This window comes from Amycolatopsis mongoliensis (assembly GCF_030285665.1).
In the GTDB taxonomy this organism is placed as follows: Bacteria; Actinomycetota; Actinomycetes; order Mycobacteriales; family Pseudonocardiaceae; genus Amycolatopsis; species Amycolatopsis mongoliensis.
Genome location: NZ_CP127295.1, coordinates 338,023 through 451,639 on the forward strand (window position 1 = coordinate 338,023; position 113,617 = coordinate 451,639).

Here is a 113,617-nt window from a genome sequence, read left to right on the forward strand (position 1 = left end):
CTGCTCGACGACGTCGACGTGCTCGCAGCCGCCGTAGTAGCGGCGGCCCGGGTAGCCCTCGGCGTACTTGTTGGTCAGCACCGAGCCCTGCGCTTCGAGCACGCCCACCGGGGCGAAGTTCTCGGACGCGATCATCTCCAGGGTGGACTGCTGGCGGGTCAGTTCGTCGGCGACGGCCGCGGCGACCTCGGGGTCGACTTCGGACAGGTGCGCGTCGAAGGTCGTCATCAGTTCTCCTGGGTGAGCTTGGCGTACGCGGCGGCGTCGAGCAGGTCCGGCACGTCCCCGGTCAGACGCACCTTCAGCAGCCAGCCTTCCGTGTACGGGTCGGAGTTGATGACCTCGGGGGTGTCCGAAGTGGCGCCGTTCACCTCGACGACCTCGCCGGAGACGGGCGCGTACAGCTCGCTGACCGACTTGGTCGACTCGACCTCGCCGAACACCTCGCCCGCGGTCACGGTCGAGCCGGCCTCGGGCAGCTGGACGAACACGATGTCACCGAGCGACTCGGCGGCGAAGGCGGTGATGCCGACGGTCGCGACGCCGTCCTCGACGTTCAGCCACTCGTGTTCCTTGGTGTACTTCAGGTTCTCGGGGATGCTCACGGTGAAAGTCCTTTACGCGCGGGAGTAGAAGGGCAGGGCGACGACCTCGACGGGCTCGATCCTGCCCCGGATGTCGACGGACAGCTCGGTGCCGGGCTCGGCGTACGCCCGATCGACGTACGCCATGGCGATCGGGTAACCCAGCGTCGGCGACAGCGCGCCGCTGGTGACCTCGCCGATTTCGGTGTCGCCCGCGAGCAGCTTGTAGCCGTGCCGCGGGGCACGGCGGCCGGCGCCCTTGAGCCCGACACGCACGCGGGGGACGTCCTGCTTGGACCGCTCTTCCAGCGCCGTGCGGCCGACGAAGTCGCCCGGCTTCTCGAACTTGACGACGCGCCCGAGCCCGGCTTCGAACGGGCTCTGCTCGACGGTGAGCTCGTTGCCGTACAACGGCATCCCGGCTTCCAGGCGCAGCGTGTCGCGGCAGGCCAGCCCGGCCGGGACCAGCCCGTGCGGCTCCCCCGCTTCCAGGAGCAGCCGCCAGACCGCCGGGGCCTCGTCGGCGTCGACGAACAGCTCGAAGCCGTCTTCGCCGGTGTAGCCGGTGCGGGCGAGCAGGACGTCGTGTCCCTTCACCGACGCCGGGACGCTGGCGTAGTACTTCAGCGCGTCCAGGTCGGCGTCGGTGACGGCGGCCAGGATCTCGACGGCCTTCGGGCCCTGGACGGCGATCAGGGCGGTCGTCTCCGACCGGTCGTCGACCACGGCGTCGAAGCCCGCGACCCGCTCTTCCAGGGCGTCCGCGACGACCTGCGCGTTGCCCGCGTTCGCGACGACGAGGTAGTGCTCGTCGGCGAGGCGGTAGACGACGAGGTCGTCGAGGACGCCGCCCTCGGCGTTGCAGATCATCGTGTAGCGCGCCCGGCCCGGCTTGACCCCGGTGAGGTTGCCGACCAGCGCGAAGTCCAGGACGTCGGCGGCCTGCTTGCCGGTGACGTGGATTTCGGCCATGTGCGAGAGGTCGAACAGCCCGGCCGCCTCGCGGACGGCCTTGTGCTCGGCCAGCTCGCTGGCGTAGCGGACCGGCATCGACCAGCCGGCGAAGTCGGTGAACAGCGCACCGAGTCCCTTGTGGACTCCGTGCAGGGAGGTTTCGCGAGACATTGTCGCCTTCCGTAGGTGGTCGTGAGTGGTAAGTAGGGTTCTAACCCGACTAAACACTCACGACCCGTACTCGCTGAGGGGCGGGCAGGAGCAGACGAGGTTGCGGTCGCCGCGGGCGCCGTCGATGCGCCGCACCGGCGGCCAGTACTTGTTCTTGCGCGAAACACCCGCCGGGTACACCGCCAGCTCACGGTCATAGCGCTTGTCCCACTCCCCGACCAGCGTCTCGGCCGTGTGCGGCGCCCCGCGCAGCGGCGACTCCTCCGCGCTCCACTTGCCGTTCGCGACCTCGTCGATCTCGGCGCGGATGGCGATCATCGCGGCGATGAACCGGTCGATCTCGCCCAGGTCCTCGGACTCGGTCGGCTCGACCATCAGCGTCCCCGCGACCGGGAACGACATGGTCGGCGCGTGGAAGCCGTAGTCGATGAGCCGCTTCGCGACGTCGTCGACCGTCACGCCGGTCTCCTTGGTGAGCTGGCGCAGGTCGAGGATGCACTCGTGCGCGACCAGGCCGTCCTGGCCGGTGTAGAGCACCGGGTAGTGCGGGGCCAGCCGGGACGCGACGTAGTTCGCGGCCAGCACGGCGACCTTCGTGGCCGCGGTCAGGCCGGGCGCGCCCATCATCCGGACGTAGGCCCACGAGATCGGCAGGATCGACGCCGAGCCGTACGGCGCGCCGCTGATCGGGCCGACGCCGGTCGCGGGGCCGGCGGCGTCCAGCAGCGGGTGGTTCGGCAGGTACGGCGCGAGGTGCGCGCGCACCGCGACCGGGCCGACGCCCGGGCCGCCACCGCCGTGCGGGATGCAGAAGGTCTTGTGCAGGTTCAGGTGCGAGACGTCGCCGCCGAACTCGCCCGGCTTGGCCAGGCCCAGCAGGGCGTTGAGGTTCGCGCCGTCGACGTACACCTGGCCGCCGCCGTCGTGGACGATCTTCGCCAGCTCGTCGATGTCGTGCTCGTACACGCCGTGCGTGGACGGGTAGGTGACCATGATCGCGGCGAGCGTGTCGCGGTGGGCGTCCACCTTGGCGCGCAGGTCGGCCAGGTCGACGTTGCCCTCGTCGGTGCACTTCACGACGACCACGCGCATCCCGGCGAGCACCGCCGAAGCCGCGTTGGTGCCGTGCGCCGACGACGGGATCAGGCAGACGTCCCTGGTCTCGTCGCCGTTCGCGCGGTGGTAGGCGCGGATCGCGAGGAGCCCGGCCAGCTCGCCCTGGCTGCCCGCGTTCGGCTGCAGCGACACCTTGTCGTAGCCGGTGACCTCGGCCAGCCAGTCCGCGAGCTGCCCGACGAGCGTGTGGTAACCCTCGGCGTCCTCGGCCGGCGCGAACGGGTGGATGCCGGCGAACTCGCGCCAGCTGATCGGCTCCATCTCGGTGGTGGCGTTGAGCTTCATCGTGCAGGAGCCGAGCGGGATCATGCCGCGGTCGAGCGCGTAGTCCTGGTCGGACAACCGCCGCAGGTAGCGCAGCATCGCCGTCTCGGAGCGGTGGGTGCCGAAGACCTCGTGGCCCATGAAGCCGCTCTCGCGGGCGAGGCCGTTCGGCAGCGCGACGCCGTCCTGGACGTTCTCCTCGACGCCGAAGGCCTTCAGGACCTTGGCGGTGATCGCGGGGGTGCTGACCTCGTCGAAGGCGACGCGCACGTGGTCGGCGTCGACGTGGCCGAGGTTGATCCCGGCCTCGCGGGCGGCGGCGTGGACCTCGGCGGCCTGGCCGGGGACGCGCGCGACGACCGTGTCGAAGAAGGACTCGTGCACGACCTCGACGCCGGTCTTGCGGAGGGCGTCCGCGAAGCCCGCGGCGAGGCCGTGGACGCGCTGGGCGATCCGCTTGAGGCCGTCCGGGCCGTGGTAGACGGCATACATCGCGGCCAGCACGGCGGGCAGGACCTGCGCGGTGCAGATGTTGGACGTCGCCTTCTCGCGGCGGATGTGCTGCTCACGTGTCTGCAGCGCGAGCCGGTAGGCCGGGTTGCCGTCCGCGTCGACCGAGACGCCGACCAGGCGCCCGGGCAGCGAGCGCTCGAGTCCGGCGCGGACGGACATGTACCCGGCGTGCGGGCCGCCGTAGCCGAGCGGGACGCCGAAGCGCTGCGTCGAGCCCGCGGCGACGTCGGCGCCGAACTCGCCGGGCGCGGTGATCAGCGTCAGCGCGAGGAGGTCCGCGGCGACGGTGAACAGCGCGCCCGCGGCCTTCGCCGACTCGGAGATCGCGTGGTAGAAGCCGCGGCCGCGCAGCACACCGGACGCGCCCGGGTATTGGACGACGACGCCGAAGAACTCGTCCGGCAAGCCGGTGAGCAGGTCGCGGACCTCGACCTCGATGCCCAGCGCCTCGACGCGCGTGCGCACGACGGCGATGGTCTGCGGCAGGCACTCGGCGTCCAGCACGACCTTGTTCGACTTGGACTTCGACGCACGGCGCATCAGCGTGACGGCCTCGGCGACGGCGGTCGACTCGTCGAGCAGGGACGCGTTCGCGGTGGCCAGGCCGGTCAGGTCGGCGACCATGGTCTGGAAGTTGAGGAGCGCTTCGAGCCGGCCCTGGGAGATCTCCGGCTGGTAGGGCGTGTACGCGGTGTACCAGGCCGGGTTCTCGAGGACGTTGCGGCGGATGACGCCGGGGGTGACGGTGTCGGAGTAGCCGAGGCCGATCATCTGCGTCATCGGGCGGTTGCGGGCGGCGAGGGCGCGCAGCTCCGCGGTGGCGTCCTCTTCGGACGCGGCGGGCGGGAGCCGCAGGTCACGGGTGGCGCGGATGGCGGTGGGGACGGCGGCACCGACGAGGGCGTCCAGGCTGCCGTAGCCGCACTCGGCCAGCATCTTCGCGCGTTCGGCCTCGGACGGGCCGATGTGGCGGGCGTCGAACTGCGTGGAAGTGATGGGGAGCTCCTCGGGCCGGGCACCGGGCACAACGGTGCGCTGGGAACTCCCCCTCTGTCATGGCACCTGAGAGTTTCACCGTGTGCGACACGGCTTTCACCTTGGGTGAGGCGCGGGTGCGCCTGCTTTCCAGAGTGGCCTCGCACGAAGCGGTAGCAGGTACCTGAGAGATTCCGGGGAGTTTGCTCCTTCGGTGCCCCACCACGTTCGTGAGGGCTCTCCCGCCTCGGCTCGACGGCCCGATCTGCAGTTGTGGCGGCTACGGTACCTGCCGCCTTCGAGGTCCGTCTACTTCACCGGGGCAACGCCACACCGGTCTTCGATCGATCCTCGACGACGTGAATGACTCATTCATGTCACCGGACGACAGGAATGAGTCATTCACGTCGTTCGGGCCACCCGGCGGACCACCTGACCCGCCAAAGCCGGTGGGCGGCGAACCCGGCCCGAGGGCAGGACCAGGCGTTTCAGCGGGCCGCCCACCGGCACCGGCGGGTGCCCGGCGCCCAGCAGCACCTGCTCGACGATCTGCTCGGCGAGCCACGCCACCGAGTCGTTGAGCCGGTCCAGCGAGGGGTGGTCGCCGTCGAAGACGTCCTCGTCGGCGAGCGTCACCTCGAAGTAAGCGCAGCCCGGCGGGACCGAGATCGCCTCCTCGATCGCGCGAGCCCCCTCCTCGGGGTCCGCGAACCCGGCTTCGAGCAGCGGCTCGCGGTAGATGCGGGCCGCGCGAGCACGCATGCGGGGGCCGTAGCGGACCACGACCGGGAGCCGCCCGGTCAGGTCGGGCACGGCCAGGCCGTGCAGCAGCATGATCGGCGGCACCGAGTGCACCAGCCGCGGCGCGGGCTCGGCCAGCTCGCGCGCGGTGATCCGGACGCGGTCGGCCATCGCGTCGGGGAGGCCGAAGTAGCGGAAGTCGACGTTGCCGAACCCGAGCCCGTCCGCCACCAGCGACGCCAGCAGCTCGCCGTACCCCCAGATCGGCGACAGCACCACGACCGGTGGCGCGGCGACGACCGGCGACGGCGCGGGCGGGCGCGTCGCCTCCTGCTCGGGGACCTGGATCACCAGCCGCGGCGGCTCGTGCCAGTCGTGCACCTCGGCGACCCGCCAGTAGAGCCCGAGCGGCCGCCACAGCTCGCCGAGGACGTCGTGCTCGAGGATCCGGCGCACCTCGGCGTCGTCGTGGGGGAAGTCCCGGGGCGGCACGACGCCGACGTAGTGGTGGTAGGTGACGCGGACCTCGTCGCCGCGGGTCGCGGAGCGGATCCGCATCTCCCAGTCGATCGGCGAAGCGGCGATGAGGTTGGCCACCTGCGTGCCGGGCGAGGAGTAGACGAGCGCCGTGGCCTGCCGGAGGAACTGCCCGGCCTGGTCGATGCCCTCCCGCAGCGCCTTCGCGGCCTGCGCCACGTGCACCGGCGAAGCGAGCGAAGCGGGCAGGACCCCGGCCGCGCGCAGCAGCTCGGCCTCCCCGAGCCCGGTGACCTCGGCGATCTCGGCCCAGTGGTCGAAGACGGTCACCTTCGGCGCGTGCCGGTGCTCGATCCAGCTGCGCAGGGTCGACGTCGGGACGCCGATGCGGCGCGCGGCCTCGTCCAGGGAAAGCCCCCGCGCCCGGATGCCGGTCCGGACCGCTTCCGCCCACTCGTCGGCGCGCCAGTGCGTCACCTCACAAAGCTAACGAAACCCGCTAGCTTTGCGCAGGGACGAAACGCCCACCGGGCCCCGACGCTGGTCACCATGACCACCACCGTGATCGCCCTCATCCTGATCGTCGGCACGCTGACCTTCGCCGCCGGCGCCTTCCTCGCCGCCGAGATCGCCACCCGCATCCTGCGGCGGCGCGAACGGCAGATCTCCGAAGAGCGCAAGACGCTCAACGCCGCCTGGAAGTACCTGCGGGAGGTCTACGGCGTGCGGAAACCCGGGGAGAAGACGCGCCGTTAGAGCGGGGTGACGTACGCGCCGGAGATGCCGCCGTCGACCAGGAACTGCGACGCCGTGATGAAGCTGGCGTCGTCGCTGGCCAGGAAGGCGACCGCCGCCGCGATCTCCTCGGGCTCGGCGAACCGGCCGACCGGCACATGCACCAGCCGCCGCGCCGCGCGTTCCGGGTCCTTCGCGAACAGCTCCTTGAGCAGCGGGGTGTTCACCGGCCCCGGGCACAGCGCGTTGACGCGGATGTTCTCCCGCGCGAACTGCACACCCAGCTCGCGGCTCATCGCGAGCACCCCGCCCTTGGACGCGGTGTAGGAGATCTGCGACGTCGCCGCGCCCATCACCGCCACGAACGAGGCCGTGTTGATGATCGAGCCCTTGCCCTGGCGCTGCATGTGCGGCAGGACGGCCTTGCAGCAGTGGTACACCGACGTCAGGTTGACGCGCTGCACGCGGTCCCACGCCTCGATGCCGGTGGTGAGGATGGAGTCGTCCTCCGGCGGGGAGATGCCGGCGTTGTTGAACGCGACGTCGACCGAGCCGAACTGCTCGACCGTGCTGTGGAACAGGTTTTCGACCTGCTCGGCGTCGGTGACGTCGGTCTGGATGAACGCGCCGCCGACCTCGTCCGCAGCCGCCTTGCCCTCGGCCGGCGTCAGGTCCCCGATGACGACCTTCGCGCCTTCGCTCGCCAGACGGCGGGCCGAGGCGAGCCCGATGCCGCTCGCGCCGCCGGTGATCACCGCGACGCGGCCTTCGAAACGCTGGACCATTACTCCTCCGTGCTCAGAAAGACGTTCTTGGTTTCGGTGAACGCCGCCGCGGCGTCGGGGCCCAGCTCGCGGCCGAGACCGGACTGCTTGAAGCCGCCGAACGGCGTCCAGTAGCGCACCGAAGAGTGCGAATTCACCGACAGGTTGCCGGCTTCGACGCCACGCGCCACCCGGAACGCGCGCCCGGCGTCACGGGTCCAGATCGACCCCGACAGCCCGTACTCGGTGGCGTTGGCCATCCGGACCGCGTCGGCTTCCTCGGCGAACGGCACGACGGCGACGACCGGGCCGAAGACCTCGTCCGCCACGGCCGGGTGCCGCAGGTCGGGCGGGGTGAGGACGGTCGGCGGGAACCAGAAGCCGGGCCCCGCCGGCGCGCTGCCGCGGAAGGCGACCGGCGCGTCGTCCGGGACGTAGGAGGCCACCTTCTCGCGGTGCGCCGCCGAGATCAGCGGCCCCATCTCGGTCTTCTCGTCGCCGGGGTCGCCGACGACGACGCCGTGCACCGCGGGCTCCAGGAGTTCCATGAAGCGGTCGTACGCGCTCGCCTGCACCAGGATCAGCGACCGCGCGCAGCAGTCCTGGCCCGCGTTGTCGAAGACGCCGTAGGGCGCGGTCGCCGCGGCCTTCTCCAGGTCGGAGTCGGCGAAGACGATGTTCGCGTTCTTGCCGCCCAGCTCCAGCGTCACGCGCTTCACCTGGGCCGCGCAGCCGGCCATGATCTGCTTGCCGACCTCGGTGGAGCCGGTGAAGACGACCTTCCGCACGCCCGGGTGGTCCACGAACCGCTGTCCCACCACGGATCCCTTGCCGGGCAGCACCTGGAAGACGTCTTCGGGGATGCCCGCCTCGCGCGCCAGCTCGCCCAGCCGGATGGCGGTCAGCGGCGTCAGCTCGGCGGGCTTGAGGACGACGGTGTTGCCGGCGGCGAGCGCGGGCGCGAAGCCCCAGCCCGCGATCGGCATCGGGAAGTTCCACGGCACGATCACGCCGACCACGCCCAGGGGCTCCTGGAACGTGACGTTGACCCCGCCCGGGACCGGGATCTGCTTGCCGATCAGGCGTTCCGGCGCGGCTGAGTAGTAGGTGAGGACGTCGCGGACGTTGCCCGCCTCCCAGCGGGCGTTGCCGATCGTGTGCCCGGAGTTGGCGACCTCCAGCCGCGCGAGGTGCTCGATGTCGGCTTCGACGGCGTTGGCGAAGCGGCGCAGCAGCCGCGCGCGGTCGCCGGGGGTCACGTCGCGCCACGCCGGGAACGCCGCCTGCGCGCGGGCGATCGCCGCGTCCGTCTCCTCGGCGGTGGTCAGCGGGACCGTCCGCACCACCTCCTCGGTGGCGGGGTTCAGGACGTCGAAACTGCTGGTCATTCCCTCTCCTTGCTCGCTTCGACGAGGGCCGCGAAGAGCCGGACGTCGTCGCTGTCCTGCTCGGGGTGCCACTGCACGCCCAGGGTGAACTCACCGGGCACCTCGGCGGCCTCGATCGTGCCGTCGGCGGCCCAGCCGACCGCTTCGAGCCCGGTCCCGAGCCGGTCGATCGCCTGGTGGTGGTAACAGAGGGTCTTCGTCTCCGGCCCCAGGATCCCGGCCGCGATGCTGCCCTCGGCCAGTGTGACGGTGCCCCGGCCGAACGTCGCGGGCGCGGGCTGGTGCTCGGTGGTGCTCGCGCTTTCGGGCAGGTGCTGGGCGAGCGTGCCGCCGAGGGCGACGCTCATCACCTGCAGGCCACGGCACACGCCGAGGACTGGTTTGCGCTGTCGCCGGGCCGCGGCGAACAGGCCGAACTCGAAGTCGTCGCGCCCGGGCCGGGTGTAGGTCGCCGGGTGCGGCTCGTGGCCGTAGCGCCCCGGCTCGACGTCCGCGCCGCCGGTGAGCACCAGGCCGTCCACAGTGGACATCAGCGGGTCGTGCGCGTCGGACACCGGGGGCAGCAGCACCGGGATGCCGCCGGCCGCGACCACGCAGTCGACGTAGACCCGGTGCAGCAGCACGGCTTCGGTCTCCCAGACCAGGAACTTCGCGGGTTCGAGGTAGCTGGTGAGGCCGATGACGGGCTTAGAGCCGTTCGAAGCCACGGACGAGCTCCCAGTCGGTGACGGCGGCGTTGTAGGCGTCCACCTCGATCTTCGCCGCGTTCAGGTAGTGCTCGACGACGTCCTCGCCGAACGCTTCGCGCGCCAGCTCGCTCCCCGCGAGCGCCGCGGCGGCCTCGGGCAGCGTGGTCGGCACCGTGGCGCGGTCGGAGTGGTAGGCGTTGCCGGTGAAGGGTTCTTCCAGCTCCAGCTCGTTCTCGATGCCGTGCAGGCCGGCGGCGATCAGCGCGGCGACGGCCAGGTACGGGTTGACGTCCCCGCCCGGCACGCGGTTCTCGACGCGCAGCGACTCGCCGTGGCCGACGACGCGCAGCGCGCAGGTGCGGTTGTCGGTGCCCCACGCGATCGCGGTCGGCGCGAAGCTGCCGGGCACGAACCGCTTGTAGGAGTTGACGTTCGGGGCGAAGAAGTACGTCAGCTCGTGCAGCCCGGCGAGCTGGCCGGCGAGGAACTGCTCCATCAGCGTCGAGAAGCCGTGCTCGTTCTCCCCCGCCAGCACGGCGCGGCCCTCGGTGGAGCGCAGGCTGATGTGGATGTGGCAGGAGTTGCCCTCGCGCTCGTTGTACTTCGCCATGAACGTGAGGCTCTTGCCCTCCTGCGCCGCGATCTCCTTGGCGCCGTTCTTGTAGACGCTGTGGTTGTCGCAGGTGCTCAGCGCGTCGGTGTAGCGGAAGGCGATCTCCTGCTGGCCGGGGTTGCACTCGCCCTTGGCGGACTCGGGGTAGAGCCCGGCGCCGGCCATGTCGTTGCGGATGCGGCGCAGCAGCGGCTCCAGCCGCGCGGTGCCGAGCATCGAGTAGTCGACGTTGTACTGGTTGGCGGGTTTGAGGCCGTGGTAGCGCTTGTCCCAGGCGGCTTCGTAGGTGTCGTCGAAGACGATGAACTCCAGCTCGGTCCCGACGAAGGCGGCGAGCCCGCGCTCGGCGAGGCGGTCGAGCTGCCGGCGCAGGATCTGGCGCGGCGACACGGAGACCGGGCCGCCCTGCACGCGCTCGACGTCGGCCAGGACCAGTGCGGTGCCCTCGTGCCAGGGGATCTCGCGCAGGGTTTCGAGGTCGGGGCGCAGCACGAAGTCGCCGTAGCCGCTGTCCCAGGAGGAGAGCGCGTAGCCGTCGACGGTGTTCATGTCGACGTCCACGGCCAGCAGGTAGTTGCACGCCTCGGTGGCGTGCCCGACGACCTCGTCGAGGAAGTACTCCGCCGAGCAGCGCTTGCCCTGGAGCCTGCCCTGCATGTCCGTGATCGCGACGAGCACGGTGTGGATCGTGCCCGCGTCCACGCGCGCCCGGAGCTCGTCGAGCGTGAGCATGCCTCGTCTACGTGCCATCAGCCGCCCCAAAGGTTTGATGCGAATCCTTTGCGGGTCCTTCCTACCCGGTGACGCCCGGCTGGTCAACCGGAACAAAGGTATTTTCCTGATCCATTGGATTACGGGTCGGTATGCGCCCTTTGCCCGGCTGAGAAGAGTCTGTGAATTCGGCGCGGCGGGAGGAATCCGGGGTACTCCCACGTTGAACGGGGCAGGAGAGGTGAGATCGATGACCACAGCATTCACGCAGACCACGATCGGACGGCAGCAGGCGCGGCCCCAGCTGCCCACTCTGCCGACCGGCTGGCCGATCGGTTCGTACGAGTCCTACGAGCAGGCACAGCGCGCGGTCGACCACCTCGCGGGCGCGGAGTTCCCCGTCACCGACGTCACGATCGTGGGTGTCGAGCCGATGCTCGTCGAGCGCATCGCGGGCAAGATGACCTGGGGCAAGGTGCTCGGCAGCGCGGCGACGTCCGGCGCGATGTTCGGTGTGTTCCTCGGGCTGGTGCTCAGCCTGCTGAACCCGGGTGCGGGCCTGGTCCCGATCGTGATCGGCCTCGTCGCCGGTCTCGGGTTCAACCTGCTGTTCGGCGCACTCGGCTACGCGGCCAACCGCAACAAGCGCGGGTTCATCTCGCAGAGCCAGCTGGTGGCGCGCCGCTACGACGTGCTGTCCCAGCCCCGCAACGCCGAGAAGGGCCGCGCGCTGCTGGCGGACCTCGCGGCCCGCAGCGCGTGGAGCCACTGACCGCCGAAGCGCCCCGGTAAGCCCTGAAGGCCACCATCACCCCGATGGTGGCCTTCATCGCGTCCGGGCCCAGCGCCCCAATGTGGCGTTCGGTGCGTCCCACGCACCCAATGTGGCGTTCGGTGCGTGAGACGCAACCAACGCCACATTGGGGCGCTCGTGCCGGGTCGTCCGGAAGTGTCGGTGCCCGCCGGTAGTGTGGAAAACGGGGGCCGCTCAGGTCCCCGAGGAGACCGTCGGGGCGTCCGGGATCTCTTCCGGGTCCGCCAGGTCCGCGGGCCGCCCCGCCCGCAGCAGCTCGCCCCACCGCGCCCGGTCGTACCGCGCCGGCGGCGTCTCCGCCAGGAACTCGCGCAGGATCTCCAGGAACCGCTTCGGGTCGGACCGGTGCGGGAAGTGCCCCGCGCCCTCGAACAGCACCAGCCGGCTGCCCGGCATCGCCCGGTGCGCGCGCAAGGCGTGGCCGCTCGGCACGACCCGGTCGTCGGTCCCCCACACCAGCAGCGTCGGGATCCCCTCGGTCAGGTAACAGCGGTCCAGCATGTTGACCACCTGCCCGCGCCAGTCGACGACCGAGCGCAGGGTGCGCAGGAACGCCGAGCGCGTGCTCGGCTCCAGCAGCCGGACGTAGCGGGCGATCACGTAGTCGAGGTCCGGCCCCAGCCCGAGGCCTTCGGAAACCCGCAGCAGCTCGGCGAACCCGCGCAGCACCGTCAGGGCCGGCCGCGTCCCCAGCAGCGGCAGCACCAGTCCCGCGCCCGGCGCCGCGGCCAGCCGCAGCAACGGGTGGACGCTCGCCCCGACCCCGCCCGAGCCGACCAGCACCAGCCGCTCACAGCGTTCCGGGAACTGGTACGCGAACTGCATCGCGACGCCACCGCCCAGCGAATGCCCGACCACGGTGACCCGGTCGACGTCGAGGGCCGTCAACAGGTCCCGCATGCCGCACGCGTATGCGGCGACCGAGTAGTCCGCGCGCGGTTTGGCCGACGCGCCGTGGCCGAGCAGGTCGGGCGCGATCACCGTGTGGTCGGCCGCCAGTGAGGCCAGCAGGTCCAGCCACGTCGCCGAGTCGTCGCCGATGCCGTGCAGGAACAGCAGGGCCGGCCCCTGCCCCGCCATCCGGTAGGCGCGCTCGTACCCGTGGATGACCCGTGTGCGCGGGGCGAAGGTGTCCGCCCCGACCTCGGTGAGTGGCACCCGCCCAGCTCAGCACGCCCGCGTTCGCGGGACGTTTCGCGCACGTTGGCATCGGGTGAACGCCGGAAGCGGCCCCGACCTCCGCTCCCGGCGTTCGTCCCCCCGTTACTTCGTCGGCGTCGGCGTGGCCGGCGCGGACGAAGACGTCGGTGCGCTCTGCGAGGTCGGCGTCGTGGGCGGCGCCGTCACCTTCGGGATCGCCGCGCTGAACGGCACCCCGGCGTCTTCGCGGCAGGACGAGCGGTACCCGTTGTAGCCGTTGTAGTTGCCCTGGTCGTCGGTGACGCCCTGCTCGATCTTCGGGCGCGGGAACCGGTTGTCCTCGCCGATCTTCTCTTTGGTCCCGCTGGAGCGCTCGCAGCCGTAGCGGGTCAGCGTGAGCGGCCGGCCCTGTTCGTCGTAGAGGTAGAACTCGGTCAGCGGCTTGCCGTCGGCGTCGAAGGCGTAGACGTTCTCGATCTCGTTGCTGCCGTAGGTCAGCTGGTCGTTGCCGTACCGGTCGGACGACGACGGGTAGTACGACGGCGAGCTCGAGTAGGAGTTCCGGTGCGAGATCAGGTCCACCGCGGCACCGAACCCGCCCAGGATGCCGCCGATGACGAACGCCGAGATCGGCACGGCGACCCACAGCAGCCGCCGGTCGCCGCGCAGCCGCGGGCCCGCCCACACCGCCGCGCCACCCGCGACGAGCAGGAACGGCAGCAGCAGCACCGCGCTGCGCGAGCGCAGCATGAGCAGCAGCCCGAAAGCGACCAGCACGATGGCGCACAGGATCCACCAGGCCGGCTTCAGCGAAGCGAGGTAGCTCAGCGCCTTCCCGGAGTCCTCCTGCCGGCGCCCCTTGGCGAGCGTTTCCCGCAGCCACACCACCTCGGGCAGCGCCAGCACCGGCTCGATCCCGCCGCGCAGCAGCAGGAACAGGCTGACGAGGAACACCGGCAGGAAGAGCACCGCGCCCAGGAGCGCGGTGGGTTCGACGCTCACGGCGGCGGCGAACGCGAACAGCGCGAGCGCCACCGCGCAGAGCACCAGGCCCCAGAACGCGATCCGCGGCTTCGCGAGGCTCGGGTTCTTGGTGGTGGCGAGCACCTGCGTCGCACCTTCGGCCGGCGGCGGGTACCCGCCGGACGCGCGCAGTTCGGCGGCGTAGCTCTCGGGCGTGCCGAGCCGTTCGATCAGGGCCTCGACGCGGGCCCCCTCCCCCAGCTCGGCCTCCAGCTCCGCCAGGTGCGGGCGGACGTCTTCGAGGATCTCTTCGATCTCGCTCGCGGGCAGGTCGGCGAGCGCGGTGCGGACCCGCGCCAGATAAACCCGCACGGCGGTCGGCTTGTCGCTCATGCTGCCTCTCCCAAAAGCACGTTCATCGTCGATGCGAAGCTCTGCCAGGTCTTGCCCGATTCCGCCAGGCGGAGCCGGCCCGGCTCGTTCAGGCTGTAGTACTTGCGGTGCGGGCCCTCTTCGCTGGGCACCACGTACGAGGTGAGCAGGCCGGCCTTGTAGAGCCTGCGCAACGTCCCGTACACCGACGCGTCCCCCACCTCGTCCAGGCCCGCACCCCTGAGTCTTCGCAGGACGTCGTACCCGTAGCCGTCTTCCTCGCGGAGCACCGCGAGCACGGCCAGATCGAGCACTCCTTTGAGCAGCTGACTGATCTCCACTGCACCCTCCAGTCTTACGCTTGGAAAGGTACCACGCAATGCGCAGTAGTGCGCACGGCGGAGGGCCAGACGGGCGTGTCGGAGCCGATCAGGCGCCGGGGTCCACCGGGCGTTCGAAGAAGGATTCGAGGATCACGATGGTCTGCGTGCCGGTGACGCCGTCGATCGCGAACAGCCGGCGCAGCGACGCCTGGAGCTCCTCGGTCGTCGGCGTGCGCACCTTGACCAGCAGCGAAGCCGGCCCCGCGATGACGTGCGCCTCCACCACCTCGGGCAGCGCCTCGAGGGCCGCGCGCACCGGCTCGTCCCCCATCCAGGCGTTGGCCTCGACGAGGACGAACGCCGCGACACCGCGGCCGACCGCGGCCGGGTCGACGTCCACGGTGGTCCGGCGGATCACGCCCTGCTCACGCAGCTTGCGAACGCGTTCGTGGGCCGCCCCCGCGGAAAGGCCGACGGCCTTGCCGAGCACGGCGTACGCCTGCGTCGCGTCTTGCTGCAGCGCGGCGAGCAGCATGCGATCCGTGTCATCCACGGCTTGACCATATCAGGTTCGGCGATCCATGCTTACCGCAGAATCTTGTTAGGGGTGACGGATGGATCTGATCAAGACGGACTTCGAGGTGCTCGACGAGCGCTTCGCCCGCGTCAACGGCGACGAGTGGATGCAGCGCCTGCACACCGGCTGCCGCTGGACCGAGGGGCCGGCGTACTTCCCGGCCGGGCGCTACCTGGTGTTCAGCGACATCCCGAACGACCGCACGCTGCGCTGGGACGAGACGACCGGCGAGGTCGGCGTGTTCCGGCAGCCCGCCCACTACTCGAACGGCCACACGGTCGACCGCGCCGGGCGGCTGGTCAGCTGCGAGCAGGGCCGCCGCCAGGTGACGCGCACCGAGCACGACGGCTCGATCACGGTGCTGGCGTCGGAGATCGAGGGCAAGAGGTTCAACAGCCCGAACGACGTCGTCGAGCACTCGGACGGGTCAATCTGGTTCACCGACCCGAGTTACGGCATCGACAGCGACTACGAGGGGTACCGGGCGGAGAGCGAGATCGGGGCGTGCCACGTGTACCGCGTGTCCCCTTCGGGTGACGTGCGGATCGTCGCGGACGACTTCTCCCGGCCGAACGGGCTGGCGTTCTCGGCCGACGAGTCGCTGCTGTACATAGTGGACACCCGGCAGAAGCCGAGTCACATCCGGGTGTTCGAGGTGGGCCGGGAGGGCGCGCTGACCGGCGGATCGGTTTTCGCGACGTGCGACAACGGGGTGTTCGACGGGGTCCGGGTGGACAGTGAAGGCCAGGTCTGGGCCGCGGCGCACGACGGGTTGCACTGTTTCGGGGCGGACGGGACGCGGATCGGGAAGCTGCGGGTGCCGGAAGTCTGTTCGAACTTCACGTTCGGGGGCGCGAGGGGGAACGAGCTGTTCATCACGGCTTCGAGCTCGCTGTACACGCTGAGGGTGACGGTGAGCGGGGCGCGCTACCCGCGCTGAGCGGGCAGAACCTCGCCGACTGGGCCATCTTCGCTCGCCCCTGGCCACGCGGCTCGTGCCCGGCTCACGGGCTGGCCCCAGCGCCCCAATGTGGCGTTCGGTGCGTCCTACGCACCCAATGTGGCGTTCGGTGCGCCCCACGCACCCAACGCCACATTGGGGCGCTCAGCCGAGCGCGCCCGCCCGGACCCGGTCGACCACTGCGCCGCGTTGCCACGCGCGGCTCACCCGGACCAGCCAGGCCGCCTCAGCCGCCACGTCCGCGTCCGCCTCGGTGAGGTGGCCTGGCAGGCGCTCGCCCGGCTCGAAGCGGCGGCCCTCGCGGCCCGCCTCGATCGCCGCCGCCAGGGTCACCGCCTCCACCGTCGGCGCCAGCTCCGCTTCCGGAACTCCCGCCTGGCGGGCCGCCGTCTCCGCTCGGGCCGGGAGGTCCGGGTCGAAGTGGGCTCGGAGGGCCAGGTGACCGTCGCGGATCTCGATCACCCGGCGGTACAGCGCGAACTCCGCGCCCCCCGTCAGCTCGCGGCCCGGGTCGAGCGCGATGCCCGGCACCGCCGCGCGCAACGCCGTCCACAGGGGCTCGATGCGGCGGTAGGCGCGGTACGCCCGCAGCCGGCCGATCACCGACGCCACCGCGGGCGACCACGCGCTGAGCGTCGCTCCGGCCGTCACGAAACCGATCGTCGTGGCGGCGAGCACCGACGACGGCAGGTCCTCGCGCGCGCCGATCCGCGCGGTTTCGGCCAGCCGGCGGACGTCGTCGACGTCCCAGAACGTCCAGGCGAACGCCGCGCCCACACCGACCACCAGCAACCACAGCCCGGTGCGCAGCGGGCCCGGCTCCGCGTGCCACGCGCTGCGGGCGAACACCGCGATCAGCAGGCCGAGGCTGATCAGGCTGTAGACCAGGAAGACGAGCTTGTCGGCCAGGGCGAACGGCAGGCCGGCGGCCGAAAAGACCGTGTCGTCACCGACGCGCTGCGGTCCGGAGAGCGTGAAGCACACCGCCAGCAGCACCATCGTCGCGCCGGTGAACAACGCGTGCGGGGCGAGGCGGGCGCCTTCGCCGCGCCACACCGACTGCGTGAACGCGACGGCGAAACCGATCGCGCCCAGCTTCAGCTCATCGCCGGCGAGGCTCAGGACCCATTCGGCCACCGGGCCCGGGCCGGCGAGGGCGGCCATCGCGGGTGTCAGCACGCCGATGCCGGCGGCGATGCAGATGCCGAACCCGGCGAGGAACCACATGGTGCGCACCGGCTGGCTGCGACGCGCCTCGATGAGCTTGTACCCGAACCCGGCGAACCCGACCAGGCACAGGTGGTAGGCCAGGGTCTCGATCACGGCGTCCGGCGGCGGGACCGGCCGCCGAAGAGGGAGTCGAAGCGCCGCAGGCCGTCCGGGACGTCGGCAGCGAGCTCACGCGGCTCCCCGGGCCGGACGACGCGCTGCGCGAGCAGCGACGCGACGAGTTCCGCTTCGCGCTCCTCGACCTCGGTGTAGGTGGTGCGGCCGAGCACGCGCCGGACCAGCTCGGGCGAGAGGTTCGGCATGAGCTGCCGCCCGGCCGCGGCGTCGATCGCGACACCGTCCGCGCCACCGCCGGGGCCGGCGTGGCCGCAGAGCAGGTGGCCGACCTCGTGGAGCAGGATGTGCTGCCGGTGCAGGGCGGTGGTCGTGGTCGGGTAGAGGATGTAGTCGGCGCGTTCGGTGCTCATGAGCAGCCCGCAGGGAGCACCTTCGGGCGCGCTGACGGGCATGAGCTCGATGGGGCGCCCCCGGCCGGCGGCCAGGCTCGCGACGAACGCCTCGGCATCGAAGGGCTCCGGCAGGGTGACGGCATCGGCGACCTCGCGGGCCCGCTTCCACACCGCACGACCCGGTCGCCGGCGCCACGACGTTCGCGCCACGTCAGCCCTCCCTCACGCCGCGCCCCCACGGCTCCGGCCGGTTCAACGCGACGGCACCGGCGGGGATACGCGAGGGAAGCAGGATCGGGCCGACGGATTTCGGGGCGGCGGTGGGGATAGGCGTGCGCGACCGGGGATCCGCGGCAGCGCTCGGCAGGCAGGGCGAAGAATCAGCGTCTGGCCGGCAGCCCGGGACGGTGCTCGGCCGGCGGTTCAAGGCAGCACCTGGCCGGTCGCGGTGGCCAGCGCCTGATCGGCGGCTCAAGCCGGTGGCCGGCCGGTATTCGAGCGCAGCACCCGGTCGGCCGGCGGAGGTCGAGCGCGAGGCGATTCGCCCCGCGGCAGCACTCGGCCGGCGGCGTCGATCGCCCGGTCGTTTGCCCGGCGCGGGACTCGGCTCGGGGGCGGGATCCGCTGACGCCGTCACCTCAGCCCTCCTTCTTCGGTCCGCTGCGACCGGCCTCCCTCCGGGCGATCGCGTCGACCATGTCGCTGATCGTGTCGAGGCCGTCCGCCGACAGGGTCACCGCGCGCAGGGCCAGGTCGCGGACCCCCGCGTCGCGGAGTGCGCCCAGCAGGGCCAGCTCCTCGGCGATCTTCGTGCTCTGCTCGTCGTCGAAGAAGTATGCCGGAGGCACTCCGAAGAACTGGGCCAGCGCTTCGAGGTGACGCTTCGTCGGGTTGTCGCGGCGGCCCGTGCGCAGCTGCCACAGGTACGTCGTCGAGAAGCTCTCGCCCGTTGCTTCACGGCAGGCCTTCGCGACCTCTTCGTTGCTGTACGGCTCCCGATCGGGCCTGCGGACCACGTGGAACAGCCGGTCGATCTTGTCGGCCAGCGTCGACTTTCCGGGCTCCTTGACCACGATGCACTCCCTCAGCTGCCAGGCACATTCATCCTAGCTGAAAGCTGAACACCATTTATCAACGCGAGTTCACCCTCGGCCGCGGCTGGCACCGGGGACAGGAGAACGACGACCGGTTCATGAACGGCTCCCGCCGGATCGCCGTGCCGCACCGGTGGCACGGCAGCCCTTCCTGGCCGTACGCGTCCAGCGACCGGTCGAAGTACCCCGACTGCCCGTTGACGTTCACGTACAGCGCGTCGAACGAAGTCCCGCCCACACCCAGGGCCGCGTTCATCACGTCCGACGCCGCGGACAGCAGCTCACGCCCCTTCGCCGCCGTCAGCTTCTCGGTCGGCCTGGACCAGTGCAGGCGAGCGCGCCACAACGCCTCGTCCGCGTAGATGTTGCCGATGCCCGAAATGAGCGTCTGGTCCAGCAGCGCCCGCTTGACCTCGGTGCGCCGCGACCGCAGCGCGCGCACCGCCGCGTCGAGGTCGAACGCCGGGTCCATCGGGTCGCGCGCGATGTGCGCGATCGTGTCCGGCAGCAGCACGTCGTCGCCGACGTCGTGCACGTCGTCGAGCGCCAGGCCGCCGAACGTCCGCTGGTCGACGAACCGCAGCTCCGGGCCGTCGTCGTCGAAGCGCAGCCGCACCCGCAGGTGCTTCTCGTCCGGCGAGCCCTCGGGCTGGACGAGCATCTGCCCGCTCATCCCCAGGTGAGCCAGCAGCGCCTCCTTGTCGGACAGCTCCAGCCACAGGTACTTGCCGCGGCGCCGCGCCGCCTCGACGCGGCTGCCGATCAGCCGCTTGGTGAAGTCCTCGGCACCCAGCGCGTGCCGGCGGATGGCGCGCGGGTGCAGGACCTCCGCCTGGCGGATGGTCCGGCCCGCGACGTGCGCCTGCAGGCCCAGGCGGACGACTTCGACCTCGGGGAGTTCGGGCATACCGCCATTGTGCCCGGCGGGTACGACAGTTTTCGCAAAGGCACTGCTAGGGGGCGGCCGGTCCGACGTCGGCCTTCGTCAGCGGGACGCGGGTCGTGCCGGACGCGAAGTACTCGTCCGCGCCGACGTCGTAAGCACCACTACGCGCCTGCAGGTCGAAGTCCTTCGCGGCGAACGGGTACGAACCCACGCCGGCGTCGATCGCCGGGCTGCCGGAAGCCAGCCGGTACAGCCCGGCGGCGTCCTCGACCAGCTTCGGGTCGACGTTGCGGGACGGAACGCCCGCCGCGGCGCCGAAGGTGATGTTCCCCTCGTACTTCACGACGGACCCGCTCGGCAGCGTCACGAGCGTCCCCGACGTCCCCTTGACGATGTTGTCCGCGACCACGCAGTCCTTCGGCTCGAAGTCGCCGCCGTCGCCGTCGATCACCGAAGAACTGCCCAGCACGGTGTTGTACGCGACCGTGACGCGGTCCGGGCGGTCGTGCAGCTTGCTCGTCGGCCCGCTGTCGGCTTCGTCGCCCGACCCGAACACGATCGCGCGGTCGCCGGAGTTCGCCACGTAGTTGCCGACGATCTTGTGGTCGTTCCCGTGGAACCGGATGCCCGAACCGAAGAGCACGTTGCCCTCGACGGTGCTGCGGTTGCCGTGGCGCAGCACGATGTAGCCCTTGCTGTCGCGGATCGTGTTGTAGCGCACCACGTTGTCGGACGACTTGACCGAGATCGCCTCACTGTCGCCGTCCGCCTTCTCGAACAGGTTGTTTTCGATCAGCGCATCGGCCGTGTACGACTGGCGGTCGCTGAGCCCCAGCCGGATCGACTCACCACCGTTCGAGCCGCTGAACTGGTGGTTGTAGAAGTAGTTGTGGTGCACGTGGACGTGCTTGGCCATCCCGCCGGACGGCCCGAGGATCTGCAGGAACACGCCCTGGCTGGTGCGGTTCTGGAAGACGTTGCGGTCGACGACGGTGTCGTCGCCGCTGACCGTCACCCAGTTGCCGTCGGTCGTGAGCTGGAAGTCGTTGCGGGTCAGGCGGTTGTTCGACGCGCCGGCCGGGACGCTCAGCGAGGCGCCGCCCCGGAACTTGAACCCCCGCAGCACGACGTTCGAGACGCCGCTCGCGAAAGCGAACGTCTTCGAGCCGGTGATCGTGGCCTGGCCGGTGTGCTCCGCGGCGACGGTCACCGGCGCGGTGCTCGTGCCGGACCGCTTGATCGAGAGCGTCGAGCCCGCGGAGTAGGAGCCGTCGGCGAGCACGATCGTGTCACCGGGGTTCGCTTTGTCCATAGCGGACTGCAGCGCCGAAAGCGACGTGACGCGGATCTGCGCGGCCGACGCCGCCGGTCCGGGCACGACGACGAGCGCCGCCGCGATCAAGGGGACGAAGAACAGACGCATCCGCCGAACCTCTCAGTAGTACGAGCGCGGCGGATGATCATCACGCTACTGAGCGACGGGCGGGCCGTCAACGGAGGTTCCCGGTGATCAGGACTCCGGGTCGTCCTTCTTCTCGGCTTCGAGCTCGGCCGACAGCGAGCGCCAGGCCGTCTCGGCGGCCTTCTGCTCGGCTTCCTTCTTCGTCGACCCGGTGCCGTTGCCCAGCGGGCGGCCCGCGACGAGGACGGTGGCCGTGAACTCCTTGCGGTGGTCCGGCCCGGTGTCCTCGACCTTGTACTCGGGCACGCCGAGGCCGGCCGACGCGGTCAGCTCCTGCAGGCTCGTCTTCCAGTCCAGGCCGGCACCGCGCAGCGGGGCTTCGGCGAGCAGACCGTCGAAGAGGTGGTGCACGAGCTTGCGGGCGATCTCGATGCCGTGCTCGAGGTAGACGGCACCGATGACCGCTTCCAGGCCGTCGGCGAGGATGCTCGCCTTGTCCCGGCCGCCGGTGAGCTCTTCGCCCTTGCCCAGCAGCAGGTGCGCCCCGAGCCCGCCCTCGCCGAGCCCGCGGGCGACCCGCGCCAGCGCGTGCATGTTGACGACGCTGGCGCGGAGCTTCGCGAGCTGACCTTCGGGCAGGTCGGGATGTGTGGTGTAGAGGTGATCGGTGACGACCAGGCCGAGCACCGCGTCACCGAGGAACTCCAGCCGCTCGTTCGGCGGCAGACCCCCGTTTTCGTACGCGTACGAACGGTGGGTCAGCGACAGCCGGAGCAGCTCGGGGTCGAGAGTGACCCCGAGCGCTTCGAGCAACGGCGCCGGATCGGCTGGTGGTCCCCCGGGCGTCTTGCCCCCCATGTCGGCTACCCGATCAGGCGGGCTCGACGACCTGGCGGCCGTTGTGCTGGCCGCACGACGGGCACGCGATGTGCTGGAGCTTCGGCTGCTTGCAGGCGCGGTTGGAGCAGGGCACCAGCTGCACCGGAGCCGCCTTCCACTGGCTGCGGCGGGAGCGCGTGTTGGATCGCGACATCTTCCGCTTCGGGACGGCCACGAGTAGATCTCCTTATGACGGTCTGCTCGCGGTGCGAGCGAACTTCCTCCGCAACGAGCTGGGGCGCTCGTCAGGCTTGCTCAGCGGGACCCGGCGCAGGCTTCTCGCCCGCATTCTCGTCGAAGCGCTCGACCAGTGCGGCCCACCGAGGGTCTATCTTCTCATGCCCGTGTCCGGGCTCGAGATCGGCCCACTTGACACCGCACTCGATGCACAGCCCGGCGCAGTCCTCGGTGCACAGCGGCGCCAGCGGCAGGGCGAGCACCACGGCGTCGCGCACGATGGGCTCAAGGTCGATCCGGTCGTCGACCAGCCGGGGGATCTCGTCCTCGTCGGTGGTCTCCTCGGTGGCCGAGCCGGGGTAGGCGAACAGCTCCTGGACCTCGACCTCGATCTCTTCGGTCACCGGGTCGAGGCAGCGGGCGCAGGTCCCCTTCGCGGTGGCCTTCGCGGTGCCGCTGACGAGCACGCCTTCGACGACGGACTCGAGCAGCAGGTCGAGTTCGAGTTCGGAGCCGGCGTCGATGGTGATGACATCGGGGACGCCGAGCGGCGTCTCCACCGGCACGCTGCGCCGGATGGCGCGGCTGAGGCCGGCGTGACGGCCGAGCTCACGGGTGTCGATCACCCAGGGGCTGCGGTCGTCGAGCTGGGGGGTCTTGTTCTCGGACATCCAGTCCAGAGTACGCACGGGCCGCCACCTCTTTTGAGCTGGCACCCGCGCAGGTCGGACGGACCGCGCCCAGGTGAGTCGAGGTGTCCCCCGGGCACCGGCGGAAACGTCTTGAACCACTCAGCCGCGGCACCGGGCTCGGGCCGTGACCGCTGGTACGACTGAGAGGCTCGTCACACCTGGTAGTCGTAGAGCGTCGGGCGGCCGCCGCCGCTGGGCAGGTTCGCCGGGGACCGCAGGTGGTTGCGGCCCGAGTCGACGGTCCGCAGCGTCGTCGCCAGCAGCTCCGAGAACTCCGCCAGCTTGCCGTCCACGTAGGCGTCGCAGTCCGCGCGCTGGCGGTCGGCCTCCGCGTGGGCCTCGTCGACGATGCGCGCCGACTCCGCGTGCGCCGCCTGGACGACCTCGGTCTGCGCGACCAGGCGGCCCTGCTCGGCACGGCCGTCCTCGATGGCCCGGTCGTAGGCGTCGCGGCCGGCCTGGATCATGCGCTCGGACTCGGCGCGCGAACGGTCGGTGAGGTTCTGGTACTCGGCCTGGCCCGCCGCGACCGTGCGGTCGGCCTGGTCGTGCGCGTCGGCGAGCATCTGCTCGGCGCGGGCGCGCGCGTCGGCCAGGATGCGCTCGGCCTCGTCGGTGGCGTCGGCGATCGCGCGCTCGGCCTCGGCGTTCGCACCGGCGACCGTCTCCCCCGCCTCCTTGCGGGCGGCGTGGATCAGGTCGTCGCGCTTGTCGAGCACGTCCTGGGCGTCGTCGACCTCCGCCGGCAGTGCGTCGCGGACGTCGTCGAGGAGTTCGAGAACGTCGCCGCGGGGCACCACGCAGCTGGACGTCATCGGGACGCCGCGCGCCTCCTCGACGATGGTGACGAGCTCGTCGAGCGCCTCGAAAACCCGGTACACGGCAACTCCAATCCCCTGTCGCTGAGATCAGTCTGCCCGTTGCGCGCGCGGAACCGGTGAAGGCGCACGAGGCCGGGCGTGTCCTCTTTCTCCGGTGGACCCGCCCGGCCGCCGCGCCGGGTCAGGAGTTCAGGTCGATCCGCTTGAAGGTGACGTAGTGGTCGGGCGTGTAGGCGAGTTCGCCGGCCCCGCCGGAGATCACGCGGTCGCTGGTGCCGACGGCGAAGAGCTTGTAGTAACCGGACGAGCAGGCCGGGAGCACGCCTTCGCGGTTCTCGTACGTCGTGCCGGTGGAGGCGCCGCCGCGGACGTTGTCCACCACGGTCTTCGCGGCCGGGGAAAGCTGGGAATAGCCGATCTTCGCCAGGCCGGACAGGTCGCCGCAGGCGTGCGTCGTGCCGCCCCCGCCGATGTCGATGACCTGGAAGCTGGCGTAGTGGTCGCCGGTGTAGAAGTACTCGCCGCCCGAGCCGGTCACGATGCGGCGCGTACCGCGGTTGCTCGAGCCGGGCGTCGGGACCGTGTACTCGTGGTAGTAGCCCGACGCGCAGGCCGGGAGGATGCCTTCCCGGTTGTCGAAGACGACGCCGTCGTTCTGCGGGTACGGGAACGGCCCGTCGGTCTGGATCAGGTTGTACGTCGTCGTCGCCTCGGCGGGCAGGGCCGAGAGCGTCGTGTGGGAGAACCCGGAGAGGCTCCCGCACGCGTTCTGCGCGGCGACTGCCGGTGCAGCCGGTGCTGCTGTCACCGCTTCGGCGGCGGTGACCCCCATGGACAGCGTGGCCAGGAGCGCGAAGAAGACCGCGACCAGGCGTGATCGGTAGTTGGTCATTTTCGGACCGTAACTCGATCGGATGATCGTCAGAAGGCGGGAACGTGAACTCGGGCACCGCGCGCCGGAAGTCCCGACGAACGTAGGGGGCCGATCGACGGGAACCCGGCGCCCGAGTTGCGGGGAGTCCGGTGTGGAGGGTCAGCGCCCGAGCTTCGGGAACTTCTCCGAGAGGCGCTCGTAGACCACCGGCGGCACCAGGTGCTCGATGTCACCGCCGAGCGCCGCGACCTCCTTGACCAGCGAGCTGGACACGAACCCGTACGCCGGGTTGTTCGCCATCAGCAGCGTCTCGACGCCGGTCAGCTCGCGGTTCATCTGCGCCATCTGCAGCTCGTAGTCGAAGTCGCTGACCGAGCGCAGGCCCTTGGCGATCGCCGCGATGTCGTTCTCGCGGCAGTAGTCGACCAGCAGGCCTTCCCACGAGTCGATCCGCACGTTGCCCAGCTTCGCCGTGATCTCGCGCAGCATGTCGAGGCGCTCGGGCACCTCGAAGAGGCCCTTCTTGTTCTTGTTCACGCCCACCGCGACGACGACCTCGTCGAACAGCTGGGCCGCCCGCTCGATGATGTCGAGGTGCCCGTTGGTGGCCGGATCGTAGGAACCGGGACAGACCGCACGCCGCATGGCGCGGACGCTACCGTGCCGCAGGTCGCCACGCCCGCTCTGCCGCGCGTGGCTCACGTCACGAAGTGCCGTAGTCCGCCCAGAAGACCGCCGTGTCGCCGTACTTCTTCGCGCGCGAGGGCGCGAAACCCGCCGGCCAGTCCGGCTCGCCGTCGCGGGCCGCGCGTTCGACCACGACCAGCGCGCTCTCCCCCAGCCAGCCGCCCGACGCCAGCGAAGCCAGCACCTTGCCGAGCGCGGCCGCGTCCACGGCGTACGGCGGATCGGCCAGCACCAGGTCGTACGGGCGGGGTGCGGGCGCCGCGACCACCGTCTCGACCTGCCCGGCCCGGACCGTGCCGCCCAGGCCCAGCGCCGCGACGTTGCCGCGCAGGACGTCCACCGCGCGCCGGTCGGCTTCCACGAACAGCGCGTCCGCCGCGCCGCGGGAGAGCGCTTCGAGACCGAGGGCGCCGGAGCCGGCGTAGAGGTCGAGGACGTGGGCGCCGTCCAGCTCGCCCGCCGTCTCCAGGGCGTTGAACAGGGCTTCCCGCACGCGCTCCGACGTCGGCCGGGTGCCCTTCGGCGGCACCTTCAGCCGCCGCCCGCCCGCCGTCCCGGCCACGATCCTGGTCACCCCCCGATTGTGCGGGGGCGACGCGCGGCGCGGATGACCGGGACACGGGTGTACCCGCCGGACCCAACGCGTAGAGTCGTTCTTCGCCCTCGGAGGCGATCCAGAGCTGTCAAGGAGCCATGCGTGTCGGAACCTCGGGTCAGACGGGCCGAGATCGCCATCGAACAAGCCCACGTCGATCGCGTGTACACCCGTCTGGACGAACTGCGCGTCCAAGCCGAGGCGATGCGCACCAAGGGCTACGAGATCGGCCAGGGCGCGCAGCGCGAGGCGATCTTCGAGCAGGCGTCGATGCTGTTCGAGCGCGACATGATGGTCTACCACGCGAACCAGACGCTCCAGTCGCTCGACGCCGAGTACGAGGGGCTCGTCTTCGGCCGGCTCGACCACCTCGACACCGAGCGCGTGTACGTCGGCAGGCTCGGCATCCGCGACGCCGAGTTCGACAACCTCGTCACGGACTGGCGCGCGCCGGCCGCGGCCGCGTTCTACCAGGCCACGGCCGAGGAGCCGATGGAGGTCGTGCGGCGGCGCGTGATCCGCTGCTCCGGCCAGAACGTCCTGGACGTCGACGACGACGTGCTGATCGCCGACGCCGTGCCCGAGGACATGCAGATCGTCGGCGAAGGCGCGCTGATGGCCGCGCTGGGCCGCTCGCGCGGCGAGAAGATGCGCGACATCGTCGCGACCATCCAGAAGGAGCAGGACGAGGTGATCCGGGCGCCGTGGCGCGGGGTCACCGAGATCACCGGCGGCCCGGGTACCGGCAAGACCGCGGTCGCCCTGCACCGCGCGGCCTACCTGCTCTACCGCTACCGCCGTCAGCTCGGCGGCGCCGGGGTGCTGGTGATCGGGCCGTCCGGGGTGTTCACCAGCTACATCTCGCGCGTCCTCCCCTCGATGGGTGAGACGAACGTCGAACTGCGCGCGCTCGGCGAGGTCCTCGACGGCCTGGAGGCGACGCGGCAGGACGCGGCGCCGCTGGCCGCGATCAAGGGGTCGCTGCGGATGCGGAAGATCCTGCTGCGGGCGCTGCGGGACACCCCGCCGGAGGCGCCCGAGGAGATGCGGATCGTCTACCGCGGCGAGGTCCTCAGGCTGAACGCGCGCGAGCTCGAGAAGGTGCGCCGCAAGGCCCACACGCAGGGCGCGCCGCCGAACCGGTCGCGGATCCGGGCGGCGGAGCTGCTGCTCGACGCCCTGGCGGCGAAGGCCGAGGAGTACGCGAAGGCCGACGGCAAGCCGTTCGACCGCGCGGAGCTGATCACCGACCTGGGCGAGCGGATCGACTTCCACCGGTTCCTCGTCGTGTGGTGGCCGGTGCTGTACCCGGCGCAGATCCTGAAGTGGCTGGGCGAGGAGAAGCGGCTCGCGTCGGTGGCGAAGGGCGTCCTGAACCGGCAGGAGATCTCGCTGCTGGCGGCGGACTTCGCGGACCGGTCGCGGGGCTGGTCGATCGCCGACGTCGCCCTGCTCGACGAGCTGCGCGTGCTGATCGGGCCGCCGCCGAAGCGCAAGCGCCGCCAGGTGATCGAGGTGGAGCCGCAGCGGTCCGGCGGTGCCCCGACCCGGCCCGAGCACTACGACGAGTACTCGCATGTGGTCGTCGACGAGTCGCAGGACCTCTCGCCGATGCAGTGGCGGATGGTCGGCCGGCGCGGGAAGTACGCGAGCTGGACGGTCGTCGGCGACCCGGTGCAGAGCTCGTGGCCGGACCCGGCGGAAGCGGCCCAGGCGCGCGACCAGGCGTTCGGGGTGAAGACGGCCCGGCGGCGGTTCACGCTGCGGACGAACTACCGGAACTCGGCGGAGATCTTCGACCTGGCGGCGAAGGTGGTGGCCGGGCACGCGGAGTCGGGCGAGCTGCCGGTGGCCGTGCGCAAGACGGGCGTGGAGCCGGAGGTCCGCCCGCTGGAGGCGGCGGGCCTGGCGTCCGCGACGCAGGCGGCGGTGAAGGAGCTGCTGGGCGCGGTCGAGGGCACGGTCGGCGTCATCACGGCGATGGACCGGGTGCCGGACGTCGCGGGCTGGGTGTCGGGACACGCGGACGAACGGCTCAAGGTCGTCGGCAGCCTGGATTCGAAGGGCCTGGAGTACGACGCGGTGGTGCTCGTCGAGCCCAACGACCTCATCACGGAGTCGACGACCGGGCGGCGCGTGCTGTACGTGGCGCTGACCCGGGCGACGCAGCAGCTGATCGTGCTGGCCTCGAACCCGGACTGGATCCCGGCGGGCTGACCCGGACGGTCGGCTCACGTACCCAGACGGTCGGGTCGCCTACCCGGACGTTGTGAATGACTCATTCATGTCGTCAGACGAGGTGAATGAGTCATTCACGGCCTTCCCGGGCACGCTGAAGGGCCCCTTCGAGGGGCGGGAGGCAGGGTTCCCGTGCCCTTGAAGGGGCCCTTCAGACCCCCGGTGAAAGAAACGTCTCTCGGACGGAACGCGTCCGAGAGCATGTCTACTGGACAAAAGTTGTTCGGTGTCCGCGCACCGGCACCGAACAACAACGCCGAACAACTCGTCAGGGGCAGGGCGGCCCGTAGTCGATGCCGGGTAGGTTCGCCGACCACTCCGCCTCGGTGATCCGGGGCGCCGCGACCGCGCAGATCCTCGCCGTCGCCCGGCCGGAGTCGGTCTCGGCGAACCGGACCGTGCCGTCCGCGACCGTGGCCACCAGCGTATGGCCGTCCGGTGCGTACTGCACGGCGTAGACCCGGTCGGCCTCCTCGGGCAGCACCGCGTACGGCTCGCGCCGGGCCACGTCCCACAGCCGGATCGTGCGGTCGTAGCTGCCGGACGCCAACACGCTGCCGTCGCCGCTGAACGACACCGACATGACGATGTCGGCGTGCCCGGCGAGGACCGCCGACACGTGCGCGGCGGCGGGGTCGCCGACGTCCCACAGGCGGATCATGCGGTCGGCGCCGGCGGTCGCCAGCGTCCGGCCGTCCGGGCTGAAGGCGACCGAGAAGATCGTGTCGGTGTGCCCTTCGAGCTTCGAGAGCGGCCGCGGGGCCCGGGGCGCCGAGACGTCCCACAGCCGCGCGGTGTGGTCCCAGCCCGCGCTCGCCAGGGTCCGGCCGTCCGGGCTGAAGGCGAGCGTGTGGACGTCGTCATCGTGGCCGGCCAGCTTGGCGATCTCCACCGGGCGGAGACGGTCGGCGAGGTCCCAGAGCCGGACCGTGTGGCCGTCGCCCGCGGTGGCGAGCACCTTGCCGTCGGGGCTGAACGCGACCGCGTCGATGTCGTCGTGCGGCCGGGAGAACACCACCGGCGGCCCGGGGTGGGCGGGGTCGGTGAGGTCCCGCAGCGTCATCGTGTGGTCCCAGCTGCCGGTGGCCAGCGTCCGGCCGTCCGGGCTGATCGCGACGCCGCAGACGGCGTTGCCGAAGCCGCCGACGGTGGCGATCGTCCTGGGCGCGCCCGGGTCGGCGAGGTCGCGCAACCGCACCGCCTCGTCGTAGCCGCCGGTGGCGAGCACGCCGCGGCCGAACGCGGCGTGGCACGCCTGGGCCGTGTGGGCGGGCAGCGCCGGGCCAGGCAGGTCCCAGAGCCGGGCGCTCTGGTCGTCGCTGGCCGTGGCGAGGGTGCGGCCGTCGCGGGTGAACACCGCGGAGCCGACCGCGCCGGTGTGCCCGGGCAGCGACGAGAGCTCGCGCGGCTGCCGGGGGTCGGCGACGTCCCACAGCCGCGCGGTGCGGTCGAACCCGGTCGTGGCCAGGGTGTGCCCGCCGGGGCCGAACGCGACCGACCGCACGATCGCCTTGTGCGCGCCGAGCGACGACAGCTGCGCCGGCGCGGCCGGGTCGGCGACGTCCCAGAGGCGTGCGGTCTCGTCGGCGCTCGCGGTGGCGAGGGTGCGGCCGTCCGGGCTGAAGGCGACCGAGTGGACGACGTCGGTGTGCCCGGTCGCGACACCGAGCTGACGCCGCGAGGCGACGTCCCAGACGCGCGCGGTCTTGTCGGCCGACGCGGAGGCGAGCAGCCTGCCGTCCGGGCTGAAGGCGAGGTTGTTGACGTACGACGTGTGCCCGGTCAGCTCCCCCGCCGGCCGCGGGTGGGCGGGGTCGGTGGTGTCGTACAGCCGGAGCGTGCCGGTGACGTCGCCGGTCGCCAGCAGCGGCCCCACCGGGCTGAACGCGACCGCGTACGCCTTGCCTTCGTGCTGCTCGACGAGCACGCCGTGCCCCGGCCGCGCGGGGTCGCTGACGTCCCAGACCCGTGCGGTGCCGTCGAAACCCGCGGTGGCGACGGTCCGGCCGTCGGCGCTGAAGGCCACGTTGTTGACGTTGCCGGTGTGCCCGGCGAGAACGCCGAGCGGCACCGGGTGGTGCGGGTCGTGGACGTCCCACAGGCGCGCCGTGCCGTCCCAGCTGGCCGTCACGAGAACCCGGCCGTCCGGGCGGAGGGCGACGGTGTTGACCCGGCCGGTGTGCCCGGTGACGCGGGTCGAGTACGGCGTCGCGAACATGCCGAGCACGCTGCTGCGCGCGTCCGCGCTCGGGTCGAGCCGGTACGCGGCGAGCGCGAGCTGCGCGGCCAGCGCGGGGTTGGTGGCGCGCATGGCCAGCGCCTGGCCGGCGACCTTCTGGGCGAGCGCGCTGTTGCGCTGGCCGGTGGCCGTGTTCTCGGCGCGCACGGCGTACGCGGTGGCCGCGACGGCGACGACCAGCAGCACGGCGAGCAGCGCGACGAGCTGCCGCAGCCGCCGCGTGCGACGGCGGTCGCGCTCCTGCTCGGCGTGCTCGACGGCGAGGCTGGCGTCGAGGAACCGCCGTTCCCGCTGGGAAAGCGCGGTGTCCTGGCGCGCGGCCCACTCCCGCGCGATGCCCAGCCGGGTGCCGCGGTAGAGCCAGCCGGGATCCTCGTCGACGGACTCCCAGGCGTCGGTCGCCTCGGTGAGCTGCCGGTGCACGCGCAGGCCTTCGCGGTCCTCGGTGAGCCATTCGCGCAGCCGAGGCCAGCCGCGGATGAGGGCCTCGTGGGCGATCTCGATCCCGGTGTCGTCGAGGGTGACCAGCCGCGCCGCGGCCAGCTCGCCGAGCACGACGGCGGTGTCCTCGTCGTCGGTGTCGAGCTCGGCGCGGCTGATCCGGCGCTTGGTGTCTTCGGTGCCCTCGCCGAGGGCGGTCATCCGGAGGAAGATCTGCCGCGCCAGCCGCTGCTGACGCGCCGAGAACGTCGCGAAGGTGCGTTCCGACGTCTGCGCCACCGACCGCTCGATGCCGCCGGTGGACTCGTACCCGGCCAGGGTGAGCGTGGTGCCGCGGCGCCGCCGCCACGTTTCGAGGAGCGCGTGCGAGAGCAGCGGCAGCACGCCGGGCTGGCCGGTGGCGTCCGCGACGAGCCGCGAGACCAGGGCGTTTTCGACGCGGTACCCGGCGTCGACGGCCGGCCGGGAGATCGCCTGCCGGAGCTCCTCAGTGGTCATCGGGCCGACGAGGACCTGCGCGTCCTGCATGGCTTCCGCGAGGTCGGCGTGCCGCGCGCAGTGGGTGTAGAAGTCGGTGCGGATGCCGAGGACGACCCGGGTCCGGCTGCCCGGCTCGGTGGTCGCGGTGACGAGCGCGCCGAGGAACTGCGCGCGCTCCTGCTGGTCCTGGCAGAGGGTGAAGACCTCTTCGAACTGGTCGACGACCACGACGACGTCCGTGTCGTCAGTGTTGCCAGTGTTGCCAGTGTTGTCCAAGTCAGCCAGCTGCCGGGCGGCGAGCCCGAGGTTGCGCGGGTGCGCGGCGAAGTCGTCGAGCAGCGCGCCCGGCGCGAGGCCGAGCGCGGCGGCGAACTTGACGGCGCACTCCTGCAGCGGCCGGGCGCCCGGGGTGAGCAGCACGACCGGGTCCTTCACCGACGGCAGCAGGCCGGCCCGCAGCAACGAGGACTTCCCCGAACCGGACGCGCCGAGCACGGCGAGAAAACGCTGTCTCGAAAGCCGGCCGACGAGCTTTCCGACCAGCCGTTCCCGGCCGAAGAATCGGCTCGCGTCGCCGGGTCCGAATGCGCCCAGCCCGACGTACGGCGGCCTTTCCCCGGTTTCCGGCTCGGGTGGTGAATTGTCGCCGTCCCGGCGCGAGCCGTCGGCGACGGCGTGCCAGCGCTCTTCCCATTCGCCGGGAACCCCGCCACAGGCCCGGACGTAGGCCAAGGTCACGGCCAGGCTGGGGAGTTTCCGCCCGCCGGCGGCCTCCGAAAGCGTCCCGGCCGAGTAGTGCGCGCGCCGGCCGAGCTCGCGGTACGTCGGATTTCCGGCGCTCTCGCGCAAACGCCGGAGATCGGCGGCGAATTCGGTCAGCGGGTCGTCCCCGGGATCCAAGGGTCGCTCCGGACGCGGCACCCCGTCCTCCCTTTTCCGCTGGTTTCTCCCCAACCGTATCGGGTGCCGCGCCGGGTCAGGGCGCGTTCGGCGAATCCAGCGCGCGTCGGACGGCTTCGCGGTCGACGCCGAGTTCGGCGAGCAGGTCGGCGGCCGGGTCGGGCGGGGGCACCGTCAGCAGCGCCCGCAGCAGTCCGGCGGGCTCCCTCGGCTTGGCTTTGTTGACGGCCGCGCGCGCGTTCGAGGTCAACGCGCCCGGGGACAGCCGTCCGCGCTTCACCGGGACGGCCGCCGGCCGCAGCCCTTCCACCTCGATGCCGAGGGCCGCCAGCGCCACCCGGTCGAGCCGGTCGAGGGCGGCGCGCGCCTCGTCGAGGTTCTTCCCGAGGGCCCGGGCACTGCCCGGGTCGTGCAGGAGGCCGAGCAGCAGGTGCTCGGTGCCCAGGCGCCGGTCGCCACGGCGGCGGGACTCCTCCAGGGCCGCCGTCACGACGACGGCGAACGGGCTCTTGGCGATCAGCCGGTCGAGCACCACGGCCTCACTTCCCGTACTTCGCGTGCACGGACTGGCGGGCGACGCCGAGGGCGTCCCCGATCTGCTCCCACGACCAGCCGCGCTCCCTCGCGTGCGCGACGGCGGCCGCCTCGACCTGCTCGGCGAGCCGGTGCAGCGCGCCGACGGCCCGCAGCGCGACCGCGGGGTCGGTTTCCGAAATCCGCCCCGAAAGCTCTTCCGCTTCCATGGCGCGTCAGTCTAGCCTGACAGGGCAGCTGTCAGTTCAAACTGACAAACCGAGGAGGGCGTCATGGATGTCGCGGTGATCGGCGCGGGCCCGGTGGGCCTGATGCTGGCGGCGGAGCTGCGGCTCGGCGGGGCCGGGGTGGTGGTCCTGGACCGGCGGGCCGCGCCGGACGAGCGGCCGCGGGCGAACGGGCTCGGCGGCCGGATCGTCGAGCAGCTCGACCACCGGGGGCTGCTGGACCGCTTCCGGGCCGAGGCGGCGTTCGCCGGCCCGTTCCCCGGGTTCCCGTTCGGGCCGGTGCCCCTGGACTTCCGTGGCCTGGACTCGCCGATGCGCGGGCTGATGCTGCAGCAACCGCGGATGGAGGCCCTGCTGGCCGCCCGCGCGACCGAGCTCGGCGCCGAAATCCGGCGCGGGCACGAGCTGCTGGACCTCGGCACGGTCCGGGGCCCGGACGGCCCGTACCGGCTGGAGGCGCGGTACCTCGTCGGCTGCGACGGGGCGCACAGCCGGGCGCGCGAGCTGGCCGGGATCGGGTTCCCCGGCACCACCGACGACGAGCTGATGCGGCTGGGGCACTTCCGGGGCGACCTCGCCCTCTTCACGACGATGCCGGGCGTCGAGCGCGGCTGGAACCGCCGGCCCGGCGGCCGGGTGCTGGTGACGTCGCTGACGCCGGGCGTCGTGATCGCCGGGGTCCGGGAGGTGGCGCCGGAGCCGCCCGGGGAGCCGACGCTCGGTGAGTTCCGCGACGCCGTGCGGCGCGTGCTCGGCACCGACCTGCCGCTGGAGGAGCCGCTGTGGCTGTCGCGGACGGTCAGCTCGGCCCGGCTCGCCGAGCACTACCGCGCCGGGCGCGTGTTCCTGGCCGGCGACGCGGCCCACCTCTTCCCGGCCGGCGGCTCCTCGCTCAACGTCGGGCTCCTGGACGCGGTCAACCTCGGCTGGAAGCTCGCCGCCGTCGTGCGCGGCGCTTCTCCTGAGAGCCTGCTCGACAGCTACCACGCGGAACGGCACCCGGTCGCCGCGCGGACGTTGACGCAGACGCGCGTCCAGGCCCTGCTCGACCGGCTCACCGGTGAGGACGGCGACGCGTTGCGGACGCTCTTCGGCGAGCTCGCGGCGCTTCCCCAGGCGACGCGGCACCTCGCCGGGCTGCTGCGGGACTCCGACGAGCTGCCGTACGTCCCCGACCTGCCGCTCACCGTCGGCGGCCGCGCCACCCGCGTGGCCGAGGTCATGCGCGCGGCGCGTCCGGTGCTGTTCGACTTCGCCGACCGCGCCGACCTGCGGGAAGCCGCCGGCCCGGACGTGAAGATCGTCACGGCGGGCTGCCCGGACGCCCCGGCCGACGCCCTGTTCGTGCGTCCGGACGGCGTCGTCGTGTTCAGCGGGGACGATCCGGCGGCGTTGCGGGAAGCAATGACGGCACCGGGGCGTTGACCCCGGTTGTGAGCTCACTGCCTGACGTGCCGCTGTCCGTGCTCGACCTGTCCCCCGTGTCCGAGGGGAACAGCGTCGGCGAGACGCTGCGAAACACCCTTGACCTCGCCCGCGCCGCGGAACGGCTGGGCTACCACCGCTACTGGCTGGCCGAGCACCACAACATGCCCGGCATCGCCAGCTCGGCGACGGCCGTGCTGATCGGCCACGTCGCCGACGCGACCGAGCGCATCCGCGTCGGCTCGGGCGGGATCATGCTGCCCAACCACGCGCCGCTGGTGGTCGCCGAGCAGTTCGGCACCCTGGAGGCGTTCCACCCGGGCCGCATCGACCTCGGCATCGGCCGTGCGCCGGGCACCGACCAGCGCACGGCGCTGGCCCTGCGCGGCCCGGGCGGGCTGTCCGCGGAGAACTTCCCGGAGCACCTGCAGGAGCTGATCGGCTACTTCACCCACTCGGAGGCGCGCGGCGTCAACGCGGTGGTCGCCGAGGGCAACCAGCCGCCGGTGTGGCTGCTGGGCTCGAGCGGCTTCAGCGCCCAGCTGGCCGGGCGGCTCGGGCTGCCGTTCTCCTTCGCGCACCACTTCGCCGCGGAGAACACGATCCCTGCTGTGCAGCTCTACCGGGAGAACTTCCAGCCCGGGGTGCTCGACGAGCCGTACGTGATGCTCGGCGTCTCCGTGGTCGCCGCCGAGACGGACGACCGCGCGCAGTTCCTGGCCGGACCGTCCGGGCTGACGTTCCTGAGCTTGCGCCGCGGCCGCCCGATCGCGCTGCCGACGCCGGAAGAGGCGGCCGAGTACCCGTACACGGAGATGGACCGCGCGTTCCTGGCCGACCGCTTCGGCTCGAGCATCATCGGCTCGCCGGAGACGGTCCACAAGGGACTCGAGCAGCTCCTGGCCGACACGGGCGCGAACGAGCTGATGATCACGACGATGGTCCACGGCCACGCGGACCGCGTCCGCTCCTACGAACTGATCGCGGGCCTCAAGTCCTGACGTGATCCGACGGTCGGCACGCGTGATCGAAGGGTCGACACGCGTGATTGGACGGACGACACGGCGCGGCCTACCCTGCTGCGGCGTGTCGACCCTCTGATCACGCGTGTCGGCCTCCTGATCACGCGTGCCGACCCTCCGGACACACGGGAATGGGCAGCTCCGCGCAGCCGAGGAACGAGTCCCGCATCCGGGACGGGATTTTCTTTTCCATCTTTGACAACAAGATCCGGTCCGTTTGTCAGCGCCGGACAAGAAATGCGCGGTTACCAGCCCGTGACCGCGTGATCCTGCTCAAGTTCTTGTCTCCCAGCAGGGCCGTGGTTAGCGTACCGACCAGTAGGAAACGGCACGGTGTCCCCCGAGACCGTGAATGGCCGACAATTGTTACCCCGTTCGGACCATTTCCCCTTGCTCATCTCGGGTGTATTCGACGTGCCGTCGGAACCGCTGGGAAGGCACACGAATGGCCGAACGGACGACGACGCCGTCGTTCCCCGGGGCCGCCGCGCTGCGGCAGACCGGACGGCTCTACGGGCTCGGCTTCGACGTCATCAGGCTGACGTTCCGCCGCCCGTTCCAGGTGCGCGAGCTGATCCAGCAGTTCTGGTTCATCGCGAGCGTCTCGATCCTGCCGACGGCGCTGGTCTCCATCCCGTTCGGCGCGGTGATCGCGCTGCACATCGGGTCGCTGACCACGCAGATCGGCGCGCAGTCCTTCACCGGCGCGGCCAGCGTGCTCGCGATCATCCAGCAGGCCAGCCCGATCGTCACCGCGCTGCTCATCGCCGGCGCCGGCGGCAGCGCGATGTGCGCCGACCTCGGCTCGCGCACCATCCGCGAAGAGATCGACGCCATGGAGGTCCTCGGCGTCTCGCCGGTCCAGCGGCTGATCGTGCCGCGGGTGCTCGCCGCCATGGGTGTCTCGGTCTTCCTCAACGGCATGGTGAGCGTCGTCGGCGTGCTCGGCGGCTACTTCTTCAACGTGATCATGCAGCACGGGACGCCGGGTGCGTACCTGGCCAGCTTCTCGGCGCTGGCGCAACTGCCCGACCTGTGGATCAGCGAGATCAAGGCGATCATCTTCGGCTTCGTCGCCGGGGTCGTCGCCGCCTACCGCGGGCTGAACCCCAAGGGCGGCCCGAAGGGCGTCGGCGACGCCGTCAACCAGTCCGTGGTCATCACGTTCCTGCTGCTGTTCGTGCTGAACCTCGTGCTCACGACCGTCTACCTGCAACTCGTGCCGCCCAAGGGGAGCTGATCGGTGACGACCACGGAAGTCCCCAAGACCGCGCGCCTGCGCGAAGCCGTCGACCGCCGGTTCGGCTTCCTCGACACCCTCGGCGACCAGATCCTGTTCTTCCTCCGCGCGATCGCGTGGACGCCGCGGGCGCTGCACCGCTACCTGCGCGAGGTCGTCCGCCTGCTCGCCGAGGTCAGCTTCGGCAGCGGCGCGCTCGCCGTCATCGGCGGCACGATCGGCGTGATGATCGGGATGACCGTCGCCACCGGCACGGTCGTCGGCCTGCAGGGCTACTCCGCGCTCAACCAGGTCGGGACGTCGGCGTTCGCCGGGTTCGTCTCCGCCTACTTCAACACCCGCGAGATCGCGCCGCTGGTGAGCGGGCTCGCCCTGAGCGCGACCGTCGGCTGCGGCTTCACCGCGCAGCTCGGCGCGATGCGGATCTCCGAGGAGATCGACGCCCTGGAGGTCATGGGCATCCCCAGCGTCCCGTACCTGGTGACGACGCGGGTGATCGCCGGCTTCCTCGCCGTCATCCCGCTCTACGCGATCGGGCTGCTGTCGAGCTACCTCGCCTCGCGGCAGGTCACCGTGTGGTTCTTCGGCCAGTCCGCGGGCACCTACGACCACTACTTCCTGCTGTTCCTCCCGCCGGGCGACGTCCTGTGGTCGTTCGGGAAGGTGCTCGTCTTCAGCGTCGTCGTGGTCCTGGCCCACTGCTACTACGGCTTCCGCGCGAGCGGCGGGCCGGCCGGCGTCGGCGTGGCGGTCGGCCGCGCGGTGCGCACCGCGATCGTCGCGATCAGCGTGCTCGACTTCTTCCTGTCCCTGGCGATCTGGGGCGCGACGACCACCGTGCAGGTGGCCGGATGAGACGGGAGACCCGCCGCAAGGCCGGGATCCGCACCGCGGGCGTGCTGTTCCTGGTGGTGATGGGCGTGCTCGTGACGCTCTCGATCAAGGTGTACGACAAGGACTTCGTCAGCACGGTCCCGGTGACGCTCAAGGCGAGCCGCATCGGCAACCAGCTCTCCCCAGGTGGACAGGTCAAGGCCCGCGGCGTTCTCGTCGGGGAGATCCGCGACGTCCGGGCGACCCCGCAGGGCGCCGAGATAGCGCTTGCCCTGGAGCCGGGCAAAGTGGACATGCTGCCGCGCAACGTCTCCGCGCTGCTCGTGCCCAAGACGCTGTTCGGCGAGCGGTACGTGCAGCTGTCCATTCCGGACGGCGCGCAGGCCCCGCACCTGAGCGCCGGTGACACGATCGAGCAGGACCATTCGGCGAACGCGGTCGAGTTGGAACGGGTCTTCGACAACCTGCTGCCGGTGCTCAAGGCCGTCCAGCCGCAGAAGCTCGCCACGACGCTGACCGCGGTGTCGACCGCGCTGCAGGGCCGCGGCGAGCAGCTCGGCAAAACGATCGACACCGCGTCGGCGTACCTGAAGAACTTCAACCCGGAACTCCCGCAGCTGACCTCGGACCTCCGGAAACTCGCCACGGTCTCGAACCTCTACGGCGACATCGCGCCCGACCTGCTCGACGCGCTCACCGCCTCCGCCGTCACGCTCGGCACGGTCAAGGAGAAGGAAGCCGACCTGGCCGGGGTGTACCAGCAGGTGACGTCGTCGTCGCAGGAGGTCACCACCTTCCTGGCCAACAACCGCGACAACCTCATCTCGCTGGCCGCCGACAGCCGCGCGCCGCTGGAGATCGCGGCGAAGTACTCCCCCAGCTTCGCCTGCACGCTGGGCTCGCTCAACGCACTCAGAGGTGCCATGGACAAGGTGCTCGGCGCGGGCACGAAGGAACCGGGTATGCACGCCGAAGTCGCGATCACCACCAACAGCGGCAAGTACGTCCCGGGCAAGGACGATCCGCGCTTCACCGGCGGCGGCGAGCCGCGGTGCTACCCCTCCGGCGTCGCCCCGACCATCGGTACCGCCGCGACGGCACCCGGCGCCGGCGGGCACCCGCTGCTCACCGGCGGCCAGGGCGACCTGGGCGTCGCGAACTCGCCGCAGGAGCAGCAACTGCTGGCCACGCTCGTCGCCCCGTCGATCGGCGTGCCGACGGCCCAGGTCCCGGGCTGGAGCAGCGTGCTCGTCGGGCCGCTCTACCGCGGCACGGAGGTGACGCTCAAGTGAGGAACATCGCCTCCCCGCTCATCAAGAGCCTGATCTTCATCGCCGTGACCGCGCTCGCGACGGCACTGCTGGCCGTCTCCATCACGAACACCGGCGTCGGCGGCGGCCGGCGGTACACGGCGAAGTTCCTCGACGCCACCGCGCTCAACGTCGGCGACGACGTCCGGATCTCCGGCGTCCGGGTCGGCCAGGTCGAGTCCCTCGACATCAGCGACCACAACCGGGCGCTGATCGCGTTCTCCCTCGACCAGGGCCGCCGGCTGCCCGCCGACGTCCGCGCGGTCATCAAGTACCGCAACATGGTCGGCCAGCGCTACATCGCCCTCGAACGCGGCGCCACCGGCACCCGGGACCAGCTGCCCGAGGGCGGTGAGATCCCGCTGGACCGCACGACGCCCGCGCTGGACCTCACCGACCTGTTCAACGGCTTCAAGCCGCTGTTCCAGGCGCTGTCGCCGAACGACGTCAACGAGCTCTCCGGCGAGATCGTCCAGGTGCTGCAGGGCGAGGGCGGCACCGTCGAGAGCCTGCTCACCCACACCGCTTCGCTGACCACCACCCTCGCCGGGCGCGACAAGGTGATCGGCGAGGTGATCGGGAACCTCAACTCGGTGCTCAAGACCGTCAACGGCAAGGGGGACGCGCTGGCGAACCTCGTGTCGACCCTGCGGCAGCTGGTGTCCGGGCTGGCCGGCGACCGCGCCGCGATCGGCGACGCCATCAGCGGGATCGGCGCGCTCGCCGACTCCACGGCCGGGCTGTTCGAGCAGGCGCGGCCGCCGCTGAAGGAAAGCATCGCCGGGCTGAAGGACGTCGCCGGGACCCTGGTGCAGAACCAGTCCGATGTGGACAGTTTCCTGACCAACCTGCCGGTGAAGTTCAACGAGATCGGCCGCGTCGCTTCGTACGGCTCGTGGATGAACTTCTTCCTCTGCCGCGCGGTGCTGGAAACCACGCCCCCGCGCGGCGTGATCGTCCCGACGCCGAGGTGCGACTCATGAAGTCCTTCAAGGAGCGCAACCCGATCGTCATGGGCGTCGTCGGCAGCGTCGCGCTGGCCGCGCTGCTCACCGTCACGCTCAACTACGACAACCTGCCGATCGTCGGGGGCGGCACCACCTACGAGGCCGAGTTCTCCGAGGCCGCCGGCCTGCAGCCGGACGACGAGGTCCGGATCGCCGGCATCAAGGTCGGTGAGGTCCGCGACGTCACGCTGGCCGACGACCACGTCCTCGTCTCCTTCCGGGTCAAGAACGCCTGGATCGGTGACCGCACGACCGCCGACATCAAGATCAAGACGTTGCTGGGCCGCAAGTTCCTCGCGCTGAACCCGACCGGCGACGGTGTCCAGAACCCGAACCAGGCGATTCCGCGCACCCGGACCGTCACGCCCTACGACGTCACCGACGCCTTCAACGGACTGGCCGACACCGTCGGCGCCATCGACACGAAACAGCTCGCGGACAGCTTCACCACGCTGTCCGACACGTTCCGGAACTCCCCCGAGCACGTCCGCACCGCGCTCGACGGGCTCAGCCGGCTCTCCAAGACGGTGTCCAGCCGGGACGGCCAGATCGCCGAGCTGCTGGCCAACGCGCGGAAGCTCACCACGACCCTGGCGAACTCGAACGACGACTTCGAGAAGCTGATCGACGACGGGAACCTGTTGCTCACCGAGCTGAACCGCCGCCGGGACGCCATCCACGACCTGCTCACCGGGTCGGCCCGGCTGGCCGACCAGCTCCGCGGCCTCGTCGCAGACAACACGGCTCAGCTGAAGCCCGCGCTGGAATCGCTGAACCAGGTCACCGACCTGCTGAAGCGGCAGAACGACAACCTCACCAAGGGCCTGCAGCTGGCCGGGCCGTACTTCCGGGTGGTCACCAACGCAACCGGCAACGGCCGCTGGATCGACGCCTACCTCTGCGGGCTGCTGCCCGAGAACCACGACCCCTGCACCCCGCCGAAGAACCCGGGAGGGGCCAAGTGACCGCGCTGACCACGACCCGCGCCGGCGTACTGGCGAGCCGGTTCGTCGCCGCCGCGATCCTGCTCGCCCTGCTCGTCACGGCGGCGCTGTGGTGGGTGTTCTCCGGCTCGGGGCAGCACCACGTCACGGCGTACTTCAGCCGCGCGGTCGGCGTCTACCCCGGCTCCGACGTCCGCGTCCTCGGCGTCCGGATCGGGCAGGTCGACGCCGTCACCCCGCGCGGCGAGCAGGTCCAGGTCGACCTGAGCGTCGACGGCTCGGTCGGGATCGCCGAGGACACGACGGTCCTGGTGATCGCGCCCAGCGTCGTCGCCGACCGCTACCTCCAGTTCGCCAAGCCGGCCCGCGGCGGGCCACGGCTGCCCGACGGCGCGAAGATCCCGATCCAGCGCACCGCCACCCCCGTGGAGCTCGACCAGCTGTACGCCAGCCTCGACACGCTGTCGAAGGCCCTCGGCCCGAACGGCGCGAACTCCCAGGGCGCGCTGTCGGACCTGCTGAAGACCGGCGCGCAGAACCTGCAGGGCAACGGCCGCGTGTTCAACGACAGCGTGCGCAACTTCGCGCAGCTGGCGCGCACGCTGGCCGGGAACTCGGGTGACCTGTTCGGCACCGTCGACGAGCTCCAGCAGTTCACGACCATGCTCGCCACCAACGACGACCAGGTCGGCAACGTCAACCAGCAGCTCTCGCAGATCTCGAGCACGCTCGCCGCCAACAGCGGCGAACTGGCGCAGGCCCTCGACGGCCTCGGCCGTGCGCTCGGCGACGTCCAGGCGTTCATCCGGGACAACCGCGGCGCCCTCAAGGCCAATGTGGACAACCTGGTGACGACCACGCGGACGCTCGTCGAACAGCGCGAGTCGCTGGCCGGCACGCTCGACGCGGTGCCGCTGGCGGTGACGAACGTGCTCCAGTCCGTCGACCCGGACACCGGGCGGCTGCTCGGCCGCGGCAACCTCGACTACTACCTCCAGGGGCTGCCACTGCCGGTCACCGGGGATGTCTACACCAACGGGAGTGGGCGATGAAGCGCGTCCTCACCGTCGTGGCCGTCGGGTGCCTGGCCCTCGCGGGCTGCTCGCCGGGCGAGTTCAAGGGCGTCTACGACCTGCCCCTGCCCGGCGGCGCGGACCTCGGCGACCACCCGTACTCGGTGACCGTGCAATTCGCCGACGTGCTGGACCTCGTGCCCCAGGCCGCCGTGAAGGTCGCCGACGTCCCGGTCGGGCGGGTGCGGGAGGTCCGGCTGGGCACCGACGGCTGGACCGCCGAGACGGTGCTGGAGGTCAACGGCGACGTCGCGCTGCCCGCGAACGCGGTCGCGCGGCTGCGGCAGTCCAGCCTGCTGGGCGAGAAGTTCGTCGAGCTGGCCCCGCCGGACGGCGAGACGCCCGCCGCCGCGAACGGGCGGCTCGCGAACGGCGCCACGATCACCCTGGACCGCACCAACCGCAACCCCGAGTTCGAAGAGATCTTCGGCGCCCTTTCGCTGCTGCTCAACGGCGGCGGGATCGGTCAGCTGCAGACCATCAACCGCGAGCTCTCGAAGGCGATGGACGGCAACGAGGAGCAGATCCGCTCGTTCCTGTCCGGGGTCGACACCCTGGTGACCGACCTCGACGCCCACCGCTCGGACATCACCGAAGCGCTCGACGGTCTCAACCGGCTGTCGGCGACGCTCGCGAACCGGCACGAACAGGTCTCCGGCGCGCTCACCGACCTCACGCCCGGCCTGCAGTCGCTGTCGGACCAGCGCACGCAGCTCGTCTCCATGCTGCAGGCGCTGGACCGGCTCTCGACGGTGGCCACCGACGTCGTCGACCGCAGCCGCGACGACATGGTCGCCGACCTGCGCGCCCTCGCCCCGATCCTCGGCCAGCTCGCCAAGGCCGGGAACGACCTGCCGCAGTCGCTGCAGATGCTGCCGACGTTCCCGTTCCCCGACTCGGTGCTGCCGGCGGTGAAGGGTGACTACATCAACGCCTACGTGTCGATGATCCCGGCGCCCGGCGTGGCGCTGCCCCCGCCCGGCGAAGGCGTCCCACCGGGTCTGCCGCCGCTCCCGCTGCCCAGCAGCGAAGCCCGTGCCTCCGGAGGCCGCTGATGCTGACGCGCAGAGTGCGGATCCAGGTCGTTCTGTTCATCGTGATCGCCTTGGCCACCACGGCGTTCGTCGGCGCGAACTACGCCGGGCTCGGGCGGCTGTTCGGGGCCGGCAGCTACACGGTCAAGCTGGAGCTCGCCGAAGGCGGCGGGCTGTTCACCAACGGCGAGGTGACCTACCGCGGGGTCGCCGTCGGCCGGGTCGGCGAGCTGCGGCTCACCACCACCGGGACCGAGGCCGACCTGCTGATCGACGACGGCGCCCCGCCGATCCCGGCGGACTCGCGGGCCGTGGTGGCGAACCGGTCCGCGGTCGGCGAGCAGTACGTCGACCTGCAGCCGCGCACGGCCGACGCGCCGTACCTGAACGGGGGCTCGGTCATCCGGCGGGAGTCGACCACGCTGCCGCTGCCGGTGAACAGCCTGCTGACCGACCTGGACTCGTTCACCGCGTCGGTGCCGACCCAGGACCTGCGCACGGTGGTGGACGAGCTCGACGACGCGTTGCACGGCTCGGGCCCGGACCTGCAGACGCTGATGGACTCGGCGACGACGTTCACGCAGCAGGCGAGCGCGCACCTGCCGCAGACGTCGAAGCTGATCGGCGACGGCGCGACGGTGCTGCGCACCCAGGTGGACTCCTCGGCGGAGTGGCGGTCGTTCTCCGGCAACGCCAAGGTGTTCGCGCAGCAGCTGGCGAAGTCGGACGGCGACCTGCGGCGGCTGATCTCGACCGCGCCGCCCGCGGCGACCGAGCTGAGCAGCCTGCTCAAGGAGAACGACCCCGGCCTGCCGATCCTGCTGGCCAACCTGCTGACGACGTCCCGGGTGTTCGCCACCCGCACGGCCGCGGAGCAGCAGCTGCTGGCCGACGCACCGCGCGCGGTGGCCGCCGTGGACTCGGCGCTGGACCGTCAGCACGACCGGCTGCGGATGGGGCTGGTGCTGAACTTCGACGACCCACCGCCGTGCCTGCAGGGCTACGAGAAGACGCCGCACCGGCCGAGCACGGACCTGACACCGTTGCCGTTCAACACCGACGCGGCCTGCACGCTGCCGTACGGGAACGAAAGCTCGGTGCGCGGCACGCAGAACGGACCGCATCCACCGGTGCCGGCCCCCGCCCTGCCGGGCGGGCTGACCGGGCCGCTGGGGATCGGCGAGCAGGCGACGTCGACGAGCCTCGAGGAGATGCTGTGGCTGCAGTGAAGCTGAAGCACGCTGCGATGGCACTCGCGGCGGCGGCGGCCGTGTTCGCCGGCTGGTCGGGTTACTCGTGGTACGCGGCCGCCCACGCGTCTTCGGTGACGTACGGGGTGGCCCGCGACGACGCGCTGACGAGCGGCCGCACCTTGGTGGCGGAGCTGAACACCCTGGACTACCACGACGTGAACGGCGGTCTCGGCCGCTGGCTGTCGGCGTCGACGGGCCCGCTGCACGACCAGCTCGCCCGCACGGACGACACGACGAAGAAGACCCTGGCGGCGAACGCGACGGTGGCGACGGGCCGCGTCCTCGACGCGGCGCTGAGCGAACTGGACGAGCACGCGGGGACGGCGAAGATGCTGGCCTCGGTGGAGATCACGATGGCGAAGCAGGGAACGGCCCCGGCGGTCAAGCGCAACCGCTTCGCGGCGGCGCTGACCCGGACTCCGGACGGGTGGAAGCTCAGCGCCCTCGACCAGCTGCCGGTAGGTGCCCGATGAACCGGACGAAGACGGTGCGGCACGACGCCCCCGAGACGGTGGGTGAGACCGTGCCTGAAACAACCTCCATCGAGACCGAGCAGCACGAAACCGAAGCCGAACCTGCCGACATCTCCTCGGCTGATCCCGAAGCCGCGACCGACGAGCCCCAAGGCGATACCGACGCCGATGCGGTCCCCGAACCCGCTCGGCCCCGTCCCGCGTGGCTCCGGCTTCCCGCGCTGCTCCTCGCCGCCGCCGTCCTGCTCACCGGGGCCGGGGTCTGGTTCACCCTCGAAGCCCGCTCCGCCGCCGCGAACCCCGCCGCCGCCAACCTGGCCCTCACCGACGTCGGGGCGACCGCCGAGGTCACCTCCGCCGTCACCATCGCCATGAACCAGATCTTCTCCTATTCCTACGACCGGACCGACGTCACCGAAAAGGCCGCCGCCGCGGTGTTGCGCGGGAACGCCAAGGATTCCTACGACAAGCTCTTCACCCAGGTGCGTGAGAAGGCCCCGGCACAGAAACTCGTCCTCACTTCGCGCGTTTCCGCGATCGCCGTGCAGGACCTGCGAAATGGTCACGCGACGTTACTCGTATTTCTCGACCAATCAGCTGTTCGCGTCGACAACAATGCGACCGACAGTGCTGCCGCGCAGCTTTCCGTGACCGCGGAACGCACCGGCGACGGCTGGGTCGTCACTGAGCTCGAACCGCGCTGACCGACGCGTACTGACGGTTTCCGGGAGCACCCGGGAACCGGGATGACAATCGCAAGGGAGAACAAGTATGTCCGTTGCAACGCGAATCAAGAGACTCGCCGTGCTCGCTTCGGCGGCGACCGTGGCGCTGACCCTGGTCACCGCGACCCCGGCGTCGGCCGAGATCATCCCGTTCCCGGTCTCCTTCTCGGTGAACGGCAGCACGGTGGTGAAGAAGACCGGCAGCGCCATGTCGCTCGGCCCCGGCACCCTGGCCGGAAACCTGCTCGTCAACGACGAGACCGGCGAAGTCGGCCTGAACGCGGACCTGACCCTGCCGCCGTCACAGGCGAACATCTCCCTGGTTTCCGGCCTGTTCAAGATCAAGGCGACGGTGAAGGTGATCCCGCTCGGCCCGGCCACCGGCACCCTGGCCGACGCCACGCTGACCACGCACGCCAAGGCCAACATGGAGATCAGCAACATCTGGGTCGGCCTGCTCTCGCCGGTCATCCCGCTGCCCACCGTGCCGGGCGCCTGCAAGACGAAGACCCCGGTCGACCTGAACCTGGTGGCGAAGGACATCGACATCTTCTCGCCGATCACGGTCACGGCCGACTACACGATCCCGGAGTTCACCAACTGCTGGGTCGCCGACATCGCCCTCGGAGCGCTGGTTTCGGGGCCGGGTAACACGATCACCCTCACCCTCACCCCCAACGCGGCGAGCTGACGCGACGGGTGGCGGGCGCACCGCCCGCCACCCGCCCGCTCAGCATGGCGCGCTGGGGTTTTCCTTCAGCGCGAAGCTGTCGTTCTCCCCCGCCGAGACAGCGAAGATCGGCCCGCACGGGAGCAGGTACGAGGCCGTCTCCTCGACCAGGTTCGAACCCCAGGCGATGATGTCGCCATTGGTCTTGAAGGCCAGGTTGTGGTTGGCCCCGGCATCGATGCCCGCGACGTCCGACAAGGCCGCATCGGGGACGGTCACCTGACCGTAGTTGTTGCGGCCCCACGCGTAGACGCGGCCGTCCTTCAAGGCCAGGCTGTGCTGGGCTCCGGCGGACACCGCGGTGACTCCCGACGACAGGCCCGCCGGCACGGTCGCCTGCCCGTAGAGGTTGTTCCCCCACGCCAGCACGCCGCCGTTCTTGATCACCAGGTTGTGGTCGGCGCCGGCGGCGATCGCGGTCACGCCGGACTGCGCGGCCGCCGGCACGTCGGTCCGGCTGCCCCAGCTCACCACCTGACCGTTCTGTTTGAGGGCCAGACTGTGCAAGTAGGACGTCGCGATCGCCGTGACGCCACTGGCCAGCGAGGCGGGCAGGTCGGTCTGGCCGTACCAGTCGTTGCCCCAGGCCAGGACCGTGCCGTTCTTGAGAGCGAGTTCGTGCCCCCAGCCCGACGCGATCTGGCTGACCCCGGACGACGCGGCGGCGGGCACCTCGTTGGCGCCCCAGTTGTTCGCGCCCCACGCGAGGACCGCCCCGCCCTTCAACGCGAGCACGGTCGTGGAGCCCGCCGACACGGCGGTGACCCCGGTCAGCGCCGCCGTCGGGGGAACGGTGATGGCGAAGTCCTGCTTCCCCCAGGCGATCACCCCGCCGGCGGTGGCCGCGGACGCCGGCGACGCACAGAGTGACAGGGCCATCGCCGCCGACACGGTGAATACAGCTCCCCGTCCACAACGAGAAGTAACCGGCACGGTAGCCTCATTTCTCCGGTTCTTATCCGGGATTGCTTCGGCAAGATCGTGAATGGTAGACCGTACCCGGCCGCCTTCGGAACCGCGGCCGTTCTTTGTCATAATCCGACAACGCCGCGGCGGTACCTATGGGTCCGCCGACAAGAAACCGGAGCGCCCCCGGTACCCCTTACCGCCGTCGACACAAAGTCTTGTTCCGTACTGAACTGGCGAGTAGCCTTGACTACGGCAGATGGACCTCCACCTCGCACGTCGATGAAATCGCGTCCGCCGCTCGGGGCAACGAAGTCGGGCGGACTTGATGGGGGATCAACGACGGCGGGCAATCGATCAGCCAAAGCCGAGACTGAACTGAATCAAAGGAGATGACAGTATGTCGCGACTCAGCAGGCTGTCCGCCGGTTTCGCCACCACCGCCACCGCCGTCGGCGCCATCGCGGTGCTGACCGCAGGCACCGCGGCCGCCGCCACGGTCACCTACACCGCCGGCGGCACCACGCCCCTGACCTACACCTGCACCTTCCCCGGCGTCACGCCGCAGCCGGTCCTCGTGACCTCGCACCTGGATGCGGACGACACCGTGGCGGCCGGGGGCACGCTCACCCCGGTCAACGTGGGCGGCTCCGCGACGATCAGCGCCGGTGTCCACGCGCTGCTCACCGCGGTCGGCTACGACGGCATCCAGGGCACCGCCACGGTGCCGGTGACGGCGGCGTCGGGCACTTTGTCGCAGCCGGCGGCCACCGGGCTCGACATCCCGCTGACGATCTACCCGGCCGGCGGCCCGATCACGGTGAACATCTCGCAGGTCGCGACGTCCAGCGTCCCGACCTACACCGCGCCGGCGGCGGCGGGCACCGACACGCTGTCGATGGGCAGCACCGTCACGGCGAACCTGCAGTTCCACAAGAAGGCGAACGACACCTGGACGCCGTGGACGATGAGCTGCACCCTGAAGGTCACCAACCCGGCGCAGAACACCGCGTTCAGCCCGAGCATCACCGTCTCCTGACCGGGTTTCCCGGTGCGGGCCCCTCGCCGGGTCCGCACCGGGATCTTCCGTCGCCGCTTCCGAACACACCAGGGAAACCGATGCCCCGTCGAGTCCGGCCCCGCTCCGTCACGGTGTCCGCGCTGGCGGCCGCCGGCCTGCTGTCCGCGGCGAACGGCGCACTGACCGGGGTCGGTTCGGCCGCCCCCGCCCCCACGGCCCCGCCGGAGAAGACGGCGACGGCGTCGGTCTCGGTGACCTGTCCCTTCGCCGATCCGCTCGGCTCGCGGAAGCTCACCGTCGAAACGACGGCGACCCTGCCCACGCTGGCGAAGACCGGCACCTCGGCGACGATCGGCAAGTACTCCGCGCAGTTCAGCCTCCCCCGCGACGTCGCCCTGTCGCTCCTGCCCGCCGGCGCCACCGCCGGTTCGCTGCAGGGCGCCGTGCAGCTCGACCTCGCCGTGCACCAGGGCGAGCGCTCGGACCAGATCCCGGTCCCCCTCACCGTGGCACCGACGCCCCTGCCGGAAACCGGCAACGTCACCCTCACCGCCACCGGCACCGTGCCGGAGATCGCGATCAACACCATCGGCTCCGTCACCTTCGACGTCACCGCGCCGAAGCTCGCGCTGGCAGCCGCTCCCGCCGCCCCCGCGCCCGACGCGGCCGGCGCCCCCGTGGCGCCGCCGATCGCGTGCGCCCTCGATCCCGATCAGCAAGCGACGTTGGGCACGATCCTCGTCCAGCCGCCGGCGACGCCGGGTGCCGAGCAAAAGGCCGCTCTCGGTGCGGCAGCCGCTCTGGACGACGAACCTCCGCCGAACGAATACACCGTGCCGCTCGGCCTCATCACCATCATGACGAGGTCGACCGTCGCGAGGCTGGGCGCGACCGTCGTCGCCGACCCCGCCATCCTGCTCAACGCGTTCTTCACGGTGAACATCGACACCGGCGAGTCCCGGGTCTCCGGGTCGGCGGTGTTCAAGCCGGCCACGACCACGTTCCTCGGCTTCGGGTTCGTGCCGGTGACCGCGACCGTCGAGTTCCTGCCGGTCGACTACCGGAACAGCAAGATGATCGAAGTCGGCGGCGGGCTGTTCACCGACGACGAGGGCTACACGAACCTGCGTACCGAGCTGAAGGTGATGGGCAAGCTGAGCGGCGCGAAGATCAACGGCGTCCCGCTCGACGTCGGCTCCGACTGCGTGACGAAGGAGCCGGTGTCGCTCGAGATCACCGGTCGCTATGACCCCTTCACCACCGGCCACGTCCGGACCGATCCGGTGAAGGGCTTCTACCTGCCCCCCTTCCGCGACTGCGGCTCCGGCGGCCAGGACCTGACCCCGCTGCTCAGCGGCATGAGCACGGGCTGGGGCAACCAGGCCTTCATCGACACCTACAACCTGAACGGGTGTTCCGAGCCTGACCACACCCAGTGCCCGCCCGACACTCTCCCGCCCCCGCCGGGCTCGGAAGCTTCGGCAGCGAAGAAGGCGGTCACGAAGAACCCGAACTGAGGCACGCCTGGAGGGCACATGAACATCCGCCGTTTCCTGACGACGGCCGCCGCGACGGTCCTCGTCCTCGCCGGAACCGCCGGGCCGGCGCGAGCGGACACGACGTTCAGCTCGCCTTCCTCCGCTGTGCCCTACAACTGCGCGTTCCCGGGCTTCACCCAGCAGGTGACCGCGATGGCGGAGTTCACCGGCCCGGACACCGTCCCGGCCGGCAGTACCTTCTCGATCACCGGCATCTCCGGGAGGATCCTCTTCAGCGATACCGCGATCCGCTTGCTGGCGGCCCTCGGCTACGACGGCGTCCGCGGCAGCGGGATGATCCAGGTGACCGCGTCGAACGCCACCCCGGGCTTGAGCGTCGGCGGCATCGTCCCGGAGCAGATCTGGCCCTCGCTCACCGGATGGATCGATTTCGCCGGCGGCTCCGAATCGTTCGTGGCGGGCGACCCCGGCCTAGTCGAGTTCAGTATGGGCACCCCGTTCTCCTTGGCGCTGCAGTTCCACAGGCGCCCCAACGGCACCTGGATGCCGTGGACGATGAGCTGCAACGTCAAGGTGACCAGCCCGGCGCAGAACCCCGCTTTCAGCCCCGCCCTTCCCGTGTCCTAGTTGGACGTCCACTGTGGACGCGCTGTCCCCGTGCGCGGGGACGGCAGCAGCTCGCTCACCGGGTACCGCAACGGCAACGGTGCCGCGCCCGCGCGCAACGCCAGCTCCATCTCGAAGCGCGCCGCCGGGTTGCGCAGGCTCTCGCCGAACGTCGCCTGCAACTGCCGCATGCGGTAGCGGACCGTCTGGGGATGGACGCTCAGGCGCTCCGCGATCTCCACCACGTTGCCCTGGCTGTCGAGCCACGCCCGCAGCGTCTCCAGCAGCCGCTCCTGCTGCTTGCCCGTCATGTCGGCCAGCGGCGCGAACAGGCGGTGCCGCAACGTGCCGACCAGGCCCGTGTCGGAGTTGACCAGCAGCGTCGCCAGGTGCTCCTCCGCGCGCAGCACCGGGCGCGGCACCAGCACCCCGCGCTCGGCCAGCTGCAGCGCGTTCCGGGCCCAGCGCAGGGAGTCCGCCACCGACGCGAGCGGGACGCACGGACCGATCGAGAGCCGGCAGTCCGGCAGGGCCACCTGCAGCGTCGCCAGCCGGGCGCCGCCGAGCTCGCCGGGGACCACCAGCTTCGGGTCGGGGGTGTCGAGCTCGGCGAGGATGTCCGCGTCCAGCCCGGCGTGCCGGCGGGCCGGGGCGACACCGTCGGCCGGGCAGACCGCCACCGGCGTCGCGTCGGTGGGCACCGGCCAGCCGATCAGCTGGGCCAGCTCGGCGATCGCCTTGGGGGACGCGGGCGGCGTCTCGAGGATGAGGCGCAACAGCTTGCGGCGCCAGGTGTCGAGCGCGCCCGCCGTGCGCGCCTTCGCCTCCAGGTAACCGTCGAGCGCGACGGAGGCGAGCTCGTCCATGAACGCCAGCATCGCGTCGGCCAGCTGGGACATCACCGCCGACGAGAGCCCGCTTCGCCGCCCCACGCGCATGATCCGCCGCCACGACACGCGCGCGCCGACCCGGTACGCCGACTGCAGCGTGTCGAGGCTGCGGCCTTCGCGCATTTCGTTCTGCCCCAAGCGGTGGTGCACCTCGTGGGACTGCTCCTTGGACACCGTCGGGTCGGCGATCTGCGCGACGAACAACGTGATCGCGTACTCGACGCCGGCGCGGATCGACTTGCCGTAGGGGCCGTCGAGCGGGCGGGCGTAAGCCGGGATGGTCGCGCGGATCTCGTCGACGATCTCCGCGGCAAGGCTGGCCAGCTCGGGACGCAGGATGTCGGCGAGCTTGCGAGGTAGTGCGGCGGGTGGCGGCGCAGCGTGATCGAATCCGCGCTCCACCGACATCGCAGCTCCTTCGCTCCGCCCCGGGACCCCGGCCAGCGCACCCCGCCTGATGCGGGGTGACACCGGACACATCGAAAAAGTAGTCCGGAACGTGTCACACCTTCGAAGGGAAACCGATTTCTTGTCATCTTCGTGACAAGTTCACAAGGCTCGGCTGCGGAACGCTGACAACCACCCCGCCGACTGCTCACGATTGTACGTACGAACGGCCGAACTCCCCAAGAGCCGGAGCGAGGCGATGCGCCGCGCCCAGCTGCGCGCCGCCGACCCCACCCGCGTCGCGATCCTGCGGCTGGCGTGTGGCTTTCCCGAGTGCCGCTCGTCGTGGTGTTCGCGCTGGCCGTGGTGGTCACGCGGCTGCGGATGCGCCCGATGCGGCCCGCGATCGAGGCCCACCGGGTCGCGGCGCACCGAGCCTGCTTGTATCGTGTGATTGATACAAGCGAGGAGGTCCGGACATGCCGTGGGACAACGTGCTGGCGGTCGCGCTCTTCACCGGGCTGATCGGCCTGGCGATCCTGATCGTGCTGTGGCCCGGCGAGAAGCACGGAAAGCGCTTGCTCGAACGCTGGGGCGTGCCGGACCCGGACGCGGCCGAGGTGGCGCTCGCCGTCCGGTACCTCAAGCGGCGCCGGCTCTGGTACCCGTGGCTGTTCCTGGCCATCCCGCCGGTCCTCGAGGGCACCGGCGCCGGCACGATCGTCGCGACGCTGCTGCTCGGCGGCCTGATCGCCGAGCTGTTCGCCCAGCGGCCCGCGCGCGGCCCGCGCCGGGAGGCCGCCCTGGTGCCGCGGACGCTGCGCGACGTCGTGCCGGTCTGGGCGCTGGTGCTCAGCGGGCTGGCTTCGGCGGGCGCGATCGTGCACCTCGCGGTGACCCGGCAGTGGACGTTGCTGGCCGTGGCGGCGGGCACCACGCTGCTCTGCTGGGTGATCACCGCGCTCGCGGTGCGCCGCCCGGCGGTCGGGGAACCGCGTGCCGACCTGGCGCTGCGCCGCCGCAGCGGGCGCGTCGCGATCGGGCTGGGCATCGGCACCTGCGCCGCGCTCGGCTGGCCGGCGGGCAACCTCGGCTCGCTCGTGGTCGTGGTGGTCGGGCTGGCCGCGTTCCTCGCCGTGACGGCCCCGGTGAAACGGCTGCCGGCGGCCGCGTGAAGATCGTCGTCGACACGGAGAACGGGCTCGCGCCGTGGCGGCAGGTGCACGACCAGGTGATCCACGCGATCACGACGGGGGCGCTGCCGGAGGGGGCGAAGCTGCCGCCGATCCGCCAGCTGGCCCGGGACCTGGGACTGGCGTCCGGAACGGTGGCCCGCGCGTACCGCGAGCTGGAGGTGGCGGGCTGGGTGGCGACGGCCCGCGCGCGCGGCACGGTGGTGACGATCCCGGCCGGCAGCCCGGCCCCCGCGGAGCTCCTCCTCGCCGCGGCCACCGCCTACCTGACCCAGGCCCGTGACCTCGGCGCCGACCTGGACACCGCCCTGAACGCAGTCCGCGCGGCCTGGTCGTGAGTGGTTAGGGCGGTTAGAACCGCCCTAACCACTCACGAGGAGGCGACCCACCGCTTCCAGGACCGGCGTCAGCACCTCGACCTCGCGTGCGGTGCCCACGCACTCGGTGATCCCCGCGCCCACGACCTCGTACCCGGCCAGGGCGTCCAGCTCGGACACCAGCCGTTCGATCGTCCAGCCGCCCGGCTCCGGGTGGTTGAGGCCCGCGAACTCCGCCGGGTCCAGCACGTCCAGGTCCACGTGGACGTACAGCTTCTCCACGCCCGCCAGGGCATCCATCGACGTGACCGCCAAGCCCCGCGAAACCGCCGACCGCTCTTCCGGGTCGAACACGCGCGTCCCGGCGAGAGCCACGTTCCCGGGAGTCAGCGCCGGGGCGGCCGCGAACTCCGGGTCGCCCTCGCCGAACAGCGACCGCAGCACCATCCCGTGGAACGCCCCCGACGGGGACGACTCGGCCGTGTTCAGGTCGGCGTGCGCGTCGAACCACGCGACGCCCAGGCCCGGGCCGTACCGGAACCGCGCGACGCCGATCGGCACCAGCTCGACCCCGCAGTCGCCGCCGATCGTCAGGACCGGGCCACCCGGGGCCTCCAGCGCCGCCAGCTGCGCCGCGCGGTTCGGGCCCGTCAGCTCGGCCCGCGACGCGATTCCCCGGTCCATTTCGGACACCGTCCGCGTCTGCCGGACGTGGTGCACGGGCCGGCCGAGCACGTGCCCGGCCAGCTCCGCGAGCGCCAGGCAGCCGTCCGGCAGCTCCGCCGCCCGCGGCCCCACCGCGCCCTGGCGCTGCGGGACCGCGTTGACCAGCGTCACTCCAGCACCAGCAGCAGGTCACCGCCCTCGACCTGCTGGACGGAGTTGATCGCCAGCCGGCCGACCTTGCCGCCCGCGGACGCGGTGATCGACGCTTCCATCTTCATGGCCTCGATCGTCGCGACCGTCGCTCCGGACTCGACCGTGTCGCCTTCGGAGACCTGCAGCGTCACCACGCCGGCGAACGGCGCCGCGACCTGCTTCGGGTTGCCCTTCTCCGCCTTCTCGGTCGCCGGGATGTCCGACGCGATCGACCGGTCGCGGATCTGGATCGGCCGCAGCTGGCCGTTGAGCGTCGACATCACCGTGCGCACGCCGCGCTCGTCGGCCTCGCCGATCGCCTCCAGCTCGATGAGCAGCCGCACGCCCGGTTCGAGGTCGACCGCGTACTCCTCCCCCGGCCGCAGCCCGTAGAAGAAGTCCTTGCTGGGCAGCACGGACGTGTCGCCGTAGGCCTCGCGGTGCGCCTCGAACTCCTTGGTGGGCGCCGGGAACAGCAGCCGGTTGAGCGTCCGGCGCGGCTCCGAAGCCAGTGCCGAGCGGTCCTCTTCGGACAGTTCGGCGACCGGCTTCGCCGCCGCGCGGCCCTCGAGGGCCTTGGTGCGGAACGGCTCCGGCCAGCCGCCCGGCGGGTCGCCGAGCTCGCCGCGCAGGAAGCCGATCACCGAGTCGGGGATGTCGAACTTGTTCGGCTCCGCCTCGAAGTCCGCCGGGGCCACGCCCGCGCCGACCAGGTGCAGCGCGAGGTCGCCGACGACCTTGGACGACGGCGTCACCTTCACCAGGTGGCCGAGGATCTTGTCGGCGGCGGCGTACATCGCCTCGATGTCCTCGAACCGGTCGCCCAGGCCCAGCGCGATGGCCTGCGTGCGCAGGTTCGACAGCTGCCCGCCCGGGATCTCGTGGTGGTAGACGCGCCCGGTCGGCGACGCCAGCCCGGCCTCGAACGGCGCGTAGATCTTGCGCACGCTCTCCCAGTACGGCTCCAGCTCGCCGATCGCGTCCAGGTCCAGCCCCGTCGTGCGGTCGGAGTGGTCGGTGGCCGCCACGATCGACGACAGCGACGGCTGCGACGTCGTGCCCGCCATCGACGACACCGCGCCGTCGACGGCGTCCGCGCCCGCGTTGATCGCCGCGAGGTAGGTGGCCAGCTGGCCGCCCGCGGTGTCGTGGGTGTGGATGTGCACCGGCAGGTCGAACTCCTTGCGCAGCGCGGTGACCAGCTTGGTCGCCGCGGGCGCGCGCAGCAGCCCGGCCATGTCCTTGATCGCCAGGACGTGCGCCCCGGCGCCGACGATCTGCTCGGCCAGCTTGAGGTAGTAGTCGAGCGTGTAGAGCTTCTCCCCCGGGTCCGACAGGTCCGAGGTGTAGCAGAGCGCCACCTCGGCGACGGCGGAGCCGGTCTCGCGCACGGCTTCGATGGCCGGGCGCATCTGCTCGACGTCGTTGAGCGCGTCGAAGATCCGGAAGATGTCGATGCCGGTCTTCGTGGCCTCTTCGACGAAGGCGGTCGTCACCTCGGTCGGGTAAGGCGTGTAGCCGACGGTGTTGCGCCCGCGCAGCAGCATCTGGAGGCAGATGTTCGGCACGGCCTCGCGCAGCGCGGCCAGCCGCTCCCACGGGTCCTCGGCGAGGAACCGCAGCGCGACGTCGTAGGTCGCACCGCCCCAGCACTCCAGCGACAGCAGCTGCGGCAGGGTGTTCGCGACGATCGGCGCCACCGCGAGGAGGTCCTTCGTGCGGACGCGGGTGGCGAGCAGCGACTGGTGCGCGTCGCGGAACGTCGTGTCCGTGACGCCGATGTGCGGCGACTTCCGCAGCCATTCCGCGAACCCGCCCGGGCCCAGCTCGACGAGCTTCTGCTTCGAGCCCGGCGCCGGCTGCGCGTCCTTCGGCAGCTTCGGCAGCTTCAGCGTGGCGTCCGGGGTCTTCGGGCGCTCGCCGTGCGGCTTGTTGACCGTCTGGTCGGCGAGGTAGGTCAGCAGCCGCGTGCCGCGGTCGGCGGACTGCCGCGCGGTGAGCAGCTGCGGGCGCTCCTCGATGAACGACGTCGTGACGCGCCCGGCGCGGAAGTCCTCGTCGTCGAGAACCGCCTGCAGGAACGGGATGTTCGTGGCGACGCCGCGGATCCGGAACTCGGCGACGGCGCGCCGCGCGCGGCCGACGGCGGTCTTGAAGTCGCGGCCGCGGCAGGTGAGCTTCACCAGCAGCGAGTCGAAGTGCGCGCTGATCTCGGTGCCGGAGAAGGCGGTACCGCCGTCGAGCCGGATGCCCGAGCCGCCCGGCGAGCGGTAGGCGGAGATCATCCCGGTGTCCGGGCGGAAGCCGTTGGCCGGGTCCTCGGTGGTGATGCGGCACTGCAGCGCGGCGCCGCGCAGGTAGATCTTGTCCTGCGCCAGGCCGAGGTCGTCGAGGGTCTCGCCGGCGGCGATCCGCAGCTGCGACTGCACGAGATCGACGTCGGTGACCTCTTCGGTGACCGTGTGCTCGACCTGGATGCGCGGGTTCATCTCGATGAAGACGTGGTTGCCCTGCTTGTCGAGCAGGAACTCGACGGTGCCGGCGTTGCGGTAGCCGATCTGGCGGGCGAACTTGACCGCGTCCGCGCAGATGCGGTCGCGCAGCTCGGGGTCGAGGTTCGGCGCCGGGGCGAGCTCGACGACCTTCTGGTGGCGCCGCTGCACCGAGCAGTCGCGCTCGTAGAGGTGGATGACGTTGCCCGCGCCGTCGGCGAGGATCTGCACCTCGATGTGCCGCGGCTCGACGACGGCCTTCTCGAGGAAGACGGTCGGGTCACCGAAGGCGGACTCGGCCTCGCGCGCGGCGGCCTCGATGGACTCGCGCAGCTGGGCGGGGTCCTCGACGCGGCGCATCCCGCGTCCGCCACCGCCGGCGACGGCCTTCACGAAGACGGGGAAGCCCAGGTCCTCGGCGGCCGCGACCAGCGCGTCGACGTCACTGGAGGGCTCGGACGACCCGAGGACGGGTACGCCGGCCTCCCGCGCGGCCTTGACCGCGCGCGCCTTGTTCCCGGTGAGCTCGAGGATGTCGGCGCTCGGCCCGACGAAGGTGATACCCGCTTCTTCGCACGCGCGCGCGAGATCGGGGTTCTCGGAGAGGAAGCCGTAACCGGGGTAGACGGCATCGGCCCCCGCCTTCTTCGCGGCGGCGACGATCTCGTCGACCGAGAGGTAGGCACGCACGGGATGACCGGGCTCGCCGATCTCGTACGCCTCGTCGGCCTTCAGCCGGTGCAGCGAGTTGCGGTCCTCGTGCGGAAACACGGCGACGGTACCCGCGCCCAGTTCGTAGCCGGCGCGGAACGCTCGGATCGCGATCTCCCCGCGGTTGGCCACCAGCACCTTGCGGAACATGCCCGGTCCTTCCCATTTGGATCGGTAAGTCAACGCACGTTACCCGGTTCTTCCCGCTCTGCGGGAGTTCAGTACCAGGTGATGGACATCATGCGGACCAGACGGTTCACCGGTCAGCCTTGGTGGCACCCCTCGACGACCCCTCGACGCGGAGGATCAGCCACCGGCAACGCAGCCCCCGCCCTCCTCGGGGGGCGTGCCCTTGTCCAGCGTAACGGGCCCCCCGGACGAAAAGCCGGGAAAGCGGCTGCTGCGGCCCGCTTGTCCACATACGGGCCGCGCTGTGGGCAACCCAGCTGCGGCCGTTCAGGATCCCGGTGACGCGTAAAGCAGCCGGTTGGCCGTGCCGTCCGGAACGCCCTGCAACGCGTTCGGGGTCGCCGCCTGAACAAGCGCTTGGTCCACCTGGCCGGGCGAGGCTTCCGGGTGCTGGGCGCGGTACAGCGCCGCCACTCCCGCCGCGAACGCCGCCGCCATCGACGTGCCCGACTCGGGGCCCCCTCCGGTGCCGCCCGCGATCGGGCCCGGGACCTCCACCCCCGGCGCGTACAGGTCGACGTCCTGGCCGAAGTTCGACGCCTTGTCCGGGTGGTCCTGGACGTCCGTGGCGCCGACCGTCAGCGCCTCCGGCACCCGGCCCGGGGAGAACCCGCTCGCGTCCGCCGTCTCGCTGCCCGCCGGGACCGCGACCGGGACCACCGCCGCCAGGCGCTTCACCGCCGCGTCGAGCTGGTCGTTCGGGACGCCGCCGATGCCGAGGACGGCGACCGCCGGCTGCTGGGCGTTCTGCGCGACCCAGTCGAGGCCCGCGATGATCTGGTCGGTGGCGCCGCCGCCGTCCTTGTCGAGCACCCGCACCGGCACGATCTGCGCGCCCTTCGCGACGCCGTAGTCCTTGCCCGCGGCGATCCCGGCGAGGCGCGTGCCGTGGCCGTTGGTGTCGGACGTGTCGGAGCCGCCGGCCAGGAAGTCCCGCCCGGGCGCGACCCGGCCCTCGAAGTCGGGGTGCTTCGCGTCGACGCCGCTGTCGATCACGTAGATCGTGACGCCCGAGGCGTCGTTCGCGTAGCGGTAGGCGTGGTCGAGCCCGGTGCGCTGGTCGATCCGGTCCAGCCCCCAGCCCGGCGGATCCGGCTGCACCCCGCCGGCGGCGACCGCCGGGGTCTGACCTGCCAGCACGACCGCCACTGCCGCGAGAAGCATCCTCATGATCGTCGTGGTACCCCGGCGGTGCCCGGGCGACAACTCAGGACTGTCGCCCGTTCGGCTGATTCCGGCGGACGGCCAGAACCACGGTGTCGATCGCCAGCAGCAAGACGCCCGACGCGGCGATCGTCAGTCCCGCCACGGTCACGGAGGAATGATCCAGCGCCGCGGCGGCCGTCGGCGCGAGGACACCCAGCAGCCCGGCGGTCCCCATGCCCAGCACGGCACAGCCCACGGGGCGCGGGCGAAGCACCATGGCGACGACGGGCACGGCCACGGCCAGCAAGGCGCCGAGCACGAAGTAGGCCGCCGCGCGGCCGGCGTCGCCGGAGTCGTAGGCGCCCAGCTCGCCGAGCTGGAGGAGCCAGCCGACGGCGATCGTCACGCCCAGGACGATCGCCACCCAGGCCGGCCGGTCGCGCACCCTGCCGATGCCCAGCGCGTGGCTCCGGCGCAGCGCCGCCGGCGCGCACGCCCCCGCGACCACCCACGCGAGGTGCGCCAGCAGCTCGAAGGTGAAGCCGGCGTTCAGCTCGGTGCCCGAGCCGTCGGACAGGGTGACCGCCTCACCGAGGAAGCGCAGCAACCCGAACAGGGCGGCCAGACCGACGCCGAGCAGCAGGGCCGGTCCGGTCCGCGACCTGGTCCGCGGCGCCAGCGTCAGGATCCCGGCGAGCAGCGCGCAGGCCGCCACGATCCCCGCGTAGAACTCCATACCGGGCCGGTACTCGGCCAGCTTGTATTCGCCGTAGCGGTAGTACAGGCCCAGGCCGATCACCGCGAAGACCGCGCCGGCGATCGCGGTCACCCCGGCGAACCCGCCGACCGGATCCACCGCACCCGCCCGCGCCCCGGCCGTCGATGCCGGCTGGGGCGTGGATTTCCCGAGTTCGGGCTCGGGTTCGGCCACAGCCACCGGTTCCGGATCTGTCACCACAGGCTCGGCTTCGGGTTCCGCGGCGACCACGGGCTCGGGCGCCGGCTCCGGGACCGCCTCGATCTCCACCGCCACCACGACATCGCCGGTCGGCCCGGTCACCACGACCTTCCCCTGGCGCGTTCCCGACTCCCCCGCCGTGACCGACAGCTCCGCCCCACCGGAAACCTCGGTCACCCGGATCCACGCGTGCGAGGCCTCGAACCGCACCTCCCGCGCCACCGGCGGCCCCGACACCCGCAGCGAAGCCGAAGCCACCTCGCCGGAGTCTGCCGACAACCGCACCGAAGACGTGTCCACCCGCACCACCGCCACGCCCAGCGCGTCCGACGCCGCCGCCGCGACGTGCTGGATGTCCGTGGCCGCCATGACTTTCAGCGCTTCGAACGCCCCCATCGCCACCGGGAGGTTGTCGCTCGAAAGCCGGCGCCGCAGCTCGGCCACCGCGCCCAGCCGCGTGAACTGGTTCTCCGCCGCGATCGCGCCCGCCAGGTCCGGCGGGATCGGGGACGGCTTGATCCGGCGACGCCTGCTCTTCGCCAGGTACAGCTCGCCCTGCATCTCGATGTCGCGGCTCGGGGTCTGCTTCGGGTTGCGCTCGCGGACGCGGTCGAACAGGTACTCGTACAGCTCGCCGAGCGCGATCCAGCCGTCCTCGTCGCGGTCCGCCTCACCCGTGCGCAGCCCCTCCACCAGCGCCGACGTGAACACCGACGGCTGCGCGGGCTCCCCCTCGGCCAGCCGCGCGCCCTCGAAGGCGTACTCGATCGAGTTCGACGCCGTGATGACCGCGCGGCCGCGGCCGCCGCGGAAGCTGTCCAGGACGTTCGCGTCGCCCGACGCCCGCACCGCCACGCCCTGCCCGAACGCGCCGCCGTAACAGCAGTCCAGCAGCAGGACGACGCTGCGCGAGCGGCTCTGCCGGAGGCACTGCTGCACGAACTGCGCGGGCACCGCGGTCGACCGCAGCCGGTCGGGCCGGGTGTTGCGCGCGGCGAAGTACAGCCCGCCCGAGTCGTCCTTCAAGCCGTGGCAGGAAAAGTGCATCAGGAGGACGTCGTCGGAACGGCCCTCGGCGCAGAGGTCCTCGATCTCCGCCTGCACGACGTGCGCGGTCTCGTTGCGGACCACCTGGACCTCGAAGTCGCTGATCGCCCGGTCGGACAGCACCTCCGCGAGGGCGTCCGCGTCCGCCGCGGGCGAGCCCAGCCGCTGCAGCCCCGCGTTGTCGTACTCGCCGTTGGCGACGATCAGCGCCCGCCTCCGCCCGGCCATACCGGTAGGAGACGCCCACCGGGAGCGTTACGGCAAGCAGCCGAACGGGCACACCTAACCGGCCGCCGCCTGGAAAATCGTTTCCTGCCCTTCGAGGCAGACGACGGCGTCGAACGCGGCCGCCACGTCGACCGCCGGTGACATGTGCGCGTGCCGGATGCTCGACGCCGCCGGGTGCGCGACCACGCAGGGCGCTCGAGATGCCAGTGCCGCCTCGACGCTGCCTTCCGCGGGCGCCTCCAGGGCCTGCTCGAACATCCGGAACCCCAACCGGGCTTCCGGGTCGGGGGCCAGGCCGGTGGTCGTCCCCGCGACGGCGGTGAGCGCGAGCGCGAAGTACTTCTCCCCCAGCTCCGCGGCCAGGTGCGTGCCCGCGGACGGCGCCGTCATCCCGGGCATCGGCGAGAACGGCACGCGCTGGAGGTGCCCGTTGTGGAGCATCAGGACGATCTTTTCGCCCGGGTGCAGCCGGCGCAGCAGCCGCACGGTGGCCGCCATGTACGCGTCCCGCGACGAACTCTGCGGCTCGGGCGCGCGGCCCGCCATCAGCGCGGCCAGCTCCCGCAGGTACAGGTCGATCCGCAGCGCGCCCTCGGCGTGGTGCGCGGCCACGTCGCCGTAGCCGAGCGCCGCCACGTGTCCGTTGAGGACGGTCAGCGCCGCCGTCGCCGCATCGCGCGCTTCAGGAATCATTTCCTGGTACCGCCCGGGCGCGACCGCACTGCTCACCGACGCGTACGGCTCGCACGCCGCCACCGCCGTGTCCACAAGGGACACGTTGGCCGGGTCCACGCGCAAGACGTGCTCGCGGAGGGCCTGCAGCGCGGGCACCGGCGACCCCGCCGAACTCGGCACGTCCAGACCGGCGAACCGGACACCGCGACCGCGCAGCCAGGTCAGCATCGAGTGCACCTCGGCCGAATCGCCGAGGCCGAAGGTGAAGCCGTCCCGCGCGATGTCGGCGACGTCACCCGGGCCGCCCTGAAGCCACGTGTCGACCAGGTGCCCTTCGGGAAACCCGCCTTCGAAGCCCAGGACCGTGAACCCGCGTTCGGAGACGAGGTGCCGGAGGAGACGGTCGCGCAGCGCGCCGAACTCACGGATGTGATGGTTGTTCTCGCCGATCGCGACGACCTCGGCGTCGCCGATCAGGGCGGCGATGGACGTGACGTCGATGGACCCTGGCTCTGGCATACTGGGCACACTAACGCAACAGGAGTAGCAGTTGGCAACCGAGATTTCCGGCACACGGCGGCCGGGCGGGCGCACCGAGCGGACGCGCCTCGCCGCCCTGAACGCCACCCTCGAGCTGCTCGGCGAACGCGGGTACGCGGAGCTGACCGTCGAGGCGGTCGCCGAACGCTCCGGCGTGCACAAGACGACGCTGTACCGCCGGTGGGAGTCCGCCGAAGGCCTGGTCGCGGCGGCCCTGCTGATGGGGACCGAGCAGGAGTGGACGGCCCCGGACACCGGCTCGCTCGAAGGCGACCTGCGCGGGATCAACCTGGAGCTGGTGCACTACTTCACCTCGCCGGGCGAGCGCGAGCTCCCGACGGCGTCGATCTCCGCGGCCTTCCTGTCGGACCGCGCGGCGGACGCGCTGCGCGAGTTCTACGTCGACCGCCACGCGCGCTCGGCGGCGGTCGTCGACCGGGCCGTCGAACGCGGCGAGGTCCCGCCCGGCACCGACGCCGTCGAAGTCGTGCGCGTGGCGTGCGGGCCGGTCTTCTACCGCCTGTTCGTCTCCCGCGAGGGCGTGACGCCGGAAGACGCCGATCTCGCCGCGAAAGCCGCCGCGGCCGCCGCGAAAGCGGGCGTGTTCACGGCAGGGAGCGCCGGTACCGCCGTTCCTCCAGCGTGACCCGGCCCTCGTCGATCGTCTCGGTCTGGGTGGCGCCGTCGTCGACCCAGCCCTGCCGGACGTAGAAGGCCTTCGCGCGCTCGTTCGTCGACAGCACCCACAGGACGACACTGTCCCCGGAAAGCTCTTCGACGACCCGGTCGTGCAACGCCCGGCCGAGGCCCCGCCCCCAGTACTCCGGCAGCAGGTACAGCGCGTAGAGCCGGCCGTCCCCGTACGCGGCGAACCCCACGATGACGCCGTCTTCCTCGGCGACCAGCACCGGGCCGCCGTCGCCGATGCGCCGGGCCCACGACGCCGCGCGCGGCTCCGCCGAGAGCCGGGCGAGGAAGTCGGCCGGGATCAGCCCCGCGTACGCGGCCTGCCACGAAGCCACGTGGACCTCGCCGATCGCCGCGGCGTCGGCGACCGTGGCCGGGCGGATCAACTCTTCTCCAGGTATTCCGCGCGCTCGACGTCGACGACGTCGGCGACCATCTGTGCCAGCCCGCGGTACTTCTTCAGGTCCGGGTCCTGCTCGACGATCTCCTGCGCGCTCGCCCGCGACGCGGCGATCACGTCCTCGTCGCGCAGCAGCGACAGCAGCTTCAGCCCGGACCGCTTCCCGGACTGCGCGGCGCCGAGGATGTCGCCTTCGCGGCGCAGCTCGAGGTCGAGGCGTGACAGCTCGAAGCCGTCGGTCGTCGACTCGACCGCCGCCAGCCGTTCGCGCGTCGCCGTGCCGTCGAGGGCCTCGGTGACCAGCAGGCAGACCCCCGGCACGCTGCCCCGGCCGACGCGGCCGCGCAGCTGGTGCAGCTGGCTGACGCCGAACCGGTCGGCGTCCATGATCACCATCGCGGTCGCGTTCGGGACGTTCACGCCGACCTCGATCACCGTCGTGGCCACGAGGACGTCGAGCTGCGCCGCGGAGAACGCGCGCATCACGGCGTCCTTCTCGTCGGGCGGCATCCGGCCGTGCAGCACGCCGATCTTCAGCCCCTGCAACGCGCCGTGCTCCAGGTCGGGCGCAACGTCGAGGACCGCGAGCGGCGGCCGCTTGTCGCTCTTGTCCGACGGCGGCTCGTCGCCGATCCGCGGGCACACGACGTACCCCTGGTGCCCCTTGCCGACCTCTTCGCGGACCCGCTGCCAGATCCGGTCGAACCAGGCGGGTTTTTCGGCGACCGGCACGACCGTGGTGCTGATCGGCGACCGCCCGACCGGCATCTCGCGCAGCGCGGAGACCTCCAGGTCGCCGTACACGGTCATCGCGACCGTGCGCGGGATCGGCGTCGCGGTCATGACCAGCACGTGCGGGCTGGTGTCCCCGGCGCCGCGGGTGCGCAGCGCGTCCCGCTGCTCGACGCCGAACCGGTGCTGCTCGTCGACGACCGCGAGGCCGAGGTCGGCGAACTCGACGTGGTCCTGGATCAGCGCGTGCGTGCCGACGACGATGCCCGCCTCGCCGCTGACGATCTCCAGCAGCGCCTTCTTGCGCTCCTTCGCACCCATCGACCCGGTCAGCAGCGTCACGCGGGTGGCGTTCTCGGCGGCACCCAGCTCGCCCGCCTGGCCGAGGTCGCCGAGCATCTCCCGCAGCGACCGCGCGTGCTGGGCGGCGAGGACCTCGGTCGGCGCCAGCATCGCGGTCTGCCGGCCGTTGTCGACGACCTGCAGCATCGCCCGCAGCGCGACGATCGTCTTGCCGGAGCCGACCTCGCCCTGCAGCAGCCGGTTCATCGGGTGCTCGGAGGCGAGGTCCGCGGCGATCTCGTCGCCGATCCCCCGCTGGCCCGCGGTCAGGTCGAAGGGCAGCCGCTTGTCGAAGGCGTCCATCAGGCCCCCGCTGACGTGCGGGTTCGCCTTCGCCGGCCGCGAGATGGCCGAGTGGCGCCGCTGCGCGAAGATCAGCTGGACGGCCATGGCCTCGTCCCACTTGAGCCGCTTCTTCGAAGCTTCCAGGTGTGCCCAGTTGGCCGGGCGGTGGATGCCGTGCAGCGCGGTGTCCAGGTCGGACAGGCGGTGCAGCCGCCGCAGCTCCGCCGGCATCGGGTCCTCGTCGACCTCGAGGACGTCGAGGACCTGGCGCACGCACTTGGCGATCGACCACGTCGGCATGCCCTGCGCCGCCGGGTAGACCGGGATGATCGCGGCGAGGAAGTCGTCCATCGCCTCGGCCTCGCGGTCGGCCTCGAACAGCTCGTACTCGGGGTTGGTCAGCTGCAGGGTGTCGCGGAAGGCGGACACCTTGCCGGCGAACAGGCCGGTCTTGCCGGGGACCAGGTCCTTCTCGCGCCAGGCCTGGTTGAAGAAGGCGCAGGTGAGCCGGCGCTTCCCGTCGGTGATCACCATGTCGAGGATGGTCCCGTTGCGGGACTTCATCCGCCGCTTGCTCACCTTTTCCACGCGCGCCAGCACGGTGGCGTGCTCGCCGAGCTCGAGGCCCGCGATGTCGGTGAGCTCGCCGCGCTCGGCGTAGCGGCGCGGGTAGTGGCGCAGCAGGTCGCTGACCGTCTCGATGTCCAACGCCGTGGCGAGCGCCTTCGCCGTCTTGGCGCCCAGCAGCAGTGGCAGCTTGTCGCGCAGTCCGGCCATCGGCTATTCGACTCCCATCAGCAGCACGGCTTCCGCCTGGCCGCCGGCGTAGCTGGTCAGCTCCACCTCCGGGTGCTCCACCCGGAGCTGTTCCGCGAGCTCCTCGGCGACCCCGGGCGGCGCGGCGTCCCCGCTCAGCACCGTCACCAGCTCCCCGCCGAGCGCCAGCATCCGGTTCAGCACCTTCATCGCGGCCGCGACCAGGTTCGTCTCCGACGCCGGTGCCGGCTCGATCAGCACCACCTCGTCGTCGACCAGGCCGACCACGTCGCCGGACTGGGCCCGGCCCACCCAGGTTAGCGATTCCTCCCGCGCGATCCGCAGTTCGCCACGCCTGGTCGCGGCGGCCGCTTCGGCCATCGCGACGACGTCGTCGTTGGTGCGGCGGGCGGCGTCGTGCACCGCGAGGGCGGCCAGGATCTGCACCGGCGAGACGCACGGGATGACCACGACGTCCCGGTCGGCGGCCATCGCGTGCCCGGCCGCGACGTCGACCGCGGCGGTGAGCGCGACGCTGCCCGGCAGCACCGTGACGTGCCGCCCGGCGGCTTCGTTGAGCAGGCTGATCACGTCCTCGACGCTGGGGGTTTCGCCCTCGGGCACGGCCAGCACCGGGATGCTCTCGGCGCGCAGCAGCTCGGCCAGCTCGCCGCCGTGCACGACGGCGACGACCGTGCGGTCGAGCCCGCCACCGGGCTCGATCGGCGTCGGCGTGAGCAGCGGCTCGACGCGGATCCGGCGCGGGCGGCCCAGCGCGAGCCCGGCCTCGATGGCGGCGCCGATGTCGGCGCAGTGGACGTGCACGGCGTGGCTGCCCGAGCCGTCGCCGGCCACGGTGACGCTGTCGCCGAGGCCGCTCAGCTCCTTGCGCAGCGTCGGCAGGCCCTGCTCGTCGACGCCGTCGAGCAGGTACATGACCTCCCAGGCGTAGGCCTCGGCCTGCGGGACCGCGTGGCTCTCCAGGGCGTGCTCCTGCTGGAGCGGGGCGCCGGTGAGCACGCCGACCAGGGCGTCGAGCACGGCGACGAGCCCGCGGGCACCCGCGTCGACGACGCCGGCCCTGGCCAGCGCGGGCAGCTGCAGGGGCGTCTTCTCGAGGGCGTGCGCGGCTTCCTTCGCGGCCTCCTGGGCGACCTCGGTCAGGGCCCGGCTGTCGCCGCGCACGGCGAGGGCGACGGCGTGCAGGACGGTGAGGATGGTCCCGGCGACCGGCCGGCTCACGGCGCCGGTGGCGACCTCGTCGGCGTGGTCCAGCGCCCTGGCCAGCCACTCGCCGTCCAGTTCGCCTTCGGCCCGGTCGGCGAGCCCGCGCACGACCTGGGAAAGGATCACGCCGGAGTTGCCCTTGGCCGAAGCGACGGCGCCGCGCGCGAGGATCTTCAGCGCCTCGGCGGCGTTTTCCGGCTCGGCGGCCTCGAGTTCCCGGGCCGCGCCGGTCATCGTGAAGAGCATGTTGGAGCCGGTGTCGGAGTCCGCGACGGGGTAGACGTTGATCTCGTCGATGGCCGGCCGCAGGCTCGCGAGACTGTGCACGCAGCCCGTCGCCCAGGCCGACACAGCCGCCGTGTCCAGCACCCGCACCCCGTAACCTCCTGACCGGTCCGAGGCAGCGTATCGACCCGGTGCGTCAGGCCGGGAAGCCACTGGTTACTATGGTCGAGTTGCCCAGTGCATCTGGGCTCATTTCTATGACCCAGATCCAAAGGAGTTCGACGTGGCTGCCGTGTGCGACGTCTGTGGCAAGGGACCCGGCTTCGGCAAGTCGGTCTCGCACTCCCACCGCCGTACCAACCGCCGGTGGAACCCGAATATCCAGACCGTCCACGCCAAGGTGGGTGTGTCCCAGCGCAAGCGCCTGAACGTGTGCACCTCGTGCATCAAGGCGGGCAAGGTCGTTCGCGGCTGAGGCGAGAAGTTTGGGATGGCGGGTGTTCTCCGGAACACCCGCCATTTTCATGCCCGCACCCGGTCGTGAGTGTTTAGGGCGGTTCTAACCGCCCTAAACACTCACGACCACTTACTTGAGGAAGCCGGTCAGCAGGTCCTTGAGGGTCTCCGGGAACTGGAGGACTCCGTGGTCCTGGCCCGCCAGGGTCTCGTGGCGGGCGCCCGGGATCGCCGCGGCCGCCGCGCGGGCGCCCGCCTGGAGCGCGTCGTCGCTCGCGCCGCCGCCGATCACCAGCGTCGGGATCGAGATCTTCGCCAGGTGGTCCTCGCGCACCCGGGCGCCCGGGCCGCAGATCGTCAGGTCGTACGGGAGCGTGTGCGCCAGCGCCGTGAACCAGCCCCACACCGGGGCCTGCTTCATGCCCTCGACCATCTCCGCCGGCGTGCCCGCGACCTGCAGGAACGTCGCAACCGCGCCATCGCGGTCGCCCGCCGCGAGCTGCGCACGCACCTCGTCCAGGACGTCCGCCCGCGGGTGGTCGTCGGTCGCGTACGGCGGCTCGTACGCCACGACCTTCTCGATCGGCAGCCCGGCGGCGGCCGCTTCCAAGGCCAGCACCGCCCCCGACGAGTGCCCGAACACCGACGCGGACCCGCCCACGTGCGCGATCAGCGCCGCGATGTCCTCGATCTCCCGCTCGACCGCGTAAGGACCCGCGTCACCGCTGTCCCCGCGGCCGCGGCGGTCGTACGCGATCGTCGTGAAGTCCTCGGCAAGCACCTCCGCCAGGCCCGCAACGGTCGTCCGGTCGTTGAACGCGCCGCCCACCAGGATCACCGGCGCACCGGCGCCGCGCTGCTCGAAGAAGATCGACGTGCCGTCGGCCGAGGTGACGTTCATGGTTTCCTCCAAGGTTCCGTTTCCCCCTGGTCGGAGCCGTCACGCCGATCCGGACACCGGCCGTCAGGGAAGTTTCCAGTCGACCGGCGCCGCGCCCTGCTTCTCCAGGAGCTGGTTGGCCCGGCTGAACGGCCGCGACCCGAAGAAGCCGTTGTGCGCCGAGAGCGGGCTCGGGTGCGCCGACTCGATGCACGGGACGTCGCCCAGCATCGGGCGCAGGTTCCGCGCGTTGCGGCCCCACAGGATCGCCACCATCGGCTCCGACCGGGCCGCGAGGGCCTTGATCGCCTGCTCGGTGACTTCTTCCCAGCCCTTGCCCTGGTGCGAGTTGGACTTGCCGGGCTGCACCGTCAGCGCCCTGTTGAGCAGCAGCACGCCCTGGTCGGCCCACGGCGTCAGGTCACCGTTGGACGGCAGCGGGTAGCCGAGGTCGTCGGCGTACTCCTTGTAGATGTTGACCAGGCTCTTCGGGATCGGCCGGACGTCCGGCGCCACCGAGAAGCTCAGGCCCACCGCGTGCCCGGGCGTCGGGTACGGGTCCTGGCCGACGATCAGCACCCGCACGTCGTGGAACGGCTGCTTGAACGCCCTCAGCACGTGCTCGCCCGCCGGCAAGTACGTCCGGCCCGCGGCGATCTCCGCGCGGAGGAACTCCCCCATCGCGGCGACCTGCGGCGCCACCGGTTCGAGGGCCTCGGCCCAGCCTGCCTCGACGATGTCCTGCAGCGGTCGTGCGGTCACGGCGCGCAAGCCTACCGGGCGTGGCCGACGTCACCCGAGCGGGTCGAGCCGCCTCAGCTCGGTCCGGAAGCGGCGACCGCGTTCCACGTAGGAATCCACCACCATCGCGATGTTCTCCGCGCTGAACGACTTGTTTTCCCGCGTCTTCGCGGGCACGCCGAGCGCGATCTCGCCGGACTTCACGTGTGAGCCGTACGACAGCACCGCGCCCGCGCCGACCATGCCGCCGTCCTCGATCACCGAGCCGTTCAGCACCACCGAGCCGGACGCGATCAGGCAGCCGGTGCCGATCGTCGCGCCCTCGACGTGCACCGCGTGCCCGATCGCAGACGACGGCCCGAGGACCGTCGGGTGCCGGGTGGTGCAGTGCAGGACGCAGCCGTCCTGGACGTTCGACCGCTCGCCGATTTCGATGTACCCGTGGTCGCCACGCAGCACCGTCTGCGGCCAGACCGACGCGAAAGCCCCGATCCGGACGTCGCCGATCACCGTCGCGTCCGGGTGGACGTAGGCGTCGGGGTGGATCGTCGGCTCGAGCGAACCGAGTGCGTAGATCGGCATGCCGCCTCCGGGTGACTGCGGTTTCACGTGTCGTGCGATTGGATCACGGCATCGCCGCGGACAGGAAAGCCAGTACCGGGAGCACCGCCCTCGTGCTCCTCCTCGTCGTGCTGACCTGGGTGCTCAGCCTCCCCACCGCGTCCCCGGCGCTCGCGAACGGCCTGGCCGGAACCCCGCCGATGGGCTGGAACAGCTGGAACCAGGTCCGCTGCTACGACCTCACCGAGGACGTCGTCGAGAAAGCCGCCGACGCGCTCGCCGACGACGGCCTGCGCGACGCCGGCTACCGCTACGTCGTCGTCGACGACTGCTGGCAGGCCCCGAAGCGCGCCGCCGACGGCTCGCTGCAGGCCGATCCCGCGCGCTTCCCGCACGGCATCGCCGACCTCGCCGACTACGTCCACTCCCGCGGCCTGCTGTTCGGCATCTACGCCGTGCCCGGCAGCCGGACCTGCGCGATGGCGAACGACGCCTACCCGGCGTCCGGCATCGGCTCGCTGGGCCACGAACGCCAGGACGCCGAGACGTTCGACCGCTGGGGTGTCGACTACCTCAAGTACGACTGGTGCAACGCCGACACCGTCGACGGCCTCGACCGGAAGGCGGCGTTCGAGAAGATGCGCGACGAGCTCGCCGCGCTGCCCCGCCCGATCGTCTACGCGATCTCCGAATACGGCGTCTCCAGCCCGTGGACCTGGGCGCGGCCGGTGGCGAACCTGTGGCGGACCACCTACGACCTCACCGCGACCTGGGACTCGGTGCTCGCGACGATCGACCAGCAGGCCACCGTCGCGACCCACAGCGGCGGCCCGGGCGGCTGGAACGACCCGGACATGCTGCAGGTGGGCAACGGCACCCTGACCGCGGACGAGGCCCGCGCGCACTTCAGCGTCTGGGCCGTGCTGAACGCGCCGCTGTTCGCCGGCACCGACCCGGCGAAGCTGAGCGAAGACGACCTCGCGACGCTGGGCAACCCCGAAGCGATCGCCGTCGACCAGGACTTCGCGGGTGGCCAGGGCCGGCAGCTCTCGGCCGGGCCGGGCTACCAGGTGTGGGGCAAACCGTTGTCCGGCGGCGGGTTCGCGGTGGTGCTGCTGAACACCGGCACCACCACCGCGACGGTGTCCGCGGCGATCCCGGGCGACTGGACCGTCCGGGACCTGTGGGCACATCGTGACGTCGGCACCGCGGTGGCCGCGTCCTTGCGCCCGCACGCGGCGGCCCTGCTGAAGCTCACACCCCGCTGAGGTCCTTGCCGTAGCACCGGCTCGATTCCTCGTTCTTGTAGACGCCGAACTTCGGGATCTCGACGTAACCCGACGACGTGTAGAGCGCGATCGCCTCCGGCTGCTTCGTGCCGGTTTCCAGCACCGCGCGCTTGCGCCCGGACAGCGCCGCCGTGCGTTCCAGCTCGAAGAGGATCATCCGCGCGAAGCCACGGCCGCGCGCGGAATCGGCGACGTACATCCGCTTGAACTCGGCGTCGCCGTCCTGGAAGTCCGGCGCGGGGCCGTCGTGCGCCCGCCACGCTCCACAGGCGACCGGTTCGTCGCCCTGGTAGCCGACGAGGAACAGGCCCCGGGGCGGGTCGAACTGCTCGGGGTTCATCGGGGTGGCGTCTGCGTCACCGTAGCGCTCGACGTACACCTGCTGCACCGCGTCCATGAGCTTGGCCGCGTCGGGATGGTCGAAGGGGACCGGAACGATTCTCACGTCCGCCGACTTTACTAATCCGGCCAAAAGCAGGCCGACCCCGAGCGGCACGTAACCGGAGCAACGAAGTCATTCGGCCGTGACTGTGGTCGGATCAGTAATCATCGGCACAAGTATCAGCGCCAGTGGGTCCAGCCCGTTTCCCGGGTGAAAGGCTTGCCGTCCACGGTGATCCCGGAGTCCGCCATCGTGACGACGCCGATCGTGCGCCAGCCGTCGGGGAGCTCGGTGAACGGCGGGAACGTGGCCGCCAGCGCGTGGTCCTCGCCGCCGGTGAGGACCCAGTCCAGCGGGTCGGCGCCCAGCGCGGCGCCGACCTCGGTGAGCCGCGCGGGGACGTCGAGGTCGGCGGTCCGGACGTCGATGCCGACGCCGGAGGCCTCCCCGATGTGGGCCAGGTCGGCCAGCAGGCCGTCGGAGACGTCGATCATCGCCGTGGCCCCGGCGAGCGCGGCGCGCGGACCGGCGTCGTACGGCGGTTCCGGGCAGCGCTGCGCGTTGACGACGCCGACCGGGGACCGGAACCCGCGGCCGAGCACGGCCAGGCCGGCGGCGGCCCAGCCGAGCTTCCCGCACACCGCGACGAGGTCGCCGGGCCGGGCGCCCGAGCGCGTCACGGGCTCGCGGTCGCCGAGGTCACCGAGCGCGGTGACGCTGATCACGAGCTGGTCGGCGCGGACCATGTCACCGCCGGAGACACCGATGCCGGCGCGCTCGGCCTCGGCCCACATGCCGTCGACGAGCGCGGTGACGAGCTCGTGCGGGGTGTCGGGCGGGCAGGCGAGGCCGACCAGGACGGTGGTCGGGGTGGCGCCCATGGCGGCGATGTCGGCCAGGTTGACCGCGACGGCCTTGCGCCCGACGTACTCGGGCGGCGACCAGTCGAGCCGGAAGTGGACACCCTGGACGAGCACGTCGGTGCTGGCGACCACGCGGCCGTCGGGGGCCGCGACGACGGCCGCGTCGTCGCCCGGGCCGAGCAGCGTGCCCGGGGGCTGGCGCCGTCCTTCGGTGACGGCGCGGATGAGCGCGAACTCCCCGGTCTCGGCGACCGTTCCGTCGTTCGGTGACACCGGTCACCTCTGCTTTCTCTACCGGGACAAAGATCGATCACCGATAGTCGGATGCCCTATGTTTTTCCCTGAGCTGGCGATACGTTCCTACCTTGAGCTGACCGATCCCGACGAAAGGGCGCGCCGTGGTCCACGCATACATCCTCATCCAGACCGAGGTCGGCAAGGCGGCCGCGGTGGCTGCCGAGATCTCCAGCATCCCGGGTGTCACCAGTTCGGAGGATGTCACCGGACCGTACGACGTCATCGTCCGCGCGGCCGCCGACAGCGTCGACCAGCTGGGCCAGCTCGTGGTCGCCAAGGTGCAGAACGTGGAAGGCATCACGCGAACGCTGACCTGCCCGGTCGTGCATCTCTGAGCAGTGGTGTAGTGGTCGGGTGCCTGACTCCGACACCGGTGCTCCGCCCAGGGTGGTGCTCGTCACCGCGGCCGCGCTCGCCGTGGCCCTGGCGGTCGCCGTCGCCGTCTTCGCGCTGACCCAGCGTTCCCAGGACTCCGCCGGGTCCGGGCCGCTGCCGCTGGTCCCCGTGCCCGCGCCCGCCGCGGGGTCACCGGGCTGCACGACGCTGCTGGGCGCGGTGCCGGCCGAGCTGACGTCGAACGGGACGACCTTGAAGGTGCGCACCCTGGCCGACCCGGCGCCACCGGCCACGGTGGCCTGGGGCGATCAGGACCCGCTGGTGCTGCGCTGCGGGCTGGACCGGCCCCCGGAGCTCACGCCGACCGCGGCGCTGCGCCTGGTGAACAAGGTGCAGTGGCTGCAGGTGCCGGGCGACGGATCGTCGACGTGGTACGTGGTGGACCGCGAGGTCTACGCGGCGCTCACGGTGCCGGACAGCGCCGGGACGGGGCCGCTGCAGCAGATCTCGGACACGGTCGCGGCGAAGCTGCCGGCCAAGCCGCTGCGGTTCTCCTAGCGCAGGCCGGTGCCGCGCGCGATGGCCGTCTCGATGAGGGTGGTCAGCAGCGTCGCGTAGTCCACGCCGGTGACCTCCCACATCTTCGGGTAGGCGGACTTCGTCGTGAAGCCGGGCATGGTGTTGACCTCGTTGATGGTCAGCTCGCCGTCTTCGCCCACGAAGAAGTCGACGCGGGCGAGGCCCTGGCAGTCGAGCGCCTGGAAGGCCTGCACCGCCATCGCGCGGAGCTTCTCGGTGAGCGCGTCGTCGAGCTTGGCCGGGATGTCCAGCTCCGCGTCGTCGCCGAGGTACTTGGTTTCGAAGTCGTACCAAGCGTTTTCGTCCTCGGACAGGACGCGGATCCCGGCCGGCAGCGACGCTTCGACGCGGCCGTCCGGGAACTCGAGGACACCGCACTCGACCTCACGGCCGACGACGGCGGCTTCCACGAGGACCTTGGGGTCGGTCGCGCGGGCGAGCTCGATGGCGGCGTCCAGGCCGGCCCACTCCGTCACGCGGCTGATGCCGACGGACGAGCCGGCGCGGGAGGGCTTGACGAAGACGGGCAGGCCGAGCCTGGTCTTGTCACCGTCGTCCAAAGTGGACTGGTTCCGCTTCAGCGCGGCGAAGGTCCCGACCGGAAGTCCTTCGGCGGCCAGGAGTTTCTTCGCGGTTTCCTTGTCCATGGCGGCGGCACTGGCGAGCACGCCGGGGCCGACGTACGGGATCCCGGCGAGCTCGAGGAGGCCCTGGATGGTGCCGTCTTCGCCGAAGGCGCCGTGCAGCACCGGGAAGACGACGTCCACCTGCGACAGCAGCTCGTTCTCCCGGCCGGGTTCGACGGCCACGAGGCCCTGGCTGGAGGGATCGCCGGCGAGAACGAGCCCCTTGCCGTCGTCGACGGACGGCAGTTCGCGGCCGCGGATGGCGAGCTGGGCGGAGTCGCCGGTGCCGAGCACCCAGCGGCCTTCCCGGGTGATGCCGACCGGCACGGCTTCGTACCGCTCCGGGTCGAGGTTGCCCAGGACGCTGCCCGCGGACAGGCACGAGATGGTGTGCTCGCTGCTGCGCCCGCCGAACACGACCGCCACCCGGATCTTCTCGCTCATGGTGAGCCACCGTACCCGGTGACCTCGGCGAACAGCCGAGCCCCGTGCGCCGGGCGGACCCCCGCGGGCGCCGAGCGCAACCTGTGCGGCCCCCGTCACGTCCGGTACATCGAGGCACTGCTGGGCCCGGCCACCGAGGTCACGCCACCACCCCGCGGCCGGCCAGGGCCCGCCCTCCCCTCGGGGCCCCCGCCGGATCCAGCGTATCGGCGACGCCCGACGCAAAGTCGGGAAAACCCCCGCGCGCTACCTCGTTGTCCACATCACGGCCGGGCTGTGGACAAGCGAGTCCGGCCTCGGCGCAGAAAGAGGATCAGCACCACCTCGCCCCAGAGACCCCCACGCCCCAGCGACCCCCCGGCGCCCCAGCGACCCCCGGCGCCCCAGCGACCCAGCGGCCCAGCGACCCAATGTGGCGTTCGGTGCGTCCAGCGCACCGAACGCCACATTGGGTGCGTCCAGCGCAACCAACGCCACATTGGGATTCTCGCAGCGGTCCTGGCGGCCGGAGCCCGGTCGGGCGCGCCCGGCGCAACCAATGGCACCTCGGGTTTTCCCGGCAGCGGTCCCGGCGGCCCGCGCCGGCCCGGCTCGGCTCGGCTCGGAAACCAGCGCCAACCCCAGTCAGCAACGACTCAATTCAAGGCGCTCGAAACCGGCGCGCTCGCAACCGGTCTCAGCGCAGCAGCGACACCAGCGTCGGCAACGCCGCCACCAGCGCCTCCCGCGCACAGCCCGCGTACCCGATCGCCACCCCGTGCGCCGACGGCTCCCCCGCGAAATGCCGGGCCAGCCCGTCCAACCGAATCCCCCGCCGCTCGGCGGAAGCGATCACCGAAACCTCCACCGAAGCCGACGAGAACGGCACCACCAGGTGCGCTCCCGCGTCGTCGCCGCGGACCGGTATCCCGGCCGCCGCCAGCGCTCCCGCCAGCAAAGTCCGTCTCTCGGCCATCTCCCGGCGCAGTTTTCGCAGGTGACGTCCCAGGTCCCCGTTCCGCGCGAACTCGTACAGCACCCGCTGCCCGGCGGGCGACGGCCGCGTGCCGGTCAGGTCGCGGTACGCCAGCACCGCCGACGTGATCGCCTCCGGGGCCACCATCCAGCCCGCCCCCAGCGTCGGCGTGAGGATCTTCGACGTCGTCCCCAGGTGCGCCACGACGTCCGGGGCCAGGGAAGCCAGCATCGGCAGCGGCGCGACGTCGAAGCGCAGCTCGCCGTCGTAGTCGTCCTCGATGACCAGCATCGACGAAGCGCGCGCCCGCTCCACCAGCGCGACGCGCCGAGCCGCGCTCAGCCGGCTGCCCATCGGGTACTGGTGCGCCGGCGAGCAGTACACCGCCCGCGCGCCGGGCGGGATCGCGTCCGGCCGCAGTCCTTCGTCGTCCACCGGCACGCCCACGACCCGCATCCCGGCGCGGAGGAACGCCTGCACCGCGCGCTGGTACCCGGGCTCCTCGACGGCGACGACGTCCCCGCGCTCGAGCACCGCCGCGGCCAGCTCGACGACGGCCGCCGTCGTCCCGCCGGTGGCCAGCACCGAACCCGCGGCGAGACCGCGGTGGCGCAGCAGGTGCTCCGACACCGCCGCGCGGTACTCCGGCAGCCCGGCGCGGTGCGCACGGATCAGCGGGTCCGGATCCGCCGCCGCGCGCCAGGCGCGACGCCACGCCGCGCGGTCCAGGCCGTCCGCCCACGGCGTGCCGGGCCCCAGGTCGAGCAGCGACGGCACCTCCGTCTCGGGCGCCGGAACCGCGGGCGCCGGGACCTCCGAAGCCGAAACCGAAGGCGGCGTCGTCACGTACGTGCCGGAGCCGTGGCGCCCGGCGATCCAGCCCTCGGCGTGCAGCTGCTCGTACGCCGCCGACGTCACCGTGCGGCTGACGCCGAGGCGGCCGGCCAGGGCCCGCGTCGACGGCAGCCGGTCGCCGCCGCGCAGGTGACCGCTCGCGGCGGCTTCCCGCAGCGCGTCGGCGAGCTGGACGGCCAGCGGCGTCACCGCCGAACGGTCGAGGCTGACCGGGAGCGCGGTGTCGGCGTGGGTCACGGGACCTCCTCGAGTGGACTTCCCAAGTGTACGAGAAGTGGCCATTTTCCGATGCCACTGTGCTGAGAGACGCTGATCGCATGCTCTCCTCCACGCCCCGCACCACGCTCGGCCGCATGAAGCACCGGGCCGTGACCGACCGCTCGGTGCTGTACGCCGTCCTGGACGAGGGCCTGATCTGCCACCTCGGCATCGTCCGCGACGGCGCGCCCCTGGTCCTGCCGACCGGCTACGGCCGCGACGGCGACACGCTCTACCTGCACGGCTCCACCGGCGCGTCGAGCCTGCGCACGGCTTCGCAGGACCTCGACGTCTGCGTCACGGTGACGCTCCTGGACGGCATCGTCTACTCGCGGTCGGTCAACAACCACTCGATGAACTACCGCAGCGCGGTCATCCTCGGCAAAGCGGCGACGGTCACCGACCGCGAGGCGAAGATGCACGGCCTGAAGGTGCTGACGGACCACCTCGCCCCGGGCTCGTGGGAGCACGCGCGCGAGGTCAACGCGAAGGAGTTCGCGGCGGTGAGCGTGCTCGCGCTCGACCTCGCCGAGGCGTCGGTGAAGATGCGCGCCGAGGGGCCGGACGACGAGCCGGAGGACCTCGACGCGGACAACGCCTGGGCGGGCGTGCTCCCGATCCGGACGGTCTTCGGCGCGCCCGAGCCGTCGACGGACCTCTCCCCCGGCTGGCAGGTCCCGGCGCACGTCAGCGGTCGTGAGTGGTAATCAGGGTTCTAACCCGAATTACCACTCACGACGGGGCCAGCGGGAGCCGGACCGTGAACACCGTGCGGCCCGGCTCCGAGGACACCGAGACCGTGCCGCCGTGCGCCGTCACGAGGGACTGGACCACCGACAGCCCGAGCCCGGTGCCGCCGTTGCCGCGGGTGCGCGAGTCGTCGACGCGGAAGAACCGGTCGAAGATCCGCTCCTGATCGGCGGGCGCGATCCCGGGGCCGGCGTCGGTCACCCGCACGACGGCTTCGGAACCCGCCACCGCCACCGAGACGTGCACCGCGGTCCCGGCCGGGGTGTGCACGGCGGCGTTGGCCAGCAGGTTGTCGAGCACCTGCCGCAGCCGCACCGGATCGGCGTCCACCGGCGCCGCCACCAGCGAAGAAGTCAGCGGATGGTCCGGACGGCCGGCGGCGAAGGCGTCCGCCGCGTCGCCGGCCAGCTCCGCCAGGTCGACGCGCTCCGGCCGCAACGGCGTCTCGGCCGCCCGCGCGTCGAGCCGGGCCAGCAGGAGGAGATCGTCGACCAGCACGCTCATCCGGGCCGTCTCCTCGCGGATCTTCGCCAGGTGCGCTTCCCGCTCCGCCGGCTCGTTCGCCGCCGCGTAGCGGAAAAGGTCGGCGTAGCCCCGGATCGACGTCAGCGGCGTCCGCAGCTCGTGCGAAGCGTCCGCGACGAACCGGCGCAGCCGCTCGTTCGCCTCGGTCTTCGCCGCCAGTGACGTGTCGATGTGGGCCAGCATCACGTTGAACGCCGTCCGCAGCTCTTCGACTTCGGCGCCGCCGCCGGTACCCGCCGCGCGGACCGGCAGGGCGGGGTTCGCGGCGAGGTCGTGGGACGCGATGTCGTGCGCGGTGCCGGCCATGTCGGCCAGCGGACGCAGGCCGCGGCTCAGCACCAGCCGCCCCACGACCACCAGCACGGCCAGCGCGAACGCGAACGCGCCGACCTCGACCCAGATCAGCTGCTGGACCGTCCCGTCGAGATCCTTCTGCGGTGCGGCCGACAGCAGCACCGAACCGTTGTCGACCGGGCAGGCGCGCACCCGGTAGGGGCCGTCGTAGAGGGTGATGGTGCGCGTGACGTCGCCGTCCGCCGCGTCGGCCGCGATCTTCGCGAGCTGGCGGGCGTCTCCCGGCAGCTCGCCGCCCGGCTCGGGCGTCGCGACGCCGTCGCGCACCTTGTACAAAGCCGAGTACCACGAGTACACCGACTGCGGTGAGCCGTGCGTCTCGCGCAGCAGCGGCAGCTGCGTGTTCTGGCTCTTGGACAGCTGCTCGTCGAGCCGCCGGTCGAGGTAGCCGTGCATGATCCCGACCATCGTGACGCCGACGGCCGCGAAGACGACCAGCGCGAGCGCGCCGAGGCCGAGCGTGATCCGGGTGCCCAGCCGCGTCCGCCGCCAGGCCCCGTACCACTTGCGGAAGAAGCGCTTCACCGGTTGACCTGGCGCACGACGTACCCGACGCCGCGCACGGTGTGGATCAGCGGTTCGCCGTCGCCGGCGTCGACCTTGCGCCGCAGGTGCGAGATGACGAGTTCGACCACATTGGACCGGCCGCCGAAGTCGTACTCCCAGACGTGGTCGAGGATCTGCGCCTTCGTCAGCACCGACGGCGACCGGCGCATGAGGTAGCGCAGCAGCTCGTACTCGGTCGGGGTCAGCTCGGCGGGCCGGTCGCCGCGGCGGACCTCGCGGGTGTCCTCGTCCAGCGTCAGGTCGCCGACGCGGAGCACGGCGCCGCGCGCCTCCGTCGGGTGCGTGACGCCGGTGCTGCGCCGCAGCACCGCCCGCAACCGCGCCATCAGCTCCTCCACCGAAAACGGTTTCACGAGGTAGTCGTCACCCCCGCGGGTGAGCCCGGCGATCCGGTCGGCCGTCGCGTCCTTGGCCGTGAGGAACACCACGGGCACCGTGCTGCCGTTCTCCCGGAGGCGGTCGAGCACGGTGAAACCGTCCAGGTCGGGCAGCATCAGGTCGAGCACGACGATGTCCGGCCCGAACGCCGCGGCCTCGGCCAGCGCGGCCTTGCCGGACCCGGCCGTGACCGCCTGCCAGCCCTCGTACCGGGCGACGGTGGCGACGAGGTCGGCGATGTGCGGCTCGTCGTCGACGACGAGCAGGCGCACGGGTTCGGAGGGCTGCACCACCCCATCTTCTCCCCGCGCGCGGGCGCCCGGCGACCGGTGGCGCGGGCCGACAGGAATCCGACAGCCATTACCCAGACTCACCACAGGCTGCGTGGCGAGGCTGAGCTTCGTGAACCGAACCCGAGGGGAATCCGTGTGACCAGCATGACGCAGACCGCCGAGGCCACGCGCCCGGCGATCCGCCCCCGGATCGCCGCGAAATCCGGCCTCTTCACCTTCCTGGGCGCCAACGTGGCCGCCGTCACGCTGCTGTTCGCCGAAGCCGGCCTGTCCCAGAACGTGCTGATCAGCATCGGCAGGCTCGCGGGGATGTACGGGGCGCTGGCGATGGCCTGCCAGCTGCTGCTCGTGGCCCGGCTGCCCTGGCTGGACCGGCGGATCGGGATGGACCGCCTCACGACGTGGCACCGGTGGACCGGCTTCACGATCCTGTGGACCCTGCTGGCGCACCTGGTGTTCATCGCGTTCGGGTACGCGGAGGTTTCGAGCAAGGGCGTCGTCGACGAACTGGTCGAAATGGCCAACACGCTCGAAGGGATCCTGCGGGCGCTGGTCGCGTTCGCCGTCATCCTCATCGTGGGCGCGGCCTCGGCGAAGTTCGCGCGCAAGCGGCTGGCGTACGAGACGTGGCACTTCATCCACCTCTACACCTACGCCGCGGTCGTGCTGGCGTTCACCCACCAGATCGCCCTCGGCACGTCGTTCGCCAGTGCGCCGACGGCCAAGGCGTACTGGTGGACGCTCTGGCTGGGCGCCGGCGCCGCCGTGCTCGCCGGGCGCGTCGTGCTCCCGCTGTGGCGGAACCTGCGCCACCAGCTGCGTGTCACCGCCGTGGTTTCCGAGGCCCCGGACGTGGTTTCGGTGTACATGACGGGCAAGAACCTCGACAAGATGCCGGCGCGGGCGGGCCAGTTCTTCCTGTGGCGGTTCCTCACGAAGGACCGCTGGTACCAGGCCAACCCGTTCTCGCTGTCCGCCGCCCCCGACGGCCGCACGCTGCGCCTGACCGCGAAGGCGCTCGGCGACGCCAGCGCGTCGCTGCGCAGCCTGCGGATCGGGACGCGGGTGTTCGCCGAAGGCCCGTACGGCGCGTTCACGACGATCCACCAGCAGCGGCCCAACGCGCTGCTCGTGGCGGGCGGGGTCGGCATCACGCCGATCCGCGCGCTGCTGGAGGACATCGACGGCCACGTCGTCGTCCTCTACCGGGTGCGCACGCAGGCCGACGCGGTGCTGCTGCCCGAGCTCAACGGGCTCGCGAAGGCCCGCGGCGCCGTCGTCAGCGTCCTCACCGGACCGGACCAGGCCGTCGGCCCCCGCGGCACGATGCTCGGCCCGGCGAACCTGCACATGATGGTGCCGGACGTGCACGAGCGGGACGTCTTCGTCTGCGGCCCGCCGGGGATGACGTCGGCCGTGCTGCGCAGCCTGCGCGAGCTGCGCGTGCCGAAGGCCCAGGTCCACGCCGAACGCTTCAGCCTCGCGGCCTAGGGAGATGCTGCTGTGAAAAGGACCATCTTCGTCGTCGCGCTGTCGGTCGCGGGGTTCATCGCGGTCTGGCGGTTCGAGCCGGGGCCGGTGCACAACACCGCCGTCGCGCAGGCGCCGCCGAGCGTCGCCGCTCCGTCCACCGCACCCGCTCCGCCCGCCTCGACGTCCCCGTCTTCCACTCCGTCCGCTCCGTCTACTTCGGACAGTGCGAACGCGACAGTCACGACCCAGGGCACCCCGGAGTCGAGCAACTACGGAACGGTCCAGGTCCAGGTCACCTTCACCGGCACCCGGATGGTCGCGGTGACGCTGCTGCAGGCCCCGGACGACGGGCGCGCCCTCACCGCGTTGCCGCGCCTGCAGGAAGAGGCGATGAAGGCGCAGAGCGCCGACATCGACACGATCACCGGGGCGACCGAGACGAGCGAGTCGTACAAGACGTCGCTGCAGGCGGCCATCGACGCCCGGGGCAGCAGATGACCACGCGCGTGGAGCAGGTGATGGGCCTGCCGATCTCCCTCGACCTGCGCGACGAAGGTGACTTCGCCGAGATCGTCGACGAGGTCTTCGCCTGGTTCCGCGACGTCGACGCGAAGTTCAGCCCGTTCAAGGAGGACAGCGAAGTCAGCCGGTACGACCGCGGCGAGCTGACCGCGGACGGGCTGAGCGACGACCTCCTGGAGGTCCTGGAGCTCTGCGCGTACTACGAACAGCTTTCCGGCGGCGCGTTCCGCGCGCGGCTGCCCGGCCGCGGCCTCGACCCGTGCGCGGTCGTCAAGGGCTGGGCGGTGCAGCGCGCCGCCGACATGCTCAGGGCCGAGGGTGCGACGACGTTCTGCCTCAACGCCGGCGGCGACGTCGTCACCGCCGGCGAGCCGGAACCGGGACGGCCGTGGCGGGTCGGCGTCCGCCACCCCGAGCAGCCCCTCGCCGTGTGCGCGGTGCTGGAGTCGCGCAACGGCGCCATCGCGACGTCGGCGGCCTACGAGCGCGGCTCGCACATCCTCGACGGCCGTTCGGGGGCACCGGCGACCGGGCTGATGAGCGTCACCGTCGTGGCCGGCGACCTGGTCACCGCGGACGCGCTGGCCACCGCGGCGTTCGCGATGGGCGCGGAGGGCATCACGTGGGCGGCCGACCGGCCGGACTGCGAGATCCTCATCGTCGACGACAGCCGTCGCGTGCACCGGACGGCGGGCCTGGCGCTGGCCTCCTGAAAAGCTGTAAATCGGTTCGCCCCCGCTCGGTGTCTCGGCCAGACTCGGGACCACCCGTCTGCCGAGGAGAACCATGCCGTCATCCGTCCTGCACGTGTCCGTCGACTGCGCCGACCCGTACGCGCTCTGCCAGTTCTGGAGCCAGGTCACCGGGAAGCCCATCCCCGAGGAGGACCAGCCCGGGGACGACGAGTGCGGCATCGAGCTCGAAGGCGGGATCGACCTGCTGTTCCTTCGCGTTCCGGAACCGAAGACCGTGAAGAACCGCCTGCACGTCTGCCTGCAGCCGGACGACCCGCGCGACGAGGAGGTCGAGCGGATCCTGGGCCTGGGCGCGACGCTCGTCAACGACCTCCGCAACCCGGACGGCACCGGCTGGGCCGTGCTCGCCGACCCGGAGGGCAACGAGTTCTGCGTCCTGCGCAGCGCGGCCGAGCGGGCAGCGACGTCGTGACGGACTCGTTCGCCGTCAACAAGGCCAACTGGGACGAACGCGCGGTGCTGCACGCGGCCTCGCCGGACTACAACTTCGCCGACTTCGTCGCGGATCCCGCATACCTGAGCGGCGTGGTGCGGTTCGACCGGCCGCGCCTGGGCGACATCGCCGGGCTGCGCGGCGTCCACCTGCAGTGCCACATCGGCACGGACACCGTTTCGCTGTCCCGGCTGGGCGCTTCCATGACGGGCCTGGACTTCTCGGGCGCGGCGCTGGCGGAGGCGCGACGGCTCGCGTCCGCGGCGGGCGCTTCGATCGATTTCCACGAGGCGAACGTGTACGACGCCGTCGAGGTGCTGGGCGCCGGGCGGTTCGACCTGGTCTACACCGGGATCGGCGCGTTGTGCTGGCTGCCGTCGGTCGCGCGCTGGGCCGCGGTGGTCGCGGGTCTGCTGCGGCCGGGCGGGCGGCTGTTCATCCGCGAGGGCCACCCGATGCTGTGGGCGCTCGACGAGACCGCGGCGCCGGCCTGGCCGCGCTACCCGTACTTCGAGCACGCCGAGCCGTTGGTGTTCGACGAGCCCGAGACGTACGTCAGCGTCGACCGGAAGCTGGAGAACAGTGTCAGCCACTCGTGGAACCACTCCCTCGGCGAGATCATCACCGCGCTGCTGGACAACGGCCTGACGCTGACCGGGTTCACCGAGCACGACAGCGTCCCGTGGAACGCGATCCCCGGGCAGATGGACCACGACGAGGCCGCGGACGAATGGCGGATGAAGGACGACCCGCGGCGGGTCGCGGCGAGCTACACGCTCCAGGCGGTCAAGGGCGGCTGAATAGGGTGACGGCATGGCACGTCCCCTGATCGCGGTCGCCACGCTGGGCGGCACCATCTCGATGGCCCCCGCCGAAGGCGAAGGCGGCGCCGTCCCCCGGCTCGGCGCTGCGGAACTGATCGGCGGGATCGGCGACCTGCCGATGGACGTGCTCGCCGAGACCCTGGCCGGGATCGGCAGCGCGTCGATGGACTTCGCGACGCTGCTGCGGTGCCGCGAGTGGGGGCTGCGGCAGGACGCCGACGGGTTCGTCGTCGTGCAGGGCACGGACACCCTGGAGGAGACGGCGTACTTCCTGGAGCTGTGCTGGCCGTCGGAGATCCCGGTGGTGGTCACCGGGGCGATGCGCAACGCCGGCCTGCTCAGCCCGGACGGGCCGGCGAACCTGCGCGCCGCGCTGACGGTGGCGGCCGATCCGCGCAGCCGCGGGCGGGGCGTGCTGGTGACGCTGAACGACGACGTCCACGCGGCGCGCTGGGTGCGCAAAGCGCATTCGAGCCACCTGGAGGCGTTTTCCTCGGCGCCCGCGGGCCCGCTCGGCATGGTCGTCGAGCAGGCGGTGCACTACTTCCACCCGTCACCGCCGCGGCCGCCTTCCCTGGCCGGTCGTGACTTCGCCGGGCTGGTCCCGGTGGTCGAAGCCGGCCTGGACGACTCGGGCGCGGTGCTCTCGTACGCGGCTTCGCAGCCCGGGGTGCGCGGAATCGTGCTCGCGGCGACGGGCGCGGGCCACGTTTCGTCGGGCACGGCCGACGTGGTGGCGCGGCTGGTGACCTCGCTGCCGGTGGTCGTCGCCTCCCGGACGGGAGCGGGTCCGACGCTGCGGTCGACGTACGGCTTCCACGGCTCGGAGTCGAGCCTGATCGCGATGGGCGCGACGATGGCCGGCTGGCTGGACGCGCGCAAGTCCCGGATCCTGCTGCACACCCTGCTGGCGGGCGGCGCGGACCGGGAAGCGATCGAGCGCGAGTTCCGCCTGCGCGGCGACCTGGACTAGGCAGGATTCCCAGCGCCCCAATGTGGCGTTCGGTGCGTCAGACGCACCCAATGTGGCGTTCGGTGCGTCTGACGCAACCAACGCCACATTGGGGCGCTCGGGTCGCGGGCCGCCGGACGCGCAGGTCAGTCGAGGACCGGGCCGCCCAGCGGGTCGAGGTGGTAGGAGCGCATCGCGCGCTCCGCGTCGCGGTAGACGTGGACCGAGATCGCCGGGTCCGGGCCGTCGTTGCGCACCTCGTGCACGTACCCCGGGCCGAACACGCGCGACTGCCCCGCCGAGAGCGCGTGCAGCTCGGTCACCGCGCGGCCGCCCGGCGCGCGGCGGGCCACCGCCTCCGTCAGGTGGCCGCTGACCAGCGTGAACGCCCCGCTGGCGAACGCGTGGTCGTGCAGGTCGGTGCGCTGGCCGGGCAGCCAGCTCATCAGCCACACCTCCTGGTGCTCGCCCTTCTCGACGAGCGTCGCGAAACGCTCGTCGGGGTCGTAGCGCAGCAGGTGCTTCCAGCGGTCGCGGTCGGCGGCGACCTCCAGCGCGACGCGCACCGGGTGGCGCAGCGCGGGGTTCTCGGGACGCAGCAGGGTGTTGTCCGGAACGGCGAACATGAGGGTCCTCACGGAAGAGAAGGGGTGTCGAACTGGGCCGGGGCGGGGTTCACCGACAACAGCGACACGCGCACATGACGGCGCCGAGGCCGTGGCGGCCCCGCAGCTCGGTCATCTCGTGCGCGAACATGACGACCAGAGTTCCGTACCGCCCCGGCCCGGTCAAGCCGCTCCCAGCATCCGGGCGGTAGGTCACACCCTCAGGACCACTCGTGCTTCTGCGAGCGGCCCAGCAGCTCCGCGCCCGCCTGCCGCGGGTCGACGCCCTCGTGGCACACGCGGTGCATCGCGTCGGTGATCGGCATGTCGACACCGAGGCTCCTCGCCAGCGCCCGGATCGACGAGCACGACATGACGCCCTCGGCAACCTGCCCGCCGGCCGCCGCCTGTGCCTGCTCGAGGGTCTCGCCGCGACCGAGGCGCTCGCCGAACGTCCGGTTGCGCGAAAGCGGCGACGAGCACGTCGCGACCAGGTCGCCGACCCCGGCGAGCCCGGCGAACGTCAGCGGGTCGGCGCCCAGTTTCGCGCCGAGGCGGGCCATCTCGGCCAGGCCGCGCGTGATGAGCGTCGCCATCGTGTTGGTGCCGAGCCCGAGGCCCGCGGCCATCCCGGTGCTGAGCGCGATGACGTTCTTGCACGCGCCGCCGAGCTCGCAGCCGACGACGTCGGTGTTCGTGTACGGGCGGAAGTAGGAGTTGGCGCAGGCGCGCTGGATCGCGACGGCGCGTTCGTGGTCGGCGCAGGCCAGCACCGATGCGGACGGCTGCCCGGCGGCGATCTCCTTGGCCAGGTTCGGCCCGGTGACGACGACGACCTCGCCGGGGTCGATCCCGACGATCTCGCCGATCACCTCGCTCATCCGCTTGAGCGTGCCGAGCTCGACGCCCTTGGCGAGGCTGACGAGGATCGCGTCGGGCGGCAGCAGGTCGCGCCACGACGTCAGGTTCGCGCGCAGGCTCTGGCTGGGCACCGCGAGCACGACGGCCTGGGCGCCCTCGAGGGCCTTGGCCGGATCGCTGGTGGCGGTGATGTTCTCCGGCAGGCCGACGCCGGGCAGGTAGGCGCTGTTGACGTGCCGCTCGCGGATGTCCTCGGCGACCTGCTCGCGGCGCGCCCACATCGTGACGTCGCGGCCGGCGTCGCCGAGCACCTTCGCGAAGGCGGTGCCCCACGAGCCGGCCCCGAGCACGGTAACCCGCTGGACGTCGGCGCGCATCAGGTGGGGTCCCCCGGCTTCGCCGACGGCGGTTCCTCGTGGCGGATCTCGCCGAGCAGGCGGGTGACCTCGTCCATCATGACCTTGGTGACCTCCCGCAGCTTCGACGCGCTGCGCGCGCTGCCTTCGCGGTAGATCGAGAGGTCGAGCGGGTCGCCGACGGAGTGGGTGATCGTCTTGCGCGGGAACGGCGTGAACTTCTTGCCGTAGCCGTCGAAGATCAGGCTGGTGCCCCAGCGCGCGATCGGGATCACGGGGACGTCGTTCTGCAGCGCGAGCCGGGCGGCGCCGGTGAAGGACTCCTTGGGCCAGCCGGCCGGGTCCTTGGTGATGGTGCCTTCGGGGTAGATCACGACGATCTTGCCCTCCTGCAGCGCCTGGTGCGCGGCCTTGAGGCTGTCCCCGGCGGCGGCCGAGCCGCGCGAAACCGGGATCTGCCCGGACCCGACGAAGATCTTCCCGAAGACCGGGGTCCGGGTGAGGCTCTCCTTGCCGAGGAAGCGTGGCACGCGCTTCGCCCGGTGCACGAACACGGCGTCGACCACGGGATCGAGGTGCGAGACGTGGTTCAGGACGAGCAGGGCGGGCCCTTCCCGCGGAATCTTCTCGTCCCCGACGTAGACCCGCCGCGCGATCGCGGTGAGCGGGTAGAACACGGCGGCGGCCAACCCCACCCAGAAGCCGCCCTTCTCACGCCGGGCCACGATCTCCTCCTCCACCTGTCACGTCCGCCCCAGATCCTGCCGCGCCGGGGTAAGGGCAGTCCAGGGAGGGTGCCTTCGGCGAGGGTGAGGCGGTGATCCGGGCCGCGCGGGCACCTCGCCCGGGCACCTCGCCCGGGCGGCGACCGCAGCCCACCCTCCCTGGGGGCCACCCCGTCTCGAGCGTATCGGCGCCGCCCGACGACGACCCGCCCCGAAAGCGCCCTCACCCTCGACTTGTCCACAACGCCCGTCGCCTGTGGACAACTCGTGCCTCCCGCCGACACCCACCCGCCGTTTCGGGTAAAGATGGACGGGTGGACGTGGACCTGGTCGTGCCGATGAAACACCCCCGCGACGGCAAGTCGCGGCTGCGTGGTGCCGTCGAGGCCGAGCACCACCCCGGCCTCGTCCTCGCCCTCGCCGCCGACACGCTCGCCGCCGTGACCTCGAGTGCGCACGTCCGGCGCGTGCTGCTGGTCGCCGCCGATCCCGATGCCGTCGCCGAGCTGGGTGAGCTCGGGGTCGAGATCGTCGCCGAACCCGCCGAGAGGACCCTCAACGCCGCCTTCCGCCACGGTGAATCCCTGCTCCGGGCCGACGACCCCCGAGCCGTCGTCGGCGCCCTCCAAGCCGATCTCCCGGCCCTGCGCGCCGGCGACCTGGCCGACGCCCTCGCCGAAGCGGCGGGAGCCCGGGCCTTCGTCGCCGACCGCCAAGGCACCGGCACCACCCTCCTGCTGTCCGCGCCCGGCGCCGCCCTCGACCCGCACTTCGGCCTGGGCTCGGCGCGAAAACACGCCGCCTCCGGGGCGGTCGCGCTCCAGCGGCAGCTCCTCAGCCTGCGCAGCGATGTCGACACCCCGGACGACCTCGCCCACGTGCGCGGCCTGGGTGTCGGGAAACACACCGCCGCCCGCCTCGGCGAACCCTGCGCGGCGCCCCGCTGAGCTGTTCACCTGACCTTCACCGCGGCCTGCGCAATTCAGCGTGGCTTAGTGAAGAATGGAGCCCGTGAGCACAGAAGACGGCGGCACGCCCGCACCGCGGAGGCGACGGAACCCGGCGAACGGATCTTCGGAGACGGGGAAGAAGTCCACTCCCCGGGCGAGCACCACGGCCAAGAAGGTCCCGTCGAAGTCCACCGCGCGCGACACCGCCGCCCGTGCCACCGCCGGCAAGGCGAGAACCCGCAAGACCACCGCGGCGGCGGCCACCCCGGCGTCGACCCGGCGCCGCAGCTCCGCGCACGGCAACCCGCGCGGCGCCGAAGAGTTCCGGGCGGTCCCGTCGGCACCGCCTGCCGTCACCGCCGCCCCGACCGCCACCGAGACGCTGCCGGACGACCGGTACTTCAACCGGGAGCTCTCCTGGCAGGACTTCAACGCCCGCGTGCTGGCGCTGGCCGAGGACGAGTCGCAGCCGCTGCTCGAACGCACGAAGTTCCTCGCGATCTTCGCGTCCAATCTGGACGAGTTCTACATGGTCCGCGTCGCCGGCCTGAAGCGCCGCGACGAGACCGGCCTCCTGGTGCGCAGCGCGGACGGGCTCACCCCGCGCGAACAGCTCGACTACATCGCCAAGCGCAACCAGGACCTGGTCGAGCGGCAGACCGGTGCGTTCGAGAAGCACCTGCGCCCGCAGCTGGCCGAGCACGACATCCTGATCGTCGGCTGGGCCGACCTGTCCGGCGCCGACCAGCTCCGGCTGTCCAGCTACTTCTCCGAGCAGATCTTCCCGGTGCTGACGCCCCTGGCCGTCGACCCGGCGCACCCGTTCCCGTACATCTCGGGCCTTTCGCTGAACCTCGCGGTCACGGTGCGCGACCCGGAGGGCGGCACCGAGCGCTTCGCCCGGGTGAAGGTGCCGAGCAACGTGCAGCGCCTCATGCGCGTCGAGACCGAGCGCACCAGCCGCACGGCGACGTTCCTGCCCCTGGAAGAACTCATCTCCGCGCACCTCGGTGAGCTGTTCACCGGCATGGACGTCACCGAGCACCACGTCTTCCGCGTCACCCGCAACGCCGACTTCGAGGTCGACGAGGACCGCGACGAAGACCTCCTGCAGGCCCTCGAACGCGAGCTGGCGCAGCGCCGGTTCGGCCCGCCGGTGCGCCTCGAGGTCGCGCAGGACATGAGCGAGCACATGCTCGAGCTGCTGCTGCGCGAGCTGGACGTCGACCCGGCCGACGTCGTCGAGGTGCCCGGCCTGCTCGACCTGACCTGCCTGCACCAGCTGTCCGGAGTGGACCGCAAGGAGCTGAAGGACCGGCCGTTCGTGCCGGCGACGCACCCGGCGTTCGGCGAGCGCGAGACGCCGAAGAGCGTCTTCGCGACGCTGCGCGAGGGCGACGTGCTCGTGCACCACCCGTACGACTCGTTCTCCACGAGCGTGCAGCGGTTCATCGAGCAGGCGGCGGCCGATTCGAAGGTCCTCGCGATCAAGCAGACGCTGTACCGGACGTCGGGCGACTCCCCGATCGTCGACGCGCTGATCGACGCCGCGGAGGCGGGCAAGCAGGTCGTCGCGCTGGTCGAGATCAAGGCACGGTTCGACGAGCAGGCGAACATCACCTGGGCGCGGACGCTGGAGCGCGCCGGCGTCCACGTCGTGTACGGGCTGGTCGGGCTGAAGACGCACTGCAAGGTGTCGATGATCGTGCGCCAGGAGGGCTCGACCATCCGCCGCTACTGCCACATCGGCACCGGCAACTACAACCCGAAGACCGCGCGGCTCTACGAGGACATCGGCCTGTTCACCGCCGACCCGAGCATCGGCGCGGACGTCACCGACCTGTTCAACGTGCTCACCGGGTACTCGCGGCAGGACACCTACCGGACGATCCTGACGTCGCCGCACGGCATCCGCCGGGGCATCGTGCGCGCGATCGGCGAGGAGATCGAGCTGGCGCGGGCCGGGCAGGACGCCGGCATCCGGATCAAGTGCAACTCGCTGGTCGACGAGCAGGTCATCGACGCGCTCTACCACGCGTCGCAGGCCGGGGTGCCGGTCGAGATCGTGGTGCGCGGGATCTGCACGCTCAAGCCCGGCGTCGAAGGGCTTTCCGAGAACATCCACGTCCGGTCGATCCTCGGCCGGTTCCTGGAGCACTCGCGGATCTTCAACTTCCGTGCCGGCGGCACGCACTGGATCGGCAGCGCGGACATGATGCACCGGAACCTGGACCGGCGGATCGAGGCGCTGGTGCGGGTCAAGGACCCGAAGCTGACCGCGCAGCTCGACGACATCTTCGATTCGGCGCTGGACCCGGCGACGCGGTGCTGGGTGCTGACCGCGAGCGGCGAGTGGTCGCCGTTCCCGGCGGACGGCTCGCGGGTGCGCGACCACCAGCTGGAGCTGGCGAAGCTGCACGGGGCCGCCGGATGACCCAGGAGGTACGGGCGGCCGGCGCGGTGCTGTGGCGCGGCTGCGGCAAGGCGACCGAAGTCGCCCTGGTGCACCGCCCGCGGTACGACGACTGGTCGTTGCCCAAGGGGAAGCTCGACCCCGGCGAGACGACCGCCGAAGCCGCCGTACGGGAAGTGAAGGAAGAAACCGGGTTCGACGCGGTCCTGGGCCGGTACCTGGCCCGGACGGCGTACCCGGTGCCCACGCGCAACGGCTCCGGGACGGTCCCGAAGACGGTCGACTACTTCAGCGCCGAAGCCGTGTCCGGAGTGTTCGCCGCGAACGACGAGGTCGACGAGCTGCGCTGGCTCGACCCGACGGCCGCGGAGAAGCTGCTGACCCGGCCGGAGGACGTGCGGGTGCTGCGCGCTTTCTGCGAGGTGCCGGCAGGCCTGACGACGCTGGTGCTGGTGCGGCACGCGAAGGCGGGCAAGCGGGACGAGTGGACCGGCGACGACGACCTCCGGCCGCTGTCGGACGCGGGTCTGCGGCAGGCGTCGGCGTTGCGGCGGGTGCTGGCGCTGTACGGGCCGGACCGGGTGCTGTCGGCGCCGCGGCTGCGGTGCGTGCAGACGGTGCAAAGGGTCGCCGACGACCTCGGGATCGAGGTGCGGCACGAGCCGCTGCTGTCGGAAGAGGGGTACTGGCCGGACCCGGTGCTGGGCGTCGCGCGGCTGCTGGCGATCGCGGGCGACGGCGGGACACCGGTGGTGTGCAGCCAGGGCGGGGTGATCCCGGACCTGGTCAGCGCACTGGCCGACCGCGACGGCGTGGACCTTCCGGCCGCCCGCGGCGGCGTGGTCCCGAGCAAGAAGGGGTCGTTCTGGGTTCTGTCGTTCCGCGCGCCGACGACCGAGGACGGCCCGGTGCTCCTGGCGGCCGACTACCACCCGAGCGCCCTGCCGACGCCCTCCCCGACCCGCTCCTGAGCCGGCTATCCCCACGCCGGCCGTGATGTGGACAAGCGGCCTCGGCCGGGCCTTTTCCGGGCTGTTTCGTCGGAGGCCCCCGATACGCTGGACAAGGGCACGCCCCCCAGGGAGGGCGGGGGCTGCTCTGGGCCGGCTGCTCCGCCGGCGCGGTGCGTGGTCCTGAGCGGCGTGGCAAACCTTGGGCCGCTTCCACCAGCGCAAAACGGGTCGCCCGCTGCGCCCGTACTTCCCCAAGGGCACCGACCGACCACCTCGACGCGGTCGCGGTCGAACTCGACGACCGACCCCGAATGCCCCTCGACCGGGACACCCTCAGCCGAACGCATGACACAGCTGCTCACCACAAGACAGCGCCGTGACAGTCGATCTTGGTGTACTGGGTCCGGGTCCCGCTGGGCTGCGCCGGGCTAGGGGTACGGCGCATCCCGGGACGGGGGTCCGTCTGTCGGCACCGTCGCCAGCAGAGCCCGGATCTCCGGGATTCGCGGGTCGCCGAGGCGCTGGCAGACGGTCAGCGCCTCGGCCCAATGCTCCCGCGCCTCCCCGCTCCGCCCGGTGCGGAGCTTGAGGCGGCCGAGGGTGATCCGGACGTCGATGGTGCCGTAGTCGGCGTTCAGCTCCTTCAGCTCGGCGAGAGCTTCCAGGCCCGCCTTCTCCGCTTCGTCCTGCCGCCCGGCTCCTTCGAGCGCTTCGGCGACGTTTCCCAGCGCCAGCGCCGCGTGGTACCGGTCGCCCAGGTCGGCGAAGGCCTGGTGCGCGGCCTGCGCGGCCTCGGCGGCGTTGTCGTAGTTGCGGAGGCCGATGCGGCTGGCGCTGACGTTGAGGAGGGCGTGCGGCACGAACGTCCGCTGGCCGTGGTCGCGGGCGAGACGAACCGCCTGGAGGGCGTAGCGCTCGGCTTCGGCGTACTCGGCCCGGACGTAGTACGCGCCGGCGAGGTTGGAGAGGATCGCCACCGCCAGCGCGGTGCCGTCGCCTGCCTCGGACGCCGCGCGCGCCTCCTCCAGGGCTTCGAGCGCCTTGTCGGGCTGGAGGGTGCGCAGGTAGGCGGAGCCGAGATTGTTGGCGCTGTACTGCAGGCCGGTGTTGTCGCCCGCCTCGCGGGTCGCGGTGACGGCCGTGCGGGCGGTCGTGATCCAGTCGTCGCGGTCGTGGCGTTCGGCGAAGAACCCGCGCAGCAGCCACGCGAGCTTCCAGGCGTGGGCGGTGAAGCCGTTCTCGGCGGCGACGCCGACGAGCGCGGTGAGGGCCGTGCGTTCGGTCGTGTACCAGGCGATCGTCTGTTCGTGCTGGGTGAACCGGATGGCGGGCACCGGCGCGGGGCCGAGCGTGATGTCGTCGGTGAGCAGGTCGGGACGGACGAGCTTGGTCCCTTCGGCGACGCTCGCGAGGTACCAGTCGAGGAGCCGGCGCCGCGCGCCCGCGCGTTCGGCCGCCGTCGTCTCGGTTTCGACGAGCTCGGCCGCGTAGACGCGCAGGAGGTCGTGGAACTGGTAGCGGTCGGTGCTGGGCTGGTTGAGCAGGTGCGTGGCGGCGAGCTGGTCGGCGAGCTCGCGGGCCTCCCGCAGGTTCGCCCCGGCCAGCGCGGCGGCCGAGGACAGGCTGAAGCCGTGGCCGGGGTGCAGGCCGAGCAGCCGGAAGAAGCGCGCGGCGGCCGGGCGCAACGCCTTGTACGACCACGAGAACGCGGCCCGCAGGTCGGTGCCGGCGTCCTGCGGGTCGCGCAGGGTGTCGAGCCGCAGCCGCTGGTCGCGCAGCTCTTCGACGATCCCCGCGAGCGAAACGCCGGAAAACCGCGACGCGCGTTCCCCGGCCAGCGCCAGTGCCAGCGGAAGACGGCCGCAGAGCTGGACGAGCTCGGCGACGGCATCGGGTTCGGCGGCCAAGCGCTGCGGTCCGACGCTGCCGGCGAGCAGCGCGGTGGCGTCCTGGTCGTCGAAGGAACGCAGGGCGATCCGGCGGGCACCGTCGCGCGCGACGATGCCGCGCAGCTGGTTGCGGCTGGTCACGACGACGAGGTTGCCGGGGCCGGGCAGGAGCGGGCGGACCTGGTCGGCGTCGCGCGCGTTGTCGAGCAGCATGAGCGTGCGGCTGCCGGCCAGCCGGCTGCGCAGGAGCGCCGAGCGTTCCTCCACTGTGGAAGGCAGGGTCTCGGGCGGCTCGCCGAGGGCGCGGAGGAAGCCGGCCAGGGCGGCCTCCGGGGTGACGGGCGTGTCCGCGGAGTGTCCGCGCAGGTCGAGGAACAGCTGGCCGCCGGGGAAGCGGTCGCGGACGCGGTGCGACCAGTGCACGGCCAACGATGTCTTCCCGACCCCGGCCGTCCCTTCGATGACGACGATGCCGGACGCGCCGCCGGGCGGGAGGCGGTCGAGTTCGGCGAGTTCCGGGCCGCGCCCGGTGAAGCCGGCGACGTCGAAGGGCAGCTGCCGCGGCACGGTGTGGCCGGCGGGTTCGGTGTCGGCGGCGAGCAGTTCGGCGTGCAGGCGGCGCAGGTCCTCCCCCGGCTCGACGCCCAGCTCGTCGGCGAGCAACGCGCGAAGCCCGGCGTACCGGGCCAGCGCTTCGGCGCGGCGGCCGGACCGGGCCAGGACCCGCACCAGCCGTTCCCACAACGATTCCCGCAGCGGGTGCTGGGCGACGAGGTCGGTGAGCTCGGCGACGAGCCGGGCGTCGGGGACGAGCCCGGCGTCGAGGTCGATGCGCTGCTCCACGGCGAAGAGGTACCGCTCGGTCAGCAGCGGGCCCCATTCCGCGGCCAGCGCGGGGGAACCGACGCCTTCGAGGGGTGCGCCACCCCAGGCGGCGAGCGCGGCGGTGAGCAGTCCGCGGCGGCGCGCGGGTTCCGTCGTGGCGGCGGCCTGGTCGAGGGTGCGGAGGAAGCGCAGCGCGTCCACCCGGGACGGGTCGACGACCAGCCGGTACCCGTCCGGTTCGGTGACGACGGTTTCTTCGCCGCACAGGCGGCGCAGGCGCATGACGTAGGTCTGGAGGCTGCCGCGGATGTGCGCGGGCGGATCTTCGCCCCAGACACCGCGCGCGAGAGCATCGATCGACACCAGGCGACCCGCGGACAAGGCCAGTGTCGCGAGCAGCGCGCGCTGCCGGGAACTGGTCAGCACGACCGGCGAACCGCCGACGAGCACCTGGAACGGGCCGAGTAGCCGGATGTCGATGGTGGTCGCCCCCAGGTTCACGCGCCGCGGGGCACCGCCGGACGCGGACCCCGAGGAGGGCAGCGTGGCATCACTCGGCCGGGCGCTCAAGCAACTTTGCGAAATTGGGCGGAACCGGTCCCGGGCCGCCGGGTGCTCCGAGCGGGTGGTGCACGGATCCCGTTCGGACGGCGGATCTTGGCAGTGGGTAACGCGGGCGCACCCGAACCGGCGGCTCACGTTTCCGTGCGGTCGGTGCAGGCGTACGGCGGGCCGGTTGGCGTGCTTGGAAGATCGGTTCGCCTGTCTCACGGGTCGGTTGACGTACCTGGAGAGTCGGCTCGCGTACCTGGCCGGTCGGTTCGGGTACCTGGCAAGCCGGCTTGCGTACCTGGCCGATCGGCTCGCGTATCTCGCGGTCAGTTCGCGAACCGGTCCCCGAGCAGGCGAATCGGCCCTCCGGGCACGCCAACCGCTTCTTGAGCACGCGACCCCGGGTTCCCTGGCGCGCGAGCCGACTCCGAAGTACAAGAGCCGCCCCTCCGGCACACGAGCCGACTTCCGAAGTTCGCGAGTCGACCCTCCGGGTTCGCGACCCGGCTCCCTGGATACGTGAGCCGACTCCCCGAATACGCGAGCCGTGGCCGAGGGCGTGGCCGACTCTCCCTGCGCCGCGATTCCCGACCGTCCGGGACGATCACTTCCCCCATCGGCCCAGGAAACGCGGTAGGGCCCCGCGCGGCACGCGGGGCCCTACCGGAAAATCCACTCGCTCAGCAGGGGTAACCCCCTGGGGGACCCCCGATTTCACGTTACCGCAGGGGTCCGACAGTTTCGGGCGGTCAGCTCTTCTTCGCCGCCGAAGTGCGCTTGGCTGGTGCCTTCGCCGCCGTGGTCTTCCGGGCTGTCGTGGCCTTCGCGGCCGTCGTGGCCTTCGCCGCCGTCGTCTTCCGGGCCGTCGTGGCCTTCGCCGCCGTCGTCGGCTTCGCGGCTGTCGACTTGGCCGCCGTCGACCTGGCCGCGGTCGACCTGGTGGTAGTGGTCTTCGCCGCCGTCGTCTTCGGGGCCGCCTTGGCCCGCGTCGTGGTCGTCTTCGGGGCCGCCTTGGCCGCCGTCGCGCGCGTCGTCGTCGCCGGCTTCGCCGCCGTCGCGCGGGTCCGGGTGGCCGTCGCGCGTGCGGTGGCCGGCTTGGCCGCGGCCGCGCGGGGCGTCGTGGCCCGCGTCGTCGTGGCCGCGCGGGCGCCGGTGGCGCGCTTGACGGGCGTGGCCTTGGCCAGCTTCTTCGCGCCGGAAATGACGTCCTTGAAGGTGGTCCCGGCGCGGAACGCGGGCACATTCGTCTTCTTGACGCGGACAGCCTCACCGGTACGCGGGTTCCGGGCCGTCCGCGCCGCGCGAGCGCGCTTCTCGAACACCCCGAAGCCGGTGATGTTGACCTTTTCGCCCTTGTTGACCGTCCGGATGATGATGTCGACCAGACCGTCGACCGCCTCGGAAGCGGCCTTCTTGTCGCCCAGGCGCTCCGTCAGCGCCTCGATCAGCTGGGCCTTGTTGGCCATTCCAGTCCTCCAAGAAGGAAGTACTCGTCCACGGCCACGTCGGGCCGACTAGCGACACGGTATTACCAAGGCAGCACAAATTCCAAACGGCACGCGGAATCTTTCCCTTGTCCCGGGGCGGGTTCCGCCTCGCGAAGCGGCCCTCGAAAGGGGCCGCCGGAGGGCCGTTCGGTGTCGTGTCGGAGCCGGTCAGGCGGGGCGGGACTCCTTGCCGCGCAAGCGATCCCGCCCCGGGGCCGGGTCAGCCGGCGACGACCGGCGTCGTCGTCGGCTTCCAGGACGGACGGGCCGCCTCGAAGGCGTCGATCTCACCGGCATGGCGCAACGTCAGCGCGATGTCGTCGAGACCTTCGAGCAGCCGCCAGCGGACGTAGTCGTCGATCTGGAAGGGCGCGGTGAAGTCCTTGGCCCGCACGGTCTTGGTCTCGAGGTCGACCGTGACCTCGGTGCCGGGCTCGTTCTCGAGCAGCTTCCAGAGCAGCTCGACGTCGTGCTGCTCGCACTGCGCGGCGACCAGGCCGCCCTTGCCGGAGTTGCCGCGGAAGATGTCGGCGAACCGGGCGGAGATGACGACCCGGAAGCCGTAGTCCATCAGCGCCCAGACGGCGTGCTCGCGGGAGGACCCGGTGCCGAAGTCCGGCCCCGCGACCAGCACGCTGCCGTTCTTGAACGGCTCGGTGTTGAGGATGAAGTCCTGGTCACCGCGCCAGGCGGCGAACAGGCCGTCCTCGAAGCCGGTCCGGGTCACCCGCTTGAGGTAGACCGCCGGGATGATCTGGTCGGTGTCCACGTTGGACCGGCGCAGCGGGACGCCGATGCCGGTGTGCTGGGTGAACGGTTCCATGGCAGTAGCTCCTCGGGTGGGGTCAGCGGGCGGCGGTCAGCAGGTCTTCCGGCGACGACAGCGTGCCCCGGACGGCCGTGGCGGCGGCCACGAGCGGCGAGACCAGGTGCGTCCGGCCGCCCTTGCCCTGCCGGCCCTCGAAGTTGCGGTTCGACGTCGACGCGCTGCGCTCGCCCGGCTTCAGCTGGTCCGGGTTCATGCCCAGGCACATCGAGCAGCCGGCCTGGCGCCACTCGGCGCCGGCCGCGGTGAAGACCTCGTCGAGGCCCTCCTCCTCGGCGGCCTTGCGGACGCGCATCGAGCCGGGAACCACCAGCATCCGGACCGAGTCCGCCACTTTCCGCCCGCGCAGCACCTCGGCCGCGGCCCGCAGGTCCTCGATCCGGCCGTTGGTGCAGGAGCCGAGGAAGACAGTGTCCACCGCGATCTCCCGCAGCGGGGTGCCGGGCTTCAAGTCCATGTAGGACAGGGCTTTTTCAGCGGCGATGCGGTCGTTCTCGTCCGGGATCGCCTCCGGGTCGGGCACCTCGGCGCCCAGCGGGAGGCCCTGGCCGGGGTTGGTGCCCCAGGTCACGAACGGCGTCAGCTCGCTCGCGTCGAGGTGCACCTCGGCGTCGAACTCGGCGCCGTCGTCGGTGCGCAGCTGCCGCCAGTTCTCGACCGCCGCGTCCCAGTCGGCGCCGCTCGGCGCGTGCGGGCGGCCCTTCAGGTACGCGAACGTCGTCTCGTCCGGGGCGATCATCCCGGCGCGGGCGCCGGCCTCGATCGACATGTTGCAGACGGTCATCCGGGCTTCCATCGACAGGGCCTCGATGGCCTTGCCGCGGTACTCGAGGATGTAGCCCTGGCCGCCGCCGGTGCCGATCTTGGCGATCACCGCGAGAATGATGTCCTTCGCCGTGACGCCGGGCCGCAGCTCGCCGTCGACCGTGATCGCCATCGTCTTGAACGGACGCAGCGGCAGCGTCTGGGTCGCCATGACGTGCTCGACCTCGGACGTGCCGATGCCGAAGGCGATCGCGCCGAACGCGCCGTGCGTGGAGGTGTGGCTGTCGCCGCAGACCACGGTCATCCCGGGCTGGGTCAGGCCGAGCTGCGGGCCGATGACGTGCACGATGCCCTGCTCGGCGTCACCCATCGGGTGCAGCCGGACACCGAACTCCTTGCAGTTGCGGCGAAGGGTGTCGACCTGGGTGCGCGAGACCGGATCGGCGATGGGGAGCTCGATGTCGACGGTCGGGACGTTGTGGTCCTCGGTCGCGATGGTGAGGTCGGGGCGGCGCAGCGGCCGCCCGGCCAGCCGGAGGCCGTCGAAGGCCTGCGGGCTGGTCACTTCGTGCAGCAGGTGGAGGTCGATGTAGAGCAGGTCCGGTTCGGCGCCTTCCCCTCGGCGCACGAGGTGGCTTTCCCACACCTTCTCCGCCAGTGTGCGGGCCTTGCCGGTCGGGCTGGTCATCTCCGGCTCCTTCCACGGTTCGACGTCGGAACTCGGGCGCGCACCGCGGGGGCCAATGCGAGCCGCGAAGGAGGGGCGCAGCTCGAGTTCAGGGTTTTCCCAGATGCTGGACTTCCCAAAGTGCGGGACGCTAGTATCGGGTCGTGGGACAGCATAGCGGTATCGGAGTACTGGACAAAGCAGTGGCCGTTCTGCAGGCGGTCGCGGACGACCCCTGCGGCCTCGCGGAACTGTGCACGCGGACGGGCCTGCCCCGGGCCACCGCGCACCGCCTCGCGGTCGGCCTCGAGGTGCACCGGCTGCTGCGCCGGGGTCCGGACGGCCGCTGGCGTCCCGGTACGGCGCTGGCCGAACTGGCCGGCGGTTCGACGGATCCGCTGCTCGACGCGGCGGGCGTGGTGCTGCCGAAGCTGCGGGACGTCACCGGGGAAAGCGTGCAGCTCTACCGCCGCGACGGCGTGCAGCGCGTGTGCGTCGCGACGGCGGAGCCGCCGAGCGGGCTGCGCGACACGGTCCCGGTGGGCTCGCGGCTGCCGATGACGGCGGGCTCGGGCGCGAAGGTGCTGGCTGCGTGGGCGGATCCGCACACGCAGCGCACGATCCTGGCGGACGCGGTCTTCGGCGAGCGGACGTTGCTGGAGGTGCGCCGCCGCGGCTGGGCGCAGAGCGTGGCCGAACGCGAGCCGGGGGTGGCGAGCATTTCGGCGCCGGTGCGCGATTCGGCGGGCGCGGTCGTGGCGGCCGTGTCGGTGTCGGGCCCGATCGAGCGCATCGGCCGCAAGCCGGGGGCGCGCTGGGCGGCGGACCTGCTCGCGGCGGCGGATGCGTTGCAGGAACGCCTGTAACTCGCGCCCCAGGAGTCACAGTGGTGTCAGGCTTGGCCCGTTTCGAAGCGCGCCACCTTGCCGTCGCGAACCGTGAACGTCCACCGGGTCCGCATCGCGCCCCAAGTCGAGTTCGAGTAGTCCGCGACGAACTCGCGACCGTCGTCCGCCGCGGTGGCCACCTCGAGGTGGCCCTGGCTGGCGAAAATCTCCCGCTCCGTCCACTCCGCCAGGTCGCGGTCCGTGCCGTCGTCGGACATCGTCGCGTCCGCGGTGAGCGCGGCCCGGAACGCTGTGCGGTCGCCCGCGTTCAGTGCGTCGACGAACGCGCGCACCGCCGGGTCGCCGATCGAATCCGTCATGGGGTCATCGTGCACCGTTCGGGGGAACCTCGCGAAAGCCGCGTATTCGGTGACGGCGGTCACGTCTCCTTCAGGACAGCACCACGGAGGGGGAAAGACGATGGTGAACAGAAGGGCGCTGGCGATGCTGCGGGCCGTCGGCGCGGGGCGGGCCGAGCTCACCTGCAGCTGCGAGCCGGACCTGAGGGTGGACGGGTTGCCGTGCTGCGACCAGGCGACGGCGCACGAGCTCGCGCGGGCGGGGCTGATCCGGCCGGCGCGGGGGCCGGTGGTCGCCGTCGGGCAGTGGACGCGCGCGGAGCTGACCGACGACGGCAGGCTCGCGCTGGGCGGGACGATCGCCGCGGCCTGAAGCAACCGTCGGGCCACCTCGCGCGTGTAGGCGCAAAGGGTCACTGCGAGGGGAAGCCATGAAGATCGTCCCAGCACTGCTCGGCGCCTGCCTGCTGCTGACCGCCTGTTCGGAGCCGCGCCCGGCCGCGCCCACCGTGACGGTGACGGCCCCGGCCTCACTCGCCCCGGCACCGGCCGTCGACCCGGCGACGCTCGACTGGCTGGACGGCTTCTGCTCCGCCATCCACGGCTACCGGAAGCGCACCAACGAGGAGGCGGCGCCGGGGACGTCCGAACCGCGCTCGGTCGTGGAAGCGCAGAAGATGCTCAGCGAGGAGCTGGGCGGCATCGCGGACCGCACGGGCGAGGTGGTCGACCGGCTGACGGCGCTCCCGCCGGCCCCGGTGCCGCTGGCCGAGACGGTCCGGAAGGCGCTCGCCGGGAAGTACACGACGGCCCGCGACCGCGCCCGCGACGCGAAGACGGCGTTGGACCGCGCGGCGCCGGGCGACGTGGCCTCGCAGGATCCGGCGATGAAGGCGCTGCAGGAGGCCCAGCAGGACGTCGACGGCACGTACGACCCGATCGCGCCGCTGGCGGAGTCCCGGGAACTGGTGACGGCGGCGGCGAGCGCCCCCGGCTGCAAGGTCTGACCGAAGCTGGTCGTGAGTGTTCAGGGCGGTTCTAACCGCCCTGAACACTCACGACCACGGGGGTCAGCGGCGCGTGAACGGGGCCTGCAGCGGCAGCGACCGCGACGAGTCGCCCACCTGCACCGTGAACTCGCCCCGCACCGGGCGCCAAGCGTGCCCGGCGGTGTCCCACACCGAAAAGTCGCGTGCGTCCAGTTCGATCGTCACGCGGCGGGACTGGCCCGGCGCCAGCTCCACCCGCGAGAACCCCTTCAGCTGCCGCGGTGGCTCGCCCGCGGCCGCCGGGAAGCCGAGGTACAGCTGGGCCACCTCCGCGCCCGCGCGGTGGCCGGTGTTCCGGACCGTGAACGTCGCCGTCGCGCCGTCGCCGGTGGTGTGCACCGACAGCCCGGAGAACGCGAACGTCGTGTACGAGAGGCCGTGCCCGAACGGGAACAGCGGCGTGCGGCCCTGCGCGTCGAACCACCGGTAGCCGACCTGCAGCCCCTCCGAGTACGTCGCGACCCCGTTGACGCCCGGGAACTGCGCCGCCGTGTTCGCGGGGGTGTCCGCGTCCGCCGCGGGGAACGTGACCGGCAGCTTCGCCGACGGGTTGACGTCCCCGAACAGCACGCCGGCGACCGCGGCGCCGTCCTGCTGGCCCGGGTACCACGCCTGCAGGATCGCGGGCACCGACGACGCCCACGGCATCAGGACCGGTCCGCCGCTCTTCACCACGACCACGGTGTGCGGGTTCGCCACGGCGACCGCCGTCACGAGGGCGTCCTGGTTGCCGTCGAGGGCCAGGCTCGGCCGGTCCTTGCCTTCGGCCTCGTTGTCGCCGACCATCACGACGCTGACGTCCGCGGTGCGCGCCAGCGCGGCCGCCCGCGCCGGGTCGCTGCCGTCGTCGAGGGTCACCGCGGCGCCGGGAACCCGCTGCCGCAGCCCCGGCAGGGGGTCCACTGTGGACGTCGGAATGACGGCGGAGCTGCCCCCGCCGCCGGTCTTGGCCTTGGTCGCGAACGGCCCGATCAGCGCGATCGACTTCACCGCACGGTCGTCGAGCGGCAGCTGGGCGTGGTCGTTGCGCAGCAGCACCATGCCGCGTTCGGCGAACTGCCTGGCGGCGGCGTCGTGCTGCGCGGTCGGCAGCGGGGTGAGCACCGGCGGGTGGTCGAACTGCCCGAACGTGAACATCGTGCGGAACCGCGGCACCAGCAGCTCGTCGACGCGCTGTTCGCTCACCTGCCCGGCGAGCACGGCCTGCTTCATCTTCTCGCCGTACCAGGTGCCGTCGATCATTTCGAGGTTCATGCCCGCGTTCGCCGATCCGACGGTGCTGTGCGCGGCACCCCAGTCGGACTGGACGAACCCCTTGAACCCCCAGTCGTCGCGCAGCTTGTCCTGCAGCAGCGCCGGGTTTTCGCACGTGAACACGCCGTTGATCTTCGGGTAGGCGCACATGACGGACCCGGCGTGGCCTTCGGTGACCGCCTGCTCGAAGTGCGGCAGGTAGATCTCGTTGAGGGTGCGCTCGTCGATGTGCTCGTCGATGCTCTGGCGCTGGGTCTCCTGGTTGTTCGCCGCGTAGTGCTTGACCTCGGCGATGGTGCCGTTCTCCTGGATGCCGCGGATGTCGGCGGCGCCCATGGCCCCGACGAGCACCGGGTCCTCCCCCATGCCCTCGAACGTCCGGCCGTTGCGCGGGACGCGGGCGATGTTGATGTCCGGCCCTTCGGACACGTTGTGCGCGAGCGCGCGGGTTTCGTCGCCGATCAGGCGGCCGTAGCGGCGGGCGAGGCCGGTGTCGAACGTCGACGCCAGCGCCATCGTGGCCGGCAGCGCGGTCGCCGGCTTCTGCGGCTTGTCGTCGGCCGGGCCCATGCCGGCCGGGCCGTTGGCGATCCGGAAGCCGGGCACGCCCAGCCGCGGGATGGGCGGCACGAACCGCTGGTGCTCGGCGTCGGGCTGCAGGTGCAGCTGGGAGATCTTCTCGTCGAGGGTCATCGCGGCGACGAGCTCCGCGGCGCGCCGGTCGGGCGACTGGCGGGCGTCGCGCCAGGGCTGCGCGTCCGCCACCGCCGTGGCCGGTGTCGCCAGCGTCAACCCCAGTACCGCGGCAAGAACGAGCCGGCCGTTGCGCATCGAGTCTCCCTCGCCACCGAACGGATCAACGGCGGACAAGCTAACGCATACGTGACCAGGAAACATAGACTCGATAGTCGTTCATGTACTTGAATATCCGGGAGGCTCAACCGTTTCCCCGGCTCAAGCGTGGAGGGGGCGCGCAGGAGAGGGGACGGGCCGTGCGGAAGAAAACACTGATCGGACTAACGGCCGCGGGAACGGCCGGCGGCGGCACGCCGGCGACGTTCACGGGTCTGAACGGCCAGCCGGCGACCCCGACCTTCACCGTCCTGGGCACCCCGTCGAAAGCGGCCGGGCCGGCGAAGCCGCAGGTCACGGCGAAACCGGCGGGCGCACCGCAGACCGGGGACGGCCCACCGGGCTGATCCTCCACAAAGGACACCCCGGGGCGGGTACGGTTCCCCCAGGCCCGCCGCCCCGGGGCCGCCCACCCCCAGCGGGCGGATTCCGGCCCGGCGGGCGGTTCACGCCCCCGGGCCGGTCTAAAGCGGCAGGCTCGCGCGGCGAAGACCGAAGTCATGGACAGGTCGTGCGGGCCGTCCTCAGCGAGCCGCGGCCAGCCGCAGCGCCCGGTACACGAACTGCTGGTCCCCCAGCCGATGCCGCAGGTCACGCTCCAGCCCCGCGATCGGGTACAGGTTCTGCGGCGCCCGCGAGTCCTTGTAAGCCACCGACGCGAACCGTCCCAGCACCGACTGCGTCAGGTTCGCCAGCCCGGCCACCTCCTCGCGCCCGAGGTGCGGCGCCGCCTCCACGCGGACCACCCCCGACCACGGCGGGCCCCCGGCCGACGGCAGGCGCAGGTACCAGGAATGCCGGACCCACGTCGTGCCCATCAGGAACACCGGCGTGCGCTGGTGCGGGCCCAGCCGGCCGACCATCGCGTTGAGCTCGCCCGGCAGGTACGTCGTCTGGTGGCTCTTGATGAACCCGACCGCCCGGGGCAGGTGCGTGCGGCCGCTCAACGGGCCGTCGACGACGAGCAGGTCACTGCCGACGTGGCCGGCGATCGCCCGGCGCGCCTCGCCCGCCGTGTCCAGCTCGGCCTCGGCCAGCTGCTCCTGCAACGCCGACGACAGCACGACCGCCAGCGGCTTGTCCTCCTTGGCCGCGGAGCGGAACGCCCGGTAGACCCCCGCCGAGGTGGGGATGTCCCCTGCCTCCGACGCCACCGTGAACACCCCGCGCCGGACGTCGGTCGCGACGACGTGGGCCCGGCCCGAACAGCAGCACACCACTCCGGCCGCGTAGGAAGCGCAGAGCCCGATGGACGCCGAGTTCATCCCCTCGGGGTCGTCGATCCAGACGCGGGCGTCGATCCGGCGGACACCGTCGACGAACAACACCGCCTCGGGCGGCGAAACCGGCGTCGGGTCGATCGGCGCCCATTCTTCCGTGGGCACCTCGACCTCGAGCTCGACCTCGGCCCCCGACCGCGCCAGCTCCTCGGCCTCCATCGAGCTGCCGTAGCCCGGGTCCCACGAGTCGATGCTGAAGGTCGTCCCGGCCACGGCGGTCATGCGCCCTCCCTGCTGATGTGCGAGCCGGTGCCGTCGCGGGTGACCTGGAACCGCACCGGCACGCGCTCGGCGAGCGCCGGCACGTGCGTGATCACCCCGACCATCCGGGAGCCGGTGGCCGACAGGTTCTCCAAAGTGGACGCCACGACGTCGAGAGTGGCCTCGTCCAGCGTCCCGAAGCCCTCGTCCAGGAAGATCGACTCGAGCTTGGTCGCGCCGTCCGCCGCCATCGCCCCGAGCTGGGACGACAGCGCGAGGGCCAGCGAAAGCGACGCCTGGAACGTCTCCCCGCCGGACAACGTCTTCACCGGGCGCCGCGCGTCGGCTTCGTTGTGGTCCACCACCAGGAAGTCGCCCTTGTCGTGGGTCAGCTCGAACTGGCCGCCGGACAGCTCGAGCAGCGACGCGGACGCCTCGGCGACGAGCGTGTCGAGTGCCCCGGCGATCAGCCAGCGCGGGAACTTGTCCGAGCGCAGGAGATCCGCGAGCAGCCGCGCAACCTGCGCCTCGGACTCCGCGGCCGCGATGTCGCCGTGCAGGCCCGCCACGCGCGCCACGCGCCGCTTCATCTCCGTGTGGTCGCCCTCGGCCCGCGCCCGGGCGGCGGCGACGGCCACCGGGACGCGGTCGCGCACCGGCCCCTCCGGCACGTCGACCTCGAGCGCGGTGACGTCGTCGGCGACCGCGCGTTCGGCCACCCGCAACGCTTCGGCGGCTTCGCCCTCGGCGGTCGTGGCGGCGGCCAGCCGGTCCCGGTGCCGGTTCGCCTGCCCGGCCGCCCAATCCGTGAGCGCGGTCCAGGCGTCGAGGAGGCTCTCGCCGTCGATCGGCGGGGCACCCAGGCCGACCAGCGGGTCGCGCGCCCGGGACAGCCGCTGGCGTTCGGCGTCGACCTGCTCGGCGATCCGCGCCTGGGCTTCCGCGGCTTGTTTCGCGGCCGCGCGGGCGGTCCGCAGATCCGCGTCGGCCGTCTTCGCGGCTTGTTCGAGTTCCGCCACCTTCGCGAGCTGCTCGGCGACCACCTCGGCGGAGGGCGCGCCGGCCAGGGTCTCGATCAGTTCGCCGTGGCGGCGCCGGGTGTTCGCCCACTCGGTGCTCGCCGACTGGTCGGCGAGCGCCGCCTCCGAAGCCCGCTTCCGCCGCTGTTCGGCGTTCCGCTCGGCGGAGGCGAGGTCGTCCGCCGCGACGACGGCTTCCTTGCCCGCGGCTTCGGCGGCCGCTTCGAGTGCGGCCAAAGCCGTCCGCCGCTCTTCCAGGGTGGCCGCCGCCCAGGCGGTCAGCCGCTGCCAGCCCGCCGGGACGTCGTCGGCGTCGACCGCGGGCGCGCCCAGTTCCACCAAGGGGTCGCGTGCCGCCCGCAGCGCTTCCCGGGCCGCCGCGAACGACTTCTCCACGACATCGGCCTCGTGCTGCGCCGCCGTGCGGTCGGCGCGCGCCGCGGCCAGTTTCGCGTCCGCGGCGTGGGCGGCCTCGGCGACGCGGGTACGGCCGTCGATCGTCGCGGACAGCCATTCGCCGCGTTCGCGCACGGCGGCGACGAGGTCCGCGTAGTCCTGCTCGGAGAAAGAGGCCTCGACCGGGCGCCGCAGCACCGGCGACTCCGGCGGGCCGTCGACTCCGACGAGGACCGCACGCAGTTCCTCCGCCTGCGCGGCCGCCGACGCGGCCGAGTCGGCGTCGCGGTCCACGGCCCGCTCCAGCTTGCGCAGCGCGGACTCGGCGGCGGCGCGGTCCCGTTCGGCCCGCTCCAGGCGTTCGCTCGCCTCCGACAGGTGGGCGTGCCCGACGGCGTCGGGCAGCTTCGCGACTTCCTGCTCGCAGACCGGGCACGGGTGCCCGACGGCGAGTCCCGCCCGCAGACTCAGCGCCTGCCCGGCCCGGTCGGCTTCGGTCACCGCCGTCTTCGCCGCGGTGACTTCGGCGTCGGCGCGGGCGAAGGCGGTTCTCGCCGCTTCCAGTTCCTTCCGGCGCGCGACCTGCTCGGGCGCGGCCTTCCGCTGGGCTTCGCACACCGCGTAGAGCGTCCGGGCGTCGGAACGGGCGGCGGCGAGCGGGGCGACGTCCGGCTGCGCGGCCAGCGCCGCGCGAGCTTCGGCGTCGGCGACCTCGGCGGCATGCAGGCGGGCCTCGGCGTCCGCTGTGCGTTTCGCCACCCGTGCCGCCTCTTCCGAGAGGTCCCCGAGATCCGCCGGCGGTTTCAGCCCCGCCAGCCGGTCGCGGTCCTGCCGGGCCCGCGCCGCTTCGGCGGCGGCGTCCTCGGCGGCGCGGGCCGTCGTGTCCCGGGTCTTGCGGGCCGCATCGGTCGCGGACACCGCGTCGGTGACCGCGGCGGCGGCGGCCGCTTTCGCCTCCGCTGCCGTCTTCGCCGCCACTTCCAGGCGCGGGAGGGCCTTCTCGGCCTCGGCCAGCTCCGTGCGGGCGGCGCGGATCCGTTCCAGCTCGCCGCGGGCGGGAGCGGCGGCGAGCGCGGCACGGGCCGCTTCGTCCGCCGTCTCGGCCGTTTCCAGCCCCGCGCGTGCCGTCGCGGCCGCGTCCGCCGCGGCGCGGCGCCGGGTTTCGAGGTCTTCGACGCCGTCCGGGCGTTCCAGCGCGTCGAGGACACCCAGCTCCCGCGTCAGCGACGCGACGAGCTGCCGCGCTTCGTCGTGGGCGCGGGTGGCGTCGGACAAACCCGGCAGGGCCGCGCTCACCCGCGCGTCGAGGTCCGCGAGTGCCGTCATCCGCGCGGAAAGCTCTTCGACGGCCTCTTCGGTCGCGTCGGCGTAGCTGCCGAGCTGTTCGGCGAGGACGGCGGCGCGCTGCTTCTGCTGCTCCGCGGTGACCCCGGCGCGGCGGCCGATCCGTTCGTAGACCTCCAGGCCCAGCAGCTTGATGAGGATCTTCTGCCGGTCGGCGGCCTTGGCGTGCAGGAACTCCGCGAAGTCGCCCTGGGGCAGCGCCACGCAGGTGCAGAAGTGCTTGAACGTCAACCCGAGCAGGCGTTCGACGGCCGGGGTGACCTCGGAGTCCGCGGCGACCGGGTCGGCGTCGTCCTCCGGACCGCCGAGCGCGGTCGGGTCGGCGAGCCGTTCCAGCCGGACGTTCTTCACGCTGACCGTGGGTTTCTTCCCACCGCTGCGGCGGACTTCGCGCACGACGTGGTAGCGCGTGCCCCCGGCGTCGAACACCAGCCGCACGGTGGCCCGGTTCGCCGTCGGGGCGAGTGCGGGCGCGACGAGCCCTTCGTGGTCCCAGCGGGCGACGGAGCCGTACAGCGCGAAGGTGAGCGCGTCGATCACGGTGCTCTTGCCGGCGCCGGTCGGCCCGACGAGCGCGAAGTAGTCCGTGTCGTCGAAGCTGACTTCGGTCTTGTCGCGGAACGACGCGAAGCCGGTCATCTCCAGCAGCACAGGCCGCATGTCACACCCCGCTCGTCTCTTCGTCGTGCAGCCGCGCGAAGAGCGACTGGACGCGCTTGTCGTCCACGGTCCGTTCCTCGCAGTAGGACGCGAACAGCTCCCCCGGCGAACGGTCCGCGACCGCACGGTCGCCGCCCGCCGTCGTCACCGGGGCGGCGAACTCCGGGTCGATGCGGATTTCCAGGGCGTTCGGCAGGGCTTCCTGGATCTCCTCGCGCAGCCCGGCCCTGGTCGCCTCGCGGACGTAGACGCGGAGGTAGTCCTCGCCGAGCTCCTCGGCGCGGCCGATCAGTTCGGCCACCGTGCCGTGGACGGTCCGCAGCCGCCGCCCCGCCGTGATCGGGACTTCCGTGATCTTCGCCGGTGTCGTGGGCGTCACCTCCACGGCCAGGACCACGCTCTTGTTGTCCTGTTCGCCGAAGTCCACGGCGAACGGCGAACCGCTGTAGTGCACCGGGCAGGCGGCGGGCAGGGACTGGCGCCGGTGCAGGTGGCCGAGCGCGACGTAGTGCGGGTCGGCGCCGAACGCCGTCGCGGGCACGTGGTACTCGAAGATGGACTGCGCCGCGCGCTCGCCGCCGCCCATCGTCCCGCCGGTCACCGTCAGGTGCGCCATGACGAGGTTCACCGCACCGGCGGAGAACCCGGACTTGAGGTGCTCCAGGATGTCGCGGACGCGCTGGTCGTACTCGCCGACGTTGTCCGCCGGGGTCCCGGCGAGCAGCTCGGCGGCGCGCACCGCGTAGCGCTGGGAAAGGAAGGGCAGCACGGCGACGTTGACGCGCTCGCCGGTCGACCGCGCGTCGAACGACACGACCCCGCCGTCGGCGACCGGCCGCGGGTTCCCGGTGAGGTGGATGCCCGCTTTCCGCAGCAGCGGCCGGTACGCCTCGAAGGTCGCCGCGTGGTCGTGGTTCCCGGCGATCGCGACGACCTCGGCGCCGGTGTCGCGCAACGCCATCAGCGCCTGGACCACGAGTTCCTGCGCGGCGGCCGACGGCGCCGACGTCTCGTAGAGGTCGCCCGCGACGAGGATCGCGTCGAACGCCTCGTCGCGCGCGGTGCGGACGATCTCGCCGAGCACGGCGCGCTGCTCGTCCAGGCGGTTGCGGCCCTTGAGCGTCTTGCCGACGTGCCAGTCGGAGGTGTGCAGGAACTTCACGCGGCGTCCTTCCGGTCGGGAGCGGGCTGCGGCGGGTCCGTCAGAACGGCGGCGGGTCGTCGCCGAACGGGTCGCTGCTTCCCGTCGGCAGGCCGGCGAAGGGATCGGACTTCTTGGACGCCGCCGTGGTCGTCGGCACCTTCCCGGCCTCGGAAAGCCGCGTGGCCCAGGCCGGGAACGGGAAGCCGACGGCGATCGGCACCGGGATCTCCGGCTGGCTCACGAACATCGTGCCGGGCGTGGCGAGCGTCGCGCGGACCCGCTGGCTGGCCGGGAGGAAGCCGTACTCGGGGCGCGAGGCCTCCGCGGCGTCGAGGCGCCCGACGATCCGCACCGAGCTGTTGCTGACGATCCGGCGCTCGACCTCGCTGGCGGTCTGCTGCGCGCCGATGAGGATGACGCCGAGGGAGCGGCCACGCTCGGCGATGTCCAGCAGGACTTCCTTGATCGGGCTGCTGCCTTCGCGCGGCGCGTACTTGTTCAGCTCGTCCAGCATGGTGAACAGGAGGCCGCCGGGACCGGCCGCCTCCTTGCGCGCGGTCTCCGCGGCGAGCGTGACACCGACGACGAACCGCTGCGCGCGCTCGACGAGGTTGTGGATGTCCACGACGGTCACCTGCTGGTTCTCCGTCGACAACTGGCGTGCGGCGTGATCGGTGAGGTCGCCGCGGATGAGGCCGCTGAGCGCGCGCTGGCTGGAGCGCAGGCGGCGGATGAAGGCGTTGACCGTGCCGGCGCCGGTCACCGCACCCGCCCAGCTCGCGCGGGTTTCCTCGTCGGTGACGCGGTCGCAGATGACGTCGACGAGCTCGGCGTAGGTGCGGCACAGGACGCCGTCGACGTTCGCGGCGCCGTCCTTCCCGGCCGGGGTGCTGTCCAGCCGCAACCGGTTCGCGACCTGGTGGATGACCATCGTGTACTGGTTGCGCTCGTCCTCGGCGTCGGCGAAGACGTAGGGCAGCAGGTCCTTCGCGCAGAACTCCGCGATGGTCCACCAGAAGGCGCCGACGCCCGAGGTCCGCCCGGTGACGTAAGGCTTCCCCGTGGTGTCCGACGGCGTCGGCGGCGCGTAGAAGCCGACGGAGGCGAAGGGCTCCGCGGGCAGGCCGAGCTTGGCGTACTCGGCCTTGAGCTTCTCGTCGAGGTGGACGTTCGGGGTGTCGAGGAACAGCAGGTCCTCGCCCTTCACCGAGAACACCAGGGCCTTGGCGTTGTGGGCGTTGGGCAGGGCGCCGCCGCGGAAGATCGAGTGCAGCAGGAACAACGCGAACGACGTCTTGGTCGCGACGCCGGAGACGCCGCTGATGCTGACGTGCGCGCCGCGCGTGCCGTCGAGGAAGTCCATGTTGAGGTAGACGGGTTCGCCGTCCCGCCCCAGGCCGACCGCCACCTGGCGGGTCATGTTGTCGAAGTACAGCGCCTGCGCGCGATCCTCCCCCACCGCGCGGGAGACGACGGCCCCCGGCCGCGGCGGCACGTAGCACTCGGGCTCGACGCGGGTGGTGGCGATCTCGGCGATCTCCTGCACCTGCGCGGGCAGGACCCCGTCGGAGATCAGGAAGACGTCGCTGCCGAAGCTGGCGCCCTCGTGCCTCGCGCTCACCTGCGTCACGACGCCGAAGGACGTGACTTCGCCCAGGCCGGGGAGTTCCCGCCGGGTGACGACGACGTCGTCGAGCTGCAGGTAGGCCTCGGGATCGATGGCCACGTGGAACTGCAGCGGCGTCGAGTCCTCGGTCCCGGCCACCCGGCCGACCACGGTCGTGAGTGTGTCCTGGTCCACGGTTCTCCCTGTCGCACCCGGCGCTTCCTCCGGCGGCAGACTAGCTCGCCGGACCGACAGTCCCGCGCCCAACACGGCGTTGGGCTGCGGCGTACCGGCGAGGTCACGGCAGGCCGCGGCTGGGCCGAACGAGTGAGTTCACCCTACGGGGAAGATCCTTTCGGTCCCGGCGGCGGCCCCGTCGCGGGCGTACCGGTTGCGCCGCAACGGGCCTCGCCGCGCCCCGGAGAGGTCGCTCCGGACGGGCGGGACGTTACTGCCTTGGCCCCACGGCGAAGCGGTGCCGCCGGGCCTTCCCGGGCGCCCCCGGCATCCCCCGCCGCGGGTCCGGCGGCGGACCCGGGATCCCCCGCCGCTGCGCGGGATCGGGCCCGGGACGCCTCCGGCACCCGCCGGGAGGCCCCGGCCCGGCGTGTCGCGAAAAAAGTCTCCCGAGGGGGCCCGGGTCCTATATGGACGACCACTGTGGACGGCTCTGTCATTGGGTTTTACCTGCTCAGAGCCATGATCAAGATCCGGACCGCATTCCGGGACCGCTCCGGAGAAGGTCGTCCGGGAGGCGGAACCAGCGCCCTCGCAAGGAAATATTTCGACCCCCGGTTGGATTTTGTGCGGTATTGGTAATACCGTGTGCAGTGTCGGCCGAGATGGGCCGTGACTAGTAGTTCCACTATGGAGGACTGGAATGACGAACAAGGCCCAGCTGATCGAGGCGCTGTCGGAGCGTCTGGGCGACAAGAAGGTGGCTTCGCAGGCCGTTGACGGTCTGGTGGACATCATCATCCGGACGGTCAACAAGGGCGAAAAGGTCAACATCACCGGCTTCGGGGTGTTCGAGAAGCGTGCCCGTGCGGCCCGTACCGCTCGGAACCCGCGTACCGGTGAGGCTGTCCGCGTCAAGAAGACGAATGTGCCCGCGTTCCGCGCCGGGACCACCTTCAAGGACGTCATCTCCGGCTCCAAGAAGCTGCCCAAGGCCACCCCGGTCAAGCGCGCCACCGCGGCCGGCACGACCACTCGTGCGGCTGTGGCCAAGGCGTCCGCCCCGGCCAAGACCACCAGCACGCGGGCCACTTCGACCCGTGCGGCCGCGGCCAAGCCGGCCACCGCCCGCGCCACGGCCACCCGGACCCGCGCCACCGCGGCGAAGCCGGCTGCCAAGGCCACCGCCACCAAGGCGGCCCCGAAGACCGCGGCCAAGGCTCCCGCCAAGGCGACCGCGGCCAAGCCCACCACCACGCGGGCGAAGGCCGCTGCCAAGCCGGCCGCGACCAAGACCGCCGCCGCGGCGAAGAAGACCACCGCCGCCAAGGCCCCGGCCAAGCGCACGTCGGCTGCCAAGAAGAAGTAACTGGATTTCACCCCGGAAGGGCCCCGCACCGGCAGGTGCGGGGCCCTTCGGCGTTCCGGGCCGGCGCGGGGGAACAGCGTTCAACGGAGTTCGCGCGAGCGCTTTGCCGGGCCGCAGAACGCGGAACCGGTCCCGGCCACACACTCACCACACCGCCGCGCGAAGTGCGGAAGAATTCACGGCCCGAGGCCACGCGAGAGCATCAGGCACGGGTCCAGGAAGACCGGCGGCCTCTCGCGGCGCCGACCGGAAGGACCACCGGGCCGGGTGGACTGAGTCCGGGGCCGCCGTCAGGCATTCCGGCCCGCGTGGGCGGGCAGATCCACCGCGGCAGAGGCTCCACGGCCGTCTGCGCCGCCCTCAGTGCCTCCCGCGGGGAATCAAGGCGCCGGAATAGCCGAGCCGGAGAAACCGTCACCGCGCCGACGGTTGCGCTCCCGGCCCCGCGGGTAGCCGGAAGTGAGGAATTGCCCGAAGACCCCGGCAAGGAGTTGTGATGGCCGCGAACGAGAAGCAGGACGACGCGGAGCTCGCCCGCTCCCGGCAGCACATCGACGAGGCCAAGGAGGCCGCCGCGAAAATGGACCTCGCGGACCCCGCCGAAGGGGACGCCGACGAAGCGCTGGAGACGGATCCGCCCCACCACCACGGCGAGCAGGGCACGACGCCGTCCGGAACGTAGTCCGGGGAAAGCCTCCACAGTGGAACCCGCGGTGCGTCCTATCAGGACTGCCGAATCGCGGGAAGTGGCGGGGAAATTGCCGTACCGATCTCCGGGTGGATACACTCCACCCAAGAACGTCGGTCATTGTGCAACTTGTCACACGTCACGTTCCCCGGACGCACATCCAGCTTGAGGAGCATTCCCGTGGCCCAGAAAGTCCTCGTCGAGATCCTGGACGACATCGATGGCAGCACCGCTGCCCAGACCGTTCAGTTCGGCCTCGACGGTGTCACCTACGAGATCGACCTTTCGGACGACAACGCCTCCGCCCTGCGCGACGAGCTCGCCCGCTACATCGCGGCCGGCCGGCGCATCGGCGGCCGCAAGGTGCGCGTCGCGACGGGCCAGTCGACCACGACGAGCACGACCGACCGCGAGCGCAACCAGCAGATCCGCGCCTGGGCGAACGCGAACGGCTACGAGGTCTCCGAGCGCGGCCGCCTGTCCTCCGAGGTGATCGCGGCCTACGAGCAGGCCCAGGTGGCCGAGACCGAAGCCCCGGCGGCCCCGCGCAAGCGCGCCCCGCGCAAGAAGGTCGCCGCTGCCAAGAAGTGACGGCGGTGTCCGGCAGATCACTGGGGAGAGATCAAGGGGCACGGCCCGTTGGCGGCAAGGACGAACGGTCCTCGCCGCCAACGGAGGCCATTTCCGCCTGATCACGCAGGTCCCGGCTCGTGAGCGGTGAATACATCGGTATCGAGCCTTGCTTTCGGCAGGCGAAGCCGGCCATTTCGCTCCAAGCCGCCATCGGCTGGTCCGGGCAGAGCCGCATCCCCGTTTTCCGAGGTGTAACAACCTGCCTCCGTCCCCGACTTGATCTGGCATGTCAGGCCGGCCGACGCTGGGATCTTCCCCTCGACGCCGAGATCGACAACTTCGCTTCCCCGCAGCGGGTCGCTCGGTCGTCCACGTGGACCCGAGCGGGCACATCACCGACGAGCAGGTGACGCTCGCCAACCCCGATCGCGATCCGGGCCCCAGGCCGTCCACGGCAGCCGGTCTGCCCCTCGTTCCCGGCACACCGAGCTCGACGACGCACGTGGAGCGGCGAGCTGCCCGGGGGTTCCTCATGCGGCGCGCACCGAACACCGTAAGGGTCACTGACGCCCAGCTGCGCACCGCGAAATGGGCTTGGCCGCAGCTCGCCCGGTCCGGCGGCCCCGAGACGGCGAACCGGCGGTCGACGCGTACTTCGCGGTGCTCGACAACGCCTCGCTCGACCAGCGGAAGTCCGGCGGACTCGTCCTGCGACCGGGCGACAAGGTAGTTCTCACCGCGGACAGGGCGCGCGGAGATCGTGGCTGAGGCGGCCGCTGCGGGGATTCGGGTCACCGGAACCGTCAGCAAGCAGACACGCGTGCTCGCCGCGGCCGATCCGGACTCCCTGTCCGGCCAGTCCCGGCGAGCCCGCGAACTCGGAGTCCCGGTGGTCTCCGGGGGGTGCTTTCCTGCAGGCGCTCGCCAGGCTCACAGACCGGAAGCACACCGCTCTCCCGATACGCGGCCGCGGAACGCCGGAAGGGCCCCGCACCTGCCGGTGCGGGGCCCTTCCGGGGGGGGGAAATCCAGTTACTTCTTCTTGGCAGCCGACGTGCGCTTGGCCGGGGCCTTGGCGGCGGTGGTCTTCTTCGCCGCGGCGGCGGTCTTGGTCGCGGCCGGCTTGGCAGCGGCCTTCGCCCGCGTGGTGGTCGCCTTCGCCGTGGTGGCCTTGGCCGCGGTCGCCTTCGCCGCCGGCTTCGGGGCCGCCTTGGTGGCGGTGGCCTTCGCGGCCGGCTTCGCCGCGGCAGCGCGGGTCCGCGTGGTCGTCGCCCGCGTCGCGGCCGGCTTCGCCGCGGCGGCCCGCGTGGTGCGGGTCGTCGTCGCCTTCGCCGGAGCAGCGGCGGCGGCCTTGGTGGCGGTCGCGCGGGTCGCCGTCGCGGCGGTGGCGCGCTTGACCGGGGTGGCCTTGGGCAGCTTCTTGGAGCCGGAGATGACGTCCTTGAAGGTGGTCCCGGCGCGGAACGCGGGCACATTCGTCTTCTTGACGCGGACAGCCTCACCGGTACGCGGGTTCCGAG

General features: G+C 71.9%; 105 protein-coding genes and 1 riboswitch (2 of these 106 running past the window's edge). Of the genes, 44 read left to right on the forward strand and 61 right to left on the reverse strand.

The annotated features are described in order from the left end of the window. The 5 genes from glyA to QRX60_RS01645 form a co-directional block, all read right to left on the reverse strand. Positions 1-228: the 5' end (the start) of a serine hydroxymethyltransferase gene (gene glyA / locus QRX60_RS01625; RefSeq protein ID WP_285999013.1), read on the reverse strand. The gene continues 1,047 nt to the left of window position 1, outside the view; 228 of the gene's 1,275 nt are visible here — the first part of the coding sequence; it begins with the start codon at positions 226-228; the stop codon falls past the left edge of the window. Further along, entirely contained in the window at positions 228-605 is a 378-nt protein-coding gene (gene gcvH, locus QRX60_RS01630; protein WP_285999014.1) for a glycine cleavage system protein GcvH, read from the reverse strand. The genes glyA and gcvH overlap by 1 nt, the downstream gene beginning before the upstream one ends. 12 nt (positions 606-617) lie before the next feature. After that, positions 618-1,709, reverse strand: coding sequence for a glycine cleavage system aminomethyltransferase GcvT (gene gcvT / locus QRX60_RS01635; RefSeq protein ID WP_285999015.1), 1,092 nt, complete (start codon positions 1,707-1,709; stop codon positions 618-620). A 57-nt stretch (positions 1,710-1,766) separates the two neighbouring features. Further along, the gene (gcvP, locus tag QRX60_RS01640; RefSeq protein WP_286003472.1) at positions 1,767-4,598 is read right to left on the reverse strand and encodes an aminomethyl-transferring glycine dehydrogenase; all 2,832 of its coding nucleotides are present in this window, start codon (positions 4,596-4,598) and stop codon (positions 1,767-1,769) included. 44 nt (positions 4,599-4,642) lie between these two features. Then, positions 4,643-4,741: riboswitch (glycine riboswitch) on the reverse strand. A gap of 238 nt (positions 4,742-4,979) precedes the next feature. After that, positions 4,980-6,272: a helix-turn-helix domain-containing protein gene (locus QRX60_RS01645; RefSeq protein WP_285999016.1), complete on the reverse strand. Its 1,293-nt coding sequence runs from the start codon at positions 6,270-6,272 to the stop codon at positions 4,980-4,982. 72 nt (positions 6,273-6,344) lie between these two features. Here QRX60_RS01645 and QRX60_RS01650 point away from each other — a divergent pair, with 72 nt between their 5' ends. After that, on the forward strand, positions 6,345-6,551 hold the full coding sequence (locus QRX60_RS01650; RefSeq protein WP_285999017.1) for a hypothetical protein: 207 nt from the start codon (positions 6,345-6,347) through the stop codon (positions 6,549-6,551). On the opposite strand, the gene QRX60_RS01655 is transcribed toward QRX60_RS01650, so the two are convergent. The 4 genes from QRX60_RS01655 to QRX60_RS01670 are packed head-to-tail and all read right to left on the reverse strand — an operon-like array spanning position 6,548 to position 10,734. After that, positions 6,548-7,315: a 3-oxoacyl-ACP reductase gene (locus tag QRX60_RS01655; protein ID WP_285999018.1), complete on the reverse strand. Its 768-nt coding sequence runs from the start codon at positions 7,313-7,315 to the stop codon at positions 6,548-6,550. The two genes, QRX60_RS01650 and QRX60_RS01655, sit on opposite strands and share 4 nt — an antisense overlap. Beyond that, positions 7,315-8,682, reverse strand: a complete 1,368-nt coding sequence (locus QRX60_RS01660) for an aldehyde dehydrogenase family protein (RefSeq protein WP_285999019.1) — start codon at positions 8,680-8,682, stop codon at positions 7,315-7,317. The genes QRX60_RS01655 and QRX60_RS01660 overlap by 1 nt, the downstream gene beginning before the upstream one ends. Further along, positions 8,679-9,389 (reverse strand): gamma-glutamyl-gamma-aminobutyrate hydrolase family protein, encoded by a 711-nt coding sequence (locus tag QRX60_RS01665; protein WP_285999020.1) that lies wholly within the window; start codon positions 9,387-9,389, stop codon positions 8,679-8,681. Before QRX60_RS01665 ends, QRX60_RS01660 begins: the two co-directional genes overlap by 4 nt. Continuing rightward, complete coding sequence (locus tag QRX60_RS01670) at positions 9,370-10,734, reverse strand: glutamine synthetase family protein (RefSeq protein WP_285999021.1); 1,365 nt, start codon at positions 10,732-10,734, stop codon at positions 9,370-9,372. The genes QRX60_RS01665 and QRX60_RS01670 overlap by 20 nt, the downstream gene beginning before the upstream one ends. A gap of 211 nt (positions 10,735-10,945) precedes the next feature. On the opposite strand from QRX60_RS01670, the gene QRX60_RS01675 reads away from it, so the two are divergent. After that, on the forward strand, positions 10,946-11,467 hold the full coding sequence (locus tag QRX60_RS01675; RefSeq protein ID WP_285999022.1) for a general stress protein: 522 nt from the start codon (positions 10,946-10,948) through the stop codon (positions 11,465-11,467). Positions 11,468-11,683: 216 nt separating this feature from the next. Here the strand turns inward: QRX60_RS01675 and QRX60_RS01680 are convergent, their stop codons facing one another. The 4 genes from QRX60_RS01680 to QRX60_RS01695 all read right to left on the reverse strand — a co-directional run bounded on the left by QRX60_RS01680 (position 11,684) and on the right by QRX60_RS01695 (position 14,860). Then, positions 11,684-12,589: an alpha/beta fold hydrolase gene (locus tag QRX60_RS01680; protein WP_332845845.1), complete on the reverse strand. Its 906-nt coding sequence runs from the start codon at positions 12,587-12,589 to the stop codon at positions 11,684-11,686. 183 nt (positions 12,590-12,772) lie between these two features. Then, entirely contained in the window at positions 12,773-14,005 is a 1,233-nt protein-coding gene (locus tag QRX60_RS01685) for an HAAS signaling domain-containing protein (RefSeq protein ID WP_285999024.1), read from the reverse strand. Next, on the reverse strand, positions 14,002-14,325 hold the full coding sequence (locus tag QRX60_RS01690; RefSeq protein ID WP_285999025.1) for a PadR family transcriptional regulator: 324 nt from the start codon (positions 14,323-14,325) through the stop codon (positions 14,002-14,004). The genes QRX60_RS01685 and QRX60_RS01690 overlap by 4 nt, the downstream gene beginning before the upstream one ends. 88 nt (positions 14,326-14,413) lie before the next feature. After that, on the reverse strand, positions 14,414-14,860 hold the full coding sequence (locus tag QRX60_RS01695; RefSeq protein WP_285999026.1) for an Lrp/AsnC family transcriptional regulator: 447 nt from the start codon (positions 14,858-14,860) through the stop codon (positions 14,414-14,416). Positions 14,861-14,921: 61 nt separating this feature from the next. On the opposite strand from QRX60_RS01695, the gene QRX60_RS01700 reads away from it, so the two are divergent. Beyond that, a complete protein-coding gene (locus QRX60_RS01700; RefSeq protein WP_285999027.1) occupies positions 14,922-15,824 on the forward strand; it encodes an SMP-30/gluconolactonase/LRE family protein in 903 nt (300 codons plus the stop codon). Between the two features lie 165 nt (positions 15,825-15,989). On the opposite strand, the gene QRX60_RS01705 is transcribed toward QRX60_RS01700, so the two are convergent. The 12 genes from QRX60_RS01705 to rsmD form a co-directional block, all read right to left on the reverse strand. Next, the gene (locus QRX60_RS01705) at positions 15,990-17,168 is read right to left on the reverse strand and encodes an MAB_1171c family putative transporter (protein ID WP_285999028.1); all 1,179 of its coding nucleotides are present in this window, start codon (positions 17,166-17,168) and stop codon (positions 15,990-15,992) included. After that, positions 17,165-17,734, reverse strand: a complete 570-nt coding sequence (locus QRX60_RS01710) for a hypothetical protein (RefSeq protein ID WP_285999029.1) — start codon at positions 17,732-17,734, stop codon at positions 17,165-17,167. Before QRX60_RS01710 ends, QRX60_RS01705 begins: the two co-directional genes overlap by 4 nt. A 428-nt stretch (positions 17,735-18,162) precedes the next feature. Further along, positions 18,163-18,597 (reverse strand): helix-turn-helix domain-containing protein, encoded by a 435-nt coding sequence (locus tag QRX60_RS01715; RefSeq protein ID WP_285999030.1) that lies wholly within the window; start codon positions 18,595-18,597, stop codon positions 18,163-18,165. A 58-nt stretch (positions 18,598-18,655) separates the two neighbouring features. Beyond that, a complete protein-coding gene (mutM, locus tag QRX60_RS01720) occupies positions 18,656-19,525 on the reverse strand; it encodes a bifunctional DNA-formamidopyrimidine glycosylase/DNA-(apurinic or apyrimidinic site) lyase (protein ID WP_285999031.1) in 870 nt (289 codons plus the stop codon). A 46-nt stretch (positions 19,526-19,571) separates the two neighbouring features. Then, positions 19,572-20,927 (reverse strand): polysaccharide lyase 6 family protein, encoded by a 1,356-nt coding sequence (locus QRX60_RS01725; protein ID WP_285999032.1) that lies wholly within the window; start codon positions 20,925-20,927, stop codon positions 19,572-19,574. Positions 20,928-21,014: 87 nt separating this feature from the next. Beyond that, complete coding sequence (rnc, locus tag QRX60_RS01730) at positions 21,015-21,764, reverse strand: ribonuclease III (RefSeq protein ID WP_285999033.1); 750 nt, start codon at positions 21,762-21,764, stop codon at positions 21,015-21,017. A 13-nt stretch (positions 21,765-21,777) separates the two neighbouring features. Next, positions 21,778-21,960 carry a 50S ribosomal protein L32 gene (gene rpmF, locus QRX60_RS01735; protein ID WP_013223689.1) on the reverse strand — a complete coding sequence of 61 codons (183 nt, stop codon included), beginning with the start codon at positions 21,958-21,960 and terminating at the stop codon, positions 21,778-21,780. Positions 21,961-22,030: 70 nt separating this feature from the next. Further along, positions 22,031-22,633, reverse strand: coding sequence for a YceD family protein (locus QRX60_RS01740; protein WP_285999034.1), 603 nt, complete (start codon positions 22,631-22,633; stop codon positions 22,031-22,033). A gap of 173 nt (positions 22,634-22,806) precedes the next feature. Continuing rightward, entirely contained in the window at positions 22,807-23,535 is a 729-nt protein-coding gene (locus QRX60_RS01745; RefSeq protein ID WP_285999035.1) for a DivIVA domain-containing protein, read from the reverse strand. A gap of 121 nt (positions 23,536-23,656) precedes the next feature. Then, entirely contained in the window at positions 23,657-24,367 is a 711-nt protein-coding gene (locus QRX60_RS01750; RefSeq protein WP_285999036.1) for a ribonuclease domain-containing protein, read from the reverse strand. Positions 24,368-24,508: 141 nt separating this feature from the next. After that, a complete protein-coding gene (coaD, locus tag QRX60_RS01755) occupies positions 24,509-24,994 on the reverse strand; it encodes a pantetheine-phosphate adenylyltransferase (RefSeq protein ID WP_285999037.1) in 486 nt (161 codons plus the stop codon). A gap of 58 nt (positions 24,995-25,052) precedes the next feature. Beyond that, on the reverse strand, positions 25,053-25,610 hold the full coding sequence (rsmD, locus tag QRX60_RS01760; RefSeq protein WP_285999038.1) for a 16S rRNA (guanine(966)-N(2))-methyltransferase RsmD: 558 nt from the start codon (positions 25,608-25,610) through the stop codon (positions 25,053-25,055). 123 nt (positions 25,611-25,733) lie between these two features. Here rsmD and QRX60_RS01765 point away from each other — a divergent pair, with 123 nt between their 5' ends. Further along, complete coding sequence (locus QRX60_RS01765; RefSeq protein WP_285999039.1) at positions 25,734-27,848, forward strand: HelD family protein; 2,115 nt, start codon at positions 25,734-25,736, stop codon at positions 27,846-27,848. Positions 27,849-28,137: 289 nt separating this feature from the next. Here QRX60_RS01765 and QRX60_RS01770 read toward each other — a convergent pair whose 3' ends face one another. From QRX60_RS01770 to QRX60_RS01780, 3 genes are all read right to left on the reverse strand, one after another. Further along, positions 28,138-31,929, reverse strand: a complete 3,792-nt coding sequence (locus tag QRX60_RS01770; protein WP_285999040.1) for an nSTAND1 domain-containing NTPase — start codon at positions 31,927-31,929, stop codon at positions 28,138-28,140. A gap of 76 nt (positions 31,930-32,005) precedes the next feature. After that, positions 32,006-32,464, reverse strand: a complete 459-nt coding sequence (locus tag QRX60_RS01775) for a Clp protease N-terminal domain-containing protein (RefSeq protein ID WP_285999041.1) — start codon at positions 32,462-32,464, stop codon at positions 32,006-32,008. A 4-nt stretch (positions 32,465-32,468) separates the two neighbouring features. After that, a complete protein-coding gene (locus tag QRX60_RS01780; RefSeq protein ID WP_155545168.1) occupies positions 32,469-32,672 on the reverse strand; it encodes a helix-turn-helix domain-containing protein in 204 nt (67 codons plus the stop codon). Positions 32,673-32,735: 63 nt separating this feature from the next. On the opposite strand from QRX60_RS01780, the gene QRX60_RS01785 reads away from it, so the two are divergent. The 13 genes from QRX60_RS01785 (at position 32,736) to QRX60_RS01845 (ending at position 45,721) form a co-directional block, all read left to right on the forward strand. Continuing rightward, positions 32,736-34,115, forward strand: a complete 1,380-nt coding sequence (locus tag QRX60_RS01785) for an FAD-dependent monooxygenase (protein ID WP_285999042.1) — start codon at positions 32,736-32,738, stop codon at positions 34,113-34,115. 8 nt (positions 34,116-34,123) lie between these two features. Continuing rightward, positions 34,124-35,116, forward strand: a complete 993-nt coding sequence (locus tag QRX60_RS01790) for an LLM class flavin-dependent oxidoreductase (protein ID WP_285999043.1) — start codon at positions 34,124-34,126, stop codon at positions 35,114-35,116. 466 nt (positions 35,117-35,582) lie between these two features. After that, the gene (locus QRX60_RS01795; RefSeq protein WP_285999044.1) at positions 35,583-36,377 is read left to right on the forward strand and encodes an MlaE family ABC transporter permease; all 795 of its coding nucleotides are present in this window, start codon (positions 35,583-35,585) and stop codon (positions 36,375-36,377) included. 3 nt (positions 36,378-36,380) lie between these two features. Next, a complete protein-coding gene (locus QRX60_RS01800; protein WP_285999045.1) occupies positions 36,381-37,232 on the forward strand; it encodes an MlaE family ABC transporter permease in 852 nt (283 codons plus the stop codon). Beyond that, a complete protein-coding gene (locus QRX60_RS01805) occupies positions 37,229-38,503 on the forward strand; it encodes an MCE family protein (protein ID WP_285999046.1) in 1,275 nt (424 codons plus the stop codon). The genes QRX60_RS01800 and QRX60_RS01805 overlap by 4 nt, the downstream gene beginning before the upstream one ends. After that, entirely contained in the window at positions 38,500-39,504 is a 1,005-nt protein-coding gene (locus QRX60_RS01810; RefSeq protein ID WP_285999047.1) for an MCE family protein, read from the forward strand. The genes QRX60_RS01805 and QRX60_RS01810 overlap by 4 nt, the downstream gene beginning before the upstream one ends. Continuing rightward, positions 39,501-40,493 (forward strand): MCE family protein, encoded by a 993-nt coding sequence (locus QRX60_RS01815; RefSeq protein WP_285999048.1) that lies wholly within the window; start codon positions 39,501-39,503, stop codon positions 40,491-40,493. Before QRX60_RS01810 ends, QRX60_RS01815 begins: the two co-directional genes overlap by 4 nt. Continuing rightward, positions 40,490-41,524: an MCE family protein gene (locus tag QRX60_RS01820; protein WP_285999049.1), complete on the forward strand. Its 1,035-nt coding sequence runs from the start codon at positions 40,490-40,492 to the stop codon at positions 41,522-41,524. The genes QRX60_RS01815 and QRX60_RS01820 overlap by 4 nt, the downstream gene beginning before the upstream one ends. Then, the gene (locus tag QRX60_RS01825) at positions 41,521-42,600 is read left to right on the forward strand and encodes an MCE family protein (protein WP_285999050.1); all 1,080 of its coding nucleotides are present in this window, start codon (positions 41,521-41,523) and stop codon (positions 42,598-42,600) included. The genes QRX60_RS01820 and QRX60_RS01825 overlap by 4 nt, the downstream gene beginning before the upstream one ends. Further along, positions 42,600-43,808, forward strand: a complete 1,209-nt coding sequence (locus tag QRX60_RS01830; protein WP_285999051.1) for an MlaD family protein — start codon at positions 42,600-42,602, stop codon at positions 43,806-43,808. Before QRX60_RS01825 ends, QRX60_RS01830 begins: the two co-directional genes overlap by 1 nt. 17 nt (positions 43,809-43,825) lie before the next feature. After that, positions 43,826-44,305, forward strand: coding sequence for a hypothetical protein (locus tag QRX60_RS01835; RefSeq protein WP_408630251.1), 480 nt, complete (start codon positions 43,826-43,828; stop codon positions 44,303-44,305). Continuing rightward, a complete protein-coding gene (locus QRX60_RS01840) occupies positions 44,302-45,009 on the forward strand; it encodes a hypothetical protein (RefSeq protein WP_285999053.1) in 708 nt (235 codons plus the stop codon). The genes QRX60_RS01835 and QRX60_RS01840 overlap by 4 nt, the downstream gene beginning before the upstream one ends. A gap of 67 nt (positions 45,010-45,076) precedes the next feature. Next, positions 45,077-45,721 carry a hypothetical protein gene (locus tag QRX60_RS01845; protein ID WP_285999054.1) on the forward strand — a complete coding sequence of 215 codons (645 nt, stop codon included), beginning with the start codon at positions 45,077-45,079 and terminating at the stop codon, positions 45,719-45,721. Between the two features lie 39 nt (positions 45,722-45,760). Here the strand turns inward: QRX60_RS01845 and QRX60_RS01850 are convergent, their stop codons facing one another. Further along, positions 45,761-46,639 carry an RCC1 domain-containing protein gene (locus QRX60_RS01850; RefSeq protein ID WP_285999055.1) on the reverse strand — a complete coding sequence of 293 codons (879 nt, stop codon included), beginning with the start codon at positions 46,637-46,639 and terminating at the stop codon, positions 45,761-45,763. A gap of 427 nt (positions 46,640-47,066) precedes the next feature. Here QRX60_RS01850 and QRX60_RS01855 point away from each other — a divergent pair, with 427 nt between their 5' ends. The 3 genes from QRX60_RS01855 to QRX60_RS01865 all read left to right on the forward strand — a co-directional run bounded on the left by QRX60_RS01855 (position 47,067) and on the right by QRX60_RS01865 (position 49,813). Further along, complete coding sequence (locus QRX60_RS01855) at positions 47,067-47,705, forward strand: DUF6801 domain-containing protein (protein WP_285999056.1); 639 nt, start codon at positions 47,067-47,069, stop codon at positions 47,703-47,705. 80 nt (positions 47,706-47,785) lie between these two features. Beyond that, the gene (locus QRX60_RS01860) at positions 47,786-49,204 is read left to right on the forward strand and encodes a DUF6801 domain-containing protein (protein ID WP_285999057.1); all 1,419 of its coding nucleotides are present in this window, start codon (positions 47,786-47,788) and stop codon (positions 49,202-49,204) included. Between the two features lie 18 nt (positions 49,205-49,222). Continuing rightward, the gene (locus tag QRX60_RS01865; RefSeq protein WP_285999058.1) at positions 49,223-49,813 is read left to right on the forward strand and encodes a DUF6801 domain-containing protein; all 591 of its coding nucleotides are present in this window, start codon (positions 49,223-49,225) and stop codon (positions 49,811-49,813) included. On the opposite strand, the gene QRX60_RS01870 is transcribed toward QRX60_RS01865, so the two are convergent. After that, the gene (locus QRX60_RS01870; protein WP_285999059.1) at positions 49,810-51,090 is read right to left on the reverse strand and encodes a PucR family transcriptional regulator; all 1,281 of its coding nucleotides are present in this window, start codon (positions 51,088-51,090) and stop codon (positions 49,810-49,812) included. The two genes, QRX60_RS01865 and QRX60_RS01870, sit on opposite strands and share 4 nt — an antisense overlap. A gap of 458 nt (positions 51,091-51,548) precedes the next feature. Between QRX60_RS01870 and QRX60_RS01875 the strand changes: the two genes are divergently transcribed. Beyond that, on the forward strand, positions 51,549-52,244 hold the full coding sequence (locus QRX60_RS01875) for a hypothetical protein (protein ID WP_285999060.1): 696 nt from the start codon (positions 51,549-51,551) through the stop codon (positions 52,242-52,244). Continuing rightward, complete coding sequence (locus tag QRX60_RS01880) at positions 52,241-52,600, forward strand: GntR family transcriptional regulator (RefSeq protein WP_285999061.1); 360 nt, start codon at positions 52,241-52,243, stop codon at positions 52,598-52,600. The genes QRX60_RS01875 and QRX60_RS01880 overlap by 4 nt, the downstream gene beginning before the upstream one ends. A gap of 24 nt (positions 52,601-52,624) precedes the next feature. Here the strand turns inward: QRX60_RS01880 and QRX60_RS01885 are convergent, their stop codons facing one another. The 5 genes from QRX60_RS01885 to QRX60_RS01905 all read right to left on the reverse strand — a co-directional run bounded on the left by QRX60_RS01885 (position 52,625) and on the right by QRX60_RS01905 (position 61,402). Further along, positions 52,625-53,416: an arginase family protein gene (locus QRX60_RS01885; RefSeq protein ID WP_285999062.1), complete on the reverse strand. Its 792-nt coding sequence runs from the start codon at positions 53,414-53,416 to the stop codon at positions 52,625-52,627. Beyond that, positions 53,413-56,790, reverse strand: a complete 3,378-nt coding sequence (locus QRX60_RS01890; protein ID WP_285999063.1) for a pyruvate carboxylase — start codon at positions 56,788-56,790, stop codon at positions 53,413-53,415. The genes QRX60_RS01885 and QRX60_RS01890 overlap by 4 nt, the downstream gene beginning before the upstream one ends. Positions 56,791-57,096: 306 nt before the next feature. Beyond that, positions 57,097-57,993: a S8 family peptidase gene (locus QRX60_RS01895; RefSeq protein ID WP_286003473.1), complete on the reverse strand. Its 897-nt coding sequence runs from the start codon at positions 57,991-57,993 to the stop codon at positions 57,097-57,099. A 43-nt stretch (positions 57,994-58,036) separates the two neighbouring features. After that, the gene (locus tag QRX60_RS01900; protein WP_285999064.1) at positions 58,037-60,208 is read right to left on the reverse strand and encodes a caspase, EACC1-associated type; all 2,172 of its coding nucleotides are present in this window, start codon (positions 60,206-60,208) and stop codon (positions 58,037-58,039) included. Positions 60,209-60,262: 54 nt separating this feature from the next. Next, positions 60,263-61,402: an erythromycin esterase family protein gene (locus tag QRX60_RS01905; RefSeq protein ID WP_285999065.1), complete on the reverse strand. Its 1,140-nt coding sequence runs from the start codon at positions 61,400-61,402 to the stop codon at positions 60,263-60,265. 31 nt (positions 61,403-61,433) lie between these two features. On the opposite strand from QRX60_RS01905, the gene QRX60_RS01910 reads away from it, so the two are divergent. Continuing rightward, the gene (locus QRX60_RS01910) at positions 61,434-62,069 is read left to right on the forward strand and encodes a TetR/AcrR family transcriptional regulator (RefSeq protein WP_285999066.1); all 636 of its coding nucleotides are present in this window, start codon (positions 61,434-61,436) and stop codon (positions 62,067-62,069) included. Here QRX60_RS01910 and QRX60_RS01915 read toward each other — a convergent pair. From QRX60_RS01915 to QRX60_RS01925, 3 genes are read right to left on the reverse strand one after another with little or no spacing between them, the layout of a single operon-like run. Beyond that, complete coding sequence (locus QRX60_RS01915; protein ID WP_285999067.1) at positions 62,029-62,496, reverse strand: GNAT family N-acetyltransferase; 468 nt, start codon at positions 62,494-62,496, stop codon at positions 62,029-62,031. The genes QRX60_RS01910 and QRX60_RS01915 overlap by 41 nt on opposite strands. Further along, positions 62,493-64,646, reverse strand: a complete 2,154-nt coding sequence (recG, locus tag QRX60_RS01920) for an ATP-dependent DNA helicase RecG (RefSeq protein ID WP_285999068.1) — start codon at positions 64,644-64,646, stop codon at positions 62,493-62,495. The genes QRX60_RS01915 and recG overlap by 4 nt, the downstream gene beginning before the upstream one ends. A 3-nt stretch (positions 64,647-64,649) precedes the next feature. Further along, the gene (locus QRX60_RS01925) at positions 64,650-66,227 is read right to left on the reverse strand and encodes a DAK2 domain-containing protein (protein ID WP_285999069.1); all 1,578 of its coding nucleotides are present in this window, start codon (positions 66,225-66,227) and stop codon (positions 64,650-64,652) included. A 133-nt stretch (positions 66,228-66,360) separates the two neighbouring features. On the opposite strand from QRX60_RS01925, the gene rpmB reads away from it, so the two are divergent. After that, on the forward strand, positions 66,361-66,552 hold the full coding sequence (gene rpmB / locus QRX60_RS01930) for a 50S ribosomal protein L28 (protein ID WP_003091970.1): 192 nt from the start codon (positions 66,361-66,363) through the stop codon (positions 66,550-66,552). Between the two features lie 111 nt (positions 66,553-66,663). On the opposite strand, the gene QRX60_RS01935 is transcribed toward rpmB, so the two are convergent. The 3 genes from QRX60_RS01935 to QRX60_RS01945 form a co-directional block, all read right to left on the reverse strand. Beyond that, a complete protein-coding gene (locus QRX60_RS01935) occupies positions 66,664-67,434 on the reverse strand; it encodes an alpha/beta fold hydrolase (protein ID WP_285999070.1) in 771 nt (256 codons plus the stop codon). A 63-nt stretch (positions 67,435-67,497) separates the two neighbouring features. After that, positions 67,498-68,175: a uracil-DNA glycosylase gene (locus QRX60_RS01940; protein ID WP_285999071.1), complete on the reverse strand. Its 678-nt coding sequence runs from the start codon at positions 68,173-68,175 to the stop codon at positions 67,498-67,500. Positions 68,176-68,205: 30 nt separating this feature from the next. Then, on the reverse strand, positions 68,206-68,736 hold the full coding sequence (locus tag QRX60_RS01945; protein WP_285999072.1) for a gamma carbonic anhydrase family protein: 531 nt from the start codon (positions 68,734-68,736) through the stop codon (positions 68,206-68,208). A 32-nt stretch (positions 68,737-68,768) separates the two neighbouring features. Between QRX60_RS01945 and QRX60_RS01950 the strand changes: the two genes are divergently transcribed. Next, entirely contained in the window at positions 68,769-69,983 is a 1,215-nt protein-coding gene (locus tag QRX60_RS01950) for a glycoside hydrolase family 27 protein (protein WP_285999073.1), read from the forward strand. Here the strand turns inward: QRX60_RS01950 and QRX60_RS01955 are convergent. After that, entirely contained in the window at positions 69,970-70,449 is a 480-nt protein-coding gene (locus tag QRX60_RS01955) for a GNAT family N-acetyltransferase (RefSeq protein ID WP_285999074.1), read from the reverse strand. The two genes, QRX60_RS01950 and QRX60_RS01955, sit on opposite strands and share 14 nt — an antisense overlap. A 116-nt stretch (positions 70,450-70,565) precedes the next feature. Beyond that, on the reverse strand, positions 70,566-71,522 hold the full coding sequence (locus tag QRX60_RS01960; protein ID WP_285999075.1) for a thiamine-phosphate kinase: 957 nt from the start codon (positions 71,520-71,522) through the stop codon (positions 70,566-70,568). 125 nt (positions 71,523-71,647) lie between these two features. Between QRX60_RS01960 and QRX60_RS01965 the strand changes: the two genes are divergently transcribed. Both QRX60_RS01965 and QRX60_RS01970 read left to right on the forward strand, forming a co-directional pair. After that, on the forward strand, positions 71,648-71,881 hold the full coding sequence (locus QRX60_RS01965) for an Lrp/AsnC family transcriptional regulator (RefSeq protein ID WP_125306405.1): 234 nt from the start codon (positions 71,648-71,650) through the stop codon (positions 71,879-71,881). A 19-nt stretch (positions 71,882-71,900) separates the two neighbouring features. After that, complete coding sequence (locus QRX60_RS01970; RefSeq protein WP_285999076.1) at positions 71,901-72,440, forward strand: DUF3515 domain-containing protein; 540 nt, start codon at positions 71,901-71,903, stop codon at positions 72,438-72,440. On the opposite strand, the gene QRX60_RS01975 is transcribed toward QRX60_RS01970, so the two are convergent. Both QRX60_RS01975 and pdxR read right to left on the reverse strand, forming a co-directional pair. Next, entirely contained in the window at positions 72,437-73,531 is a 1,095-nt protein-coding gene (locus QRX60_RS01975) for a D-alanine--D-alanine ligase family protein (protein ID WP_285999077.1), read from the reverse strand. The genes QRX60_RS01970 and QRX60_RS01975 overlap by 4 nt on opposite strands. A gap of 676 nt (positions 73,532-74,207) precedes the next feature. Beyond that, positions 74,208-75,578 (reverse strand): MocR-like pyridoxine biosynthesis transcription factor PdxR, encoded by a 1,371-nt coding sequence (pdxR, locus tag QRX60_RS01980; protein ID WP_285999078.1) that lies wholly within the window; start codon positions 75,576-75,578, stop codon positions 74,208-74,210. Positions 75,579-75,658: 80 nt separating this feature from the next. Here pdxR and QRX60_RS01985 point away from each other — a divergent pair, with 80 nt between their 5' ends. Next, on the forward strand, positions 75,659-76,306 hold the full coding sequence (locus tag QRX60_RS01985) for a pyridoxamine 5'-phosphate oxidase family protein (protein ID WP_285999079.1): 648 nt from the start codon (positions 75,659-75,661) through the stop codon (positions 76,304-76,306). A gap of 25 nt (positions 76,307-76,331) precedes the next feature. Here the strand turns inward: QRX60_RS01985 and QRX60_RS01990 are convergent, their stop codons facing one another. Together QRX60_RS01990 and QRX60_RS01995 are read right to left on the reverse strand one after the other, a co-directional pair. After that, positions 76,332-77,753: a sensor histidine kinase gene (locus tag QRX60_RS01990; RefSeq protein ID WP_285999080.1), complete on the reverse strand. Its 1,422-nt coding sequence runs from the start codon at positions 77,751-77,753 to the stop codon at positions 76,332-76,334. Next, positions 77,750-78,463 carry a response regulator transcription factor gene (locus QRX60_RS01995; protein ID WP_286003474.1) on the reverse strand — a complete coding sequence of 238 codons (714 nt, stop codon included), beginning with the start codon at positions 78,461-78,463 and terminating at the stop codon, positions 77,750-77,752. Before QRX60_RS01995 ends, QRX60_RS01990 begins: the two co-directional genes overlap by 4 nt. Before the next feature lie 147 nt (positions 78,464-78,610). Here QRX60_RS01995 and QRX60_RS02000 point away from each other — a divergent pair, with 147 nt between their 5' ends. The 6 genes from QRX60_RS02000 to QRX60_RS02025 all read left to right on the forward strand — a co-directional run bounded on the left by QRX60_RS02000 (position 78,611) and on the right by QRX60_RS02025 (position 83,446). Further along, positions 78,611-79,957: a ferredoxin reductase family protein gene (locus tag QRX60_RS02000; RefSeq protein ID WP_286003475.1), complete on the forward strand. Its 1,347-nt coding sequence runs from the start codon at positions 78,611-78,613 to the stop codon at positions 79,955-79,957. A gap of 12 nt (positions 79,958-79,969) precedes the next feature. Beyond that, entirely contained in the window at positions 79,970-80,437 is a 468-nt protein-coding gene (locus QRX60_RS02005; protein ID WP_285999081.1) for an FMN-binding protein, read from the forward strand. Beyond that, the gene (locus tag QRX60_RS02010; protein ID WP_285999082.1) at positions 80,434-81,174 is read left to right on the forward strand and encodes an FAD:protein FMN transferase; all 741 of its coding nucleotides are present in this window, start codon (positions 80,434-80,436) and stop codon (positions 81,172-81,174) included. The genes QRX60_RS02005 and QRX60_RS02010 overlap by 4 nt, the downstream gene beginning before the upstream one ends. 73 nt (positions 81,175-81,247) lie before the next feature. Continuing rightward, positions 81,248-81,628 carry a VOC family protein gene (locus QRX60_RS02015; RefSeq protein ID WP_285999083.1) on the forward strand — a complete coding sequence of 127 codons (381 nt, stop codon included), beginning with the start codon at positions 81,248-81,250 and terminating at the stop codon, positions 81,626-81,628. After that, positions 81,625-82,449 (forward strand): class I SAM-dependent methyltransferase, encoded by an 825-nt coding sequence (locus QRX60_RS02020; RefSeq protein WP_285999084.1) that lies wholly within the window; start codon positions 81,625-81,627, stop codon positions 82,447-82,449. Before QRX60_RS02015 ends, QRX60_RS02020 begins: the two co-directional genes overlap by 4 nt. A 13-nt stretch (positions 82,450-82,462) precedes the next feature. Beyond that, entirely contained in the window at positions 82,463-83,446 is a 984-nt protein-coding gene (locus tag QRX60_RS02025) for an asparaginase (protein WP_285999085.1), read from the forward strand. 125 nt (positions 83,447-83,571) lie between these two features. Here QRX60_RS02025 and QRX60_RS02030 read toward each other — a convergent pair whose 3' ends face one another. The 3 genes from QRX60_RS02030 to QRX60_RS02040 all read right to left on the reverse strand — a co-directional run bounded on the left by QRX60_RS02030 (position 83,572) and on the right by QRX60_RS02040 (position 85,987). Continuing rightward, on the reverse strand, positions 83,572-84,051 hold the full coding sequence (locus QRX60_RS02030) for a cysteine dioxygenase (protein ID WP_285999086.1): 480 nt from the start codon (positions 84,049-84,051) through the stop codon (positions 83,572-83,574). 200 nt (positions 84,052-84,251) lie between these two features. Next, positions 84,252-85,268 (reverse strand): NAD(P)H-dependent glycerol-3-phosphate dehydrogenase, encoded by a 1,017-nt coding sequence (locus QRX60_RS02035; protein ID WP_285999087.1) that lies wholly within the window; start codon positions 85,266-85,268, stop codon positions 84,252-84,254. Then, entirely contained in the window at positions 85,268-85,987 is a 720-nt protein-coding gene (locus QRX60_RS02040) for a lysophospholipid acyltransferase family protein (RefSeq protein ID WP_285999088.1), read from the reverse strand. Before QRX60_RS02040 ends, QRX60_RS02035 begins: the two co-directional genes overlap by 1 nt. 299 nt (positions 85,988-86,286) lie before the next feature. Here QRX60_RS02040 and cofC point away from each other — a divergent pair, with 299 nt between their 5' ends. From cofC to QRX60_RS02055, 3 genes are read left to right on the forward strand one after another with little or no spacing between them, the layout of a single operon-like run. Beyond that, positions 86,287-86,919: a 2-phospho-L-lactate guanylyltransferase gene (cofC, locus tag QRX60_RS02045; RefSeq protein WP_285999089.1), complete on the forward strand. Its 633-nt coding sequence runs from the start codon at positions 86,287-86,289 to the stop codon at positions 86,917-86,919. A 55-nt stretch (positions 86,920-86,974) separates the two neighbouring features. After that, the gene (locus QRX60_RS02050; protein ID WP_285999090.1) at positions 86,975-89,356 is read left to right on the forward strand and encodes an RNA degradosome polyphosphate kinase; all 2,382 of its coding nucleotides are present in this window, start codon (positions 86,975-86,977) and stop codon (positions 89,354-89,356) included. Further along, positions 89,353-90,306 carry an NUDIX hydrolase gene (locus QRX60_RS02055; RefSeq protein WP_285999091.1) on the forward strand — a complete coding sequence of 318 codons (954 nt, stop codon included), beginning with the start codon at positions 89,353-89,355 and terminating at the stop codon, positions 90,304-90,306. Before QRX60_RS02050 ends, QRX60_RS02055 begins: the two co-directional genes overlap by 4 nt. A gap of 410 nt (positions 90,307-90,716) precedes the next feature. Here QRX60_RS02055 and QRX60_RS02060 read toward each other — a convergent pair whose 3' ends face one another. From QRX60_RS02060 to leuC, 4 genes are all read right to left on the reverse strand, one after another. Beyond that, positions 90,717-93,503 carry an AfsR/SARP family transcriptional regulator gene (locus QRX60_RS02060; protein WP_285999092.1) on the reverse strand — a complete coding sequence of 929 codons (2,787 nt, stop codon included), beginning with the start codon at positions 93,501-93,503 and terminating at the stop codon, positions 90,717-90,719. An 800-nt stretch (positions 93,504-94,303) separates the two neighbouring features. Beyond that, positions 94,304-95,020: an HU family DNA-binding protein gene (locus QRX60_RS02065; RefSeq protein WP_285999093.1), complete on the reverse strand. Its 717-nt coding sequence runs from the start codon at positions 95,018-95,020 to the stop codon at positions 94,304-94,306. A gap of 241 nt (positions 95,021-95,261) precedes the next feature. Next, on the reverse strand, positions 95,262-95,864 hold the full coding sequence (gene leuD, locus QRX60_RS02070) for a 3-isopropylmalate dehydratase small subunit (RefSeq protein WP_285999094.1): 603 nt from the start codon (positions 95,862-95,864) through the stop codon (positions 95,262-95,264). 22 nt (positions 95,865-95,886) lie between these two features. Beyond that, complete coding sequence (gene leuC, locus QRX60_RS02075) at positions 95,887-97,320, reverse strand: 3-isopropylmalate dehydratase large subunit (protein ID WP_285999095.1); 1,434 nt, start codon at positions 97,318-97,320, stop codon at positions 95,887-95,889. 143 nt (positions 97,321-97,463) lie between these two features. On the opposite strand from leuC, the gene QRX60_RS02080 reads away from it, so the two are divergent. Then, positions 97,464-98,165, forward strand: coding sequence for an IclR family transcriptional regulator (locus QRX60_RS02080; protein ID WP_285999096.1), 702 nt, complete (start codon positions 97,464-97,466; stop codon positions 98,163-98,165). Positions 98,166-98,191: 26 nt separating this feature from the next. On the opposite strand, the gene QRX60_RS02085 is transcribed toward QRX60_RS02080, so the two are convergent. Continuing rightward, positions 98,192-98,506, reverse strand: a complete 315-nt coding sequence (locus tag QRX60_RS02085) for a nuclear transport factor 2 family protein (RefSeq protein WP_285999097.1) — start codon at positions 98,504-98,506, stop codon at positions 98,192-98,194. Between the two features lie 100 nt (positions 98,507-98,606). On the opposite strand from QRX60_RS02085, the gene QRX60_RS02090 reads away from it, so the two are divergent. Beyond that, entirely contained in the window at positions 98,607-98,858 is a 252-nt protein-coding gene (locus QRX60_RS02090; RefSeq protein ID WP_285999098.1) for a hypothetical protein, read from the forward strand. Between the two features lie 58 nt (positions 98,859-98,916). Next, a complete protein-coding gene (locus tag QRX60_RS02095; RefSeq protein ID WP_285999099.1) occupies positions 98,917-99,492 on the forward strand; it encodes a hypothetical protein in 576 nt (191 codons plus the stop codon). Between the two features lie 63 nt (positions 99,493-99,555). Here the strand turns inward: QRX60_RS02095 and QRX60_RS02100 are convergent, their stop codons facing one another. Next, complete coding sequence (locus QRX60_RS02100; protein ID WP_285999100.1) at positions 99,556-101,619, reverse strand: glycoside hydrolase family 3 C-terminal domain-containing protein; 2,064 nt, start codon at positions 101,617-101,619, stop codon at positions 99,556-99,558. Positions 101,620-101,780: 161 nt separating this feature from the next. Here QRX60_RS02100 and QRX60_RS02105 point away from each other — a divergent pair, with 161 nt between their 5' ends. Continuing rightward, entirely contained in the window at positions 101,781-101,987 is a 207-nt protein-coding gene (locus QRX60_RS02105) for a hypothetical protein (RefSeq protein ID WP_285999101.1), read from the forward strand. A 177-nt stretch (positions 101,988-102,164) separates the two neighbouring features. Here QRX60_RS02105 and QRX60_RS02110 read toward each other — a convergent pair whose 3' ends face one another. The 4 genes from QRX60_RS02110 to QRX60_RS02125 are packed head-to-tail and all read right to left on the reverse strand — an operon-like array spanning position 102,165 to position 109,485. Further along, positions 102,165-103,142 (reverse strand): hypothetical protein, encoded by a 978-nt coding sequence (locus QRX60_RS02110; protein WP_285999102.1) that lies wholly within the window; start codon positions 103,140-103,142, stop codon positions 102,165-102,167. Continuing rightward, positions 103,139-106,540: an AAA family ATPase gene (locus tag QRX60_RS02115; protein WP_285999103.1), complete on the reverse strand. Its 3,402-nt coding sequence runs from the start codon at positions 106,538-106,540 to the stop codon at positions 103,139-103,141. Before QRX60_RS02115 ends, QRX60_RS02110 begins: the two co-directional genes overlap by 4 nt. A gap of 1 nt (position 106,541) precedes the next feature. Next, positions 106,542-107,702: an exonuclease SbcCD subunit D gene (locus QRX60_RS02120; RefSeq protein WP_285999104.1), complete on the reverse strand. Its 1,161-nt coding sequence runs from the start codon at positions 107,700-107,702 to the stop codon at positions 106,542-106,544. 40 nt (positions 107,703-107,742) lie between these two features. Further along, the gene (locus QRX60_RS02125; RefSeq protein WP_285999105.1) at positions 107,743-109,485 is read right to left on the reverse strand and encodes an ATP-binding protein; all 1,743 of its coding nucleotides are present in this window, start codon (positions 109,483-109,485) and stop codon (positions 107,743-107,745) included. Between the two features lie 685 nt (positions 109,486-110,170). Between QRX60_RS02125 and QRX60_RS02130 the strand changes: the two genes are divergently transcribed. The 3 genes from QRX60_RS02130 to QRX60_RS02140 all read left to right on the forward strand — a co-directional run bounded on the left by QRX60_RS02130 (position 110,171) and on the right by QRX60_RS02140 (position 112,115). Next, positions 110,171-110,836, forward strand: coding sequence for an HU family DNA-binding protein (locus QRX60_RS02130; RefSeq protein WP_285999106.1), 666 nt, complete (start codon positions 110,171-110,173; stop codon positions 110,834-110,836). A 496-nt stretch (positions 110,837-111,332) separates the two neighbouring features. After that, entirely contained in the window at positions 111,333-111,518 is a 186-nt protein-coding gene (locus QRX60_RS02135; RefSeq protein ID WP_285999107.1) for a hypothetical protein, read from the forward strand. 186 nt (positions 111,519-111,704) lie between these two features. Further along, the gene (locus QRX60_RS02140; protein ID WP_285999108.1) at positions 111,705-112,115 is read left to right on the forward strand and encodes a histone-like nucleoid-structuring protein Lsr2; all 411 of its coding nucleotides are present in this window, start codon (positions 111,705-111,707) and stop codon (positions 112,113-112,115) included. Positions 112,116-113,129: 1,014 nt separating this feature from the next. On the opposite strand, the gene QRX60_RS02145 is transcribed toward QRX60_RS02140, so the two are convergent. Then, a protein-coding gene (locus QRX60_RS02145) for an HU family DNA-binding protein (protein WP_285999109.1) crosses the window boundary here: on the reverse strand, positions 113,130-113,617 show its 3' portion. The gene runs 178 nt beyond the window's last position; the window shows 488 of its 666 coding nt (coding positions 179-666); its start codon lies off the right edge, out of view; the stop codon is at positions 113,130-113,132.

Bases quoted from the DNA above. Each gene is read 5' to 3' on its own strand.
- gcvT (WP_285999015.1), bottom strand. From the start codon at position 1,709: ATGTCTCGCGAAACCTCCCTGCACGGAGTCCACAAGGGACTCGGTGCG.
- QRX60_RS01650 (WP_285999017.1), top strand. From the start codon at position 6,345: ATGACCACCACCGTGATCGCCCTCATCCTGATCGTCGGCACGCTGACC.
- QRX60_RS01655 (WP_285999018.1), bottom strand. From the start codon at position 7,315: ATGGTCCAGCGTTTCGAAGGCCGCGTCGCGGTGATCACCGGCGGCGCG.
- QRX60_RS01660 (WP_285999019.1), bottom strand. From the start codon at position 8,682: ATGACCAGCAGTTTCGACGTCCTGAACCCCGCCACCGAGGAGGTGGTG.
- QRX60_RS01670 (WP_285999021.1), bottom strand. From the start codon at position 10,734: ATGGCACGTAGACGAGGCATGCTCACGCTCGACGAGCTCCGGGCGCGC.
- QRX60_RS01675 (WP_285999022.1), top strand. From the start codon at position 10,946: ATGACCACAGCATTCACGCAGACCACGATCGGACGGCAGCAGGCGCGG.
- QRX60_RS01680 (WP_332845845.1), bottom strand. From the start codon at position 12,589: ATGGCGGGGCAGGGGCCGGCCCTGCTGTTCCTGCACGGCATCGGCGAC.
- QRX60_RS01685 (WP_285999024.1), bottom strand. From the start codon at position 14,005: ATGAGCGACAAGCCGACCGCCGTGCGGGTTTATCTGGCGCGGGTCCGC.
- QRX60_RS01700 (WP_285999027.1), top strand. From the start codon at position 14,922: ATGGATCTGATCAAGACGGACTTCGAGGTGCTCGACGAGCGCTTCGCC.
- mutM (WP_285999031.1), bottom strand. From the start codon at position 19,525: ATGCCCGAACTCCCCGAGGTCGAAGTCGTCCGCCTGGGCCTGCAGGCG.
- QRX60_RS01725 (WP_285999032.1), bottom strand. From the start codon at position 20,927: ATGCGTCTGTTCTTCGTCCCCTTGATCGCGGCGGCGCTCGTCGTCGTG.
- rnc (WP_285999033.1), bottom strand. From the start codon at position 21,764: ATGGGGGGCAAGACGCCCGGGGGACCACCAGCCGATCCGGCGCCGTTG.
- QRX60_RS01740 (WP_285999034.1), bottom strand. From the start codon at position 22,633: ATGTCCGAGAACAAGACCCCCCAGCTCGACGACCGCAGCCCCTGGGTG.
- QRX60_RS01750 (WP_285999036.1), bottom strand. From the start codon at position 24,367: ATGACCAACTACCGATCACGCCTGGTCGCGGTCTTCTTCGCGCTCCTG.
- coaD (WP_285999037.1), bottom strand. From the start codon at position 24,994: ATGCGGCGTGCGGTCTGTCCCGGTTCCTACGATCCGGCCACCAACGGG.
- QRX60_RS01780 (WP_155545168.1), bottom strand. From the start codon at position 32,672: ATGGAAGCGGAAGAGCTTTCGGGGCGGATTTCGGAAACCGACCCCGCG.
- QRX60_RS01785 (WP_285999042.1), top strand. From the start codon at position 32,736: ATGGATGTCGCGGTGATCGGCGCGGGCCCGGTGGGCCTGATGCTGGCG.
- QRX60_RS01795 (WP_285999044.1), top strand. From the start codon at position 35,583: ATGGCCGAACGGACGACGACGCCGTCGTTCCCCGGGGCCGCCGCGCTG.
- QRX60_RS01805 (WP_285999046.1), top strand. From the start codon at position 37,229: ATGAGACGGGAGACCCGCCGCAAGGCCGGGATCCGCACCGCGGGCGTG.
- QRX60_RS01815 (WP_285999048.1), top strand. From the start codon at position 39,501: ATGAAGTCCTTCAAGGAGCGCAACCCGATCGTCATGGGCGTCGTCGGC.
- QRX60_RS01825 (WP_285999050.1), top strand. From the start codon at position 41,521: ATGAAGCGCGTCCTCACCGTCGTGGCCGTCGGGTGCCTGGCCCTCGCG.
- QRX60_RS01830 (WP_285999051.1), top strand. From the start codon at position 42,600: ATGCTGACGCGCAGAGTGCGGATCCAGGTCGTTCTGTTCATCGTGATC.
- QRX60_RS01835 (WP_408630251.1), top strand. From the start codon at position 43,826: ATGGCACTCGCGGCGGCGGCGGCCGTGTTCGCCGGCTGGTCGGGTTAC.
- QRX60_RS01840 (WP_285999053.1), top strand. From the start codon at position 44,302: ATGAACCGGACGAAGACGGTGCGGCACGACGCCCCCGAGACGGTGGGT.
- QRX60_RS01845 (WP_285999054.1), top strand. From the start codon at position 45,077: ATGTCCGTTGCAACGCGAATCAAGAGACTCGCCGTGCTCGCTTCGGCG.
- QRX60_RS01850 (WP_285999055.1), bottom strand. From the start codon at position 46,639: ATGGCCCTGTCACTCTGTGCGTCGCCGGCGTCCGCGGCCACCGCCGGC.
- QRX60_RS01855 (WP_285999056.1), top strand. From the start codon at position 47,067: ATGTCGCGACTCAGCAGGCTGTCCGCCGGTTTCGCCACCACCGCCACC.
- QRX60_RS01860 (WP_285999057.1), top strand. From the start codon at position 47,786: ATGCCCCGTCGAGTCCGGCCCCGCTCCGTCACGGTGTCCGCGCTGGCG.
- QRX60_RS01865 (WP_285999058.1), top strand. From the start codon at position 49,223: ATGAACATCCGCCGTTTCCTGACGACGGCCGCCGCGACGGTCCTCGTC.
- QRX60_RS01870 (WP_285999059.1), bottom strand. From the start codon at position 51,090: ATGTCGGTGGAGCGCGGATTCGATCACGCTGCGCCGCCACCCGCCGCA.
- QRX60_RS01875 (WP_285999060.1), top strand. From the start codon at position 51,549: ATGCCGTGGGACAACGTGCTGGCGGTCGCGCTCTTCACCGGGCTGATC.
- QRX60_RS01890 (WP_285999063.1), bottom strand. From the start codon at position 56,790: ATGTTCCGCAAGGTGCTGGTGGCCAACCGCGGGGAGATCGCGATCCGA.
- QRX60_RS01895 (WP_286003473.1), bottom strand. From the start codon at position 57,993: ATGCTTCTCGCGGCAGTGGCGGTCGTGCTGGCAGGTCAGACCCCGGCG.
- QRX60_RS01900 (WP_285999064.1), bottom strand. From the start codon at position 60,208: ATGGCCGGGCGGAGGCGGGCGCTGATCGTCGCCAACGGCGAGTACGAC.
- QRX60_RS01905 (WP_285999065.1), bottom strand. From the start codon at position 61,402: ATGCCAGAGCCAGGGTCCATCGACGTCACGTCCATCGCCGCCCTGATC.
- recG (WP_285999068.1), bottom strand. From the start codon at position 64,646: ATGGCCGGACTGCGCGACAAGCTGCCACTGCTGCTGGGCGCCAAGACG.
- QRX60_RS01935 (WP_285999070.1), bottom strand. From the start codon at position 67,434: ATGAACGTCACCTCGGCCGACGGCACGTCGATCTTCTTCGAGCAGCGC.
- QRX60_RS01945 (WP_285999072.1), bottom strand. From the start codon at position 68,736: ATGCCGATCTACGCACTCGGTTCGCTCGAGCCGACGATCCACCCCGAC.
- QRX60_RS01975 (WP_285999077.1), bottom strand. From the start codon at position 73,531: ATGAGCGAGAAGATCCGGGTGGCGGTCGTGTTCGGCGGGCGCAGCAGC.
- QRX60_RS01985 (WP_285999079.1), top strand. From the start codon at position 75,659: ATGCTCTCCTCCACGCCCCGCACCACGCTCGGCCGCATGAAGCACCGG.
- QRX60_RS02000 (WP_286003475.1), top strand. From the start codon at position 78,611: ATGACGCAGACCGCCGAGGCCACGCGCCCGGCGATCCGCCCCCGGATC.
- QRX60_RS02010 (WP_285999082.1), top strand. From the start codon at position 80,434: ATGACCACGCGCGTGGAGCAGGTGATGGGCCTGCCGATCTCCCTCGAC.
- QRX60_RS02015 (WP_285999083.1), top strand. From the start codon at position 81,248: ATGCCGTCATCCGTCCTGCACGTGTCCGTCGACTGCGCCGACCCGTAC.
- QRX60_RS02025 (WP_285999085.1), top strand. From the start codon at position 82,463: ATGGCACGTCCCCTGATCGCGGTCGCCACGCTGGGCGGCACCATCTCG.
- QRX60_RS02030 (WP_285999086.1), bottom strand. From the start codon at position 84,051: ATGTTCGCCGTTCCGGACAACACCCTGCTGCGTCCCGAGAACCCCGCG.
- QRX60_RS02035 (WP_285999087.1), bottom strand. From the start codon at position 85,268: ATGCGCGCCGACGTCCAGCGGGTTACCGTGCTCGGGGCCGGCTCGTGG.
- QRX60_RS02050 (WP_285999090.1), top strand. From the start codon at position 86,975: ATGGAGCCCGTGAGCACAGAAGACGGCGGCACGCCCGCACCGCGGAGG.
- QRX60_RS02055 (WP_285999091.1), top strand. From the start codon at position 89,353: ATGACCCAGGAGGTACGGGCGGCCGGCGCGGTGCTGTGGCGCGGCTGC.
- QRX60_RS02065 (WP_285999093.1), bottom strand. From the start codon at position 95,020: ATGGCCAACAAGGCCCAGCTGATCGAGGCGCTGACGGAGCGCCTGGGC.
- leuD (WP_285999094.1), bottom strand. From the start codon at position 95,864: ATGGAACCGTTCACCCAGCACACCGGCATCGGCGTCCCGCTGCGCCGG.
- leuC (WP_285999095.1), bottom strand. From the start codon at position 97,320: ATGACCAGCCCGACCGGCAAGGCCCGCACACTGGCGGAGAAGGTGTGG.
- QRX60_RS02085 (WP_285999097.1), bottom strand. From the start codon at position 98,506: ATGACGGATTCGATCGGCGACCCGGCGGTGCGCGCGTTCGTCGACGCA.
- QRX60_RS02090 (WP_285999098.1), top strand. From the start codon at position 98,607: ATGGTGAACAGAAGGGCGCTGGCGATGCTGCGGGCCGTCGGCGCGGGG.
- QRX60_RS02095 (WP_285999099.1), top strand. From the start codon at position 98,917: ATGAAGATCGTCCCAGCACTGCTCGGCGCCTGCCTGCTGCTGACCGCC.
- QRX60_RS02100 (WP_285999100.1), bottom strand. From the start codon at position 101,619: ATGCGCAACGGCCGGCTCGTTCTTGCCGCGGTACTGGGGTTGACGCTG.
- QRX60_RS02110 (WP_285999102.1), bottom strand. From the start codon at position 103,142: ATGACCGCCGTGGCCGGGACGACCTTCAGCATCGACTCGTGGGACCCG.
- QRX60_RS02115 (WP_285999103.1), bottom strand. From the start codon at position 106,540: ATGCGGCCTGTGCTGCTGGAGATGACCGGCTTCGCGTCGTTCCGCGAC.
- QRX60_RS02130 (WP_285999106.1), top strand. From the start codon at position 110,171: ATGACGAACAAGGCCCAGCTGATCGAGGCGCTGTCGGAGCGTCTGGGC.
- QRX60_RS02135 (WP_285999107.1), top strand. From the start codon at position 111,333: ATGGCCGCGAACGAGAAGCAGGACGACGCGGAGCTCGCCCGCTCCCGG.